This window comes from Rothia koreensis (assembly GCF_004136575.1).
GTDB classification, from domain to species: domain Bacteria; phylum Actinomycetota; class Actinomycetes; order Actinomycetales; family Micrococcaceae; genus Rothia; species Rothia koreensis.
The window spans coordinates 1-86,066 of record NZ_NOIQ01000007.1 but is presented as its reverse complement, the minus strand read 5'-3'; the positions used below and the strand labels follow the sequence as shown (position 1 = coordinate 86,066).

75 protein-coding genes are annotated in these 86,066 nt (G+C 65.6%); 13 read left to right on the top strand and 62 right to left on the bottom strand.

All coding sequences use genetic code 11. The features are described 5' to 3' along the window. Window positions 1–575 precede the first annotated feature (575 nt). The 5 genes from tyrS to EWU68_RS07325 form a co-directional block, all read right to left on the bottom strand. A complete protein-coding gene (tyrS, locus tag EWU68_RS07345; protein ID WP_420852876.1) occupies window positions 576–1,904 on the bottom strand; it encodes a tyrosine--tRNA ligase in 1,329 nt (442 codons plus the stop codon). Window positions 1,905–1,960: 56 nt separating this feature from the next. Beyond that, window positions 1,961–4,300 carry a HelD family protein gene (locus EWU68_RS07340; protein ID WP_129315473.1) on the bottom strand — a complete coding sequence of 780 codons (2,340 nt, stop codon included), beginning with the start codon at window positions 4,298–4,300 and terminating at the stop codon, window positions 1,961–1,963. 56 nt (window positions 4,301–4,356) lie between these two features. Beyond that, entirely contained in the window at window positions 4,357–4,908 is a 552-nt protein-coding gene (locus tag EWU68_RS07335) for an adenine phosphoribosyltransferase (protein WP_129315472.1), read from the bottom strand. A 154-nt stretch (window positions 4,909–5,062) separates the two neighbouring features. Continuing rightward, the gene (argH, locus tag EWU68_RS07330; protein WP_129315471.1) at window positions 5,063–6,514 is read right to left on the bottom strand and encodes an argininosuccinate lyase; all 1,452 of its coding nucleotides are present in this window, start codon (window positions 6,512–6,514) and stop codon (window positions 5,063–5,065) included. Between the two features lie 94 nt (window positions 6,515–6,608). Beyond that, entirely contained in the window at window positions 6,609–7,811 is a 1,203-nt protein-coding gene (locus EWU68_RS07325; protein WP_129315470.1) for an argininosuccinate synthase, read from the bottom strand. Between the two features lie 236 nt (window positions 7,812–8,047). Here EWU68_RS07325 and EWU68_RS07320 point away from each other — a divergent pair, with 236 nt between their 5' ends. Next, window positions 8,048–8,467 (top strand): ankyrin repeat domain-containing protein, encoded by a 420-nt coding sequence (locus EWU68_RS07320; RefSeq protein ID WP_129315469.1) that lies wholly within the window; start codon window positions 8,048–8,050, stop codon window positions 8,465–8,467. A 44-nt stretch (window positions 8,468–8,511) separates the two neighbouring features. Here EWU68_RS07320 and EWU68_RS07315 read toward each other — a convergent pair whose 3' ends face one another. The 6 genes from EWU68_RS07315 to argC are packed head-to-tail and all read right to left on the bottom strand — an operon-like array spanning window position 8,512 to window position 14,503. Beyond that, window positions 8,512–8,985 (bottom strand): arginine repressor, encoded by a 474-nt coding sequence (locus EWU68_RS07315; RefSeq protein WP_129315468.1) that lies wholly within the window; start codon window positions 8,983–8,985, stop codon window positions 8,512–8,514. Window positions 8,986–8,987: 2 nt separating this feature from the next. Further along, window positions 8,988–9,932 carry an ornithine carbamoyltransferase gene (gene argF, locus EWU68_RS07310; RefSeq protein WP_129315467.1) on the bottom strand — a complete coding sequence of 315 codons (945 nt, stop codon included), beginning with the start codon at window positions 9,930–9,932 and terminating at the stop codon, window positions 8,988–8,990. Between the two features lie 47 nt (window positions 9,933–9,979). Beyond that, on the bottom strand, window positions 9,980–11,203 hold the full coding sequence (locus EWU68_RS07305) for an acetylornithine transaminase (protein WP_129315466.1): 1,224 nt from the start codon (window positions 11,201–11,203) through the stop codon (window positions 9,980–9,982). Then, a complete protein-coding gene (gene argB / locus EWU68_RS07300; RefSeq protein ID WP_129315482.1) occupies window positions 11,200–12,195 on the bottom strand; it encodes an acetylglutamate kinase in 996 nt (331 codons plus the stop codon). Before argB ends, EWU68_RS07305 begins: the two co-directional genes overlap by 4 nt. 35 nt (window positions 12,196–12,230) lie before the next feature. Continuing rightward, a complete protein-coding gene (gene argJ / locus EWU68_RS07295) occupies window positions 12,231–13,445 on the bottom strand; it encodes a bifunctional glutamate N-acetyltransferase/amino-acid acetyltransferase ArgJ (RefSeq protein ID WP_129315465.1) in 1,215 nt (404 codons plus the stop codon). Then, window positions 13,442–14,503, bottom strand: coding sequence for an N-acetyl-gamma-glutamyl-phosphate reductase (gene argC / locus EWU68_RS07290; RefSeq protein WP_129315464.1), 1,062 nt, complete (start codon window positions 14,501–14,503; stop codon window positions 13,442–13,444). The genes argJ and argC overlap by 4 nt, the downstream gene beginning before the upstream one ends. A gap of 122 nt (window positions 14,504–14,625) precedes the next feature. Between argC and EWU68_RS07285 the strand changes: the two genes are divergently transcribed. After that, window positions 14,626–15,588: a quinone oxidoreductase family protein gene (locus EWU68_RS07285; RefSeq protein ID WP_129315481.1), complete on the top strand. Its 963-nt coding sequence runs from the start codon at window positions 14,626–14,628 to the stop codon at window positions 15,586–15,588. A gap of 170 nt (window positions 15,589–15,758) precedes the next feature. Here EWU68_RS07285 and EWU68_RS07280 read toward each other — a convergent pair whose 3' ends face one another. The 9 genes from EWU68_RS07280 to infC all read right to left on the bottom strand — a co-directional run bounded on the left by EWU68_RS07280 (window position 15,759) and on the right by infC (window position 24,250). Further along, the gene (locus tag EWU68_RS07280) at window positions 15,759–16,376 is read right to left on the bottom strand and encodes a hypothetical protein (RefSeq protein WP_129315463.1); all 618 of its coding nucleotides are present in this window, start codon (window positions 16,374–16,376) and stop codon (window positions 15,759–15,761) included. A gap of 64 nt (window positions 16,377–16,440) precedes the next feature. Further along, complete coding sequence (pheT, locus tag EWU68_RS07275) at window positions 16,441–18,993, bottom strand: phenylalanine--tRNA ligase subunit beta (RefSeq protein ID WP_129315462.1); 2,553 nt, start codon at window positions 18,991–18,993, stop codon at window positions 16,441–16,443. Window positions 18,994–18,996: 3 nt separating this feature from the next. Further along, window positions 18,997–20,127, bottom strand: coding sequence for a phenylalanine--tRNA ligase subunit alpha (gene pheS, locus EWU68_RS07270; RefSeq protein ID WP_129315461.1), 1,131 nt, complete (start codon window positions 20,125–20,127; stop codon window positions 18,997–18,999). Between the two features lie 119 nt (window positions 20,128–20,246). Further along, window positions 20,247–20,681, bottom strand: coding sequence for a (deoxy)nucleoside triphosphate pyrophosphohydrolase (locus EWU68_RS07265; RefSeq protein ID WP_129315460.1), 435 nt, complete (start codon window positions 20,679–20,681; stop codon window positions 20,247–20,249). Then, entirely contained in the window at window positions 20,678–21,640 is a 963-nt protein-coding gene (locus EWU68_RS07260; RefSeq protein ID WP_129315459.1) for a cation diffusion facilitator family transporter, read from the bottom strand. The genes EWU68_RS07265 and EWU68_RS07260 overlap by 4 nt, the downstream gene beginning before the upstream one ends. A gap of 57 nt (window positions 21,641–21,697) precedes the next feature. Next, window positions 21,698–22,633, bottom strand: a complete 936-nt coding sequence (locus tag EWU68_RS07255) for a TrmH family RNA methyltransferase (protein ID WP_129315458.1) — start codon at window positions 22,631–22,633, stop codon at window positions 21,698–21,700. 143 nt (window positions 22,634–22,776) lie between these two features. Next, window positions 22,777–23,157: a 50S ribosomal protein L20 gene (gene rplT / locus EWU68_RS07250; protein WP_129315457.1), complete on the bottom strand. Its 381-nt coding sequence runs from the start codon at window positions 23,155–23,157 to the stop codon at window positions 22,777–22,779. 85 nt (window positions 23,158–23,242) lie between these two features. Then, window positions 23,243–23,437: a 50S ribosomal protein L35 gene (gene rpmI / locus EWU68_RS07245; protein ID WP_129315456.1), complete on the bottom strand. Its 195-nt coding sequence runs from the start codon at window positions 23,435–23,437 to the stop codon at window positions 23,243–23,245. 147 nt (window positions 23,438–23,584) lie between these two features. Then, on the bottom strand, window positions 23,585–24,250 hold the full coding sequence (gene infC, locus EWU68_RS07240) for a translation initiation factor IF-3 (protein WP_238692373.1): 666 nt from the start codon (window positions 24,248–24,250) through the stop codon (window positions 23,585–23,587). Window positions 24,251–24,546: 296 nt separating this feature from the next. Between infC and EWU68_RS13285 the strand changes: the two genes are divergently transcribed. Beyond that, window positions 24,547–25,065, top strand: a complete 519-nt coding sequence (locus EWU68_RS13285; RefSeq protein WP_238692371.1) for a DUF1844 domain-containing protein — start codon at window positions 24,547–24,549, stop codon at window positions 25,063–25,065. Between the two features lie 39 nt (window positions 25,066–25,104). On the opposite strand, the gene EWU68_RS07230 is transcribed toward EWU68_RS13285, so the two are convergent. From EWU68_RS07230 to EWU68_RS07205, 7 genes are read right to left on the bottom strand one after another with little or no spacing between them, the layout of a single operon-like run. Further along, the gene (locus tag EWU68_RS07230) at window positions 25,105–25,962 is read right to left on the bottom strand and encodes an SseB family protein (RefSeq protein ID WP_129315454.1); all 858 of its coding nucleotides are present in this window, start codon (window positions 25,960–25,962) and stop codon (window positions 25,105–25,107) included. Continuing rightward, window positions 25,959–26,705 (bottom strand): bifunctional 1-(5-phosphoribosyl)-5-((5-phosphoribosylamino)methylideneamino)imidazole-4-carboxamide isomerase/phosphoribosylanthranilate isomerase PriA, encoded by a 747-nt coding sequence (gene priA / locus EWU68_RS07225; RefSeq protein ID WP_129315453.1) that lies wholly within the window; start codon window positions 26,703–26,705, stop codon window positions 25,959–25,961. The genes EWU68_RS07230 and priA overlap by 4 nt, the downstream gene beginning before the upstream one ends. Window positions 26,706–26,720: 15 nt before the next feature. Continuing rightward, on the bottom strand, window positions 26,721–26,888 hold the full coding sequence (locus EWU68_RS13005; protein WP_156265440.1) for a hypothetical protein: 168 nt from the start codon (window positions 26,886–26,888) through the stop codon (window positions 26,721–26,723). Then, window positions 26,885–27,646: an imidazole glycerol phosphate synthase subunit HisH gene (hisH, locus tag EWU68_RS07220; RefSeq protein WP_129315452.1), complete on the bottom strand. Its 762-nt coding sequence runs from the start codon at window positions 27,644–27,646 to the stop codon at window positions 26,885–26,887. Before hisH ends, EWU68_RS13005 begins: the two co-directional genes overlap by 4 nt. Then, window positions 27,647–28,261: an imidazoleglycerol-phosphate dehydratase HisB gene (gene hisB / locus EWU68_RS07215; RefSeq protein WP_129315451.1), complete on the bottom strand. Its 615-nt coding sequence runs from the start codon at window positions 28,259–28,261 to the stop codon at window positions 27,647–27,649. A gap of 58 nt (window positions 28,262–28,319) precedes the next feature. Next, window positions 28,320–29,447, bottom strand: a complete 1,128-nt coding sequence (locus tag EWU68_RS07210; protein WP_129315450.1) for a histidinol-phosphate transaminase — start codon at window positions 29,445–29,447, stop codon at window positions 28,320–28,322. 26 nt (window positions 29,448–29,473) lie between these two features. Continuing rightward, on the bottom strand, window positions 29,474–29,863 hold the full coding sequence (locus EWU68_RS07205) for a LysM peptidoglycan-binding domain-containing protein (protein WP_129315449.1): 390 nt from the start codon (window positions 29,861–29,863) through the stop codon (window positions 29,474–29,476). Between the two features lie 327 nt (window positions 29,864–30,190). On the opposite strand from EWU68_RS07205, the gene lexA reads away from it, so the two are divergent. After that, a complete protein-coding gene (lexA, locus tag EWU68_RS07200; protein WP_129315448.1) occupies window positions 30,191–30,931 on the top strand; it encodes a transcriptional repressor LexA in 741 nt (246 codons plus the stop codon). Window positions 30,932–31,035: 104 nt separating this feature from the next. Here lexA and EWU68_RS07195 read toward each other — a convergent pair whose 3' ends face one another. Both EWU68_RS07195 and hflX read right to left on the bottom strand, forming a co-directional pair. After that, window positions 31,036–33,075: an ATP-dependent DNA helicase gene (locus EWU68_RS07195; protein ID WP_129315447.1), complete on the bottom strand. Its 2,040-nt coding sequence runs from the start codon at window positions 33,073–33,075 to the stop codon at window positions 31,036–31,038. 19 nt (window positions 33,076–33,094) lie between these two features. Beyond that, window positions 33,095–34,651: a GTPase HflX gene (gene hflX / locus EWU68_RS07190; RefSeq protein ID WP_129315446.1), complete on the bottom strand. Its 1,557-nt coding sequence runs from the start codon at window positions 34,649–34,651 to the stop codon at window positions 33,095–33,097. A 176-nt stretch (window positions 34,652–34,827) separates the two neighbouring features. Here hflX and EWU68_RS07185 point away from each other — a divergent pair, with 176 nt between their 5' ends. Further along, window positions 34,828–35,445: a class I SAM-dependent methyltransferase gene (locus EWU68_RS07185; RefSeq protein WP_129315445.1), complete on the top strand. Its 618-nt coding sequence runs from the start codon at window positions 34,828–34,830 to the stop codon at window positions 35,443–35,445. On the opposite strand, the gene dapF is transcribed toward EWU68_RS07185, so the two are convergent. The 3 genes from dapF to miaB form a co-directional block, all read right to left on the bottom strand. Beyond that, window positions 35,442–36,341, bottom strand: a complete 900-nt coding sequence (dapF, locus tag EWU68_RS07180; RefSeq protein WP_238692372.1) for a diaminopimelate epimerase — start codon at window positions 36,339–36,341, stop codon at window positions 35,442–35,444. The genes EWU68_RS07185 and dapF overlap by 4 nt on opposite strands. 120 nt (window positions 36,342–36,461) lie before the next feature. Next, window positions 36,462–37,421, bottom strand: coding sequence for a tRNA (adenosine(37)-N6)-dimethylallyltransferase MiaA (gene miaA, locus EWU68_RS07175; protein ID WP_170288132.1), 960 nt, complete (start codon window positions 37,419–37,421; stop codon window positions 36,462–36,464). A 29-nt stretch (window positions 37,422–37,450) separates the two neighbouring features. Continuing rightward, window positions 37,451–39,016, bottom strand: a complete 1,566-nt coding sequence (gene miaB / locus EWU68_RS07170; protein WP_129315478.1) for a tRNA (N6-isopentenyl adenosine(37)-C2)-methylthiotransferase MiaB — start codon at window positions 39,014–39,016, stop codon at window positions 37,451–37,453. A 179-nt stretch (window positions 39,017–39,195) separates the two neighbouring features. On the opposite strand from miaB, the gene EWU68_RS07165 reads away from it, so the two are divergent. Beyond that, window positions 39,196–40,119, top strand: coding sequence for a hypothetical protein (locus tag EWU68_RS07165; RefSeq protein WP_129315443.1), 924 nt, complete (start codon window positions 39,196–39,198; stop codon window positions 40,117–40,119). Between the two features lie 98 nt (window positions 40,120–40,217). Here the strand turns inward: EWU68_RS07165 and EWU68_RS13280 are convergent, their stop codons facing one another. From EWU68_RS13280 to dapB, 11 genes are all read right to left on the bottom strand, one after another. Beyond that, window positions 40,218–40,949: a regulatory protein RecX gene (locus tag EWU68_RS13280; protein ID WP_238692370.1), complete on the bottom strand. Its 732-nt coding sequence runs from the start codon at window positions 40,947–40,949 to the stop codon at window positions 40,218–40,220. After that, entirely contained in the window at window positions 40,949–42,100 is a 1,152-nt protein-coding gene (gene recA, locus EWU68_RS07155) for a recombinase RecA (protein ID WP_129315442.1), read from the bottom strand. Before recA ends, EWU68_RS13280 begins: the two co-directional genes overlap by 1 nt. A gap of 214 nt (window positions 42,101–42,314) precedes the next feature. Next, a complete protein-coding gene (locus EWU68_RS07150; RefSeq protein WP_129315441.1) occupies window positions 42,315–42,536 on the bottom strand; it encodes a DUF3046 domain-containing protein in 222 nt (73 codons plus the stop codon). Window positions 42,537–42,783: 247 nt separating this feature from the next. Then, window positions 42,784–43,236, bottom strand: coding sequence for a helix-turn-helix domain-containing protein (locus EWU68_RS07145; protein WP_129315440.1), 453 nt, complete (start codon window positions 43,234–43,236; stop codon window positions 42,784–42,786). Between the two features lie 221 nt (window positions 43,237–43,457). Continuing rightward, a complete protein-coding gene (locus EWU68_RS07140; RefSeq protein WP_129315439.1) occupies window positions 43,458–43,967 on the bottom strand; it encodes a CinA family protein in 510 nt (169 codons plus the stop codon). Then, window positions 43,964–44,584, bottom strand: coding sequence for a CDP-diacylglycerol--glycerol-3-phosphate 3-phosphatidyltransferase (pgsA, locus tag EWU68_RS07135; RefSeq protein WP_129315438.1), 621 nt, complete (start codon window positions 44,582–44,584; stop codon window positions 43,964–43,966). Before pgsA ends, EWU68_RS07140 begins: the two co-directional genes overlap by 4 nt. A 34-nt stretch (window positions 44,585–44,618) precedes the next feature. Then, entirely contained in the window at window positions 44,619–47,636 is a 3,018-nt protein-coding gene (locus EWU68_RS07130) for an FtsK/SpoIIIE family DNA translocase (RefSeq protein WP_129315437.1), read from the bottom strand. A 114-nt stretch (window positions 47,637–47,750) separates the two neighbouring features. Next, on the bottom strand, window positions 47,751–49,457 hold the full coding sequence (locus EWU68_RS07125; protein WP_129315436.1) for a ribonuclease J: 1,707 nt from the start codon (window positions 49,455–49,457) through the stop codon (window positions 47,751–47,753). A 51-nt stretch (window positions 49,458–49,508) separates the two neighbouring features. Further along, window positions 49,509–50,438: a 4-hydroxy-tetrahydrodipicolinate synthase gene (gene dapA, locus EWU68_RS07120; protein WP_156265439.1), complete on the bottom strand. Its 930-nt coding sequence runs from the start codon at window positions 50,436–50,438 to the stop codon at window positions 49,509–49,511. Window positions 50,439–50,459: 21 nt separating this feature from the next. Then, on the bottom strand, window positions 50,460–51,077 hold the full coding sequence (locus tag EWU68_RS07115) for a hypothetical protein (RefSeq protein ID WP_129315435.1): 618 nt from the start codon (window positions 51,075–51,077) through the stop codon (window positions 50,460–50,462). A 3-nt stretch (window positions 51,078–51,080) separates the two neighbouring features. Then, on the bottom strand, window positions 51,081–51,836 hold the full coding sequence (gene dapB / locus EWU68_RS07110) for a 4-hydroxy-tetrahydrodipicolinate reductase (RefSeq protein ID WP_129315434.1): 756 nt from the start codon (window positions 51,834–51,836) through the stop codon (window positions 51,081–51,083). A 196-nt stretch (window positions 51,837–52,032) separates the two neighbouring features. Here dapB and EWU68_RS07105 point away from each other — a divergent pair, with 196 nt between their 5' ends. Together EWU68_RS07105 and EWU68_RS07100 are read left to right on the top strand one after the other, a co-directional pair. Continuing rightward, window positions 52,033–53,967: an acyltransferase family protein gene (locus EWU68_RS07105; protein WP_129315433.1), complete on the top strand. Its 1,935-nt coding sequence runs from the start codon at window positions 52,033–52,035 to the stop codon at window positions 53,965–53,967. Between the two features lie 48 nt (window positions 53,968–54,015). Next, window positions 54,016–54,810, top strand: a complete 795-nt coding sequence (locus EWU68_RS07100) for a serine hydrolase (RefSeq protein WP_129315432.1) — start codon at window positions 54,016–54,018, stop codon at window positions 54,808–54,810. A gap of 99 nt (window positions 54,811–54,909) precedes the next feature. Here the strand turns inward: EWU68_RS07100 and EWU68_RS07095 are convergent, their stop codons facing one another. The 8 genes from EWU68_RS07095 to EWU68_RS07060 all read right to left on the bottom strand — a co-directional run bounded on the left by EWU68_RS07095 (window position 54,910) and on the right by EWU68_RS07060 (window position 69,168). Further along, window positions 54,910–58,974 (bottom strand): non-ribosomal peptide synthetase, encoded by a 4,065-nt coding sequence (locus EWU68_RS07095; RefSeq protein ID WP_129315431.1) that lies wholly within the window; start codon window positions 58,972–58,974, stop codon window positions 54,910–54,912. Then, on the bottom strand, window positions 58,974–59,213 hold the full coding sequence (locus tag EWU68_RS07090) for a phosphopantetheine-binding protein (protein ID WP_129315430.1): 240 nt from the start codon (window positions 59,211–59,213) through the stop codon (window positions 58,974–58,976). The genes EWU68_RS07095 and EWU68_RS07090 overlap by 1 nt, the downstream gene beginning before the upstream one ends. 161 nt (window positions 59,214–59,374) lie before the next feature. Then, window positions 59,375–61,117, bottom strand: a complete 1,743-nt coding sequence (locus EWU68_RS07085; RefSeq protein WP_129315429.1) for a (2,3-dihydroxybenzoyl)adenylate synthase — start codon at window positions 61,115–61,117, stop codon at window positions 59,375–59,377. A 60-nt stretch (window positions 61,118–61,177) separates the two neighbouring features. Beyond that, window positions 61,178–62,017, bottom strand: a complete 840-nt coding sequence (locus EWU68_RS07080; RefSeq protein ID WP_129315428.1) for a heme ABC transporter ATP-binding protein — start codon at window positions 62,015–62,017, stop codon at window positions 61,178–61,180. Continuing rightward, entirely contained in the window at window positions 62,014–63,066 is a 1,053-nt protein-coding gene (locus EWU68_RS07075; RefSeq protein ID WP_129315427.1) for a FecCD family ABC transporter permease, read from the bottom strand. The genes EWU68_RS07080 and EWU68_RS07075 overlap by 4 nt, the downstream gene beginning before the upstream one ends. A gap of 12 nt (window positions 63,067–63,078) precedes the next feature. Next, window positions 63,079–64,245, bottom strand: a complete 1,167-nt coding sequence (locus tag EWU68_RS07070; RefSeq protein ID WP_129315426.1) for a heme/hemin ABC transporter substrate-binding protein — start codon at window positions 64,243–64,245, stop codon at window positions 63,079–63,081. A 66-nt stretch (window positions 64,246–64,311) separates the two neighbouring features. Beyond that, entirely contained in the window at window positions 64,312–67,941 is a 3,630-nt protein-coding gene (locus EWU68_RS07065) for an ABC transporter ATP-binding protein (protein WP_274542740.1), read from the bottom strand. A 111-nt stretch (window positions 67,942–68,052) separates the two neighbouring features. Beyond that, window positions 68,053–69,168, bottom strand: a complete 1,116-nt coding sequence (locus EWU68_RS07060) for a glycosyltransferase (RefSeq protein ID WP_129315425.1) — start codon at window positions 69,166–69,168, stop codon at window positions 68,053–68,055. Between the two features lie 255 nt (window positions 69,169–69,423). Between EWU68_RS07060 and EWU68_RS07055 the strand changes: the two genes are divergently transcribed. Genes EWU68_RS07055 through EWU68_RS07040 form a run of 4 tightly spaced genes read left to right on the top strand, consistent with a single transcriptional unit; the run spans window position 69,424 to window position 73,397 of the window. Continuing rightward, complete coding sequence (locus tag EWU68_RS07055) at window positions 69,424–70,785, top strand: enterochelin esterase domain-containing protein (RefSeq protein WP_129315424.1); 1,362 nt, start codon at window positions 69,424–69,426, stop codon at window positions 70,783–70,785. Then, window positions 70,766–71,446 carry an isochorismatase family protein gene (locus tag EWU68_RS07050; protein WP_129315423.1) on the top strand — a complete coding sequence of 227 codons (681 nt, stop codon included), beginning with the start codon at window positions 70,766–70,768 and terminating at the stop codon, window positions 71,444–71,446. Before EWU68_RS07055 ends, EWU68_RS07050 begins: the two co-directional genes overlap by 20 nt. Continuing rightward, on the top strand, window positions 71,443–72,243 hold the full coding sequence (locus EWU68_RS07045) for an SDR family oxidoreductase (RefSeq protein WP_202976699.1): 801 nt from the start codon (window positions 71,443–71,445) through the stop codon (window positions 72,241–72,243). The genes EWU68_RS07050 and EWU68_RS07045 overlap by 4 nt, the downstream gene beginning before the upstream one ends. Then, window positions 72,240–73,397, top strand: a complete 1,158-nt coding sequence (locus EWU68_RS07040) for an isochorismate synthase (protein ID WP_129315422.1) — start codon at window positions 72,240–72,242, stop codon at window positions 73,395–73,397. Before EWU68_RS07045 ends, EWU68_RS07040 begins: the two co-directional genes overlap by 4 nt. An 86-nt stretch (window positions 73,398–73,483) precedes the next feature. Here EWU68_RS07040 and EWU68_RS07035 read toward each other — a convergent pair whose 3' ends face one another. From EWU68_RS07035 to rpsO, 7 genes are all read right to left on the bottom strand, one after another. Further along, window positions 73,484–74,533, bottom strand: coding sequence for a C40 family peptidase (locus tag EWU68_RS07035; protein WP_129315421.1), 1,050 nt, complete (start codon window positions 74,531–74,533; stop codon window positions 73,484–73,486). Beyond that, entirely contained in the window at window positions 74,530–75,642 is a 1,113-nt protein-coding gene (locus EWU68_RS07030; protein WP_129315420.1) for a dipeptide epimerase, read from the bottom strand. The genes EWU68_RS07035 and EWU68_RS07030 overlap by 4 nt, the downstream gene beginning before the upstream one ends. Window positions 75,643–75,676: 34 nt before the next feature. After that, a complete protein-coding gene (locus tag EWU68_RS07025; protein WP_129315419.1) occupies window positions 75,677–76,831 on the bottom strand; it encodes a DUF819 family protein in 1,155 nt (384 codons plus the stop codon). Window positions 76,832–76,944: 113 nt separating this feature from the next. Continuing rightward, complete coding sequence (locus tag EWU68_RS07020; protein WP_129315418.1) at window positions 76,945–77,262, bottom strand: DUF3870 domain-containing protein; 318 nt, start codon at window positions 77,260–77,262, stop codon at window positions 76,945–76,947. A gap of 39 nt (window positions 77,263–77,301) precedes the next feature. After that, window positions 77,302–78,669 (bottom strand): M16 family metallopeptidase, encoded by a 1,368-nt coding sequence (locus EWU68_RS07015; protein ID WP_129315417.1) that lies wholly within the window; start codon window positions 78,667–78,669, stop codon window positions 77,302–77,304. Between the two features lie 169 nt (window positions 78,670–78,838). Beyond that, entirely contained in the window at window positions 78,839–81,076 is a 2,238-nt protein-coding gene (locus EWU68_RS07010) for a polyribonucleotide nucleotidyltransferase (RefSeq protein WP_129315416.1), read from the bottom strand. A 267-nt stretch (window positions 81,077–81,343) separates the two neighbouring features. Next, complete coding sequence (rpsO, locus tag EWU68_RS07005) at window positions 81,344–81,613, bottom strand: 30S ribosomal protein S15 (RefSeq protein WP_129315415.1); 270 nt, start codon at window positions 81,611–81,613, stop codon at window positions 81,344–81,346. A gap of 253 nt (window positions 81,614–81,866) precedes the next feature. Here rpsO and EWU68_RS07000 point away from each other — a divergent pair, with 253 nt between their 5' ends. After that, window positions 81,867–82,496 carry a DNA-3-methyladenine glycosylase gene (locus EWU68_RS07000; RefSeq protein WP_129315414.1) on the top strand — a complete coding sequence of 210 codons (630 nt, stop codon included), beginning with the start codon at window positions 81,867–81,869 and terminating at the stop codon, window positions 82,494–82,496. A 4-nt stretch (window positions 82,497–82,500) separates the two neighbouring features. Here EWU68_RS07000 and EWU68_RS06995 read toward each other — a convergent pair whose 3' ends face one another. The 4 genes from EWU68_RS06995 to EWU68_RS06980 form a co-directional block, all read right to left on the bottom strand. Then, the gene (locus EWU68_RS06995) at window positions 82,501–83,718 is read right to left on the bottom strand and encodes an aminotransferase-like domain-containing protein (protein ID WP_129315413.1); all 1,218 of its coding nucleotides are present in this window, start codon (window positions 83,716–83,718) and stop codon (window positions 82,501–82,503) included. 76 nt (window positions 83,719–83,794) lie between these two features. Then, window positions 83,795–84,634: a methyltransferase domain-containing protein gene (locus EWU68_RS06990; RefSeq protein ID WP_129315412.1), complete on the bottom strand. Its 840-nt coding sequence runs from the start codon at window positions 84,632–84,634 to the stop codon at window positions 83,795–83,797. Continuing rightward, window positions 84,631–84,954, bottom strand: coding sequence for a hypothetical protein (locus EWU68_RS06985; RefSeq protein ID WP_129315411.1), 324 nt, complete (start codon window positions 84,952–84,954; stop codon window positions 84,631–84,633). Before EWU68_RS06985 ends, EWU68_RS06990 begins: the two co-directional genes overlap by 4 nt. Before the next feature lie 83 nt (window positions 84,955–85,037). Beyond that, window positions 85,038–86,066 (bottom strand): site-specific DNA-methyltransferase (locus tag EWU68_RS06980; protein ID WP_165162119.1); only part of this gene is annotated, 1,029 nt, incomplete at its 5' end.

Here is an 86,066-nt window from a genome sequence, read left to right as displayed (position 1 = left end):
CCAACAGGCCACCATCACGGAGGTGACAGCACCACGCCTGCCAGGCAATGTTGAAACCAACAAGAATTCAAAAAACTTGGTACAACATTCAAACAAAGCACACTATTGAGTTCTCAAACAACAAACCACACACCAACCAACCCCACACAAAAAATGAGGAAAAACCAGTGCCGGTCGCACCACCACGAAAAACCATCGCGGCAACTTCTCCAACCTACCAGAACCAAACCCAGCCCGCAAACCGAACCCGAACCCCCTACCCAGCCCACCAGACCACGACACACAGCCGCACCCAGCACACCAGGCAAAAGAATGAAGAAAAACCTTCGAGAACAGTCACGCACCAAGACCAGAACCGGAAGAACCTGTCAGAACAAGCCCCCGAGCCTCGCGGCGACAACAAAAGACTCTACACACCACCACCACCAAACACCAACCCACACCCGAGTGAAACACAACACAAACCACACAACCCCACCACCACAAGGAAAAACAGCCCGGTTGCCGCCTCCGAGGAGGCGGCAACCGGGCTGTTTTCGACTGAGGCTCCTGGTCCTCTGGCGACGAGCGGACCCCTAGGGACGCACGGTCACCACGGCCATGTTCTTCTTTCCTCGCCTGATGATGGCGTACTTGCCGTGCAGGAGCTGGTCCGCCTCGACGACGGCGTCCTCTCCGCTGACCTTGACGTTGTTGACCGCCGCTCCGCCTTCCTTGAGGGTCCGGCGGGCGGCCGACTTGGATTCGCACAGTTCGGTGCTGACGAGCAGGTTGACGAGGGACAAGTCGCTCCCGTCGACCTCCGCGTGGGGCAGTTCGGCGGTTGCGGCCATGAGCGTCTGTTCGTCGAGGGCGGCGAAGTCCCCCTTGCCGAACAAGGCTTGTGAAGCCTCGATGACCTTCTCCGTGGCCTCCACGCCGTGCACCAGTGAGCACACGTCATAGGCCAGGACGCGTTGCGCCTCCCGACGGAAAGGCTCCTCTTCGGTCTTCCGCCCGAGTTCTTCGATCTCGGCGCGACTGCGGAACGTGAACACCTTGAGTCGATCGACGACGTCGGCGTCGGCGGTGTTGAGCCAGAACTGGTAGAACGCGTACGGGCTCGTCAGCTCCGGGTCCAGCCAAATCGCATTGCCCTCGGACTTCCCGAATTTGGTTCCGTCGGCATTCGTGATGAGCGGCGTGCCGATCGCGTGGACCGTTTCGCCCTCGACCTTGCGCACCAACTCCGTACCGGACGTCAGATTCCCCCACTGGTCCGATCCCCCGGATTGCAAGGTGCATCCGTACTGCCTGTAGAGCTCCAGGAAGTCCATGCCCTGCAGGATCTGGTAGCTGAACTCGGTGTAGGAGATCCCTTCCTCCGAGTTGAGCCTCTTGGAGACGATCTCCTTCTTGATCATCGTGCCGACACGGAAGTTCTTCCCGATGTCGCGCAGGAAGTCGATGGCCGAGAGTCCGCCCGTCCAATCGAGGTTGTTGACCATCCGGGCCGCGTTGTCCCCCTCGAAGGACAAGAAGCGACGAACCTGCCCACGCAAGGCCTGGACCCACTCGGCCACGACTTCGCGGGAGTTCAGCGTCCTTTCGGAGCTCTGTCGCGGGTCGCCGATGAGCCCGGTCGAGCCGCCCACGAGCCCCAGGGGCTTGTGTCCATCCAGCTGGAGCCGCCGCATCACCAGGAGCTGCACCAGGTGTCCCAGGTGCAGGGACGCCGCGGTGGGATCGAATCCGCAATAGTAGGTGACCGTCTCCTCGGCCAGGGCCTTTTCCAGGGCCTCCTGGTCGGTCGATACGTGGACGAGACCACGCCAGGTGAGTTCCTGCCAGATGTTGTCGAAACTCGGGTCGTTGGACTGCTCGTTCAGCCCGTGCACGGAGTCGATCACTGAATTATTCGTCACGTCGTTCACGCTACCATTCGCCATCCGTCTGTTCTTCCTTCATGGCTCCTCCTGGCCTAGTGTGCCGGGGATTCCCGACCGTCGGTGGTCCACTGTTCCAGCCCCGCAGGCACCCCACGGGACGCGATCAGAGCGAGCCGCTGGGTCGGTCGGGTCATGCTGACATAGAGATCGCCGACGGTCCCGTAGGCCGCTTCCACCACCGAGGTCGGTTCCACGATCACCACGGTGTCGAATTCCAGGCCCTTGGCCTCCCACGGCGTCAGCACCAGAATCTGTCGTTCGAGCGCGGACTCCGAGGTGCCGGTGAGATCCGAGAATTCCTCGCTCACCGCCCGAACGACGTCGTCGTATTCGGGCTGGGCAACGATGACACCGACGAGTCCGCCCGCCACAGCATCAAGGTCCTGTCGCAGCCTGCGAGACAACGTGCCGAGAACGTCGTCGGTCGCGATGACCTGTGGCGACCACTCCCCCTCCCGCACGGCGCGCGGTGCGGATACTTCCAGGCCCGCGGCCCGAGCCATGGACACCGCGGCCTCCGAAATCTGTGACGGGGTCCGGTAATTGACCGTGAGCTCGTCCAGGCGATACCGGTCCTCGACGAAGGGCTCCAGGGCCTCGCCCCAGCTCGTCGAGGAAGCGGCCGCGGAGGCCTGCGCGATGTCACCGACCACCGTGAACGATTTCATCGGGCACCGACGCATGAGCAGACGCCACTGCATCGGGGAGAGTTCTTGGGCCTCGTCCACGACCACATGCCCGTAGGCCCACGTCCGGTCCGAGTTGGCCGCTTCCGCAGCGGTCATGCGCGTTGCCCCGGTCTCGTTGATCCCGGCCAGCATCTCGGCCGTGACGACGCCGTTGACGCCCATCTCCTCCAGGGCGGCGTCGACGTTCTCCAAGGTCTTCGTCGCATTTTCCAGGTTCGAGTTCCGCTCCGCCGCGGCACGCGCTGCGGTGTGGCCGACGGCGGCCTCGAAGTCACCAAGGAGCTCAGCCGCCTCGTCCAGCAAAGGCACGTCCGACTCCGTGAACGGCGCATCCTTGGGACGCAGCAACGCCTCGACGTCGTCCTCCGAGAGGTGGGCTCCCGCGGACTCGAGGTAGTGGCGCTTGGACAAGAGGTCCCTGACGAGGGTCTCCGCGGTCATCGGCATCCATGCCAGATTCAGGGCGACCCGCACGTCACGGGCTTGCCGCACGTCCTCGAGCAAGTAGGAACGGTCCATATCGTTGCCGCTGGACTCGTTGAGTTGTTTCTCCAATTGGTCAGCCAGATCCTGCACGAGGATCTTCACGAAGGTTTCCCGCGCCTGGTTGTGGGGTTTCCCCGTGGCGCGGGCGCGTTCCCGGGCGTGCTTGATCTGTTTGGGCCTGAGCTCGACGCGCGACGAATCCACCGAGAGGGTCTGCACCTTCTGCGGCACCTTCTGCCGGTCCGCCACTGCCTTCTTGATCACGGCGACCATGTCCAGGGAACCCTTGAGACGGCCGATCCGGGGATCGCTTTCGGGCACGGCCCTCACGCCCGGGTACAGGGTCGCCAGTGAGGACATCACGACACCCGTCTCCCCGAGGGAAGGCAGAACACGCTCGATGTACCACATGAAGGACGACGACGGCCCGACCACCAGAACCCCGGACTTCTGGAGCCGCTCGCGATTCGTGTAGAGCAGGTACGCGGCACGGTGGAGCGCCACGGCCGTCTTGCCCGTGCCCGGGCCGCCCTGAACCACGTGGACACCGGCGAGATCCGCACGGATAATGCGGTCCTGCTCCGCCTGGATCGTCGCGACAATGTCAGTCATTCGACCCGTGCGCTTGCGATTGAGGGCAGCCAGAAGGGCGCCTTCGCCGTGGAGGACCTCCTCGTGCTCGAGGAACTCGGGGTCGAGAACGTCGTCCTCGATGTTTCGCAGGGTACGACGCTCCAGGATGAGGTGACGGCGACGCTGCACGCCCTGCCGGTCGAAGGCCGTGGCCTGGTAGAACGTGCCTGCCTCCGGAGCGCGCCAATCGACCATGAGGCGCTCGTGGTTCTCGTCCGCCAGCCCGATGCGTCCGATGTACCGCGTGGACGCGTCGTCGAGATCCAGCCGGCCGAAGACCAGACGATTGTCCACCGCGTCGAGCTGGCCGAGCCGGTCCTCGTAGAAGGTCGCGTACGCGTCCCTCTCGGAACGGTTTTGGTGGCTTCCGGACGACCCTGTGCGGCGAACGTCGGCGAGTTTCTCCCGATTCTCCTCGCGGAGCTCATCGAGACGACCGTACAGACGGTCGACGTACTCGCGCTCGTGCTTCAGCGCCTCTTCGAGCTGTCGCTCATAGGCCTGATGATCTGCCGTGGTTTCGGGGTTCGTCTGCTGCGAGGTGTCCTCGCGAGAGGTAGACATGGGAATCCGTGTTTCCTTCGGAAAAGCCGTGCTGTGAGTGGTCAGGACTGAAAAGTCTAGACCGTATAGAGCGCGCTGACCTCATGGCCAGTGAGATTGGACCGACCGGCGAGCCCCTCGAGTTCCATCACGACGCCAATTCCTGCGACGTGCAGCCCGGCCCGTTCCACGAGTTTGACCGCGGCCCCGAGCGTCCCACCCGTCGCCAGAATGTCGTCCAGAACCAGGACCCTCGCCCCGGCAGGGATATCGTCCCGGTGGATCTCCAAGGTCGCCGTCCCGTACTCGAGCTGGTACGACTCGGCGTAGGTCTCGCGCGGCAGCTTGCCTTCCTTCCGGACGGGCAGGACGCCGACGCCGGCCGCGTACGCCGCCGCGGAGGCGAGCAGGAAGCCACGGGCCTCGACCCCGGCGACGACGTCGAACTGTCCCTCGAACCGACGCAGAAGTGCGTCCACGACCTCGCGCAATGCGGCGCCGTCGGCGAACAGAGGGGTCAGGTCCCGGAAGATGATGCCGGGTTCCGGGTAGTCCGGGATGACCGCGCAGACCTTGTCGATGGTCGTCGCGACACGCTCATCCGCGGTCGGCGTCGTGGATTCGTTCATAACTCGCCTGGCTTCCGGGCATGCGAGGCCCCATTGGACGAAAAGTGCACCTAACAGAGTACGCCAGAGTTCACCGGCGGGATAACCGACCTGTGCAGTTCACCCGACCGCGAAGCGATCAGGGAACTCACGCTCGGTCACGCAAGACCTTGAGCTAGTCGATCACCCGGGAGCGGGCCGCAAACTGCCGGTCCGCCGCCAACGCATCCTTCAGCGCCTGGAGCTGGGCGGCGACGGCCGACGGCGCCGTCCCTCCTTGGGAGGCCCGCGAATTGAGCGACCCCTCGACGGTGAGCACCTCGCGCACCGCCGGAACCAGGTGCTCGGAGATCGCGGCAAAGTCCTCGTCGGTCAGATCCCACAGTTCGCAGTCCTTCTCCTCGCACACGCGGACGGCGTCGCCCGCGATCTCGTGCGCGACGCGGAAAGGCACGCCCTGACGTACAAGCCATTCGGCGACGTCGGTGGCCAGCGCGAAGCCCTGGGGCGCCAATTCGGCCAAACGGTCCGTGTTGAATTCCAGCGTGTCGATCATGCCGGAGACCGCCGGGAGGAGGGTTTCGAGCTGATCGATCGCGTCGAAGATCGGCTCCTTGTCCTCCTGCAGGTCCCGGTTGTACGCGAGGGGCAATGCCTTGAGGGTCGAGAGCAGACCGGTCAGGTCGCCGATCAGGCGCCCGGCCTTGCCTCTGGCCAGCTCGGCGATGTCCGGATTCTTCTTCTGGGGCATGATCGATGACCCCGTGGAGAAGGAATCGTGCAGTTTGACGAAGGAGAACTCCTTGGTGGCCCAGAGGATCACTTCTTCGGAGACACGAGACAGGTCCACGGAGATCATGGCCGAGATCCAGGAGAATTCCGCGTAGACGTCGCGGCCTGCCGTGCCGTCGATCGAGTTGTGGGTCGCCGAATCGAATCCGAGCTCCCGAGCGACGGCGTTGGGGTCCAGCCCCAGCGAGGAACCCGCGAGCGCGCCCGACCCGTAAGGCGAGACCGCCGCACGGGAGTCCCAGTCGCGCAGGCGTTCGAGGTCACGGGACAGCGCCCAGGCGTGGGCCAGGAGCTGATGCGACAACAGAATGGGCTGCGCGTGCTGGAGGTGCGTGCGCCCCGGCATCGGCGCATAGGGGTGGCGTTCCGACTGGGACACCAGGGCGTCGATCACGCCCAGGACCCCTTCGGCAAGGATGGAGGCGTGGTCGCGCAAATACATCCGGCCGAGGGTGGCGATCTGGTCATTGCGCGAACGTCCTGCCCTCAGCTTGCCGCCGAGGTCGGGGCCGGCACGCTCGATGAGCCCCTTCTCCAGGGCACCATGGACGTCCTCGTCCGAGACGGCGGGTTGGTAGGCTCCGGTCCGGACGTCCTGTTCGAGCCTGTCCAGGGCATCGATCATTCCCGAAAGCTCCGCGTCCGAAAGAAGGTTCTTGGCGTGCAGGACCCGGGCGTGAGCACGCGAACCGGCGATGTCATAGGGTGCGAGTCGCCAGTCGAACTGAGTCGATTTGCTCAGCGCCGCCAGGGCGTCGGATGGCCCTCCGGCAAAACGACCGCCCCAGAGAGCACCTTCGTTGGTTCCGTGCTTGTCCTGCTGTGAAGTCACCATTCGCCTTTCTTCCGCGTCCGCCTCGGACGCGCGCACGTGATCCGCCTCCGCCCGTCGGCCTGGGCAGACGGGCGGAGGCGGAAGATCTTGCTCGTTACAGTCCCAACCGCTGGTCGCGCGACGAGGCGACCTTCGATGACATCCCGAAGAGCTCGATGAAGCCACGCGCATAAGACTGGTCGAAGCTGTCGCCCTCATCATAGGTCGCCAGGTTGAAGTCATACAGCGACGTGTTGGACCGGCGCCCCGTCACGGTGGCCCGGCCGCCGTGCAGGTCCATCCGGACCTCTCCGTTGACCATCTTCTGGGTGTCCTCCACGAACACGTCCAAGGACTTCTTCAGGGGAGAGAACCACTGGCCGTCGTAGACCAATTCGGTCCACCGCTGGTCCACGGTCTTCTTGAACCGGGCCTGTTCGCGCTCGATCGTCACGTTCTCGAGTTCCTTGTGCGCGGCGATGAGAGCCATTGCCCCGGGAGCCTCGTAGATTTCGCGGGACTTGATGCCCACGAGCCTGTCCTCGACGACGTCGATCCGGCCGATGCCCTGGGCTCCGGCCCTGCGGTTCATGATCTCGATGGCCTCGAGGGGAGTCACGGATTCGCCGTCGATGGCGACCGGGACACCCTGGTCGAAGGTGATGGTCACTTCGTCGACGGCCGGCGGGAAGGTCGGGTCATCCGTGTAGTCGTAGACGTCCTTGGTCGGCCGGTTCCAGATGTCTTCCAGGAAACCGGTCTCCACTGCCCTGCCCCACACGTTCTGGTCGATCGAGAACGGGTTGGATTTGGTGGTGACGATCGGCAGGTCGTTGTTCTCGGCGTAGGTGATGGCCTTTTCCCGCGTCAGGGCGAGGTCCCGGACGGGAGCAATGCACTTCAGGTCGGGCCCGAGGGTCTGGATGCCGACCTCGAAACGCACCTGGTCGTTGCCCTTGCCCGTGCAACCGTGAGCGACCGTGGTGGCGTTGAACTGCTTAGCCGCTTTGACCAGGTGCTTGACGATCACCGGCCGAGACACGGCCGAGACCAACGGGTAGGCGTCCATGTACAGCGCATTGGTCTTGAGTGCCGGCATGCAGTATTCGGTCGCGAACTCCTCCCGAGCATCCGCGACATAGGCCTCAACCGCACCGCAGTCCAGGGCTCGCTGCCGGACCGTCTCCAGGTCTTCTCCGCCCTGCCCGACGTCGACCGCCACGGCAATGACTTCGGCACCGGTGGCTTCTCCGATCCAACCGATGGCCACGGAGGTGTCCAAGCCTCCGGAATACGCAAGTACAACCCGATCCGTCATGGGGTGTGCCCTTTCTGCTCGTGCTCCCCCAGTGCGTGCACCGGAGGTCTGTCATGTCATCTTGTATGACTATACAGCATGAATTGTATTTATACACATCAGCGTCGGTGCACCGTGGCACCCTCAGTCCGAAACCCGGGCTCGAACTGCACGAGCACTCCCCCTCGCGGCCCACGGGCGGAGCACATCCTGTAGAGTTATTCTGAATTGCTCACAATAAGAGGATGGTTCTTTCGATGACCGACAGCAGTGACAACGCGAGCGAGTTGAGCGACCAGGAGCTGGAGGCTCTGCACCAGATCTTCGACCTGGCCCGCGAAGGACAAACCCAGCAGCTCGCCGCCGTCCTCGACCAGGGTGTCCCGGTGAACCTGACCGACCCCAAGGGTGACACTCTGCTCATCCTGGGCGCCTACAGAGAGCACCCGGACGTCGTCGCCTTGTTGCTCGAACGTGGCGCCGATGTGGACCGTCTCAATGATCGGGGGCAGACGGCCCTGGCCAGTGCGATCTTCCGGAACAATCGCGAGATCGCCGACGCACTCCTGGACGCCGGAGCCGACCCCTCCCTGGGATCGCAGTCGGCCGGAGCGATCGCCGAATTCTTCGATATCGACGACATGAAGGCCTTGCTCCGCGAACGCGGCATTCTCTGAACCTGCCCGTCGTCCACCAGTCGCCCAGTGATCACCTCACCGGTCTACTCGGACCACTCCAGGAACCGTTGCGCGAGTCTCTGGCCCCCATTCGGGTCCCGGGACACGACCATGACAGTGTCGTCACCGGCTATCGTGCCGATGGCTTCGGGAATCTCCGTGTGATCCAGTGCCGACGCGAGGAACTGGGCGGCGCCGGCCGGCGTCCTGAGCATCACAATGTTCCCGCTGGCCTCGGCCATGATCAGCAAATCGCGGAACAGCCCCTTGAGCCTGTCGGGAGCGTCCCGTTCCTTGACGGGGTCGATACCGGCCACCGAATAGATCAGCACCCCATCGGTACCGCGGATCCGTTCGGCACCGATTTCGACGAGGTCACGCGAGAGCGTCGCTTGCGTGACCTGGACCCCGTCCTTCTCCAAATAGTCCGCAAGCTCTGATTGGGATCGGATCTTGGCCGTCTCGAGCAGGGAGATGATGCGGGCCTGGCGTGCAGCCTTGGTCGAGGGGATTCCCATGTCTAGCGTCGTTCCTTTCCGGCGCGTGAAGTCTCCAACAACCATGTCATCAGGGCCTTTTGCGCGTGCAGCCGGTTCTCGGCCTCGTCCCACACCACCGAGGACGGCCCGTCGATCACCTCGGAGGTGACCTCGAACCCGCGGAAAGCGGGCAGGCAGTGCATGAAAATGGCCGAGTCCTTGGCCTTCGCCATGGACTCACCTGTCACTCCGTACGGAGCAAAGATCTTCCGGCGCTGTTCGGTTTCGTCTTCCTGACCCATCGAAATCCAGGTATCCGTGACGACGACGTCGGCACCGTCCAGGGCGGCGTCAACATCTTCGGTCACCAGAACCGAACCACCGGTCTCTTCGGCCCGGCTGCGCGCGGAGACCAGAATGTCCTCGCGGGGAAGGTACCCCTTCGGGCCGGCAATACGGACGTTCATCCCTGCCGTGACGCCGCCCAGAAGGTAGGAGTGGGCCATGTTGTTGGCCGCGTCCCCCACATAGGCCAGGGTCAGGCCTTCCGTCCGGCCGAAGCTCTCCCGAACCGTCAGGAGGTCGGCCAGGATCTGGCACGGGTGGTAGTCGTCCGAGAGCGCGTTGATCACCGGAACCGTCGAGTTCTCGGCCATCTCCTCCAGTCCGGCCTGTTCGAACGTTCGCCAGACGATCGTCGAGACCATACGGGACAAGACGTGTGCCGTGTCTGCGATCGACTCCTTGTGGCCGAGCTGCGATTCGCCCGGATTCACGATCAGCGGGTTGCCACCGAGATCGCTGATGCCGACGCCGAAGGAGAAACGCGTTCGTGTGGAGGTCTTGTCGAAGATGACCGCGACCGACTGCGGTCCGGCCAGGGGTTTCTCGGACCAGCGATCTGCCTTCATCCTCTCGGCGAGGTCGAGGACGGTCTTCTGCTCGTCCGGGGAAAGGTCGGTGTCCACCAGGAAATGGCGTGTCATGGTCTCAATTCTTTTCTGGGTCAATGATTCGGTCGCGCACCGTGGCTTCACACGGAGCGGACGGCGTCCAGGATCGTGGGGAGCGCCTCGAGGAACGCGTCGATGTGCGCTCCCTCGATCACCAACGGGGGCGCCAGGCGCAGGGTCGCGGGTCCGGTGGCATTGATGATGAACCCACGGTCACGGGCTTCTGAAACGACGGCCGGGGCCGGGGCGTCGGTCGAGAACTGCGAGAGGTCGAGATCGATGCCGATGAGCAGCCCCTCTCCCCGAACCTCGGCAACCCCATCGATCGGGGCCAGGCCGTCGCGAAGTCCTTGGCCGACGGTCCGAGCGCGCTCGAGCAGGCCCTCGTCTTCGATGACCTGAATGGTCGCCAGGCCCGCCGCCATGGCCAGAGGATTGCCTCCGAAGGTCGTCCCATGATTGCCGGGACCGAGAACGCGGGTCGCCTCCGGGGTCATCACCAGCATGGCACCGATCGGGAAACCTCCCCCGAGGGACTTCGCCAGCGTGACGACGTCGGGAGCCTGCTCGCCCGTGAGCACATCCTGGCTCGCGAGCCAGCGTCCCGTACGCCCCATACCGGTTTGGACCTCGTCGACCACCAGGAGGGCCGAATGCTCCCTGGTCAGTCGCCGGGCCGCCGCCAGGAACCCCTCCGGGAGAGGATGGACCCCGGCCTCGCCCTGGATGGGCTCGAGGATGAGGCCGGCGACGTCGTACTCGAACGCCGCTTCGAGAGCCTCGGTGGTCGGTTCCACGAAGACGACGCCGCCCGGCAACGGCTCGAACGGGGTCCGATAGGCCTCTTTGGAGGTTGCGGCCAGCGCGCCGGCCGTCCGACCGTGGAAACCGTGATCGAGGGCGAGGATGCGCTTCTTGGCCGGCGTCGCCGAATTCCCGTGGGACCTGACCAGCTTCAACGCGGCCTCATTGGCCTCGGTTCCGGAGTTCGTGAAGAACACCTTCCCCGAGGACGGGGCACCGGTGATGTTCAGGAGCTTGTCGGCCAGCGACACCTGTTCCGGTGTCGTGAAGAAGTTGGAGACATGCCCCAGCCGACCGGCCTGACGGGATACGGCCTCGACCCACACGGGGTGGCCGTACCCCAGAGCGTTGACCGCGATGCCGCCCAGGAGGTCGACGTAGGTGCGGCCGTCCGCGTCCGTCACCGTCGCCCCCTTGCCCGAGGTCAGGACAAGGCTCGGATCGCCGAACACACCCAAGAGATTCTCGCGGTAGTCGTTGAGCAATTCCTGCTGGTTCATGAGGTTTCCTCCTCGGTCGTCCGGAACGGGTTGACCAGAACGAAATCGGCCAACGGTTTGGGCTCCGTTGCCTCCCCCGTGACCTGGGTTCCGATCCCGGAATCCGTAAAAATTTCCAAGAGCGGTGAATGGGCACGTCGGCCGTCGACGATCGACGCCGCGGGGACACGGTTCTCGACGGCCGCCAGGCAGGCGCTCATCTTGGGGATCATGCCTTCCGAGAGGCTGGGAATGATCCGCCGGAGTTCTCGGGCCGTCAGCGAGCTGATCAGAGAATCCCGATCCGGCCAGTCGGCGTACAACCCCTCGACGTCGGTCAGCATGACCAGCTTCTCGGCCCCGATCGCGGCGGCAACGGCCGCCGCAGCCGTATCGGCGTTGACGTTGAGGACCTCCCCCGTGGGCGTGTCCAGAGGCATCCCCTGCTCGACGGCTCGCCCGTCGGCCAGGATTTCGGGGGCAATCGAGGAAATCACGGGGATCTTCCCCGCGTCGATCATCGAGGAAATGGCCGTGGTGTTGACGCCGACCACCTCACCGACCAGTCCGAGATCGGTTTCGACCCCGTCCACGACGGTCGTGATGCGCCTGGCCCTCAAGAGCCCGCCGTCCTCGCCGGACATACCGACGGCGTAGGGCCCGTGCTGGTTGATGAGCCCGACGAGCTGCCGAGCGACCTGTCCGGTGAGAACCATGCGCACCACGTCCATGGCCTCCGGAGTCGTGTACCTGAGCCCGCCGCGGAACTCGCTCTCGATGCCGAGTCTTTCCAGCATGGACGAAATCTGCGGCCCGCCGCCGTGGACCACGACCGGTTTGATTCCCACGGACCTGAGGAAGACCATGTCCTCCGCGAAGGCCTCGCGCAGTTCTTCGTTGATCATGGCGTTGCCGCCATATTTGAAGACCATGACCTTGCCCGCGAACCGCTGGATCCAGGGCAAGGCTTCCATGAGCGTGCCGGCCTTGCTCTGCGCCGAGGCGTACCGCATGTGATCGCTCTGTTGTGGCACCGTAGTCACCCCTCCTAGCTCGAGTAGGCCGAGTTTTCCTCGACGTAATCGTGGGTCAGGTCGTTGGTCCAGATGGTCCCGGATTCGGATCCGGCACCAAGGTCGATGACGACGTCCACCGTGCGGTCCGCGGCCAGGTCGACCAGCGACCGGTCCTCACCGATGGCGCCTCCCCGGCAGACCATGACTCCGTTGATGGATACGTTGACGTCCGAAGAGTCGAAGTCCACCGACGTGGTCCCCACCTCGGAAAGGATGCGCCCCCAATTCGGATCGTTGCCGAAGATCGCGCACTTGAAGAGGTTGGACCGTGCCACGGCACGGGACACCTCCAGCGCCTGGGCCTCCGAGGCGGCCCCGGCGGTGGTGACGTGAATATCGTGGCTGGCCCCTTCGGCGTCGCCGATCAGCTGGAGGGCCAAACTCACGCAGACCCGCGTGAGGGCGTCCGTGAACTCTTCCTGTTCGGGGACCGCGCCGCTGGCACCCGAGGCCAACAGCGCGACGGTGTCGTTCGTGGACATGCAACCGTCCGAGTCGGCCCGGTCGAAGCTGCGCTCCGTGGCCGAGCGCAGGGCCGCGTCCAGGTTGTCCGCTGACATCGAGGCATCGGTGGCGAGGACAACGAGCATCGTCGCCAAGCCTGGGGCCAGCATTCCGGCGCCTTTGGCGATCCCTCCGATACGCACGGGCCCCTGTTCGGTCTGAAGCGTCACGGAGGCCTTTTTGGACACGGTGTCGGTGGTCATGATGGCCGACGCCGCGGCGTCGTCGTGCTCGGGTCCTTCCCCCAGCGAGCCGGCCGCGTCCCGAAGCCCCGGCAGCAGCAGATCCATCGGCAGTTGCTCGCCGATGAGACCGGTCGAGCAGACGAGCACATCTCCCGCGGCCGCATCGGTCAGCGAGGCGACTTCCTCGGCAGTCCGGTGGGTATTGCGGAACCCCTCGGTCCCCGTGCAGGCATTGGCCCCACCGGAGTTGAGAACGACGACGTCCACGCGCCCGTCGCGCACAACCTCGCGTGACCACTCGACCGGCGCCGCGGCGAAACGATTCGTGGTGAACACAGCCGCGGCAGTGAATTCGGGGCCCACGTTGCGCACGAGGGCGACGTCCTTCCCACCGCTGGCCTTCAACCCCGCGGACACCCCGGAATATTCGAAGCCGCGGATTCCGGCCAGCCCGTTCTCGACGTCGATCTCCGCAGCGTTCTTCGGTTCTGAACTCATGGCACGAGTCCTTCCTGGTCAAGGCCCGTGGTCTCCGGGAGGCCCAAGGCAATGTTCATCGACTGGACGGCACCGCCCGCGGTGCCCTTGGCCAAGTTGTCTATCGCGCACGTGACAATCACGCGCCCGACATGCGGATCGAGCGCCAGTTGCATCACGGCGTGATTGCTGCCCTGCACCGACTTGGTGGTCGGCCACTGGCCTTCTGGGAGCACATGGACGAACGGTTCGGAGTCGTACGCCGCATCCCAGGCGGCCCGAAGGTCGTCCTCGCTGGTACCAGGACGGATCCGGGCCGTCGCTGTGGTCAGAATGCCGCGAGGCATCGGAGCGAGGGTCGGGGTGAAGCTCACGCTCACGGACTCGCCCGAAGCGTCGCCGAAGCCCTGCTCCATCTCGGGCGTATGGCGGTGCACGCCGCCTACACCGTACGGAGACATCGACGACATGGCTTCGCTGGCCATCAGGTGCGGTTTGGTGGCTTTGCCGGCTCCCGAGGTTCCGGACGCAGCCACGATGACGATGTCCTCCGGGTCGAGCAGGCCGGCGGCGAGACCGGGGGCCAACGCGAGCTGAGCGCTCGTGGGGTAACAACCCGGCACAGCGATCCTCGAAACACCGGCCAAATCTTCTCGTTGTTTGGTCGGCGATCCTGTCCGGAACGGCGCGGTAATCAGTTCGGGCAGACCGTACGGCCAATGGCCTGCGTGCTCCGTTCCGTAGAAACGGGCCCAGGCGTCCGGATCCCGCAGGCGGTGGTCCGCCCCGGCATCGATGACGAGGGTCCCTTCTGGCAGTTCGGCCGCCACGGGGCCACTGGCTCCATGGGGCAGGGCAAGGAAGACGACGTCGTGCCCGGACAAGGTCGCCGGGCTGGTCTCCTGGACCGTGAGGTCGGCCAGGGATCGCAGGTTCGGGGCCAGCTCTCCCAATCGCGTGCCCGCGCTGGAATGTGCGGTCACGGTGGTCACGTCCACCTGGGGATGTTGGGACAAGAGGCGGAGGACCTCTCCGCCTGCGTAGCCCGTGGCACCGGATACTGCTACCGAAAATGTCATGACGACACTGTACCGCAGATTTATACATGGGTCTAAATCTTTATGCATAGGGCGGCTAGGATGGCCGCGAGATCACTTCACGACCGAAGGAGTTGGCTTTGTCAGAGCAGATACCGGAGTCCATGACCGCAGTCGTCGCGCCTTCCAGCGGTGGGCCGGAGGTCTTCGAAGAGAGGACCGTGCCCGTTCCTGAGCCTTCGGGCACCCAATTGCTGGTCAGAACCAAGGCCACGGGCGTGAACTTCATCGAGACCTATCAGCGCTCGGGCGTGTACGACGTGCCCTACCCCTTCGTCCCGGGCAGCGAGGCCGTCGGCGTCGTCGTGGCGGCCGGGCCGGGCGCCGTCAATGCCGCGGTGGGCGATCGCATCGCGACGAGTCAGGCCGCGGCCACATACGCCCAATATTTCGTGGTGGATGACGACAAGGCCGTGAGGATTCCGGAGGGCATCGATCCGGTCGACGCCGCCTGCGTGCCTCTCCAGGGCGTCACGGCGCACTACTTGGTTCGATCCACCTACCCGGTCAGTGCATCGGACACGGTTCTGTTCCACGCGGGTGCCGGAGGAGTCGGCGGCCTGGCCATCCAGATGATCAAGAACCTCGGGGCACGGGTGATCGCCACGGTGTCCTCGGACGAGAAGGAACGGATTGCGCTCGGCCATGGGGCCGATCACGTGTTGCGCTACGAGGACTTCGCGGATCGGACCCGCGAGCTGACGGACGGCCGCGGCGTCGACGTCGTGTACGACTCGGTCGGGAAGACGACGTTCGAGGACTCGCTGACAACCCTGAAGCCGCGTGGAATGGCTGTCCTCTTCGGAGGCGCGAGCGGCCAAGTACCGCCATTTGACCTTCAGCGGCTGAACTCGATGGGTTCACTGTACGTAACGCGTCCGTCGACGGGAGCGTACCTGCGCGACCGGCGCGAACTCGAGTGGCGCATGGGCGAGCTCTTCGACGACATCCTCGCCGGGCGGCTGAAGATCTCCCACGACCAGAGCTTCCCGCTCACGGATGCCGCCGGCGCCCACGAGTACCTCGAAGCCAGAAAGACTCGCGGCAAGGTTCTCCTGGAGCCCTGAGCCGGTTGCCGGTTGCCGGTTGCCGGTTGCCGGTTGACTCAGCGTGGGGCACGAAGCCCATGTCCCGAAACCCGTGACGGGACACGCACGAAGGACCGCCCAGCGAATGCTGGGCGGTCCTTCGTTGCTTCTCCGACATGGGGTCATCGAGCCGACGACCACGCCTGTTCCTAGGCCTCGATCTCCTCGCGACGTGTCCTGCGCCCGGCGTAGACGGCGCCTGCAATACCGGCGAGGAACACGAGGATCGCACCGGCAATCATCAGCCATCCGTTGCGTTTCTCCGCGGATACGGAATCGTCGGTCACGGGTTTGAGTGATCCCGGGTCGTCCGTCTTGACGACCTTCAGCACGCCGTCGTCCACGGCCATCAGCGCATCGACGTTCTTGGGAAAGTCGTCGTCCTGGGCCCCGGTCTGGGTTCCGCGGAATTGGACCTGCTGCCCCGGCTTGACGTCGATCGGGTCGTTCACGCCACCGTCGAACCGCTGGTAGGACACGTTCGTGTCCTTCGGCAGGTTGCCTTGGTAGACACCGTTGAACGTCTTGGTCTGCAGATCATTGGTCGAGGTCAGGAACTGACCGGAGACCACCCAGGAATGGCCGGCGTGCGGAGCGTCCTCCTTCGCCGCGTGCAGCGCGCGAACGCCACCGTAGGTCAGCAGCCCGGCCAGCAACAGAGCGAGAATGACGATGAGAACCCCCAGCCATCGCCATTTCGACCGGCGGCGGAGATAGCGCCCCGACTGCTCGTCGTCCTCGTCAAAGCCAAAGAAGTCTTCTGACACGATTCTCCTCGTCTACCGGATCATGCTGGGGAAGCCCGGTCTCGTGCGGTGGATTCCGAACAGTCTACCCGCGGAGGACGGCCCCGTGGCGTTGCGAAGCAAGCTCGATCGCGGCCTCTCTGATCTCGCTTGCCTCGTCGTTCGTCAGTGTGCGGTCAGGAGCGCGGAAACGCATGGCGCATGCCAACGATTTCTTGTGCTCTTCGATGCCCGATCCACGGTAGTCGTCGAAGACGCGCACGTCTTCGAGCAACTCGCCCGAGCCTTCACGCAACGTCTTCAGGACATCGGCCGCCGGGATGTCGGCGTCGAGCACCAGGGCGACATCCTGGGTCACCGCCGGGTACCCGGAGATGGCCTCTGCCGAGACAGGTGCACCCGCAGTACGGGCCAGCTCGGTGAAGTCGATTTCGACCGCAACCGTCCTCTCGGGCAGGTCCAAGTCTTTGAGGACCTGAGGGTGCAATTCGCCGGCCCAGCCGACACGCCGACCCTCCGCAACGAAGAGCTCCGCGGTTCTGCCGGGGTGGAAGGCCTGGTGACGTCCCTGGCGGAGGTCCAGACGAACCCCTGCCGTATCGGCCACCATTCGTGCGACATCGAGCGCATCCTGCCAGTCGTACGCGCGCGGGGTTACTCCTGGCGAGACCTGAGCATCGTGACCGGTCAGGATCGCGGCAATATGCCGCGGCTGCCGCGGCAGACCGGCGTGCAGGTCTGCCAGGACACCGGGATCGGGCTTCTGCCCGACCGCGGGAATGTTCTGCGTTCCCAGGTGCTCACGGGGATGGAAGACCAGAGCCGACTCGTACAGCGCCAGATCACGGAACCCTCGTGAATGGTTGCGCTTGAGCACCTGGACGAGGCCGGGAAGCAACGACGTCTGCAGCGATCCGAAGGATTCGCTGATCGGATTCGCCAGCGCGATGGCCGGGACGGATTCGCCTTCCTCGGGGGTGCCGAAGAGACGGTTGTCGGCCTCGCTGACGAATGGATACGAAGCCACCTCGGTGAGTCCCGCGGCCGCGAGGGCATTGAGACAACGCCGGCGCACCGATTGCTCGACCGTCAGGCCGCGGCCGCTCGGCGGGACAGGAAGGGTGGACGGAATCTTCTCGTACCCGGAGAGCCTTGCGACCTCTTCCGCGAGGTCCTCGGGTTCGAGCAGGTCGGGACGCCACGAAGGCACCGTCACCTGGAGAACGTCGCCCGTGCGGACAACGGTCGCACCGATGTCCTGCAGAATCTTGATGACATCCGATTCGGCAATCTCCATGCCGATGCGTTTGCTCGGATAGTCCACGGCGCAGTGGATTTCGTGCGCGTAGTAGTGGTCGAAGACGTCGGTGACTCCCTCTTCGGCCGTGCCCCCTGCCAGTTCTTCGAGCAGCTCGACGGCGCGCTCGGCCGCAGCGGCGGCAACGAGAGGGTCAACCCCGCGTTCGAAACGCTTGGATGCTTCGGAAGGCAACCGGTGACGACGCCGCGTCCGGGCGATCGACACTTCCTCGAACCGCGCCGCTTCCACCAGGATGCGACGGGTCGAAGCAGTCACCTCGGTCGAGGCTCCGCCCATGACGCCGGCCAGACCGATCGGGCCGGTCTCGTCGGTGATGAGCAGGTCCTCGGGGTCGAGGGAACGTTCCTTCCCATCGAGGGTCGTCAGGGTCTCCCCCGCATGCGCACGTCGGACCTCGATGGCGCCGGTCAGTCGATCGGCATCGTAGAAATGCAACGGCTGCCCGTACTCGAGCATCACGTAGTTGGAAATGTCGACCGGAAGTGAGATCGAACGAATCCCAGCGAGCCTCAGGCGAGAGGACATCCACGTGGGTGTCGGAGCCTCGGGGTCCACTCCGGATACCGTCCTGGCCACGAACCGCGTGGCACCCTGACGGTCGTGGATGGGGGCGTCGTCACGGATCCTCACCGGCTGACCCGATCCGTTCGCGGCGGGAGCGCGTTCTGCGAGGTCGGCCGCGGGGTCCACGAATTCCTCGTTGACGGCGTGGCAGTACTCGCGGGCAACGCCACGGATCGAAAAAGCGTATCCGCGGTCCGGCGTCACATTGATTTCGGCCGCTTCGTCGTCGAGACCAAGCAGTGCCAGCGCGTCCGAACCGATCTCCGGGTCGAGCCCCAGGGTGGACAGCACCAAAATCCCGTCGTGATCATCGCCGATTCCCAGTTCGCGAACCGACGCGATCATTCCGGCGGACACGTGACCGTAGGTTTTGCGGGCCGCAATCGCGAAGTTTCCGGGCAGCACGGCCCCGGGGAGAGTCACCACGACCTTGTCCCCCGGCGCGAAATTGTGTGCGCCGCACACGATGCCCTGGATTCCCGACGGGTCGATGCCCTCTCCGGTCAGGGTCTGTTCCTGGCCTTCGGGAACCACCCGAACCGTGCACCAGTTGACGGTCTTGCCGTTGGAGTGTTCCTCCGGTTCCATCGTGAGCACCTGCCCGACGACGACGGGTCCGGAGATATCGTCCGACGGCCGGTGCACATCTTCTTCCTCGAGTCCCACACGGACGAGGGTCTCCATCAGGTACTCCGCGGAGGCGCCCTCGGGGAGGGGCGCATACTCGCGCAACCATGACAGGGGAATACGCATGAACTAAATCTCCATCCCAAAATGCTCGCTGAAGCGAACGTCGCCTTCGATCATGTCCCGCATGTCCGGGACGCCGTTGCGGAACATGAGTGTCCTCTCGACCCCCATGCCGAAGGCGAAACCGGAATACTGGTCCGGGTCGACTCCCCCGGCCCGCAGAACATTCGGGTGAACCATGCCGCACCCGCCCCACTCGATCCATTGCGGCCCGCCCTTGGCGTTGGGGTGCCATACGTCCATTTCGGCGGAGGGCTCGGTGAACGGGAAGTAGTTGGGCCGGAGCCTGATCCTGGCCTCCGCGCCGAACATCTGGCGGGCGAAGTGCTCGAGGGTCCCCTTCAGATCGGCCATGGTCAGGCCCCTGTCCACGGCCAGTCCCTCGATCTGGTGGAACACCGGGGTATGGGTCGCGTCCAGCTCGTCGGTACGGTAAACCCGCCCCGGGCACACGATGTACAAGGGCACATCACGCTGGTGGAGAGCGCGCATCTGGACCGGCGACGTGTGTGTGCGGAGCACGAGATGCGCCTCGGCCGGGTCCACGAAGAACGTGTCCTGGAGCTCTCGGGCAGGGTGGTCCGGCTTGAAATTCAGCGAATCGAAGTTGAACCACTCCGATTCGACCTCGGGGCCGTCCTCGACTTCCCACCCCATGGAAACGAACATGTCCGCGGCCTGCTCCTGCAGAAGAGCCACCGGATGGCGCCCGCCGATGGAGCGATGCCCCGAACCTGCCGTGACGTCCACGGCCTCTTCGACGAGAATCCGCTCCGCATGCTCCGTCTCGAGCTGCTCGTTGCGGGCCTCCAGAGCCTGGGTGATTCTGGCTCGAGTCTGGCCGAGGAGCTTGCCGATCTCCTTCTTGTGCTGATTCGACAGCGAGCGCATCTGCCGGTTGGCGACGCCGACGCCGGACTTCTCCCCCGTGAACCGGAGCCGAACCTGCTTGAGGGCGTCGAAGTCCGGGGTCCGGTTCTCGATGCTCTCGATGGCCTGGTCGACTTCCGCGGAAAATGCTTCGCGAACTCGTTCCAGGCCCCGTTCGGGTTCTGTGTCCAGAACGCCGGCCATGTCTTCGAGCACCGGATCGGGGCCCGGCAATGGCGCGGCGTTGTCCGGCGACGTTTCAGTCATGAACAACTCATCTCTTGGATCTGATTCGTACTGCGGGGTGCTCGAGGGGCGATCGGACGCAGGGCTGCTGATCGACGTGTTCGCTCGAGCACCACCAGTCTAGAGGATATGGAGGCCGCTCAGCTCACCCTGTGGACGAGCGCCTCCACGATCGGCAGGTCCGCCGGGATCCAGCCCAAGTTCCGGATTCCGTCCACGTCAGAAAGGTTCATCCAGCGAAGCTCGCTATGGTCCTCGAGAGGCTCGGGGACGCCTTTCGACACCGAGCCCCAGAAGACCCTCATGGCCATGCGTTCGTTGAGCGGCCACCCCTGGGCGTGCGGTCCCGGAATTTCGGCACCGAGGTCGGCCTCCACCCCCAGCTCCTCTCGCAGTTCCCGGCGAAGTGCTGCCACTGCGTCTTCCCCCGGCTCGGTCTTGCCGCCCGGGAACTCCCAGAGCCCGGCCAGGGCTTCGGGGGCGGACCGACACGCGACAAGCAGACGAGCCGGATGGTCCAGGTCATCGACGAGCGCGGCGCCGACCACCTGGACCGGATAGGTTTTCTGCGTCATCGGTTGCTTCCCTCGCCGTCGTCGCGCTCCGGCCCCTGGGGGACGTAATTCTCCCGGTAGACGTCCGGCTCAATGTAGATGAGGCGAGCCTCGGGCAGCTCGGACCTGATGCGCGCCTCCGCATCGTTGATCGCATCGACGAGGCCCAGGGTATCGACGCTGCCACCGACCGCGATCTTGGCCGCGACCAGGATCTCCTCGGGTCCCATGTGCATGGTCTTGAGGTGGATCAGCTCGATTCCGTCTTCCGAAGTGACCGCTTCCTTGATGATCCGTTCCCTCTCCGGGCCGGCCGATTCACCAACGAGCAAGGACTTGATTTCGATGGCCAGGAAGATGGCGACGACGACCAGGAGCACCCCGATCGCTCCCGACCCGGCCGCGTCCCAACGTCCGTCTCCCGTGATCACCGTCATCACGACTCCGACGAGGGCCAGGCAGAGGCCCGTCACGGCGGCGGAGTCCTCCAGCATCACGACCGGCAATTCGGGCGACTTGGCGGCACGGAGGAAACCGAACCAGCTCTTGCGCCCCCTCTTCGTTCGGGCCTCCTTGGACGCCACGAGAAGGGACCGCCCCTCGAGGAGAATCGACCCCACCAGAACCGCGATAGGGACCCACGCCCATGACTCGATGGCGTGGGGTTCGTGCCACTTCTCCCAACCCTCGTAGAGGGAGAAGAGTCCACCGAGGCTGAACATGACAATCGACACCAGGAAGGCGTAGATGTATCGGTTCTGACCGTGGCCGAATGGATGTTCCTTGTCGGCCTTCTTCTTGGACGCCTTGCCCCCGATCAGGAGAAGAATCTGATTTCCTGTGTCGGCGAGCGAATGGATCGATTCCGCCAACATGGACGAGGACTTGGTCAGCAGGTACGCCCCGAATTTGAGGACGGCTATGCCCAAGTTGGCGCCGAGCGCCGCGAAGATCGCTGTGTTTCCGCCTTTGTCTGCCATTCTTTCGCTCCCGGTCGATGATGGGTTCTCAGGGTGAATGCACCTACCGGCGCCGCATCAGTTCCGTCTGGCTCGGGCGCTGGCATAGAGGCATACGGTCGCGGCCGTGCCCACATTGAGAGATTCGGCCCTTCCGTGGACGGGAACCGCGACGCGAGCGTCCGCCGACAATTTCTCTTCATCGCTCAGTCCCTGGGCCTCGTTGCCGAAGAGCCAGAGCGTGGGTCGACGCAGATCAATGCCGGTTGAGGGCACCTTTTTCTCTCCGCCGAGTCGGGCCTGAGCGGCGGCGTCGGCCAGGTCGTCAAGGTCATGGTCCCCGTGCCCGTCGGCGGCGAGGATCATCATGCCGCGATCCCGGGCCCTGCCCACGAGTTCATGAAAGTCCATGCCCGCCGTTACCGGCAGGTGGAACACCGATCCCGCGGTCGACCGGACGGTTTTCGGATTCAGGACCTCGACGCTCCCCTTGGTGGTGACAACCGCATCCGCACCGACCGCATCCGATGCACGAATGAGCGTTCCGGCATTCCCCGGGTCCTGGACCCGAACCATCGCGGAAACCAGTCCGGGGGCAACGTTCGACGCCCAGGGCCCCGAGCCGAGAACTTCCCGCCCGTGAGCAACGGCCAGTACGCCCTGGGGTGTCAGCGCGTCCGACATCGCCGCGAGGACCTCGTCCGAGACGAGCCGCACGAAGAGTCTCCGCGGTTTGCCCGACGTCGACGGCGCACCGCTCCCCGCGGCCGCCGCGATGGAATCGCTCAGATCAGGGTGGCGCTCGAGCGCGGCTTCGGTGACGTAGACGGCGTCCAGAATCGGCCGGTCGCGGTGAGCGGCCAACGCCTCGCGGACCCCTTGCGGCCCTTCCACCACGAAGAGTCCGGTCTTGGCTCGAGCCCTGGAACGCGCGAGTGCCGCGACGTCCTTGACGCGATCGGCACGTGGGTTGATCAGCGTTCGTTCGCGAGAGAGCAATTCGAAAGTATCCACCGTGTCAGGCTACCCGACGCCGGTTCTCCGTCCGTTGCGGTGACAGAGGTGTGGAGACGAAAGACGCCGCCGCACCGTCACCGGGTCGCTGAACGACCGGGTGGGTGCGGCGGCGTCTATTCCTCGAGTCGAGGCGCCAGACTTCAGGCAGCCTTGGCGGAGGTGTCCTCGGGGAGGTTGTTCTTGGCGATGTCGACGAGTGCCTTGAACGCGGTCGGCTCGTTGACGGCCAACTCGGAGAGCATGCGGCGGTCGACCTCGACCTCAGCGGCCTTGAGGCCCTGGATGAAACGGTTGTAGGTCAGGCCCTCCGCGCGAGCAGCGGCGTTGATGCGCTGGATCCAGAGCCGGCGGAAGTCGCCCTTCCTCTTGCGGCGGTGATCGTAGTTGTATACGAACGAGTGGGTGACCTGCTCCTTGGCCTTGCGGTAGAGCCGCGAGCGCTGACCGCGGTAGCCGGACGCGCGGTCCAGGGTCGTACGACGCTTCTTGTGGGCGTTGACCGCCCTCTTCACACGTGCCACTTGTGCACTCCTATCTGTTCTGCGAACCGCACCCGGGCGGTCCAAAAATGTTGGCGGAACGGCATCAGCCGATCGGGACGAGTGACTACTTGGTCAGCATCTTCTTGATGACCTTGGACTGACCGCCCGTGACGATCTGGTCGCTCGCGAGGCGACGGGTCAGACGGGAGGACTTGTGCTCCAAGTAGTGGCGGCGGTTCGCCTGCTGGCGCTTCACCTTGCCCGTGCCGGTCAGCTTGAAGCGCTTCTTGGCACCCGAGTGAGTCTTCTGCTTCGGCATATCAGCCGTTCTCCTTACGTTTTCTCCCGACACGCTCATCAGGAAGCGCACGGGGTCGGACTTGCAACGACCGTTCAGGCCGCTGCTGACGGGGATCCAGCCGCGGGCAACCTGGTCCGGTCCTGCGACCGACCGGTTGGCACCGGGTCATTCGTTGGAGGAATCGGTCTTCGGCTCGGCCGAAGTTCCGCTCTCCTGTCCCTTAGCTTGCTCTTTGAGCTCGGAAGGCATGGCGTCGGCCATGCTGTTGGTGACCGGCTCGGCAGTCTTGGTGTCCACTCGCTCGCGCGATTTGCGGCCACCACCCTGCTGGTTCTTCTGTTCACGGCGCGCCTGCGCACGGCTTTCGGCCTTGTTGCGCAACGGACCGAGGACCATGACCATATTGCGGCCGTCCTGACGGGGGTTGGACTCCACGGTCCCCACCTCTGCCAGGTCATCGGCCATGCGTTCCAGGAGACGGACCCCCATCTCGGGACGCTGCTGCTCGCGGCCGCGGAACTGAATCATGGCCTTGACCTTGTCACCGGCGGAGAGGAAACGCTTGGCGTGTCCCACCTTGGTCTCGTAGTCGTGGTCATCGATCTTCAGCCGGAAACGGATTTCCTTGAGCACCGTGTTCGTCTGGTTCCGCCGGGATTCGCGAGCCTTGACCGCGGCCTCGTACTTGTACTTGCCGAAGTCCATGAGCTTGCATACCGGCGGCTTGGCGGACGGTGCTACCTCGACCAGATCAAGATCCGATTCGCGCGCCAGACGCAGGGCGTCTTCTACGCGGACAATCCCAACCTGTTCGCCGCTTGGGCCTACCAGGCGGACTTCCGGGACGCGGATACGGTCATTGATACGTGGATCGCTAATGTGGCACTCCTGTAGTCAGCGGGTTTCCCCATAGGTTGTTGATGACTGCAACGGCAACAAAAAAGCCCCCGTTGCTTTCAAACGGAGGCTGAACCACGATACGAACAGTCCTCACCCAATAATGAGGTGAGTCCACGAAATCGTGACACAACCCGGCAATCCGAGGGATTGGCGCGGGTGGGAGCTCAGCTCCGCTTGAAACTGCTGACCACTATACACCATGGGCAGGTCCGCTCCCAGTGGTGTTCATGACAAACCCCGTCACGGGAGGCCCGATCACCGTGCCCCTGTGGGAAGCTGGACTCATGACCAACAATTCTTCTTCCCAGGACTCCGGCCGCGATACGAATTCGCGGGAGACCTTCCGATTCGACGAGTCCGTCGCGGCAGCGCACAACCCGTCGGCCTCAGAACCTACGCCCGAGGAGGTCGAAGCCATCGGGCAGCAAATGCGCGATATCGCCGACGTCGCGGCCGTTGAGGTCATCACCACCTCCGCGGTGCACATGATGAGTGCCGCGGCCGTGAAATGCGGTTTGGCTGCCGAAGAAGATGCGGACGACGTCAAGGATCTCGACGAGGCTCGGAAGCTCATCACGGCGTTGGCCGGACTGGTCACGGCGGCGGCCCCTGAAATCGGGTCCCAGCATGCTGGTCCCCTGCGCGATGGCCTCCGCTCCTTGCAACTGGCTTTCCGCGAGGCATCCATCTCCCCGGACGCACCGGGTCAGGGCCCCGGAGAAAAATTCACCGGCCCCGTCTTCTGAGCGACGCCGATCCCCGGCTCGGCCGAGCCGGGGCGGCCGTCAGGATCCGGCTCGCAGACGAATGTCAGCCGAATCGACCCGATCCGCAAGGGTCTGATGGGCCGAAAAGCGTTTCTGGAATTCTTCGACCGCCGTGTCGAGTTCCCTCTGGTCCAGTCCGGGGCGAATCGTGAGTTCGACGCTCAGCTCCGGCCCCGGCCCTCCGCCGGGGAGGAGGTGGCCTTCGGCATCGCGGCAGCCCACTCCTCGTCCGGGAGCCATGGTGACCGACATAACGGACGGGTCCGGCTCCCCGCATTCCTGCAACGCCTCGAGCACTTCGGGATCGGAGTAGGCGGGACGCCACCTGGTACCTTTGGCGATGGCCCACAGGGCCGGCCTGCGAACCACGAAGGTCAGTGCCGAGCCCGGGTTCAGCACAAGCAGCTGGTTCTCGTCCTCGACCGCGGAGAGCGCCATTTTTCTGGAGTCCGCGGCCACGGGGCGGGCCTGATCATGCCAGGAAGTCAGGTCCTCCACATTGGAGAACACGGGCAGGGCCTTGCGTCCGTCCGGGGCCTGGATGCTGACCAGCGCCATGTCCGACTCCTTGTCGGAGACAAGCCCTTCCTCGGTGACGTGGGATTGGGACAGCTCTGCGACCACCGGCGCAAACAGCCGCACGTTCGCGAGGGCGTCGACGACGACCTCCTCCGGAGCCTCCCCGCGCGCGAAACGGCCGAGGGCGGCGTCGAGGTCTGCGGGCGTCAACCCGTCGTCGGAAGGATACGCGTGGGTGTGGGAGGTCCCTTCCCCCAGGTTTCGGCCCTCCCAGGGCTGTCCCCCGGTGTCCGTCGACCGCCCTGCACTCGCGAGCTGGGCGCGAATGTGGGCGGGCAGATCCTTCTTGCCGGTCATGGGCGCTCCGGACGCCCGGCGACGTCGAGGGCCTCGGCGAGCGTGAACTTCCCTGCGTAGAGGGCCTTGCCCACGATGGTGCCCTCGACACCGTGGGGAACCATCGTGCGCAGGGACTCGATGTCCTGCAGGGAGGAGATGCCGCCGGAGGCAACCACCGGCTTGTCGGTGCGACGGGCCACCTCGGCGAGAAGTTCGGTGTTGGGACCCTGCAACGTCCCATCCTTCGTCACGTCCGTGACCACGTAACGGGCGCACCCGTCGTCGTTGAGCCGATCGAGGACCTCCCAGAGATCGCCGCCCGCTTGCGTCCACCCGCGCGCCGCCAACGTGGTTCCCCGCACGTCGAGGCCCACGGCGATGACGTCGCCATGTTCGGCGATGACCCGCTTGGTCCACTCGGGGTTCTCCAACGCGGCCGTTCCGAGGTTGATACGCGCAGGTTCGAGGGCCAGGGCTCGCTCGAGTGACTCGTCGTCGCGAATCCCGCCGGACATCTCGATCTTGAGGTCCAGCGACTGGGACACGCGGCGAAGCACGTCTGCGTTGTTGCCTCGGCCGAACGCGGCGTCCAAATCGACCAGGTGGAGCCACTCGGCCCCGGCCTCCTGCCAGGCCAGGGCGGCCTCGACCGGGTCGCCGTAGCCCGTTTCCGATCCGGCCTCGCCCTGCACGAGCCGCACGGCCTGGCCGTCGGCTACGTCCACAGCAGGAAGAAGCTCGAGTCTTTCGTTGGTTGTCATGCGAAGTGGTCCCCTCTAATCCAGAGTTGTCACGTAAAAGCCATAGGCGAAGAAGGCGACCGCGAGCACCCAGAGGACGAGCTGGGCGATGACGGTGATCTTCTGCCTGCGGAAGGAAATGGCACCTCCGGCGAGGAAGGCGCCGAAGGTCATGAGCAGCAGTCCTGAGACTATGGGGCTCACCGCGGGTCACGTCCTCTCGGGTCGATGTCCTGATGTTCGAGGTCGACCTTCGCGCCGGCGGTTTCGAGCCGCCCGGCGCGCGGAAGGGTGCCCAGCCAGTTCCGCAACAGCTGAAGGCCGGCCGCCGAGGACTTTTCGGGATGGAATTGCGTCGCAGACAACGGGCCGTTCTCGACGGCCGCGATGAACGGTCCACCATGATCGGACCAGGTGACCTGCGGAGGCTTCATGGCTTCGATGGTCTGGTCGAAGTCCCATTCCTGGACCCCATAGGAATGGACGAAATAGAACCTTTCGTCCTCCACACCGCGGAACAGAGTACTGCCCTCCGGCGGCTGGACCGAGTTCCATCCCATGTGGGGCACGACGTCGGACCGCAGTCGCTCCACTCGGCCGGGCCACTCCCCCAAGCCGTCGGTCTCCTGCCCATGCTCGGACCCGTGCTCGAAGAACACTTGGAGACCCACGCAGATGCCGAGGACGGGACGCCCGCCGGCGATTCGGCGCCCGATCATTCTGGGTGCGTCAGCCGCTCTGAGAGCGCTCATGACTGCCGAGAAGGCGCCGACCCCGGGGACCACAAGACCGTCGGCCCCGAGGACGTCGGACTCCGACCGAGACAGGACGACGTCGGCACCAGCGGCCTCCAATGCACGCACGGCGGAACGGACGTTACCGGCCCCGTAGTCGAGAACGGTCACGGTCGGGCGCGAGCTCTCAGCCTGCTCGTACGAATCCTTCGCTGGTCCGGACACCATTTACAGGGCCCCCTTCGTGGAAGGGATGCCCTCGACTCGCGGGTCCGACTCCACGGCCTCGCGCAGCGCGCGGGCCAAGGCTTTGAACTCGGCCTCCGCAATGTGGTGGGGATCCCTGCCGGAGACGACATTCATGTGCAAGCAGATCCCCGCGTGGAAGGACAGGGCTTCCAGGACGTGGCGCACCATGGAACCGGTGAAGTGCCCGCCAATCAGGTGAAATTCAAAGCCTTCCGGCTCCCCCGTGTGCACGAGGAATGGACGGCCGGAAATATCCACGACCGCTCGGGCCAGCGCTTCATCAAGAGGCACCGCGGCTTGACCGAACCGACGGATTCCGCTCTTGTCCCCCAGAGCTTCCTTCAAGGCCTCACCCAGGACGATAGCCGTATCCTCCACGGTGTGGTGCACGTCCACGTGGGTATCGCCCGAGCATCGAATGTCCAGGTCGATCAGGGAATGCTTGGACAGCGCCGTGAGCATGTGATCGTAGAACGGCACGGTCGTCTCGATACGGGACCGCCCGGTTCCGTCCAGGTTGATGTCGACGGAAACCTTGGATTCGCTGGTTTCGCGGCTCATGCTGGCCGTGCGGGCCGATGATGGGGTCGTCATGACTCTCCTGCGGTCGAGAGGGCTCGGGCCCTCACTGTCTGGCTCGGTTCCGAAAGTCTCAGGTGCCGGCGGGGTCCAGGTCCCGCCGCCGCTCGATGTGCCTGTCCAGACTATCGAGAAAAGCGGTGGTTTCTTCCTCGGTCCCCGCCGTGACGCGCAGATGCCCCGGAATTCCGACGTCGCGAATCAGGACGCCGTCCTCCAGAAGGTCCTGCCACAGTCCGTGGCTGTCTCCCACCCCGCCGAAGAAGACGAAATTCGAATCCGAGGACGCGGGACTCAAGCCCAGGTCCCGCAAGTGCTCGACGATGCGGTCCCTCTGCTTCTTGATGTCCTCCACGTTGGCCAGAAGCCTCCCGCGGTAACGCAGGGCGGCCAATGCCGTGGCCTGTGTGACGGCGGACAAGTGGTACGGGAGCCTGACCAGCTTGATCGCATCCACCACGGCAGGAGCCGCCGCGAAGTACCCGATCCTGGCGCCCGCAAGGGCGAATGCCTTGCTCATGGTTCGGCTGACGATGAGTCGTTCGCGCCCCGGCAACAACCTGAGCGCCGTCCGGTCGGGGTCTCTCGCGAACTCAGCGTAGGCTTCATCGACCACGACGATTCCGTCGAAGGATGTCGCGGCGTCGTACACGGCCTCGACGACCTCGGGGTCGAGAGCCGTGCCGGTCGGATTGTTCGGGGAGCAGAGGATCGTGATGGCCGGCTGCTGGTCGGCGACCTGACGTGCCGCGGATTCGGGAGACAGCGAGAAGTCCTCGGCCCTTTCCCCCGCCACAAACTCGGTGTTGGTCCCCGAAGCCAAGAGCGGATACATCGAATACGTAGGAACGAAACTCATGAGCCGGCGTCCCGGTCCCCCGAAAACTTGCAGGATCTGCTGGAGAATTTCGTTCGACCCATTGGCCGCCCACAGATTGTTCTGGTCGAGGCCGTGTCCCACGAACGCGGCGAGTTCTGAACGGAGCTCCGTGAAATCACGGTCCGGATAACGGTTGAGCGAACGAGCCGCTTCTCGCACTCCTTCGGTCACCGCCTCCACAACCTCGGTCGGCATCGGATGCGTGTTTTCGTTGACGTTCAACGCGTACGGCACCTCGAGCATGGGAGCACCGTAAGGGGACCGACCGCGAAGGTCGTCCCGGAGGGGCAGGTTGTTCAGCGCGTCCAATGAGTCAGTCACCCCACTATGCTAAGGACCGCCGATCCTCACTCCGAAATTATCGGGACAATAAGACGCTGTCCGGGAGTAACCTGCCCGCTGCCCAGATCGTTCAGATCGTTGATCTTGTCCATGGTCACTCGAACATCCGCACTGGAGTCCACGTCCCGAGCGATGTCCCACAGCGTGTCCCCGCTGCCGACGACAATGGACTGCGTGGTCGAGGCGGCACTCTCCGTACCCGCCTGCGCGGTGCCGGGCACGAGGAACATCATGAGAGCCACCGCGACGACGACGACGGCGGAGAGCACCGGCACTCCGAAGAACACGAAACGGCCTCGGCGAGTCAGCGAGATGCGCGAGGTTCGAACACGAGCGGTCCCCACGTGACGGATCCATTCCGCGTCGCGGCTTGTGGTCTGAGTAAACGTGCTCATGCGAAGATCCCTTCGTATTCGGCGAGAGTGATGATTATTCGAACTGGTGTTCGAGTTCGTACGTCTGTTCTACCAAAGTCTTCGAACACTGTCGAGAAAAATAGAACACATGTTTGATTTGCCACTTCCTCTGGCTTAGCCTGAGGGGTAAAGAAAATCGGTTGTACCGGCCGGAGCGCCTTCCCTCCGGGGAGGACTCCTCACGGTGCGACTTTCACCAAGCGCATCCGAACGGGCGACTGCACGATGACCGTTGTCGCCCGAGCCGTAGTTCCAGTACACACGGGGCGACTGACAACTTAAGCACCTCCAGGGAAGGACGAACCGGTGGCCACCCAGCTTCCTCACCAGGCCAAGCCGCTCACCCCGCGACAGCGCAAGATTCTCGAGGCGATTGCATCGTCCGTCGAGACGCACGGCTATCCACCGTCCATGCGAGAGATCGGCGACCTGGTCGGCCTGTCCAGCCTGTCGAGCGTGACCCATCAGCTCTCGCGGTTGGAGGCCCTCGGCCTCATCCGTCGCGATCCGAAGCGGCCGCGGGCCATCGAGGTGCTCTGCGAAACACCCGTGGGAGAAGACGGCCCCCGGTTTCCGGCTGCCGCGCCTCGGGAACGACCCGCCCCGGAACCGTCACGAGAAAAATCGAACGACAAGGTCGTGCCGCTCTTCCCGGAGACCCAACCGGATGGGGCCACGGCCCAGGTGCCGCTGGTCGGCCGGATCGCGGCAGGTGTTCCCATCACTGCTGAACAGCACGTGGACGACGTCGTCGCCCTCCCCCGTCAATTGGTCGGGCAGGGCCAGCTCTTCATGCTCGAGGTGCGAGGAGACTCGATGGTCGAGGCCGCGATCTGCGACGGCGACTGGGTTGTGGTCCGCCAGCAGAGCGACGCGGAGAACGGCGACATCGTCGCTGCGCTGCTCGACGACGAGGCCACGGTCAAGACCTTCCGGCAACGGGACGGGCACACCTGGCTGCTGCCTCAGAATCGACAGTACGAGCCAATTCTCGGAGACCACGCGACGATCATGGGCAAGGTCGTTTCGGTCCTGCGCTCCGTGTAAGTCCCGCCCCGGCCGGCGTCACTCGCTCCGGGGCACGCGCGCCTACGCCCGCGGCCCCGCCGCGCGTCCGCATCGCCCCGTCGGCGTGCGCCGGGGCAACGGGATCACCCGGCGGCGAGCCTCCGCAGGGCGGCAGTGACCGTTGGCAGATTGTCGGTGGTCCACAACGGGGGCAGTGCGCTGCGCAGGAACCCGCCGTAGCGTGCCGTGGCGAGCCTGGAATCCAGGACGGCCACGACGCCGCGGTCGTCTTGCGAGCGAATCAGCCGTCCGGCCCCCTGGGCCAACCTGATGGCCGCGTGATAAGCCGAGACGGCCATGAACCCGTTCCCTCCGGTCTGGCTCACGGCCCGGGCCCGGGCGGAGGACAGAGGATCATCGGGACGCGGAAACGGGATCCGGTCGATGATCACCAGGCGACACGATTCGCCCGGAACATCGACTCCCTGCCACAAGCTCATGGTCCCGAAGAGGCAGGTGTCGGCGTCTTCCGTGAATTCTTTGACCAGCCCGCGCAGGGAGGACTCGCCCTGGACGAGGACCTCCAGGTCAGAATTGTTCCTCACGTACTCGGCCGCCTGCTCGGCCCCTCGTTTGGAAGAGAACAGGCCCAAGGTCCCTCCGCCCGAGGCCTCGACCAGTTGGAGCACCCGCTCGAGCTGTTCCTCTGAGACTCCCCGCGCCGGTTTCGGCAGGTCCGACGCGAGATACAGCATTCCCTGCTTGGGATAGTCGAAGGGTGAGCCCACGTCGAGGCCCTCCCACACGGGTGCCTTCTCGCCCATGAGTCCGAGCGAGCCGGCCGCCGAGTCGAAGGAGTGACCGATGGCGAGGGTGGCCGAGGTCAGCACGACCGTACGGTCCTGGAACATGCCTTCCCGGAGCCTCGACGCCACCGACAACGGCGCCACGTGAATGGTCGCCGGGTCGGTGTCTGCCGCGGCAACGTAACCGCGTCCCGGTTCCCAGCCCCCGACCCGGCTGATCCACACGACCTCGTACTTGCCGTCGGCCCCGAGCGTCCTCTCGGCCAGCTCGAGGATCTCGGTCAGGCGGGCTCGGGCGGTCTGTCGGCCGGCGTCGGCATCCTTACCTTCGGGCTTGGTGTCGGACAGAGCCGCGCGGCTCGCGTCACGCACCAGTTCCATGGCTCTCTGCAGATCCGGGGTCAGACCGTGCGCCATGAGCTCCGCGGGCTTTCCGGTGCACGCGGCGTCCAAGGCGTCGGCGGCATCGGTCAGCGGGTCGTGGGAGGCGCTCGTGTGCTTGCGCACCGCTCTGGCCGCGGAGCGCACCATGATGGGAGAAATCGCCCCTGTCACGGCACCCGTGACCCGGTCGACGAGTTCGTGGGCCTCATCGACGATCACGGTGTCGTGCTCAGGAAGGACGCCGATTCCTTCGAAGGCGTTGATGGCCAGGAGTGCGTGGTTGGTGATGACGATGTCGGCCTCGCCGGCTTTCTGCCTCGCCAGTTCCGAGAAGCACTCTTCGACCAGGGGGCACTTGCGGCCGAGACATTCGGACGCGGTCACGGAAACCTGTCTCCACGCCTTGTCGCTGACCCCGGGCAAGAGTTCGTCCCGGTCTCCGGTGTCGCTCGTTTCCGCCCAGGAGCGGAGTCGCACGATTTCCTCGGCGAGACCCGTGCCGCCGCGATCCGGATGCCCGGATGCGGACGCCCCCTCGGAGTTCAGGGAGAAGAGCGCGTTGGGGTCTTCTTCCTCAGGGTACCCGCCCTCGAGTTTGTGCAGGCACACGTAGTTGTTCCGCCCCTTGAGCAGGGCGACGTCGACCGGTCGCTCGAGCTGGTCGTCCAAGGTCTCGAGCAGGCGCGGCATGTCCCGGGTGACGATCTGCGCCTGGAGGGCCAAGGTCGCGGTCGCCACCACAATCGGGGACTCGGCGTCGATCGCCCTCCGGATCGCCGGAATCAGATAGGCCAACGACTTGCCCGTTCCCGTACCCGCCTGAACCAGCAGATGTTTGTTCGTCTCCAGCGCCTGGGCCACATGAGCGGCCATGCGCCTCTGCCCGTCGCGCCGTTGCCCGCCCGTCCTGTCGACGGCGGTGTCCAGCAGCTCCAGGACGTCTTTGGCCCCTGGCAGCGTCTCCGGCTCCTCGCCCGTCGGAGCAGTATCCATGAATCCAGCCTCCGACAGCTCAGGCGTTCGAAATCGTGTAATCGTGCAGATCTGCCGCCATGTCCTGACGGACCAGAACGCTCATCCGCGTTCCGCCCTCTTCGAACTCGGTCGAGAGGATCTCGGCATCCCACGAATGCAACCGCGAGACAACCTCTCCGTGGGAGTAGGGCACAAGGAGTTCGAGCCGAACGTCCGGCCTCGGAATGGTGTCAGAAATCAGCTGTTTGAGCTCGTCGATCCCCTCGCCGGTACGAGCCGACACGACGGCGTGTCGAGGTTCCCGCTGGCGCAGACGCTCAACAACATACGGATCGGCCGTATCGGCCTTGTTGAGCACAATGATTTCCGGGACGTCGTGGGCATCCACATCGGCCAGCACGTCGCGAACCGCCCGGATCTGGCCCTCGGGCTCGGGATGGGAGACGTCGACGACGTGCAGGATGACGTCCGAATCGGCGACCTCCTCCAACGTGGATCGGAAGGCCTCGACCAGCTGCGTCGGCAGGGAGCGCACGAACCCCACGGTGTCCGAGAGCGTGTAGCCGATCCCGTCAGGAGTCACGGCCTTGCGGACCGTCGGATCCAAGGTCGCAAACAGCGCGTTCTCCACGAGCACGCCGGCATCCGTGAGCCTGTTGAGCAGCGAGGACTTCCCGGCGTTGGTGTACCCGGCGATCGCGACCGAGGGAACATGGTTGCGACGACGATTCTGACGTTTGGTCTCTCGGGCCGGTTTCATCGCCGCGATCTCACGCCGCAGCTTCGCCATGCGGGAACGAATACGACGCCGGTCCAGCTCGATCTTGGTCTCACCGGGACCACGGGAACCGATGCCTTCACCACCCGCGGCACGACCACCGGCCTGCCGGGACATGGAATCGCCCCAGCCGCGGAGCCTGGGCAGCAAGTACTCAAGCTGAGCGAGTTCAACCTGGGCCTTGCCCTCCCGCGACTTGGCGTGCTGGGCGAAGATGTCGAGGATCAGCGAGGTCCGGTCGATGACCTTGACCTTGACGATGTCCTCGAGGGCGCGCCGCTGGGAGGGTGCAAGTTCGGAATCAATGATGACCGTGTCCGCGCCGCTCGATTGCACGATCTCGCGGAGTTCCTGGGCCTTGCCCGACCCCAGGAAAGTCCCCGGATCGGGCTTGAGGCGACGCTGGACCAGGCCGTCGCGCACCTCCGACCCGGCGGTCTCGGCCAGCGCGGCCAGCTCCCGCAATGAGTTCTCCGCTTCGGCCTGCGTTCCTTCCGACCAGATGCCCGCCAGGACGACCTTCTCAAGCCGCAGTTGGCGGTATTCCACCTCGGTGACGTCCTCGAGCTCCGTGGAGAGACCGTGGACGCGGCGCAACGCTCGACGTTCTTCGAGTTCCTGCTGGTCGCCGTCCGCGGCGGTTGGTTCCTCGCCCTCGCGGGCCAATTCGGGGGCCTTGCGGTCGAGGATCGCTTCCTCGTGTTCTTCTTCGGCGGAGAATCGACCGAGGACTCGATCCACGCTGGCCCTGAGCTGGGCGTCGGTCGGCCGCGAACCGCCCTGGTCCGCGGAACCTGTGGTTTCGTTCTGGGGCATAGTGCCTTTCTTGGGGTGCCGCACGGCTTTCCGGCGACGTCGTGTTCTGCAATTCTATCCGCGTCGCCACGTCGTGCACCGTGGCGCGCGTCCATTTGTGGATGACCGCCCGGAGCGGCGACGGTCTGTTTCCGGTCGGGTCCCGCAGTGGCGCTCATGCCGTAAAATCGCTCTTCATGGCCGAGCACTACTTTTCCTCCCACGACGAGGACGGGCTGACGCCCCGCCCCCTGACCGTCGAGCTCGAGGGCTCCGAAAGACACCTCGTGACGGCATCGGGCGTTTTCAGCCCCAAGGGACTCGACAAGGGGACCGCTGTTCTCCTCAGAGAAGCGCCCGAGCCGCGAGGAAATTCCCTCCTGGACATAGGCTGTGGCTGGGGGCCGATCACCCTGACTCTGGCGCTCAGGAGACCCGGCGCCCAGGTCCTTGGTGTGGATGTCAATCAGCGCAGTATCGAGCTGACTCGGCGCAATGCGGCGTCGATGGGACTGGACACGATCTCGACCGCGTTGCCCGACGACGTCGACCCCGGCCTGACCTTCGACACCATCTGGTCCAACCCGCCCATTCGCGTGGGCAAGGACGTTCTGCACGACATTCTGATGACCTGGTTGCCCAGGCTCTCGGTCGGGGGCTCAGCCTACCTCGTGGTCCAGAAGAACCTCGGCGCGGATTCGCTGATTCCGTGGTTGGCCCAGAACCTGGGTGCGGAGTTCGCCGTCCACCGGTATGCCACGTCCAAAGGGTTTCGTGTCATCGAGGTCCGGCGGGGACCCGCCCAGGAAGTCTAGCCCAGAACAATCTTGCCGACCAGGACGGCCGGTCCTGACAGGACCACGTGTTCCAGCTCGTCCGGGGCCATGACGAATGTTGCTGCTACCGCGCCTCCGGGCACCTCGACGACCCATTCATCGGGCGCGTCGTCTCCCGCCCAGAAGCGAGTCGCCGCAGCCGCCGCGCAGGCTCCAGTGCCGCAGGATTGGGTCTCTCCCACACCGCGCTCGTGAACCCTCATTGCAATGCGGCCGATCGTGTCGTTGTCCTCAGAGTCCACCGGAACCACGAACTCGACGTTGGTCCCCTGGGGCGGAACCGGACGTACGTTCGGGGCCTCGTCGAGCCCGAGCTTGCCGAGCTTCTCCTCGCCGGCCAGGGCGACCACCGTGTGCGGATTGCCCATGGTGATCGACAGGCCGGGGCGGGGCGTCCTCAGCCCGCGAGCCGTCACGAGACTGTCCGAACCCGAGTCGCGAGCTTCGTCGCCATGGATGAAGCCCCACGGTCCCATATCGACCGCGTAGCCGTCCTCGACCTTGGCCACGACCTTCGCCCCTCCCCGGGTCCCGATGGTCAGGCTCTGGCCGGGTTCGAGGGAAACGAGGCCCTCCGTCAGGAGGTAGTGGACGAACACGCGCACACCATTGCCGCACATTTCCGACAATGAGCCGTCCGCGTTGCGGTAGTCCATGAACCACTCGGCATCGGGCGACGTTTCCAGCACCTGCCGGCCTTCGGGAAGCTCTTCCGACCGGATCGCACGGATCACACCGTCCGCACCGATACCGCGGTGACGGTCGCACACCGACTCGACCAGGGAGCCCTCGAGTGAAAGTCGCCCCTGGGCATCGGTCAACAGCACGAAATCGTTGCCCGTGCCGTGTCCCTTCGTCAGGCTGATGCCGGACAGTTCACCCCACGGGGAGTCCTCCCCCGCCCGCTCTGTCTGGTGAGCAGCGTCAACAGGGGCGGCAGATTCTTCGACGGAGTGGTCGGGTGCGGCGGTTCGATGAGAAGTCACCATTCCAGTTTAACCCGCCGCCGTCCGGCGGAACAGCTCAACCACACGCGTCACGTTCTCGTCCAAGGGGTCCGAGAAATCCAGCCAATGAATTCTCGGATCGGCCCGGAACCACGTGCTCTGGCGACGGGCCAGTTGGCGAGTGGCGACGACGGTTTCTTCGATCGCCGTCTCGATCGACGTCGTCCCCTCGACGACGCGGAGGAACTGCGAGTACCCCACCGCACGCGATGCGGTCTTGCCCTCGCGGAGCCCATGGTCCGCAAGGTGGCGAACCTCATCGATCAAGCCGTCCCGGACCATGGTGCGGACGCGATCCGCGAGACGCTCGTGCAACACATCTCGGTCGCCGTCCAGGCCGACTTGGAGGGCCGGCTGAAAATACTCGCGCCGCGGCATGTAGGAGGAGAAGGGCCTCCCGGTGACCTCATGAACTTCGAGTGCGCGCACGAGTCGGCGGTCGTCTTTGACGCGATCCGCCGACTCCGGATCGACCTCCGTCAGCCGGGCGAGCAGAGGTCCGCGCCCCCGAGCCTCCAGCTCGCCTTCGAGCCGCTCACGGACCCCCGGGTCCGTCCCGGGAAAGTCCAGGACGTCGAGGGCGGCTCGAACGTAGAGCCCGGAACCGCCTACCAGTATCGGGACGCGGCCTCGGCCGCGGATCTCCTCAATGACCTGTCGCGCTCGCTGCTGGAAGTCCGCCACGGAGGCCTCTTCCCGAATATCGAGCGTGTCGAGAAGGTGATGCGGCACGCCGCCCCGCTCGGCCACGGGCAAGGTGGCAGTACCGATATCCATCCCGCGGTAGAACTGCATCGAGTCAGCGTTGATCACTTCACCGTGCAAGGCGTGCGCCAAGGCCACGGCGAGGTCCGATTTGCCAGTGCCGGTGGGGCCGACCACGGCAAGGACCGGAAGGACGGGCAAACCATCGTGACCCGTTTCCTGGGGCGCCGGCGCATTGTCCATGGCGTCGCGACGAACCGAGCGATCCACTGCTAGCGGGCGCCGGTGAGGGCCGACGACCGGCCAGGTATCGATGGCATGCCCAGAAGGGTCGTGCCCGGCTTGCCGCCGCCCGTTCCGCAGGATTCTGCTTGGGCCCGGTCCCATGCGTCGCCGGCGCGGGAACGCCGTACGGAGTAATCAGCCGGGGACGCCGAAGCCGGGTCCGAGATCACGTGGAATGCAGCGGCCTCGGTGATCGTGAGCGTCACGAGGTCGCCGGGTCTCGGCGACTCGGCACCAGCGGGCACCGAGAAGTGAACGAGGCGCTGGTCCTTGCTTCGGCCTGACAAACGGTGCGTCTCGCCGCTCTTGCGGCCCGTTGCGGCGCTGACCATGACCTCGACCTGGGTACCGATCAACCGCTCGTTCTCCTCGCGGCTGATGCGGTCCTGGAGAGCAGTCAGCCTCTCGTACCGCTCCTGGACGACCTCCTTGGGCACCTGATTCTCCATCTCGCCCGCGGGGGTTCCCGGCCGGATCGAGTACTGGAAGGTGAATGCGGAGGAGAAGCGGGACTTCTCGACCACATCCAGGGTGGCCTGGAAGTCCTCCTCCGTCTCGCCCGGGAACCCGACGATGATGTCCGTGGTGATCGCGGCGTGCGGGATCCGTTCCCGGACCTTGTCCAGGATCCCCAGGAACTTCTTGGAGCGGTATGACCGGCGCATATCCTTGAGCACCTTGTCGGACCCCGATTGCAGGGGCATGTGCAGCACGGGCATGACGTTCGGGGTCTCCGCCATCGCATCGATGACGTCGTCGGTGAATGCGGCCGGGTGCGGACTGGTGAATCGCACCCGTTCGAGTCCTTCGATCTGTCCGCAGGCTCGCAGCAGTTTCGAGAAGGCTTGCCGATCGCCGAATTCGACGCCGTAGGAATTCACGTTCTGGCCCAGGAGGGTCACCTCGATGGCGCCGTCGTCGACCAGGGCTTGCACTTCCGTGAGGATGTCTCCGGGTCGACGGTCCTTTTCCTTGCCCCGGAGGGACGGCACGATGCAGAACGTGCACGTGTTGTTGCATCCGACGGAGATGGAGACCCACCCCGAATAGACCGAGTCCCGCTTGGTCGGCAACGTGGACGGGAACACCTCGAGGGACTCGAGGAGTTCGGTGGCCGCTTCTTCGTTGTGCCGCGAGCGTTCGAGCAGGGCCGGCAACGAACCGATGTTGTGCGTACCGAACACGACGTCGACCCAGGGGGCCTTCTCCACGATCGTGTTCTGGTCCTTCTGGGCCAGGCAACCGCCGACGGCGATCTGCATGCCCTTGTTCTCGCGCTTCGTGGGCGCGAGGTTCCCCAAGTTGCCGTACAGCTTGTTGTCCGCATTCTCCCGAACGGCACACGTATTGAATACGACAAGGTCGGGGGCGTCCTTCGAGGACGTCTTCTCGGGCACAGTGCCTTCCGGGAGCGCGGTCTCGGAGAAGGGGACATATCCTGCCGACTCGAGGAGCCCGGAGATCCTCTCGGAGTCGTGCACGTTCATCTGGCACCCGAAGGTTCTGACCTCGTAGGTGCGGTGCTCTCCGGTCTGCTCGTCGATGCCCGGCATGGGTGCTGCGGCATCGGGTGCAGGAGTCTGGCGGTCTTCGTCGGTGGGGTTCGCAGTCACCCTGTCAGCGTACAAGACACCGGGCACCTCTCGCTGACGGCCTTGACGTCGATCACGGGGGCCGGTTCGGGGCGCTTCGACCCGCCCTGGGACCACGCATTCGCCGTATTCTGGGGGGTGTGACCGACCACAGCATCTCCCCCGCCCTTCCCGGCGCCACGGATCCCCCGGTCTTCACGGGGTTCGATGATCTCGTTGCGTGGTCGAGTCCGCGGGCACGCCCTCACATGAGCCGAGGAGGGGTGATTGCAGCGGAACGGTTGGGTGGGGTCATCGACGTCGTCGAGGTCCTCTCCTCTACTCCCCGTTCGATCGTGGCGCGCTGTCGGTCGGGGCAACGGTCAGTGGTTCTGAAATATTTTCGACGAAGGGACTCGGCGCGGAATGCGAGTGGCTTCGGCTATTTGCGCGCCAAATTCGGCGCGAAGGTGCTTCCCGGAGCCGCCTCGGTCCTGGCCTACGATGACGAAGCCAGGGTGCTCATCCACGAGGACCTGGAAGTTCGCCCGGGGCGGCGGTATTCCGCCGCGGAGCTGCTGAGGTGGGCCCGGTCCTGGCCGGACCTGGTGGTTCCTGCGACCTCCACGACCTCAGAAGAATTCCGTGCCTCGTTGGGCCGGTCAGATCCGGTGTCCGCCGTGAAAGGCCACCCGGGGGCGCTGCCGTCTTTGGGGCTGGCACGGCGGGCGAGTATCACCGATGACCAGCTGAGGGATTTCTTGGACCCGGCCCTGTCGGTCATGTGGTGCGGCGACATGAACCCAGCCAACTTTGCCCTGGACCGCGATGGTACCTATCGGCAATTGGATGGTGAGGGAACCGGATACTGCGATCCGGCGCTCCTGGTGGTCGAGGCCAGGCTGGGGCTGCCCTCGGCACCGGACCCGGGCACGATCGACGCAAGTCCGAGCCCGGACCAGTGGAACGAGATCGGGAACTTCCTGGCGTCTCGATGGAATGTGACTCCCGAGCGGGAAAGCATTTCACGCCTGATCCTGGCATCGATACTCAGGGAACTCGCGCCGACCCGCACCGACCCCTAGCCACTCGAGATCGGGGTCCCGTCAGCAATAGCTATTCGGGATCTTGGCCCGTCAGCGACGGTTCGCCTGCACGGGCTGACGGGTCAGGGCAGGACAGGTCAGGGAAGATCGTCGAATTCTTCCTCGCCGACGATGTGAAGCTCCTGCTTGGCCACGTCAAAGGCAACACCGGGCGAATAGCCTCGACGGGCCAGCATCGAAGCCAGCCGTCGCAGCTCCTTCTCCCTCACGGTCCTGTCATTCAGATCCGCACCACGCTTGATCTTTTTTCGGACCAAGGTGCGGGCGTCCTCCCGTTCGTCCTCGTCCGTGCGCTGGGCCAGCGCTTCGTCCGCAATGTCCCCCGTGATGCCTTTGTCTGCGAGTTCGCGGCGCAGGGCCGGGCGTGCGAGCTTGCGGCTGGTCGATCGGCTTCTGACGTACATCTCCGCAAACTCTTGGTCGTTGACCAGTCCCCAGTCCTCGTATTTGTCGAGGATCTCGGTGATGGTCTCCTCCCCGATCTGCTTCGAACGCAGTTTGTCCTCCAGCTCGGCACGGCTTCGCGCAGCCATAGTGAGCTGCCGGAGAACGATGTCCTTGGCCTGGTCGTACTCGGTCTTCTCATCGGTCGGTGGGGCGGACTTTTCTTCACCCGCCCGTGGACTCTGCCCCGCGTTGTAGTTGCGAAGGTGAACCGAAGAATCCGAAGCTCCCGAGCTTTCGCCCCCGAGGCCCCGTGATGCCGAGGACGTCGTGGAAGCTGCCGGGCCACCGAGCCGACTACCATTGCGACGACGACCGGCCCCAGAGCGGTTCCGGCCGTCGCCACGACCTGAGCGAAGACTCATCAGAAGTTCTCGGGCAACGCATCCAGCGGGTCATCGCTCAATTCGGCAGAATTCTCGCTGTCTTCTCCTGCGGACGCGTCGATCGGAGTGGAGCCAGCATTGACGTCCTCGTCTTCCGAATCGATGATCCCGGCCTTGACGAGAGTCTTCTGCTGTATTTCTTCTGCGAGCTCCGGGTTGTCCTTGAGGAAGCGCCGCGCATTCTCCTTGCCCTGGCCCAATTGGTCCCCGCCGTAGGTGAACCAGGCTCCGGACTTCTTGACGATATTGTGCTCGACCGCCATATCGATAATGCCGCCCTCGACAGAAATTCCTTCGCCATACAGCATGTCGAATTCGGCGATCTTGAACGGTGGTGCCATCTTGTTCTTGACGACCTTGGCCTTGGTGCGCGCGCCCACCGGATTCGCGCCATCCTTGAGCGTTTCAATGCGACGAATATCAATGCGCACCGAAGAGTAGAATTTCAAGGCCTTGCCGCCTGTGGTGGTCTCGGGGCTCCCGAAGAAGACCCCAATCTTTTCGCGCAACTGGTTAATGAAAACGGCCGTCGTATTGGTCTGCGACAAACGACCCGTGATCTTGCGCAGGGCCTGGGACATCAGCCGAGCCTGCAACCCCACGTGGGAGTCCCCCATTTCGCCTTCGATCTCGGCGCGAGGGGTCAGTGCCGCCACGGAGTCGACGACGATGATGTCGATGGAACCCGAACCGACCAACATGTCCATGATCTCCAGCGCCTGTTCACCCGTATCGGGCTGAGAGACGAGGAGGGAGTCGGTGTCCACACCGAGCTTTTCCGCGTAGACGGGGTCGAGAGCGTGCTCGGCGTCGATGAAGGCCGCGATACCGCCGGCCTTCTGGCAATTCGCCACAGCATGCAGTGCGAGGGTGGTTTTGCCCGAGGACTCCGGGCCGTAGACCTCGACCACGCGGCCCCGGGGAAGACCCCCGACGCCCAATGCCACGTCGAGTGCGAGGGCACCGGTCGAAATGGTCTCTGTCTTGACCGCTTCCCTGTCCCCCAGCCGCATGACCGAGCCCTTGCCATAGTTCTTGTCGATCTGCGCAAGAACCGTGTCCAGTGCTTTCTCCCGGTCCGAACCGGTCGCGCGGGATACGGAAGCCGTGTTTCGCGATTTAGCAGCCATGATTACCTCAATTCCGTGGCCCGTCGATGACGACGAACCTGCTGTCGTGCGTTTCAGTCCTCACGCTAGTCAAGGGGACTGACAAGTTAAGCGGTTTGGGGCATCTGTGGAAAACCCGCGCCACGCCTCTGGCCTCGAGTCTAACCGATCTCGAACGCGAATTCGAATATATTTTCGATGTTCCGGAACGACCGGTTCGACCCGGATCCGCGCCTCACCTGGGTTCCCCCGGGTCTGTGCCCAACCACCGCGACTCGGGCAGATCGTGCTGACGACACACCGCCTGCCACACCCGGAGCGGGGCAACACCATCGTCGAGCGCTTCGTTCGCGGTTCTGCTCCCGACGGCGTCGAGCACCGTCTGGTCCCCCACGACTCGCGCGTAGCCGAAGCCGAATTCGTCTTCCATGCTCCGCCAGAACTCCGACATCTTCATGGTTCAGCCTTCCTCTGGATCCGTCATCACGATATCCGCACGACAGGGCACAAAAAATCGTGGTGGGTCGTTCGGTTCGTTGTAGTCCGGGCGGCCTGCCCCGAGGGTCTCCTCTCACACGAAAATCCGCGCCGTCCGCGATTTTCTCGCGATGACAACACGGATTTTCTGTCCAGCCCACGGATCGCATCCCGCCGGGCTCCAGCTTCTCAGGTGAAACCCGATCGGGATGCGACGCGCTCTGCGGTTACCGGACGATCGGGCGAGTTCGCTGCGTATGCGGCAAATCCATCGACCCGGTGGCGTTCATGCCGTATTCGCGGCGGAACTCCTCGGAAAGTTCGTTGGGGACGGTATCGGGAACATTGAGCCCCTCGGCTGCCGCGAGACGGTCCGAGACCTCTCGAAGCATCTGGGACAAGGGAATCTCCAGTGCCACACAAATGGAAGCGAGCAATTCTGAGGAGGCTTCCTTCTGACCGCGCTCGACCTCACTGAGGTATCCGAGCGAGACGCGGGCACTGTGGGACACCTCGCGCAGGGTGCGTCCCTGTCGCTGGCGGATGTCTCGAAGGACCTCACCGATTTCGTGGCGAAGGACAATCACTTTGGGCTCCTGCGGTTCGGGCGTGAAATCTTCTGACTGTCCCACGTCCTTCCAACGGACGACGCCGTTCACGGACACGGGTTGCTTAGTCATCTTTATGCCTATCTCCCTTTTCGATGTGGCCTCTCAGTGTTGAGTGCCACGTGGTTTCTTCAGCCTAATGCAGTTCGCATCTGTGCGTCAGGCCTGTGGACGGATTGTTTTTGCACCGTCACGTTCATTCAAACCAAGTTCCCTGGGAATTCATTCCCGCTCTCGGCGAGAGAAGGCTGTGAATATTCTGGGTACATCGTGTATCCCGGAATCTCCACCGATTAGCTCTCCCTGGCCATGGATTCCACCAGCAGACGCAGGGCCGCCCACACGGTCTGTTCCCGAATCTCCGCGCGATCGCCTTCGAGCCTCAGTTCCCGGGTCGCGTATCCCTGAGGCCCGGCGCACCCCAAGTAAACCAGGCCCACGGGTTTGCCGTCATGAGGGTTCGGGCCCGCTACTCCGGTCGTGGACACACCCCAGTCCGTGCCGCAGACTCGCCGAGCCCCCGCTGCCATCGAGCGGGCGACGTCGGGATCCACCGAGCCCTTGTCCGCCAACAGGTCCTCTCGCACCCCGAGCACGCCGGACTTGACCGAGTTGTCGTAGGAGACAATCCCGCCCCAGAAGACGGCGGACGCGCCGGACACCGAGCAGATGGTGGAGGCCAGCATCCCGGCGGTCAATGACTCCGCCGTGGACACGGTCTGACCCGACACCGTTCCGGACGCGACCGCGCGCGCTGCCAGGGCCGATGTCGTCTCGTCCTCCGGAAGAGGAAGCCGACTCATGACTTTCCGTTCCCGGCCAGGTAGTCGCGCCTGAGTGCCACTGCCTTGACCACGTAATCCACGCCGGTCACCACGGTCACCACAACCACGGCGGCCATGACGATCCACCCGGGAATCATCAGCCACCAGCCCACTGCCCCCAGCGGGAGGATGAACAACACAAGGGCGACCGTCTGCAGGACGGTCTTGAGCTTGCCGCCCTTGGATGCGGCCATGACCCCGTAGCGGATCACGAAGAACCGCATGATGGTGATGCCCCACTCGCGCACGAGGATCACGATCGTGACCCACCACCACAGCTCCCCCAGCATGGACAGGACCACGAAGGCAGCTCCGGTCAGGAGCTTGTCTGCGATCGGGTCGGCAATTTTCCCGTAATCCGTGATGAGGTTTCTCGAACGTGCGATGTCGCCGTCGAGTTTGTCCGTGTACATCGCGGCACCGAAGACGACGACCGCAGCCCAGCGCATCCCCATCGACGCCTCGCCGAAGTGGCCCCCGGCCAGGAGGAACCAGACGAAGAACGGAACCATCAGGATCCGGAGCGTCGTCAGCGCATTCGGGAGATTGAGGTTGGACTGCTTGGGGGTAGACCCCGATGATTCTGCGCTGCTCATGAGTGCCCCTTCTTCGCGCCGTCCGGTACCGAACTCATCGACCGGTCAGTTGCCACGCGTCCTCGTCGTTCGGTTCGTCCGCGTGATCGTTGTAATCAGTCGCGACGTTCTGCAGAGACTCCTCGACGGGGTCGTCTCCCTGCCCGCTCTGGTCATCGCCCGAACCGGCCGGAGGGTCCTCACCGCGAATCTTCGCAAGGGCCGCCGGAAGGTCATCGGGAGCCACCAGAACATCGCGTGCCTTGGACCCCTCGGACGGGCCGACGATCTCCCGAGATTCCAGCAGATCCATGAGGCGCCCGGCCTTCGCGAAACCGACGCGAAGCTTGCGCTGCAACATCGAGGTCGAGCCGAACTGCGAGTTGATGATCAGTTCCGCCGCCTGGAGCAGCACGTCGAGGTCGTCCCCGATGTCTTCGTCGATCTGCTTCTTCGGCTGGTCCTGGATGACGTCGGCGCGGTAGCTGACCGGCATTTGCGTCTTGACGTGCTCGACGACGTCGTGGATCTCCGACTCCGAGACCCACGCGCCCTGGACACGCATCGGCTTGGAAGCACCCATCGGCAGGAACAGGGCATCGCCCTGGCCGATCAGTTTTTCTGCCCCAGCCTGGTCCAGCACGACTCGGGAATCCGTGACGGACGAGGTCGCGAACGCCATCCGGGAAGGCACGTTCGCCTTGATCAGACCCGTCACCACGTCGACCGACGGACGCTGGGTGGCCAGGACCAAATGGATTCCCGCCGCACGGGCCAACTGCGTGATTCGGACGATCGCGTCCTCGACGTCCCTGGGCGCGACCATCATCAGATCGGCCAGCTCGTCGACAATCACCAACAGATACGGGTACGGACGGATCTTCCGTTTGGACCCCGGTTCCGGTTGGACCTTGCCCTCACGGACGGCCTTGTTGAAGTCGTCGATGTGCTTGAACCCGAAGTGGGAGAGGTCGTCATACCGCGCGTCCATTTCGCGAACAACCCACTGCAGGGCCTCGGCGGCCTTCTTGGGGTTCGTGATGATCGGCGTGATCAGGTGAGGCACGCCCTCGTAGGCCGTCAGCTCCACGCGCTTCGGGTCCACCATGACCAGGCGAACCTCGTCGGGAGTAGCCCGCATCAGGATCGAGGTGATCATCGAGTTGACGAACGAGGACTTGCCCGCGCCGGTGGCACCCGCCACGAGGATGTGCGGCATCTTGGCCAGGTTGGCCACCACGAATCCGCCTTCGACGTCCTTGCCCACGCCCATAACCATCGGGTGCGGCGAAGCATGTGCCTTGTTGGACCGCAGAACGTCCCCGAGCGCAACCGTTTCACGGTCGGTATTCGGGATCTCGATGCCGATCGCCGACTTCCCGGGAATCGGGGAAAGAATTCTCACGTCCGCGCTCGCCACGGCGTAGGAGATGTTCTTCGACAGTGCGGTGACGCGCTCGACCTTGGTACCGGCACCGAGCTCGATCTCGTACCTGGTCACGGTCGGGCCACGGGAGAAACCCGTGACCTGGGCGTCGACCTTGAACTGGTCGAGGACGTTGGTCAGTGCCTCGACGACCGAGTCGTTGACCTCGGAACGCTCCTTGGCGGGAGGACCCTGGACCAGCATCTTCTGCTGCGGAAGGACATAGTCAGTGGTCGACAGCGCAGCCTCACGTGCCGCACCGTTCTGCGGCTGGGCGTGCGGGATCGAATCGTCCGACGACGAGGCATCATCCGCGGAGAATGTCTCGGCTTCCTTGGGGTTCGACTTCTCGACCAGCGGCGAGACGCCTTCGTGCGGATTCTCGGACAACGTTTCGGTGGTGGATGAACTCCGCGACGGCTTCCGGGCATCCGGGGCGGGCTGGCCCGAGTCGATGACCTCAGTCGCATCGGGATCGGCGCCACCGATAACGCGCGTTCTGTCCATGTCCTCGAAGGAACTCTGCTCGGGTTCGGCCTCCCGCTGCTGCTCTTCCCGGGCCGACTTGGCCCGGTTGAACTTGCCCAGGTCGAACAGTTCGGACTTCTTCTTCTTGGGCGCAGACCCGGGTTCCCCGGCGGAATCGTGGTCGAAGACCTCGGTGGGTGCGGTGCCCAGACGCCCGCCGTGGGGGTCCCCCTTCGGCGCGTTCTTGTCGACCACGGCCCTCGTGAAGGCCTCGTCCCCGGCGTAGCCGTCCAGGGGCTCGGTTTCGTTCCCGGACTTCTCGCGCCGGCCGAACAGGGACCGCTTCGGCTTGGCGGATTTCTGCTCCCCGTACTCGTCGTCGAGGTAGCTTCGATCGTGCTCAGGAGCCGAAAGATCGGCTCCCTTCTCCTGCGGTTTGTCCCCGACGAGGCGTCCGAAGGCGGACCTGATGTTCGGAATGATCGAGCGTATCGGCGTCGCCGTGACGATGAGGACCGAAATCAGGGCCAGAAGAATGTGCAGGGTCATGGTCCCGGGCACCGTGATGAGCTTGGACAGCGTGGCTCCGGCCAACAGGCCGACAATTCCGCCGCCGCTCCGGACGGCGTCCAGGCCAGCCTCCACGCTCGGGGAACCGGCGGCCAGGTCGAAGAGCGCGGAACCGCTGATGACCATGAGCAACAGTCCGACGGCGATGCGGTTGTTGGCCCCCATCTCGGTCGGGTGTCTGAAGGCGCGGATCGAGAATCCGCCGAGCAGAACCGGGGCCAGGAGGGCCATGCGCCCGAAGGTCCCGGCAACCACGGCGTGCCACGCCATGGCCGGCCAGGACACGGCCTGCAGGCCCACGGAGGCAAGGCTCCACCATTCGACGGCCGCGGTGATCAGCGCGAGCACGAGCATGAGCAGGGCTCCGCCGTCGCGCCGGTCCTCCGGGGCGAGTTCGGTGCGCAGCGTGCCCATGCGACGGATTGCACCGCCGACCAGGTGGGCACAACCTACCCAGGCACCGAGAATCGCCCGGACGAGCCAATTGGGCTGGTCAGGTGCGTCAGTGGTCGCACGCGAAGAACGAGTGGCGGCTTTCTTGGTGCCGCTCGACGAACGCCGCGACTGCGATGCGCCCTTCTGAGGGGTGGGGGAAGTACGAGTCGCCATATGTTCCAGGGTAGACGATGAGGGCGGAACCCACACTCGCCCGGGTCGAAACCGGCCGAATCTGTGGATCACCGCCCCATCGGTGCGGGGGTCCTCCCCGCGAGTTTCCTGGCCTCAGCCCTCCTGGTTGTGCTCGACCACCACGGGGATGATCATCGGCTTCCGGCGCAGCTTGCGGCCGATCCACTGGCCGATCGTCCGGCGCACGATCTGCTGCATCTGGTGATTGCTCAGGCGCTTGGACGACTTCTCGTTCAGGGCCTCTTCCAGGGCCTCGGTGATCTTGGGAATCATCGGTGTGAAGACCGAGTCCTCTTCCGCAACACCGCGGGCGTGGATGTCCGGACCGGCCACGACACGCTTGGTCTTGCGGTCGACCACGATCACGATCGAGACGAAACCCTCTTCGCCCAGCGTGCGACGATCCTTGAGATCCTGATCCGTGATCTCACCCACGGACTTCCCGTCGACGTAGACGTACCCGCAATCGACGGCGCCCGAGATGCGCGCCTCGCCGTTTCTCATGTCGACGGCGACACCGCTCTCGCCCAGAAGGACATTCTCTTCCGGCACGCCGGTCTCCATCGCCAGCTTTCCGTTCGCGATGAGGTGACGAACTTCACCGTGCACCGGAAGCACGTAATTGGGTTCGAGGATGTTGTAGCAGTACAGCAGTTCGCCGGCGGCCGCGTGACCCGACACGTGGACCTTGGCATTGCCCTTGTGGATCACGTTGGCGCCGAGCTTGAGCAGCCCGTTGATGACCCGGTACACGCTGTTCTCGTTGCCGGGGATCAGGGACGAGGCGAGCACGATCGTGTCGTCCTGCTCGATCTGGATCCTGTGGTCACCGCTGGCCATTCGCGAAAGGGCCGCCATGGGCTCTCCCTGCGAGCCGGTGCACATGAGGACCACTTCGTCCTCGCGGTAATTGTCCACGTGCTTCAGATCGATCAGCACGTTGTCCGGCACCTGCAGGTAGCCAAGCTTCTCGGCGATGGACATATTGCGGACCATCGAACGACCGCACAGGGCAACCTTGCGACCGCGCTCGACCGCCGCATCGATGACCTGCTGAACCCTGTGCACGTGCGAGGAGAAGGAAGCGACGATGATTCGCTTCGGAGCATCGCGGAAGACGTCCGAAAGCACGGGGCCGATGTTCTTCTCCGTGGGCGTGAAGCCGGGCACCTCGGCGTTGGTCGAGTCCGGGAGGAAAAGATCCACGCCTTCCTCGCCGAGCCGGGAGAAATGCCGGAGGTCCGTGATCCGGCCGTCCAGCGGCAGCTGGTCCATCTTGAAGTCGCCGGTGTGCAAGACCTTTCCGGCCTTCGTCCTGATGAACACCGCGAGCGCGTCCGGGATCGAGTGGTTCACGGCCACGAATTCGCATTCGAAGGGCCGCAGATCCTCGACGTCGCCCGCCTCGACGGCGATGCTGGTGGACCGGATGCGGTGCTCCTGCAACTTGGCTTCGACCAGCGCCAGGGTCAGCTGCGAACCGATCAGGGGAATGTCGGGGCGACGCTTGAGCAGGTACGGAACCGCGCCGATGTGGTCCTCGTGACCGTGCGTCAGCACAATGGCGACGATGTCATCGAGGCGGTCCAGGATGTGGTTCAGATCGGGCAGAATCAGGTCGACGCCGGGCTGGGTCTCTTCGGGGAAGAGAACCCCGCAGTCCACGACCAACAGCTTTCCGTTGAGTTCGTAGACCGTCATGTTGCGGCCGACCTCTCCGAGTCCACCCAAAGTCAGGACACGCAGCGTGTCCTTCTTGAGCTTCGGAGGCTTCGGCAAATCGGTGGGTATCTGGGTCACGGGACCCCTTTCTGAAGGTGAGGGCCCCGCCTCAGCAGCGGGGCCCGGATGTTATCTGATGCTTGAGGCGGCAATCGAACCCTCGAGGTCGGACCGGATTCGTGCGGTCTCGGCCTCGGTGGGTTCGACATGCGGCAGGCGCACCGTGGAGGTTGCGAGCCGTCCCTGCCATTGAAGAATTGTTTTTGCGGCCACAGCGCCGGGAACCCGGGTCATGGTCGCCGTGACCACCGGATGCGTCTCCTGGTGGAGGCGCTGGGCGGTTGCGAGATCGCCGCGGACCACCGCGTCGATGAGGTCCCGGAACTGTTCGGGGACCACATGGGTGGTCACACCGATCAGTCCCGTGGCACCCACGGACATCCACGGGAGGGTCAGGCCGTCGTCGCCGGAATAGAACTGGAGGTCCGTGCGGGACAGAACCTCGGTAGCGCTCGCGAAGTCCGCCTTGGCGTCCTTCACCGCAACGATATTCGGGTGCTCGGCGAGCGCAATCAGGGTTTCGGCCTCGATCTGGATTCCCGCGCGGCCCGGAATGTCGTAGAGCATGATCGGGGTCGTGACGGCGTCGGCGACGGCCCGGAAGTGCGCCAGCAGGCCCGCCTGGGTCGGCTTGTTGTAATACGGGGTCACGACCAGCAGGCCGTCGACGCCGACTTCTTCCGCGAGCCCGGCCACGTGAATCGTGTGGCTGGTGTCGTTGGACCCGACGCCCGCGATGATGGACGCCCTGTCTCCCACCGCATCCTTGACGATGCGGAAGACGCGGGCGTTCTCCTCGTCGGTCATCGTGGAGTATTCACCGGTGGTGCCGCAGACGACCAGGCCGTCGTTGCCGCGCTCGACGAGTTCGCGGGCGAGCGCTGCGGTGGCCTCCTCGTCCACGGATCCGTCGGCCGCGAAGGGCGTGACCATGGCGGTCAGCAGGCGACCGAAAAGGGGCTCGACTGTGGCGGTGTTCGCGATCGAAGACTCAGGCATGGTTCCCAGGCTACAGCACTTTCAGGCTTCCTCGCCCTGTGACAAGGCCTTGGCCGGGCGTCCCCGATACAGGGCGACCGCATCGCGCATCGACCGTCTGGCCCTCTTCCGGTCTCCCGCGGCATCATAGGCGCAGGAAAGTCGGAACCAGGTCCGCCAGTCCTCCGGCTCGGCCTCGACCTCGTGCTGGTAGCGCGCGAAATCGGCGTCGGCCGCGTCGCGATCGATACCGCCCGACGCCGTCCGCGGCAGGTTGTCTTCGGGCAACCCGCCCTCACGCCCCAGGATCCGGGCCAACTGCTGAACGCGAATACCGAAGAGGACCTCCTTGATCAGCGCCCAGGCCCCGATGAGCGGGAGGACGATGAGGCCCGCCCCCAGGAGGATTCCGGCGAGATTTCCGGACCCGACCAGGAGCACCCCTCTCTGGAGAGTGACCACCAGGTAGAGGGCCAGGAGCGCCACGGTCACGGCGGCGAAGGTCTTCCCCTTGTTCGTCGAATCGATGAAGACGAAGGCCGCACTGAAGGCGAGAATGACCATGATGAACAGCCGTGTTCCGGCCGGAACCGGAAGCAGCCAGACGGTGATGGCGACCAGGACGACGGCCGCCCCGGTGAAGATTTTCAGTCCTCGCACGCGTCAGTCCAGGTCCAAGTAGCCGTCCAAGCCGTGGGTCAGGCCGGGGCGCTGCCCCACGGTCCTGATGCCCAGCAGGACGCCGGGCATGAAGGAAACGCGGTCGAAGGAATCGTGGCGGATCGACAGCTGCTGGCCTTCGTCGCCGAGGAGAATCTCCTCGTGGGCCACCAGGCCCCTCAAGCGAACCGCGTGGACGTGGACGTCGTCGACCACGGCCCCGCGCGCACCCTGCGGGTCGGATTCGGTCGCGTCCGGGCTCGGTCCGCGACCGACGCTCCGACGCGCCTCCGCGATCTCCCGAGCAGTGTGGGCGGCGGTGCCCGAAGGCGCATCGAGCTTGTTGGGATGGTGCAGCTCGACGACCTCGACCGATTCGAAGTACTTGCTCGCCGTGGCGGCGAATTTGCCCGTGAGAACGGCTCCGATGGCAAAGTTGGGGGCAATCAGGACACCTGTGCCAGGGTGCTCCTCGAGCAGCCCACGCAACCGATCGAGCTTGGCCTCGTCCCACCCCGTGGTCCCAACCACGGCATGCATTCCGTGCTCGACGGCGTAGCGGACGTTCTCCTCGCTGGCCGCCGGAACGGTCAGGTCGACGACGACGTCGGCTCCGGCCCCGTCCGTCCGGTCGAGCGAGTCACCCGAGCCGAGTGCCGCGACCAGTTCCATGTCCTCCGCCGATTCCACGGCCTTGACGGCTTCCGAGCCCATCCTTCCGGACGCGCCGAGTACAGCAACCTTGATCACATCAGTCATGTCCTCCACCCTATCGCCGCATCGACAAACCACCGATTCGTTCCGTCTCTGTGCCGAACTCCTCCGAAGCTTTGTCCACAGTGGCCTCTCAACGGGGCTCGGACTACTACCATGTTCTGGTAATCATTACGGACTTCGACCCCGGACCATTACCGACATCGACCCCGATTCTCGTTGCTAGGAACCGCGTCGCCCCATGACACCCCCGATACTCTTCGACTCGTCCGTTCCGCCCCGGGCGGGGCAGGAACGCTTCGTCCTGCGCGGACTCGACGGGCTCCGTGCGATCGCCGTCGTCCTGGTGATCGTGTACCACGTGTGGCCGATGGCGTTGCCGGGAGGGCTCGTCGGCGTCGATCTGTTCTTCGTGATTTCCGGATACCTCATCACGGCCCTGCTGCTCCGCGAGGCCGCGTACACGGGCATGATGCACCTGCCGCAGTTCTGGATGCGCCGGTTGCGCCGCCTGGTGCCCGCGATGGTGCTGTGCGTGCTCGTGTGCACCTCCGTGGCCCTGTTCCTCGGCGGGGACGTTCTGGTGGAGATGCCACGCCAGGTGATGACCTCCCTGACGTACACCTCCAACTGGGCGAACGTGGTCGCCGACAATGACTACTTCACACGGACCTCTCCCGAGCTGTTCACGAATTTCTGGTCGCTCGCGGTCGAGGAACAGTTCTATCTGGCGTGGCCGATCGTGCTGGTGACGACGTGCATCCTGGTCAGGTCCTGGCGGAAGCGGACCCTGGTGCCTGCCGTCCTCGCGACCGGATCCGTGGTGGCGATGGCGGCGTGGACCGCCGCCAAGGGCGACATGATCCGCAGCTACTACGGTCTCGACTCGCACGCCTTCGGGCTCATGTTCGGCGCCGTCCTGGCGCTCATGGTGCCGTGGAGCATGTACCCGCCACGGCAGGACACCCGGGTCCCCGCGGTGGAGAAGGCCTATTCGCCGGGCCTCAACGTGGTTCGCATCCTGGTGGGTTGGGGCAGCCTGGTGCTCCTGCCCGTTCTGGCACGGTTCCTGACGGAAGAGGACCCTGAGTTGCTGGCCCCATGGGGTTTGGTCGCCGCGTCGCTTCTGGGCCTGGGCGTGATCCAGTGTCTCCTTCCCGACGTCCGCGGCACGGGTGCCGCCGGCCTGAGACGGTTCCTCTCGCTGGCTCCCTTCGAGTGGGTCGGCAAGCGCTCCTACGGGCTGTACCTCTGGCACTGGCCGATGCTGACCCTCATGCACTACGGCGCGCCCACGATATGGGAGACGCCCAAGAACATCGGTGTCCTTGCGGCCACCGTGGTCGTCGCGGCGGCGTCGTACAAGTGGCTCGAGCAACCGGTCCGACGCAAAGGTTTCCTCGGTGCCACGGCCGCCCTGTTCCGGGCCCTCAAGCGACCCGGGAACGTGCGGTGGGCCGCGGTCGGGGCCATGCTCGTGGCCGTGGTCACCGTCTCCGGCACGGTGGCCGCGTGCTTGCAGGCACCCGAGAGGACCCAGGCGCAGTCGGTCATCTCGAAGGGCAAGGACGTCCTGGACCAGCCGGAGACGTCGCCGTCCGCTACCCCGAGCCCGTCCGGCCCCAGTCCCTACGAGCCGACGCCGGACGGCAAGGACGTGACGATGATCGGCGATTCCGTGACCGTGTCCGCGGCCGACGACCTGCGGTCAAAAATGCCCGGGATCTCAGTCGATGCCAAGGTCAGCCGGGAGGTCTCCGACGGTCTGGACATCGCCAGGAAACAACGCGACAAGCACGAGCTGGGCCGGATCGTGGTCGTTTCCCTGTCGACCAACTCCGGGATGACCCAGGAGGACGTCGATACCCTCACCGACCTGGCCGAATCGGATCAGACCCGGGAAATCGTGCTGGTCACGGGCCAGGCCCCGCCAAAGCTCGATTGGGTCAAGACCTCCAACGAGACGGTCCGGTCCGCGGGGAAGAAGAGCGACAAGATCGTCGTCGCGGACTGGGCCAAGGCCTCGGACGGCAGGCCCGACCTGATGGTCTCCGACGGCGTCCATCCAGAACCCCCGGGGCAGGACCTCTATGCCCAGACGGTCGCCGACGCCGTTGGGGAGGCGAAGAAAAAGCTTGCCGACCGCACGGCCTCTTCCGGGTCGGCGCAGGACTGACCCGTACCGGCGGTCCGGCGTGCCATGGGCTCTGCTAGGTTCGGAATCATGGCAGATCACAGCGCGCTCCTCCCCTCAGTGAGCTTCTCCTGGTGCGACCAGGTCGGACGGCGGCTCGCGAGCCACCAGCCCGAAACCGTCTACTACGCGGCATCGACCATCAAATTGGGGATCGCCCTTGCCGTGGGCCGGGCCGTGGCCGCCGGGGATCTCTCCCTCCGGTCCGTGTACGGGGCCACGAGGAGCTTCGAGGGGGCCAGTGGCGAACGGTTCTGCCTCACCGGAGACCATCTCGACCCCGAATTCCCGGCGGACGGTACCGACCTCTCGGTCGCGGACCTCTGCCGCCTCATGATCTCTCGTTCGTCCAACGAAGCAACCAACATTCTCTTGGGTGCGGTGGGGATCGACGCCGTGGCCCAGGTCTTCGCGGACCTGCGCCTCGAGTCGACGCGCGTCGAACGACTGATCGGGGACCCCGCGGCCCAGGACGAAGGGCTGACGAACGAGACGACCGCCGGTGATCTGACGAAACTCATGCGGGCCACGGTCACGGGCGATCTCGGGCCGGGACGGGACGTGCCGCGCGACGTGGTTTCGCTCTTCGTCGAGGCTCTGGAGGCACAGACGATTCCCCCGATCGGGAGATCGCTCGCCTCTGGCATCCGCTGGGGGTCGAAATCCGGCGAAGTTCCGGGGTACCGGCACGACGTCGCATTCATCGGGGACCCAGGCTCCGAGGATTGCCGCTACTTGGCCGTGTGCACCCAGGGCTACGAAGAGAACGCGGCGGACGAGGTCATCGCCGGACTCGTCGCCGCGCTCGGGCTGGGCGGGAACTAGCTCCCGCCCCGCGCGCGGCCGCCCGCACCCACCGCGAGGTGGCAACGTTGTGCGGATTTCGCCCCGGAATCTGCACAAGACTTCCACGTCGCGCAGGGGTCATGGCCGTACCGCCACGTCCGGGACCAGCCATTGCGCGACCCTCTCGGCGTTGGCGCCTCGGAGCACCGATGCATGGTCGCCCTCGACGACGTGGGTCTCCAGTTCGTCGCACCACGGCAACCACGCGTCGGGATCGGCACCGGCCTCCAGGCTGTCCCGCGCCGAGCACAGGATCAGCCGGCCGGCGAATGCCTGGGGATCGCGGCCCCTCGTGTAGCCCATCGCCTTCCACACCGACGTGATGCACGTGCGCAACGATGCGTCGTCCAGGTTCGCCAACGGAGAGCCATGCTCCCTGAGCGCGGCGACGGTTCCGGCCAAGTCGCCGGGCACCTCCCGCGGCTCGATCCCACCCATGCGCATCAGCGCGATCCAGAGATCGGACTCGGTCGGTTCCGGACGGGCTCGCCAGTAGGTCGGCGGGTACGCATCCAACAGCACGACCTTCTCGACGTCGACCCCGTGCCGTGCGGCCCGCGCGGCGACGTCGACGGCCGCGATCCCTCCCACGGACCATCCGGCCAGGATGCAACCGTGCGGCGCGATCGCGGACAGGGATGCGGCGTAGTCCTCCGCGAGCTCTTCCAGGGTCTCGGGCCATCGCGACGAGGGGTCCGAGAACTGCCTGGCCTGGAGGGTCCAGACGGACGACGACGGATCAAGGTGCTTCAGGAACGAGGCGTAACACCACCCGAGCCCCCCAGCGGGAGGGAGGAACACGACAGGCGTCGCGTCCGGATCCTGACCGTGGCGCAGCCGCAGGACGGGTTCGAGCTCGCCCGCGTCATCGTCCTCGAGAGACTCGGCCAGGGACCCGGGCGTGGGATGGGCGAAGATCTTTGCGAGGGAACACGGCGTTCCGAACTGTTCTTCGACGCGGATCCCGAGCTCGAGGGCGCTCAGTGATGCTCCCCCGGCCGAGAAGAAATCCGTGTCCGGGCCGACCGAGGGCACGTCGAGGACGTCGGCGAAGATCATGCAGACCGTCTGTTCCTTCAGCGACCGGGGCACGCCTCCCTGGTCCGGCAGGGCCAGTTCCATCGCATCCAGGGCCCTCCGGTCCGCCTTGCCGTTGGTGGTCACGGGCATGCCGTCCACACGCGACCACAGCGCGGGGACCATGTACTCGGGCAGCACGGCTGCGGCATGACGTTTGGCCGAGGCCAGGAGGTCGTCGCCGCGCTCGGCGTCGCCCTCGACAAAGGCTGCCAGCGTCTGTTGTCCGCCGATGCTCTTGACCAGAACGACGGCGGCGTGGACGCCCTCGACGTCGGCAAGGACCGCTTCCACTTCCCCCAGTTCGAGTCGCTGGCCCCGGATCTTGATCTGGTGGTCCCGGCGCCCCCTGTACTCCAGGACGCCGTCCTCTCGCCACACGGCCAGGTCGCCGGTGCGGTACACCCGGAGCGTCTCAGGCTCGGGCGAGGACACGTCGGGCGATCCGGGCCGGCCGCGGCCCCTGCCCAGGGGAATCGTGTCCAGGGCAGCGGCGTCGGCGTCCGGTCGATTGAGGTACCCGGACATGACCTGGACACCCGACAGGCACAGCTCCCCGGGTATACCTGGCGGACACAGGTGGCCCGTGGGATCGACAACGTGGCATCCGGTGTTCCAGGCCGGGCGTCCGATGGGCACGACGGCGGCGTCAGGGTCCGTTTCCGTGTCCCAGGCCGTGACGTCGATCGCGGCTTCGGTCGGGCCGTACAGATTCAAGGGGTGAACGCCCACGAGGTCGACGGTACCTCGGACCTGTTCCCTGGTCAGCGCCTCACCACTGCACACGATGTGGCGGAGCGCGACTCGTTCGTCACCCAGGAGGGCACGGACGGAGGGGGTCGAGATGAACGCCGAGAGCATCGTCGGCACGAAGTGCAGGCCCGTGACCGCCTCGTCCCGGAGGAGGCGGGCCAAGTACTCGGGATCCTTGTGCCCCTCGGGGGCCGCGATCACGACGCATGCGCCCTCCTGGAGCGGCCAGTACAGCTCCCACACGTGGACATCGAAGGAAATCGCCGTCTTGTGAGCGATCCTGTCGGACCCATCGATCGGAATCAGGTGCTGTTGCCAGCGCAACCTGTTGTCCAGGGCCCGGTGCGTGATCGGCACGCCTTTGGGACGCCCGGTCGAGCCGGAGGTGAATTGGACATAGGCCAGATCGTCCGGACGGGTTCGACGGCCCGGGTAGTCCTCGGAGGGGGTTCGTGTCCCGGTCTCGCGTCCCAGGCGGTAGACCTCCCGAGCCTCCAGGAGACGGACGGGTGCGGTATGGGAAGCGGCGTCGGTCCCAGTCGCGGCCTCGGAGAAGTCCGGCAACGCCAGGCCGGTCCCGTTGATCAGTGTCGAGCACTCGGCGTCCTCGAGCATGGCCGTCACGCGGCCGACGGGAAGGGTCGGGTCGATCGGCAGGTACACGGCCCCGGCGTACAACAGGCCGTAGAGGAGCTCGAACTGTTCGACGCCGCGCTCGACGCGGAGCCCGACGACGTCGCCCGGGGCCACACCGGCGGCGGAGAGCCCCTCGGCGACCTCACGGGACGCGCGGACCAGCTCGGCGTAGGTTCTCTCTCCACCCCCGAAGCAACCCGTGGAACCGTAGGCGGGTCCTTCGCGCAGGGCACGTGCCTCCGGGGTGCGCTCGGCCTGCTCCTCGAATCGCTCGAGAAGCGTTCGAGCCTCGACCTCGTGCTCCGTGGCTGACAGGCTGCGAATACGTTCGATTTCCTCGGGAAGCGCCTGGTCGAGCTGCGCGGTGGGCGTTCTCGTCCTTGCTGCCTCGGTCCACGAACGCATCCATCGCAGGATTCGATGCGCGTGGCGTTCGGTTTCCTCCGGGGAATACAGCTCGGGGTTCGCGGTCAGCTCGAGGCTGAGGTCGTGCCCCCGACCGGGCATGCCCCTCAGGCACACCGTCATGTCAGGAACCGGGCCCGCGGACACGTTGTGGACCTGAGCCCGGCACGGGCCGAATCGCAGGACGGCGTCGAAGGGCACCACATTGATCTGGGCCCCGAAGGCCCGACCGCCTCGACGCGCGGCCTGCCTTTCCAGGTCTTCCTGGCGGGCCAGAGCGTGCTCGTGGTTGAACACCATCTGGTCCCTGACCTGCCGCACTTGGTCCTGGGGGCGCGTGAGGGCGGAGACATGGACGGGCAACACATTCACCGCGGTGCATCCCGTGCGGGCGGCGACTCGAGGTGCACCGGACAGGGCCCGGTTCATCTGGGGAACGCCGAAGCCGGCCTGGGGCACGCCGAGGGCTCGGGAGAGGTACGAACCGACGGCGGCCACGACGCCCGTCGGCCATTGTGCCCCCTCACCGCGGGCGACCTCGACGATCGCCTCCTGGAGACTCACGTCGACCGGCAGGGCAAACCTGTGCGCCGTGGCCGAGGGTGCGGCCTCGCGTTGCGCGAGAGAGTAATCCGTCGGTGTGTCCTCCTGATCGAGCCGTTCCGACCAGGCCTCGAGATCGGCGGCTCGGCGCTCGGCGTCAGAGGCGTCCTGGGCCCGCAGCTCCGCGAGCCCTGGCCTGTGAGCCGGCTCGGGGGCCTCGCCCTCGAGAATCCGCCCGTAGACCTGTCCCACCCGGCGCAGGGCGTCGAATGCGGCGAATCCGTCGGCGACCAGGTGGTGGAAACAGTGGTAGAACCATTGGCGGCCGCCGCATTCGATGATCGCGGAATCCACGGTGCGCCCCCGTTCGACGTCGAGGGCCGTGCGCACCGCTTCCGCGCACCAATCGAGCACCGTCCGTCGCGCCTCGGCGGGCGTGGCCTCGAGCCTGATGCTGCGCCCGACGGTGACGCGACCGAGGAATTCGTCGATGTCGAGCGAGCGCCAGCCGAGCTCGCTGCCGCGTTGGTCCAGTTCGACCCGGAATCCCTCATTCTCCGCGTACACGGTTCCGAGCGCGGATCGTAGCGCCTTCGCGTCCACCGGCTCGGTGAATTCGACGCATTCGGCAGTGTTGTAGCAAGGATTGTCCGGGTCGAGTCGAGTCGCGAACCCTATTCCGCGCGCCGCATCCGTGAGCGGGTACCAGGGCGGGGCATTCCGGTCCACTATGACTGGGCCCTTTCCGATGCTTCGCGGAGGAATCCGACGCTGGGGTCAGCGATCAACTCCGTGAATTCCAGGCCCACCCCGTGATCCTGGAGGTCGTCCAGGAGGGCGAATGCCGAGATGGAATCCATCCCCAGGTCGAACAGGTTGGCCGTGGGGTCATGGAAGGCCTTGTCCAAGGCCCCTTCCTCGCGCAAGTGCGGCGCCAGGACTGACTTGAGTGTCGAATCGTCGATCATGTTTCTTCTCCTTGTGCGGTGATGACAGGGCAATGATGAGGCGCACCGCGACGGCGGAGCGCCGCGACGGCAATCGTGTGCTTCGTGGTCCCGTCCCCACTGGTGGGTCCCGACCCGCCTGCGGGTCCCGGATCCGCCGATAGGTTGGGCGTCTGCCGGGTTCAGGGTCGAGACGCGGCGAGGTCCTCGGCCAGGGCGGTCCTGAGGTGGCGGCGCGAGATCTTGCCGACGTTGGTCAGAGGCAGGTCCCGACGGATCTCGACGCGTTCCGGGATCTTGAATTCCGCGATCCCCCGTTCCCGGAACCATTCGCGGAACCAGGTTCTCGGGTCCACGCCGAAGTCGGCGTCGTCCCGGGGCAGGACCACCAGGCCGACGCGTTCTCCGAGGTCGTCATCGGGTATCCCGACGACGACGGCGTCGGCCACCCCGTCGGCGCTGAGGGCCACGTCCTCGATCTCGTCCACCGCGATCTTTTCTCCGGCCCGATTGATCTGGTCCTTCGACCGCCCGGTGACCTCGACGTGCCCCGTGGGGTGCAGCCGGACGATGTCGCCGGTTCGGTAGTACCCGTCCTCGGTGAAGCCGAAGCGGTTGGCCTTGTCCTCCAGGTAGTAGCCGCGGATCGTGTAGGGGCCACGGGTCAGGAGGTGACCGGTTTCGCCCTCGGCCACGGGACGGTCGTCGTCGTCGACGACCAGCAGCTCGTCGTCGGGGCTGATGGGGACTCCCTGTGTCCGGACGACGAGTTCCTCCGGATCCGTGTCCCTCGTGTAGTTGACCAGTCCCTCGGCCATGCCGAAGACCTGTTGGAGCCGAGCGCCGAGGACCGGGCCGACTTTTTCGGCCACGCTCGGGGCGAGCTTGGCCCCGCCGACCTGAACGGTCCTGAGGCTCGAGAGGTCCGGTGACCTCCTCTGGGCCGAGAGTATCCACGCCTGCAGCAGGGGCGGCACCAGCGATGCCATCGTGACCCGTTCCTGCTCGATGAGGGAGAACGCGGTCTGCGGGCTCGGGTCCGCCGCGAAGACGAGGCTGCCTCCCTCGTGCAGCACCCCGAGGATCCCCGGAGAGCTCATCGTGAAATTGTGTGCCGCGGGCAGGACCACGAGCATTCTGGTCTCGCGATCCACACCGCAGATCGGGTCCGAGGCCCTGACCGAGTAGAGGTAGTCGGCGTGGGTTCGCGGAATCAGTTTGGACATTCCGGTGGTCCCTCCGGACAGCTGGAGGAACGCCACGTTCTCGCTCAGCCGCTCGGCCCCTCGGTTGCGCACGGGCCTGGGAAGGTCGAGCAGGGGTTCCGGACGGTCCAGGATGGCGACGACGCCGTCCTCGCTCTCGGTCACCTGCCCGCTCGCCTCGATCAGAACCGGGGGTTGGAGGCCTTCGGCCCGCATGCCGTCGGCGTACTCCCGGTAGAGACCGAGGTAATCGAATCCTTCGGCCCCCTGACAGACGATGTGGGCCGCCGCGTCGGTCTTTCGGGCGAAGTGGCCCAGTTCGCTCGCCCTGTGCTTGGGCAGGGCGAAGACGGGCAAGGCACCCACGAGGAATGCCCCGCAGAGGTAGGCCATGTACTCGGCGGTGTTGGGCAGTTGCAGGATCACCCGGTCTCCCGGCGCGACGCCGACGTCCAGGAGTGTTCGGGCCGAACGCCTGGCTTCGTCCTCCAAGTCAGCGTACGTCCAGGTCTGGGTCGCCAGGCTGCCCGTTTCGGGGTCCCGTGACGAAGAGGCGACGAGCGCGGTCCGGTCCGCGAATCGGTCGCACCGGTCCAGGACGAAATCCTGGAAGGTCTCGTCGATCCAGTAGCCGGCCGCGCGATACTTCGCGGCGAATTCTTCGGGAATCCCTGGGTACTCGGCCAGGCCCGTTCGGCCGGTCAGCGCGGTTTGGGTCATGGTTTCCTTCCTTCATGTCAGTCGGTGCGTGCAACGGACGCCGGGGCGCAGGCCTGCCGGTCAGTCGTGCACGGGCACCAGAACCGGGGCCCCGGTCTGGGGATGCTCCAAGAGATGGACTTTCTGCCCGTAGACGTCCTCGATCCGTTCCGGGGTGAGGACCTCAGGGGGCGCCCCGTCGGCCACCAGTCGGCTGCGGGAAAACATCAGCACGCGGGTCGCATAGCGTGCCGCCTGATTGAGGTCGTGAAGGACCACGACCACGGCGGCACCGTTCCCTGCCAGTCGCTGGGTCGATCGCAGCAGAGCTTCCTGGTTCTGGAGGTCGAGTGCGGCGGTCGGCTCGTCCAGGAGCACGATCGGTGTGGTCTGGGTGACCGTCCGTGCGTAGGCGACTCTCGCCGATTCGCCGCCGGACAGGGTGGTGACGTCTCGTCGTCGAAGTCGCGCGACGTCGGACTCCTCGAGGGCCGATTCGACGATCTCCCGGTCTCGTTCCTCGTCGACGTCGTGCGGAAGACGCCCCATGGCCACGGCTTCCTCCACGCTGAATCCGAAATGGGTGGTCTGCTGCTGGAGCATCACGGACCGTTCCCGGGCAAGTTCGAGAGGGCGCCACTGCCCGGGGGCCCGCCCGCCGATCAGCACCTCGCCGTGCTGGGGAACGAAGTCGCCCGCGAGCAGCCCGAGCATGGTCGATTTTCCTGCCCCGTTGGGCCCGACCAGTGCGGTGACCGTGCCGGGAAGCAGATCGAAAGCGACGTCGTCGATCAGGGTCTTGGGCCCGATCGCATAGCTGACGGACCGCACCTCGACGACAGGCGTGTGGGGGTCTCGCGCCGTTGGCGACGAGCCCGCGGACGTCGACGCGTCCGAACGGTTTCGTTTGCCTCGAATCATGAGATCCTCCTCTTCTCACGAAGGATCAGGAACAGGAAGAACGGCGCACCGACGGCGGCCGTGAACAGCCCGATCGGGATCTCGGTCGGCGGGTTGAGCGTGCGAGACGCGGCATCCGCCGCAACCACCAGAACGGCACCCGCGATCGCGGATGCCGGGAGCAGGGCCTTGTGCCCGGGGCCCACGAGGAATCTCATGATGTGCGGGACCACGAGCCCGACGAATCCGATCGATCCGGCGAAGGCCACCGCGGCCGCGGTCAGGAGTGCCGTGGTCACGATGATCGCGAGCCGGCTCAACTTCACGTTGAGGCCCAGATGCTGGGCCTGCCTCTCCCCCAGTGTCAGGACGTCGAGCGTCTTCGAGAGCCGCAGGACCAGGACGAGGCCTATCAGGAAGATCGGGAGAACCCCGACCAGCTGGGCCCAGTTCGCTCGCCCCAGCGAACCCATCTGCCAGAACACCAGGGTCTGGAGCTGGCTGTCGTCGGCGATGTACGTGAAGAAGCCCACCAGGGCCTGACACGCCGAGCCCACCGCGATGCCGACGAGCAGCATGCGCGCCGTGCCGGTGGTCCGCCCCGGCCTGGCCAGCACGTAGATCAGCCCGGTCACGGCCAGACCCGCGACGAAGGCCCCCAACGGGACGACCCACTGGGAGGCGAAGCCGCCGGCCAGCACGATCGCCCCGACCGCACCGACCGAGGCCCCGCTGGTGACCCCGACGATGCCGGGGTCGGCCAGCGGGTTGTTGAACAGGCTCTGGAGGCACGCCCCGGAGATCGCCAGCGCCCCGCCGACCATGACGCCCAGCAGGATTCGGGGAACCCTCAGCTGCCAGACCACCGAAACGTCCCTCTGACTGAGCGAGTCGTCCCCGCCGAAGACCGGTGAGAGCAGAATGTGCACAACATCGGTGAGCACGACCCGCACCGGTCCGATCGAGACGGACACGACCATGAGCCCCGCCAGGATCACGAGTCCGGCGATCAGGGTCACGGCCAGCGGCAGTCGGCGGATGTCGGTCCCGCCGGATTCACTGCGTGTCATCGGCATGCGGGATCAGAACTCCGAGATCGCTTTGGCGAGCGCTTCGGCACCGGCTCCCAGCTCGGGGCTCGAGTAGCGGATCTGGGCGTCGGGCATGACGACGATGTGCTTCTCCTTCCCGGCCTTCGTCTCCTTCAGGGTCGGGAACGCCTCCCACAGACCGTCCTCACCGCCCCAGGACTCAAAATCGGATTCGGCCATCACGATCACGTCAGGATCCGAAGCGAGAATGCCCTCGTTGCTGAACTCACGGGACAGGCCACGCAGTCCGCTGTCGGCTCCGACGGAGGTCATGCCGAGGTTCTCGATCATCTCGGTCCCGGGCGTCCCGGTTCCCGCCACGGAGTTTGCGCCGCCGGCACCGGTCGCGGTCACCTGGATGACCTTGTGTCCCTTGAGGTCGGACTTGTCGACCTTCTTCTTGGCCGCGTCCATGTCGGAGTTCAGCTTGTCGACCAGCTTGGTCCCGGCGTCGTGAGCGCCCACGTAGTCGGCGACGGCCTGGAGCTTCTTGGCCTGGCTCTGTTGGTCGTCGACGACGACAGCGTCCGTTCCGGCGTCGCGGAACTGCTTGGCAACGTCTCCGTGGCGCTTGGTGTTGTCACCGATGAACAGCGACCCGTCCAGAGCCAGCAGGCCTTCCGTACCGGTCTGTTTGCTGAATTCGAAGTGCTCGGGAGCATCCTTGCCCGCAGAGGACGTGCTGTTGTTCGGGGCGGCGTAGATCTTGTCCTTGAGGCCCAGCGCGGCCAGGGTCGAGGAAATGCCGTCACCGGCGGAAATGATCTTGGACGCGTCCTTGACCGTCACCTCGGTCCCGGTCCCGTCGGTCACCGTGGTGGGCAGTTTGCTGTCAGCCTGGACGTCCTGGAAATCGGTGGTCCCCACCGCGTGCTTCCAGCCCGAGGGCAGCTTGAGCTGTTTGCTGTCGCCGGTCGTCTCCGACGAACTGGCGCTGGCCTGGTCGGCCTCCGAGGTTGTGCTTCCCGCGTCGCCGCATCCCGACAGCACGAGGGCGCCGATGCCCAGGGCCGCGATCAGCCCGGCGGCGGACCCGGAGCGACGTCGTCCGGATGTCGGCCCCTGCCTCCGACCGGTCCGTGATCCGGATTCCGACGAGTCGACGAATTCGGTACCGGTCGTGGAGAGGTGTGGTTCGTTCTCATAGCGCGGTGACATGATTTCTTTCCTTTTCTCAGGGGGCCTGGGGCGGCCCCGTTCCTGGGCGGGCTGGCGGAGGGTTCGTCAGCCCGAGGTCGTTGGTGCGCCGACCGTCGCTTCGGCCGACGCAGTGAGTCGCCGGTACCGGCCGTCCTGCGCGAGCAGATCGTCGTGGGTTCCGAACTCCACGATCCGGCCGTGTTCCATGACGGCGATGCGATCGCACCGGGCCGCCGTCGCCAGGCGGTGCGCCACGATGACCGTGGTCGCATCGGTTGCGGCCACCGCGTCCATGACGGCCGATTGAGAGGCCGCATCGAGGTGCGCCGTGGCTTCGTCGAGCAGAAGCAGGTCGGTTCCGGCGAGCTCGGCCCTCGCGAGGGCGATGAGTTGCCGGTGGCCCTGCGCGAGGTTCGATCCGCCGTCGTCGACCTGGTAGTGGAATCCGCGAAGCAGGCGGGCGATGGCCAGGATCGCGCCGCTGCGTCGGGCCGCGGCCTCGACCTCGGCGTCCGTCGCATCGGGGCGCGCGTAGCGGATGTTCTCGGCGATCGTGGTGTCGAACAGGTGGGGCGCCTGGCCCACGACCCCGACGCGACGACGGTACGTCTCACGGTCGAGGCCTCCCCTGTCCCGCTCCCCGATCTCGACCCGCCCGGTCTCGGCCTCGTAGAGCCAGGCCATGACCTTGACCAAGGTGGTCTTGCCGGCGCCGGTGCTCCCGACGACGGCGAGGCTGGACCCCTGGTCCAGGGTGAGATCGATGTTCTTGAGGGCGGGTTCGACGGCGCCGTCGTGCGTGTAGGAGACATCGTCGAGGCGGATGTCGCCGGAAAGACGGGACCCGTCCGCGGACGTGCGATCGCTCTCGACGACGTCGGGCTCCTCCTGCGGCATCGCGAGCAGCTCGTCCGTGCGCTTCTGCCCGATCCGCGCCTGCTGGAACGAATCGAAAATATTCGCCAACTGTTGGATCGGCCCGTAGAACTGCCCGAGGAACAGCAGGAACGCGGCCAGGACACCTGGGGTCACCGTTCCGTCCGCGACGAACCGGGCCCCGGCAACCAGGACGAGGGCGTTCGAGACCTGCGAGCAGAAGACCACGAACGGGAAGTACAGAGCGATGTACCGCTGGGCCTTTTCGCGGGACACCCTGTATGCGTCCGAGACCTTCTGGAAGAACTGGGAAGCGATCGACTGCTTCCCGTGGGACTGGACCACGCGCAGGCCCGAAATGTTCTCCTGCAGGGAGCTGTTGACCTTCCCGATGTCTTCCCTGGCCCTGTCGTATGCCTTGGTCGAGAGACGCTGGAAGATGATCGTGGCGGCCAGGACCAGCGGAATCGGGGACAGTGCGATGACGGCGAGCAAAGGGTTGAACACGAGCATCGCGACGCCGATACCGAACATCGTGATCAGGGACATCAACCCGTTGACCAGGCCGGACTGGAGGAATCGCGAGAGGGAGTCCACGTCGACCGTGAGTCGTGTCATGACCTGGCCGCCCTGTTCCTTCTCGAAGTACGGCAGGGAGAATCCGAGCACGTGCCTGAAGCTGCGCACTCTGACCCCGTACTGCACGGACTCCGAGCCCTTCGCGCTGAACAAGGACTGACCGATGTAGAAGATCCAGTCTCCGGCGATGAGGGACCACGCCAGGATCGCGTAGAACAGCAGTCTCCTGTGGTCGCCCGGGGCGATGCCTTCGTCGATACCGCGTTGGATCATGAGCGGGACCAGGACGGTGGCCAACGAGCTCAGGGCGATGAGCACCAGGGCCGCCGTGAAGAGTCCCTTGGCCGGCTTCAGCATCTGGGCCACGCGGGTGACCTTCGGGTCGGCGGCCATCGACGCCGCGGCATCGGGAAGCCGGGTGAGCCAGCCGCCCAGGTCGGCCTGCGCGTCCTCGGGCACGTCGGCGCCGAGCGCGGGCTCCGCCGGTTCCGTGGTCTCGGCGTCGGGCCAGAGATCCGATTCTCCGGACACCCGGTCGATTTCCTCGTGACCGCCGGCCATGAGGTCGGCGAACTGCGGGCAGGAACGCATGAGCTGCTCGCGGGTTCCTTCGCCGACCGTTCGGCCGTCGTCGAGCACGACGATCCTGTCGGCGATGTCGAGCGTGCTCCGTCGGCGCGCGATGAGCAGAGTGCACTTGGACGACGCCGGATCCACGGCGTCACCGTGGTGGCTCCCCTCCCCGGACCTGGCATAGTGACGCAGGGTCGCATTGATGCCGCTCTCGGTGGTCGCGTCCACGGAGCTCGTGGCGTCGTCGACGATCAGGACTCTCGGCTGTGTGAGCAGGGCCCTCGCGAGCGCGATGCGTTGCCGCTGCCCTCCGGAGAGGTTCCGGCCGCCCTCGGCCAACTCGGTCTCGTAGCCCTGCTCCATCTGGACGATGAACTCATCGGCGCCCGCAGCGATCGCCGCCGCACGCACCTGTTCTTCGGAGCTGTCGGGGGTTCCGTAAGCGATGTTCTCCCGCACGGTCGCGCGGAAGAGGAAGGGGTCTTCGAAGACGACGCCGACTTCCCGTCTCAGTTCCGAGAGCCTGAGCTCGCGGATGTCGCGCTGGCCGTCCGTCTCGGTCGTCTCGTCCGCAGAGGGATCGCCGATCAGCACGGATCCTCCGGTCACGTCGTAGAACCGGGGCGCGAGCAGAGCCAGGGTCGACTTGCCGGACCCGGATGCGCCGACCACGGCCACCGTTTCTCCGGGGCGCACGGTCAGGCTGACGTCGTGGAGCACGGGTTCGTCCGAGGTGTAGCCGAAGGAGATGTTCTTCAGTTGCAGGCCCGTGCTGCGGGGCGGGTGTGCCGCGCCGTCCTTCATCTCGGGTCGAGCATCCATGAGTTCGAAGATGCGCTCGGCGCAGGTGCGCGTCCTCTGAGCGATCACCAGGAACGAAGCCATCACGCGGGTCGGCCCCGTGAGCATGCTCAGGTACGTGGAGAAGGCAACGAAGGTCCCCAGGTCCAACCGGCCCGTGGTGACCTGCCACCCGCCGACGAGTAGGAGCGCCGCCTGTCCGGCCGGCGGCAGCGCGAGCATGGTCGCGCTCGGGGCCGCCTGCGCACGCATCGTTTGCATGCGGCGCGAGAACAACGATCGACTGGCCTTCTCGACCCACCGGATGTGTCGCGTCTCCTGAACGAAGGATTTGACCACGGAGATCCCGGACAGGGCGGACCTGACGTTCTCGGTGATCTGCCCGACGTCGTGCTGGGCGGCGGCCGAGGTCTCGAAGACGCGCTTGCGCGTCCGCCACGCGGTGAAGCCCAACAAGGCGACCACGCCGACGGCGATCAGGGTCAGGCTCGGCGAGAGCCAGAGCATGACCGCAATACCGAACACGTAGTAGGAGATGACGGAGACGGGCACGGGGCACATCTGCATCATCGACTGGACCTGCTGGAGGTCGTTGTTGGTCCGGGAGACCACCTGCCCGGTGCGCAGTGAATCCTGGGCCGGGCCGTCGAGTCGCTGGATCGAGTCGAAGACGCGGCTGCGGAGCCTGTGCTGCACCCGGAGGGACAGCTTTCCTGCCGTGAACCTGCGCAGGTAATCGCCCAGGAAGTCGAAGGCCGCGATTCCGACCAGCCCGGCACCGAGCCACCACAGCTGGGACACGTCGCCGGCCATAGCGCCGTTGACGCCTTGCCTGGTCAGGAGGGGGCCGGCGACGACGGCAGCGATGGTCGCCACGGATACCACGAGGATGAGACCGACGAGGCCGGGAAATTCGCAACAAACCCTCAGCAGGCGCCGGAGGTATCCCTCGTTGTGTTCACGATCCGTCTGGGATTCGGTGGTGGATACGATCGTCTACACCCCCACCAGCACGCCGGAGAGACGGTCGGCAACCTCGGCAGGACCGGGCATGCCGCGGATCTCGGACCGGACTTCTTCCGCCTGTTCCCTGTACTCGGGACCGTGGACGACGGAGCGGATCGTCTCGGCGGTGAGGCCGCCGTCGCCGGGAACGATGCCGCACCCGCGCTCCTGCACGATCCGCGCATTCATCGGGCGGTCTGCGCCCTCGCCGAAGACGATCTGAGGAACGCCCGCGGCCAGAGCTGTGAAGGTATTGCCTGCACCACCGTGATGAATGAACACGTCCGAGTTCTCGACCAGGCCGCCCATCGGGATCCAGTCGGTGAGGGTCACGTTGTCCGGCAGTTCCTCGACGAGCTCTTCCCGGGCGTTGTCCTTGAGCTGCAGCACCACCTGGGCGTCGAGTTCGTCGGCCCGGTGGAGAACCCAGTCGATCAGGTCGAGCCCATCGACCATGGGCTTCAGGGTGCCGAGGCTGACGAGAACCCGGGGACGATCCGGCCGGACCCACCAGTCCTGGAAGACCGCGCCTCCGTTGTAGGGCACATACCTCAGTGGCATGGTCAGCTCGGACGGGTGGTCGAGGACGCTCATGCTCGGTGGTGCGACGTCGAGCCAGGTCAGATCCTCGCGAGGTTCCGAGACCCCGTGCTGCGCGAATTTCTCGCGGAGAGAGTGGGTCACCGTGTCCACGTGCTTCTGCTGGTGGGCGAAGCCCACGGTCTGCAGGACCGTGGGGATACCGAATCTGGCGCCCAGGAGTCGCCCGACCACGCCCAGGGGCGGATAGACGATCAGGTCGGGTGTCCAGGAACCGGTGAATTCCACGAGACGGTCCGTCATCTCGTGGCTGAAGAAGGAGAAGTCCCCCGGCGCGGTCCCGATATTGGCCCGTTTGCGCTCCTCCTCACGACGCCGGTACTCGGCGTCGGGGTCCAGGCCGGGTGCCGCATCGAAGGACACCAGGCCGGCTTCGGCCACACGGTGGGACATGTCTCCGGCGGTCCCGACGACGACGTCGTGCCCCGAGGCCCTCAGGCCCTGTGCCAGCGAGATCACGGGGTACAGGAGACCGTAGAGGGGCGGACCGATGACGAGAACTCTCATGGGATTCCTTGCAAAATTTGGGGGAGCTTGGCCTGGCTTTGCCCGGCGTTTGTAGAGCCTAACCAAATCGCGAAGACAAAGTCCATTGACTACCTCATCCCCTGGTTCGGGGCGTCATACCGGAGACTTACGGCACATCCAGCTTGCGCCTCCCGATTCCGTGTGGAATAGCTTAGATTTCTGTAGCTTATTTTATGGGCCACTCGGCTGGCCGCAGGACAAGTGGATCCCGAGACGCAAGGACGAACTCCGACGATGAAGACACCGGAACACGCTCTGGAGGCCACCGGCTTCCTGGACGAGGAGTCGGTCGCCCGAACCATGACCAACGCGACGTGCGAGGACTTGGAACGGTGGTGGGCCGAGGTCTCTCGTCGCGGGACACCTGTGGTGGACCCCGGGTCGGACCGCGTCACCTTCCTGTGGCGGGGCAAACACGTCCGCGACGACGCCGAGGGAGCCGAATCCGTCCATCTGGCCATGAACCGCGTGACGGACAAGGCCCTCTACGACCACGGACTGATGCGGCACGTCCCCGGGACGGACATCTGGGTCCGAACCCTCGAGCTCGAACCGTCCTTGCGCGTCAGTTACGCCTTCACGCCCATGTCGCCGGACCAGCAGCGACGCTCCGGTCCGCCTCGGTTCAATGCCTACGATTCGTTGCTCGACCCGTTCAACACCGGGCAACCCCTGGTGGACCGGGGCCGGCACGGCCTGTCGATCCACTCCGGGCCCGCGGCTCCTTCCCAACGGGAGTGGGATGACCACAGGTCTCGCAGGCTGCGCGGGCGCATCGTGCGCGACGTCAGGGCTCTCCCCCACGCCGAGGCCTCGGGCCGCGCGAGGGACCACTGGCTCTACCTCCCGTCCGTGATGCAGAACGAACACCAGGCGGCGCACCTTCCCCTGCTCACGATCTTCGACGCCGAGAACTGGTTCGGAAACCTCTGGCTGCCCTACGCGCTGGAGGCGGCCGCGGACTCGGGCCGGATTCCTCCGGTGGCCGTCCTGGGCATCGCCAACAACGACACCCCGGACCGGATCGCGCGCCTCGGGGCGAACACGGGTTTCCTGCGCGACGTCGCCGAGCACGCAACGGCGTGGGCCGAGGACTGCGCCCGGACCGTGGGCATCGGGCTCAGGGGCCGCGAAGGCAGGATCATCGCAGGTCAGAGCCTGGGTGGCCTCTCCGCACTCGTCGCGGCCCTGGAATTGCCGCACGCTTTCGGACACGCCCTCGCCCATTCCCCCTCGCTCTGGTGGACCCCGGACGGTGCCTCGAAGCCGCACGATCTCGGGACCCGGGAGGGCATGGACTGGATCACCGAGCGGTACCAGGCCTCGACGCCGGAGGACGTGTCCGTGGAGATCGCGATCGGCGAGCGCGAGGGTCTCACCGTCCCGCGGGGCCGAATCCTGCACCGGACCATGCTCGACGCCGGGTGGTCCAGCGCGCTGACGATGTACACCGGCGGTCATGACTTCGCGTGGTGGCGCGGCGCCGTCGTCGACGGCCTGGCCCGAGCGCTGAGGACCGAACCGCACGAAGAGCGGACTTCGGACAGTTACTTCGACCCATCGATGAGGAGTTCCATTGCCCCTGCCCAGTATTGATACGTACAGCCTCGACGCCCAGTCGCCGTGGCCCAACAGGACCGAGTGGCAGCTCGATCCGAACCGGGCCCTGCTGCTCGTCCACGACATGCAGAACCATTTCGTCGATGCTTTCGACCGGAGCCCCGGCTCCCAGATCGAGACCGCCGTTCAGCGCTCCCGCGTCCTGCGCGACTTCTTCCACGAAGCAGGCGCCCCGGTGGTCTACACGGCGCAACCACCGTCCCAGGACCCGGCCGATCGCCAGCTCCTGACCGATTTCTGGGGTCCCGGGCTGACGAATGAGCACGCCGCGGGCATCATCGACGAGCTTGCTCCCGGTGAGCAGGACGCCGTCCTGACCAAGTGGAGGTACAGCGCGTTCTACCGCACCGACCTGGATTACAGGTTGCGCAATCACGGGCGGGACCAGCTGGTGATCGCCGGCGTCTATTCGCACATCGGGTGCCTGACCACCGCCTTGGAGGCGTATATGGAGGGCATCCAGGTGTTCTTCGTCGCGGATGCCCAAGCCGATTTCGACCTGGAGCACCACCGGATGGCGCTCGACTACGTGGCCGGACGGTGCGGACAGGTGTGCACGACCGATGAGATCGTCCAGGGCCCGTTCGCGCCCGCGCGGGTCAGCGGCGAGCGGCGCGTCGAGGAGATGGCCTCGTGAAGGATTTGCCCCAAGCAATCGTCGTGACCGGAGGCTCGGGCGGCATCGGCAGAGTCGTCGTCGATCTGTTGCGGCGTCGTTCCGAGGACCACGGGGATGCCGTGGTGGTCTCCGCGGACCGAACCCATGCTCCCCGTCCCGGAGCCGAGGGCGGGCCGAGCGATGGTGTCGAGCACAGGGACTTGGATGTGACGGACCCCGACGCGGTGGCCTCGTTCTTCGAAGACCTCTCGGGTCGTTACCGGATCAGGTCGTTGGTCAACGCGGCCGGGACGATTGCGACGGGTCCCGCACTGGAGACCGCGGAGGCCGACGTGCTCCGGATGATCGATGTCAATGCCCTCGGCGTGCTGCGGGCGAGCACGGCGGCGGCCCGCGTGATGGTCCGGCAGGGAGGCCACGACCCCGGGACCCGCCCCGTGCGCTCGATCGTCACCATTGCTTCCAATGCGGGAACCGGTCCGCGCGCCGACTTCGCCGCCTACGGGGCGAGCAAGGCATTCGCGGCCCAGTACACCCGCAGTCTCGGACTCGAGCTCGGCGGGTCGGGAATTCGGTGTGCGGTGGTCAACCCGGGCACCACGAAAACCCCCATGGTCGAGGGCCTGTGGCAGGGCGCGGACCGCACGGCACAGACCGTGACGGGCGATCCCACCCTCTATCGGCCCGGAATCCCGCTGGGACGCGTCGCGGATCCTCAGGACATTGCCGAGGTCGTCGAGTTCCTCGTGTCGGCACGGGCGGCACACATCACAGCAACCGAACTGACCGTGGACGGAGGCGCCACACAACGATGAATTCTCCCCTACTCGATGAAAGACCGACGTCGACCGCGACTGCCCCGGCGGATGGGAACGCGGATTTCGCCTTCTCCTCCGGCAGGTGGACCCTGGAAGCCTCCGGAGGCGAGGTCCTGCGGCCGGTCTTCGGCCGGAGTCCGGGGGCGGCCCGGGAGGTCATCCATGATCTGCAGGAGCGGGAGCGCGCCACCGGACGAACACAGGTGCTGTGCGGAATGATCCCCTTCGATCTGTCCGAGCCCGCCGAATTGCGCATGACCGACGACGCCGTGTGGACCCCTCACGTCGCGTCCGGGTCGGGCGACGTCGTTCCCGGACAGCTGCCCGCTGCGCCCGAGTCCGAGCGGTTTCGGCACAACGTCTCCGAGGCGCTGGACCGGATCGGTTCCGGGAGCCTGGAGAAAGTGGTCCTGTCCCGGACGATGACCATGCGGCTCAAGGACGCGGACCGCCGGGGCGCCGAGGAGCGTCTGTTCGACCGCTTGTCCGCCGTGGGCGGCCGCGCCGACGTCTTCCGCGTCCGGCTGGAGGACGGCACCTCCTGGATCGGTGCGAGCCCGGAAATCATAGCGGACGTCAACGACTCCAGATTCGTGACTCATCCCTTGGCGGGTTCCCTCGGTCGTTCCCCCGGAGGGCCCGACGCCGAAGACGCCACGCGCCTGCTCTCGTCATCGGCCAAGGACCTGCACGAGCACGGCTTCGTGACCCGGCACATCCGTGAATCGATCGGCCGTCTCGCGAGCGAGCTCCAGGTACCCGTCCGTCCCCAGCTGTTCGTGACGGATTCGATGTGGCACCTCGGCACGCGGATCACCGGTCGCCTGGCACCCGAGGTCTCGGCCTTGGAAGCCGCCCTCGCCATCCACCCGACGCCCGCCGTGGGCGGAACCCCGGTGGGTCCTGCCGTGCGCACGATCCTGGACCTCGAGGGCGGGTCGCGCAGCTATTATTCCGGCCTGGTGGGCTGGACCGATTCCTCCGGCAACGGTCGCTGGTCGCTGGCCCTGCGCTGCGCGAGCCTCGCGGGGCAGTTCATCACCTTGTACGCGGGGGCCGGGATCGTGGCTGGATCCGATCCCGAGAGCGAGCACGCGGAGACCGCTTCGAAGTTCGGTACGGTTTTGCGCGCGCTCAACGGCCTGGTCTGAGGCCGGTCACACCGGCGCAATCTGCTCCGTTCGGGGCCGGGACATCCGGGGCCGGGCGATCCGGCCCCGGACGGAGCAGGCTGGGGTCAGAGCATCCGCTTCGCTCCGGAGAACTCGTCCTTGGAGTCCCATTGCTTCCAATCGGTCACCGACACGGTCGTCGACTCGTTGGGGGCGTGAATCATCTTGCCGTCGCCCATGTACATCCCGACGTGGTGCACGGCCCCGGTGCCTCCGGGCTGGGCAAAGAACAGCAGGTCGCCGGGCTGGAGGTCGTCCTCCGCCACATCCTGGCCGAACTCTGCCTGGGCGTCGGCGTCGCGCGGGATAACGATGCCGTGGGCCCGGTACATGCTGTACGTGAAGCCGGAGCAGTCGTACCCGTAGGAGGAGACACCCGCCCACAGGTAACGCAGCCCGTCGAATTGTTTGCCGGTCTCGACGACCTGTTCGCCGGTCGGCCGCTCGGGCTTCTCCCCCGGTGCGTACACCGAGACGTCCGTCGCCTGGACCGATCCGGTTCCACCATTCGGCAGCCCCACCTGAACCGACGAACCATCCTGCGAGACCACCGGCAGTTCCGTGTTGAAGCTCAGGTTGAGGTTGTTGCCGTCCTCCCCCGAGTCGCCGGTCAGAGCCGCCTTGTCCGAGGTGACGACCGCCCGTTGGCCGGAGTCCTTCTGCTCATCGAAGGACTGGTTCTCGATCAGTTGACCCGTGGGAACCCAGCCCGGGTATCCGCGATCGTCCTTGGGCGTCGACTGATCGTTGACCGCGACCTTGGACCAGTCCCCCTTCGTCTCGATGACCGAGACCTCGGAGCCGTAGACCGCCTGGGTCTCCGTGTGGCCGGTCAGCCACCCGCGGTCTTCGGTCTTTTCCATGTTCTTGTTCCACTGGTCGAGATCGACCGGGTTGGTCGTGGACGGCTCGTCCATGGGACGCGTCTGGTCCGGTTCGCCCCACAGGGTCGCGACCGTGGTGTCCACGAATGCCGTGTCCCCGGCCTCGATCCCCTCCCCGGGTTGGGCGGCAGTCTGCCCCTGGTCTGCGGGCTCGGCGAGTGCCGGCCCACCGGCCAGCGAGCAGGCCAGACCGAGTGCTCCGGCCGTGGCGATGTAGCGGTGAAATCTCATGGTGCTGTCCCTTCGGTGAGTGCAGAATCCATTGACATGCCGAGACCGGGTGCCTCGGTGAGTGAGAGCCGGGAGCCCTCGAGCTCGTACCCGCCGGCGATCCGCGGGTCCTGGATCCATTCGGCGGAGTCCAGATCGACGAGCTGGATATTGGGGTGCGCGAGAGCCACGTGGGCCGCCGCAGCGACCGAGACGCGGGGCTCCATCATGGCGCCCATCATGCAGCCGACACCGGCGGTTGCGGCCAGGTCGGCGATGGCAAGCGCCGGACGGATGCCTCCGCATTTGGCGAGTTTGATGTTGATGAGATCCGCTGCCTCTCGGCGCAGAATCTCCCACGCGTCACGTTCGTCGGCCACGGACTCGTCGGCCATGACCGGGGTATCGACGGCGGCCGTGACCTGGGCCAACGCGTCCAGGTTGGCCTTGGGCGTGGGTTGTTCGACCAGATCGACCGGTATGCCGGCGTCCTCGATGCGGCGAATCATGCGGATGGCTTCCTTCGCACCCCATCCCTGGTTGGCATCGAGGCGGAATCGGGCCGAGGGCACGGCCTCGTGAACGGATTCGAGTCGATTGAGGTCGACGGCGGGGTCCCCGCCCAATTTGACCTTGAGAATCTCGAATCCGTCCGAGCTGGCGGCGATGGCCTCGCGGGCCATGGCCTCCGGGTCGTCCAGGCTGATCGTCATGTCCGTGGCAGCGTGTGCGTCGGGCCGTCCGCCCAGGGCGACGGCCAGGGGCACACCGAGTCCTGAGGCCCAGGCGTCATGAAGGGCCACGTCGACCGCGGCCTTGGCGCTGGTGTTTCCCACGCAGCAGCTCGCGATCGCGTCCTCGGCCTCCCGCAGGGAGAGGTCGCGGCCGGTGAGTGCCTCGAACACCGGCCCGTTGATCGCGGCCAGGGATGAGGCCACCGATTCCCCGGTGACCGCCCAGGTCTCGGCGGCCGTCCCGTATCCGATGGAGCCGTCCTCGAGCTCGAGTTCGACGAGCACGCCTTGCACGGACTCGACGCGCCGCCGCGAGGTGATGAACGGCCGCTTGAGCGGTCCGCTGTACGGCATGGCGCGGAGGTCCCGCAGCCGGTTCAGTCCGTTCGTCGTCATGATTGTCCTTTCCGAAGAGTGTGGGCGGCAGGCGTCAGAGCAGCGACAGAACCTGTGCCGTCATGAGGCCGAAGAAAGTTCCGGCGAATGCGCCGATCAGCGCGAACAGAACACCCACGGGCACGAGCTGGCGGTTGAACGCGCTCGCGACCACGGGCGCCGAGGCGATGCCGCCGATATTGGCGGTACTCGCCACGGCCAGGCTGAACAGCTCGGTGCGAGTCAGCTTCGCGTAGAGCACCACGACGGCGACGTGCACGATCATCACGATCACACCGGCGACGAGGTAGAGCGGGGCCTGACCCAGCGACGCGAAGTCGGACTGGGAGGCGATGATCCCGATGATCATGTAGAGCATGACCATCGCCACCTCGCTGGAACCCGCGACGTTGCCGAGCTTCGTGGAGCCGATGACCAGGCCGAGAACGCTGACGATCAGGATCGTCCAGGTGCTCGAGGTGATGACGACGCCGATTTCCGGCAGGAGACCGCCGATGCCGGAGGCCGCGGCGGAGATGAAGATGCTGAATCCGATCACGCAGATCAGGGAGGTCAGGTCGATGGGCTTCTGGTCCGCGGTCTCTTCGTCATTCGCGTGCACATCCAGGTACCGCGTGTCGGCCTTCGTCCACTTGTTGAATTTGTCCGAGACCGAGACCGAGCCGAACATGACCAGGAGCCACAAGGAGTAGATGATCGTGTCGACGATCAGCACGTATCCGAAGACGTCCTGGGGCGCGTGCAGGATCGACTGGACGGCCACCATGTTGGCGGAACCCCCGGTCCAGGATGCCGCGAGCGCGCCGAGTGCCTTCCATGCCTCCGGGTCCAACACGGCGTGGAGGATCAGGAACGAGACGACGAAGCCTAGGAAGATGCTGAAGGCCGTGACCACGTAGGTCAGCAACAGTTTGGGCCCGAGTTTGATGATCTTGCGGATGTCGCACTGGAAGAGCAGCAACAGGATCATCGCGGGCAGCAGGGCGTCCTGGACCCCGGCTCCGAGGTCGACGACTTCGTCGTCCTGACTGAAGACCCCCACGGTATTCAGCAGCGCGGTGATGATGTACATGAGCACGAAGCCCGGCACATACCGGAAGAAGGCCAAGCGAGAGCGTTTCTCGCAATAGACGATGACAGCAGCCAGCGCAAGCAAGACCCCCAAGAAGAGGAAGCCGTCGGTGATCATGCTCGTTTCCTTTCTGCACCCCGAGTACAAAAAAGTCGGAAACACCGGGACAGTCTGGTCCGGTATTTCCGACTGGGTCCGGTCCCCGGGGAGGGACCAAGCAATCAGGGTGCCTAACGCGTGTTGTCGGTCGCGCAACGGTACTTGGACGCCGCATTGCGCAACGCCGTGATCAATGCCCGCTGGGACGATCCGTGATACCTGGTGGAGATCCGCTCCACCAGGTCTTCCTCCTCATCGATGCCGGCGCCGACGATCAAGCTCCTGACGAACGAATTCGTCAGCGCCAACGTCGCCGTGCATTCTGCATCGAGAATTCGGTGCGTGTCCGTATCGACGACGAGCCCGATGAAGAAAAGCCCGAACTTGGAGGTGATCGGGTTGTTCGACGGGGACTTCGCCTCTCCTGTCACGAAGATCGAGGAACACATGCAAAAACCTTAACCCATGTCACATTTAAAACATAGCTGTTACGACGCCGACGCGTTCGCCGCCGAGGCCGCGCCCGTACCGACCCACGTGGTCACGGTCGGTCGGCCCGCCAGGTCCGCTGCCAAGTCCTGAACCTCCTGGGCGGTTACCGCCCTGATGTTCTCGTGCAGCTCGTCCAGATCGGTGAAATGTCCCGTGTCCAGTTCGGACCGGCCGAGTCGCGACATACGCGAGCCCGGGTCCTCGCTCCCGAGGATCGTGGCCCCACTGAGTTGCCCCGTGAACTTGTCCAGCTCACGGTCGCGCAGCCCCTCTTCCGCGAGCCGGTCGAGTTCCGCCCGCATCAGATCGACCACGACCGGCGCCTTGTCCGCGGTGCACCCCGCGTACATGCCGAAGTACCCGGCGTCGGAATAGGAGCCCCCGAAGGAGAACGTGTTGTAGGCCAGCCCACGCTTCTCCCGAATCTCCTGGAACAGTCGGGAGGACATGCCTCCGCCCAGGCAGGCGTTGAGCACGGACATCGCGTAGCGCTGCGGTGACCCCGCGATCAGACCGGTGCTCCCCAGCACCACGTTGGCCTGCTCGAAGGCTCGGTCAACCGTGTGGTCGCCGAATTCGGGGTGAAGGACGGCCGGGGTCCGGACCCTCCGGGGCGCGGGTGTTGTTCGCTCCGGGAGCTCCCATCCGGCCCGGTCGAGCGCATCGAGCACGAGCTGCACCACCTCGGAGTGCTCGAGTCCGCCGGCTGCGGAAATGACCAGACGGTCCGGGGTGTAGTACTTCGCGTAGTGCTCCCACACCGCGTCGCGGGCCACCTGGGTGATTTCGGACGGAGTGCCGCCGATCGGCCGGCCCAGGGGGTGTCCTCCCATGACCTTCGCGGTGAAGTTCTCGAAGGCAACGTCCGTCGGGTCGTCCAGGTCCATCGCGATTTCCTCGAGGATCACGCCACGCTCCTGCTCGAGCTCGCGGGGATCGATGCTCGCCGAGGTCACCATGTCGGCGATGACGTCCACGGCCATGCCGACGTCTTCGGAGAGAACCCTGGCGTAGTAGCAAGTGTGTTCCTTGGCCGTCAGGGCGTTGGATTCTCCCCCGACGGCGTCGAACTCCTCGGCGATGTCCAGGGCGCTGCGCGAGGGCGTGCCTTTGAAGAGGAGGTGTTCGAGAAAATGGGTCGAACCGTACATGCCCTGCGTCTCGTCGCGGGATCCGACGCCGAGCCAGAATCCCAGGGCGACGCTGCGCTGGCCGGGCATCCGCTCGGTCAGGACCCGGACTCCTCCGGGCAGCACGGATCGCCTCACCTCGTTGCCGCCCTCGGTCGCGCACACCAGGCGGCCGTGCTCGTAGTCGAATTCTTCGGCAAGCTGCTCGGGTTCGAGACCCAATGCGTATGGCATGGCGACACTCAGTTCCTCACTGGGGGCGGACATTCTGCGGGCCGAGAACGTAGACCGGCCCGGCGTCGAGTCTAGGACCATCGTGGACCGGGTCCAATTCGACAGAAGGCCCCGGCCGGGGATCCTCGCGGGATCCCGACCGGGGCCTTCTGTCACAGCTGCGCGGAGACTACTCCTCGTCGTCGCTCTGGGCGGCGGCGTCCTCCTCGGAAACCACCGGGGCCAGGGACAGCTTGCCGCGGTCGTCGATCTTGGTGATCTCGACCTGGACCTTCTGCCCCACGCCGACGACGTCCTCGACCTCGGTCACGCGCTTGCCGTCGTTGAGCTTGCGCAGTTCCGAGATGTGCAGGAGGCCGTCCTTGCCCGGGGTCAGGGAGACGAAAGCACCGAAGGTCGTGGTCTTGACGACCGTTCCCAGGTACCGTTCGCCGACCTCGGGAACCTGCGGGTTCGCGATGGCGTTGATCGCGGAGCGTGCGGCCTCGGCCGACGGTCCGTCGACGGCGCCGATGTACACGGTTCCGTCGTCCTCGATCGTGATGTCCGCGCCGGTGTCCTCCTGGATCTGGTTGATCATCTTGCCCTTCGGGCCGATGACCTCACCGATCTTGGACACGGGCACGTGCACGCTGATGATGCGGGGAGCAAATTCGCTCATCTCGTCCGGCTGGTCGATCGCGGAGGTCAGCACGTCGAGGATGTGCAACCGCGCCTCGCGGGCCTGCTTGAGGGCGGCGCCCAGCACCGAGGCGGGGATGCCGTCGAGCTTGGTGTCGAGCTGGATCGCGGTCACGAACTCGGACGTTCCGGCGACCTTGAAGTCCATGTCACCGAGGGCGTCTTCGGCACCGAGGATGTCGGTCAGCGCGGCGTACCGCGTCTCGCCGTCGACCTCGTCCGAGACCAGACCCATCGCGATGCCCGCGACGGGTGCACGCAGCGGAACACCTGCGTTGAGCAGCGACAGGGTCGATGCACACACGGAGCCCATCGACGTCGAGCCGTTCGATCCGAGCGCCTCGGAGACCTGACGGATCGCGTACGGGAATTCCTCGCGGGACGGCAGAACCGGGGTGATGGCCCGCTCAGCGAGTGCACCGTGCCCGATTTCGCGCCGCTTCGGGGAGCCGACGCGACCGGTCTCGCCCGTGGAGTAGGGCGGGAAGTTGTAATGGTGGATGTAGCGCTTCGACTTGACCGGCGAGAGGGAGTCGATCTGCTGCTCCAGCTTGAGCATGTTCAGCGTGGTCACACCCATGATCTGGGTCTCGCCGCGCTCGAAGATCGCGGATCCGTGCACGCGCGGCAGGACCTCGACCTCGGCGGTGAGCTGGCGAATGTCGGTCAGCCCGCGGCCGTCGATACGCACCTGATCGGTCAGGATCCGCTGGCGCACCGTCTGCTTGGTCAGAGCGTTGAATGCTCCGTTGACCTCGTCCAGGCGGCCCTCGAATTCCTTGCCCTCACCGGCGAGCTCCTCGGTGATCTCCTTCTGCAGGTCCTCGGAAGCGATCTCCCGGTCCTGCTTGCCGGCGATGGAGTAGACGTCCTTGATCTTGCCGGAGAACTTGGATTCCACGGCCTGGGCGACGTCGTCGCCGTAGCCGCCGAAGCGCTCGATCTCCATGGTCGGCTTGCCGGCGCGCTCGGCCAGGTCCGACTGGGCGTCGCACAGGGCCTTGATGAACGGCTTGGACGCCTCGAGGCCCTCGGCCACGATGTCCTCGGTCGGTGCGGCGGCACCGGACTGGACCAGGTCCCACGAATTGTCGGTGGCCTCGGCCTCGACCATCATGATCGCGACGTCCTCGGTTCCGTCCGACTTGGTCACCACGCGACCGGCCACGGCCATGTCAAAGACGGCGTTCTCGAGCTGCGAGTGCTTGGGGAAAGCAACCCACTGGCCGTCGATGAGGGCAATGCGGATTCCGCCGACCGGCCCCTGGAACGGGATGCCGGACAGGGTCGTGGACATCGACGCGGCGTTGATCGCCACGGTGTTGTAGATTTCGTCCGGGTCGATCGTCAGCACGGTGACGACGACCTGCACCTCGTTGCGGATGCCCTTGGCGAAGGCCGGGCGCAACGGGCGGTCGATCAGGCGGCACGCCAGGATCGCGTCCGTCGAGGGGCGTCCCTCGCGGCGGAAGAACGATCCGGGGATGCGGCCCGCTGCGTACATGCGCTCTTCGACGTCGACCGTCAGCGGGAAGAAGTCGAAGCCTTCGCGCGGGTGCTTGCCGACAGCGGTGGCCGACAGCATGCTGGTGTCCTCGTCAATCGAGACGAATGTGGAGCCGGCTGCCTGCTTGGCCAGCCGACCGGTTTCGAAGCGCACGGTGCGCTTGCCGAATTTGCCATTGTCGATAATGGCTTCTGCGAATTGAATCTCGGGACCCTCCAAGGGTCACCTCCGTTTCTGTTCTTCGCGCCGGCCCGCCTCGACTCGGTCTTCGATCGAGGCCCACGGATGTGTCATCCGGAGGCCACTACCGAGGACCGCAAGGAGAGGCCGGGCCGCGCGGTATTTTTTCGTTGTTCCCGGCTCACGCCGGGCACCTCGCCGTTTCGCGGTGAACAGCGAGAAGGCGGCGCTGCCGTCCGGTCACCAGTCTCCCATGTCAGGAAGCCGGATCCCGGAAGGCGGCGCCGCCCCTCGCATTTGTCGTCCTTATCGGCGGATTCCGAGACGCTGGATCAGCGTACGGTAGCGCTCGATATCGATCCGACGCAGGTAGCCGAGCATGTTGCGGCGGCGGCCGACGAGGATCATGAGACCACGACGCGAGTGGTGGTCGTGCTTGTGGAACTTGAGGTGCTCCGTCAGGTCGCTGATGCGACGAGTCAGAACCGCAACCTGGACCTCGGGCGAACCCGTGTCGCCCTCGTGGGTTGCGTACTCATTGATGATTTCCTGCTTGACAGCGGGATCCAGTGCCACTGAATTAACTCCTAGAGTCAGTGCCGTGAACGGCCCGATACGGCGAATGCCGCCGGGAACCCCGACACACCGCGGACAGTCCCGGGCGGGCTGGGCCGCCTGAGGATCACGGGTTTGGGGCGACTGGCAACCACGGACTGCAGCCAGACGTGTTCCCATCCTAACGGATCGAGCCCTCCGCCGGAAGATTGGCTCGTCGGGGAGGACCTTGGCCGAGTGTGAGACGTGCTACGCGGCGTGCAACGATGGTGCCATGATCGACTTCTCCCGCACGGCCGACGTCGTGGCCGAGCACCTGCTCGGTGCCGTGATCCATCGAGGTTCCGTCGCGATCCGACTGACCGAGGTCGAGGCGTACCTCGGAACATCCGATCCCGCGTCCCACGCGCACAAGGGTCCCACCCCTCGGTGCGCGACCATGTTCGGCGAACCGAGCCATCTCTACGTCTACGCCTCCTACGGGATCCACCGGGCCGGCAATCTGGTCTGCTCGCCGGACGGTACGGCCTCCGGTTGCCTCATGCGGGCCGGCGAGGTCCTGTCGGGGCACGAGGAGGTTCGACGACGTCGCGGCCCCGCCTCGACGGATGCGAACCTGGCTCGCGGTCCGGGAAATTTGGGTTCGGCCCTGGGCCTGGACCTGGTCGACAACGGAAGCCCGGTCCATCAGGTGCGCTCCGGTGCGACGGGCGAGGCCCCGAGCGACGGGTTCTGGATCGAGCCCGCCCGCTCCCCCGTTGATTTCGTGCGCGGACGCCGCATCGGCATCAGCAAGAACGTCGACGCTCCCCTGAGGTTCTGGATTCCGGACGACCCGACGGTGACCTCACCCCGCTCCCGACGCACGGCCGTCCTTTCCGGCCGGGCCCCGGACGCCGAGTAGGAACTCAGGCCGCGAGCTGCTCGGCCTCGTAGGCCTCGACGGCGCGTGCGAGCCGGGTGACGCCCTCGACGATCTCGCTCTCGGCGTTGGTCACGAACGAAATCCGCATCGTGTTCCGGATACTCGTGTCGACGTGGAACGAACTTCCCGGCACGAACCCGACGCCTTCCCGCATCGCGTACGGCAGGAGCGCATCCGTGTCGTATGCCTCGGGCAGCTCCGCCCACAGGAACATTCCGCCCGACGGCGACGTCACGTGCGTCCCTTCGGGCAGGGCCCGCGGCAGCTCGCGGACCATGGTCCGCAGCCTCTGGCCGTACACCTCGAGCTTCTCCGCATCCGACTGGTGCGTCTCCGGGTGTGCCAGGTAGTGAGCGGCCGCGTACTGGTCGACCGTGGAACTGTGCAGGTCGATCGCCTGTTTGCCCACGATCAGTGCATCTCGGATCGATGCGGGCACGCGAGCCCACCCGAGCCGGATTCCGGGGGCCACGGATTTGGACAGCGTCTGCAAGAGGGCCGTCTGTGCGGCCATGCCCTCGATTGCGCAGATCGGCTCGAGGTGCTCGCCGGAGTAGCGCAGGCTCGAGTACGGATCGTCCTCGATGAGCATGGTCCGGGTCCTGAGCAGAATATCCGCCACATCCCGCCGCCGCTGGGCGGGCATGGTCCGTCCGCTGGGGTTCTGGTAACTCGGGATGAGGTACACGAGCTTCGGCTGGTGCAGTTCGATGGCCTTCTCGAGCGCCTCGGGAACCACTCCGTCGTCGTCGCAGTCGACGGCGACGAAGTGCGCGCCCGCGAGCCCGAAGGTCTGGAGCGCGGCGAGGTAGGTCGGGTCCTCGACGAGGATGACGTCGCCCTGGTCGATCATCACCTGGCCCATCAGGGTCAGTCCTTGCTGGGACCCGGTGGTCACGAGCACATCCTCGGCCTGGGAGGGGATGCCTTCGTCGGTCAGGTTGGCCGCGATGATTTCCCGCAGTTCGAGCTCGCCGTCGCTCGAGGAGTACTGGAGAGCGCGCTCGGGCCGGGACAGGGCGGCATCGTAGGCGGACCTGATCGCATCGAGATCGAAGTAGGTCGGGTCCGGCACACCGCCGGCGAAGGAGATGACGCCGGGACGGCTGACGAGGTCGAGAAGAGCCCTGACCGGGGAATCCTCCGTATCGGAGAAATTGTGCGCGAGGCGTGGGGTGAATTCGTGCTGTCCCGTTGTCATGGTCCTTCTTTCCGCGTGTCGTCTGCATTGGTCGGTGCCTCACATTCTGCTCCGGGGGCGAGGCGTCCCCGGGACCTCAGCGCTCGGCGAGCCGGGTCGCCACCACGAAAATGCGGCGGAACGGCAGGACGGTGCCGTAGGCCTCGGTCGGGTAGGCCTCGCGCAGCGTGGCCTTGTACTCCTCGACGAACGCGGACTTCTCCGGCTCGGGAAGAGCATTGAGCACCGGGCGTGCGCCGGTCGAGGAAATCCACCGGAACACGGCGTCCTCCCCCGGCAGGACATGCAGGTACGTCGTTTCCCACGCATCCACCGACCACCCCGGTCGGGACAGGACGGAGAGATATTCCTGTGCTCCGATCACGGTGTCGCGGAGTTTCTCGGTGATGTGCCGCGCGTAGGCAGGCTGCGCGGCCGTCTCCCGCAGGAGGGTATGCGAGGGGGCGTTGAAGTTGCCGGGGACCTGGAATGCGAAGACGCCGCCCTCGGGAACGAGATCGGCGACGTCGGGCAGCCAGTCGAGGTGTCCGTCGACCCACTGGAACAGGGCATTGGAGACAATGAGCCGCGGCTCCTCGTGCGTCCAACCGTTCTCCTGCCGCGCCCTCAGCCAGTCCCGGACGTCCGAGTGCTCGTAGTCCGATCCGGGTGCCCCGGCCGCTCGGGCGGCGTCGATCATGTCCTGACTGCTGTCCACGCCGTGCACGATGGCCTCGGGCCAGATCTGCTGGATCACCGGCACATCGTTGCCGGGTCCGCACCCGAGGTCGACGACGCTTTCGGCCCGCGACAAGGGCACACGGCGCAGGAGGTCGGTCAGCGGCCGGGATCTCTGGTCACCGAACTCGAGATAGCTCTCGGGGTTCCAGCGCGTACGCTCCGCCCCCGCGGCGGGGGCAGGAGTCGTGTCGCTCACCGCCCGGTCCCCCGGCCCTTCCCGAGGTCGCGCCCCAGAACGGCCGACGCCGCCCCGGTTGCTGCGGTCACGGCGAAGACACTGGGCCAGGCGCCGATCTTCTTGGCGAGCGGATGGGACAGGCCGAAGGACAGAACGTAGACGCCCGTGAGCGCGGCGGCGGTACCGGTTCCCGCGTTCGCCTTCCATCCGCGGAAGGCGGCCGCACCCGCGGCGGCCAGGACTGCCCCGCCCAAGGGGCGATTTCCTGTCGAGCGGGCCACCTTGTACCCGCCGAGCAATCCGGCCGTGGAGAAGAGCGTGGGGGCAAGAGCGGACATATTCGGCCACCTTTCCTGGGAGGAAAACTATCTTTTCCGGTATAGCGCACGCCCACGCCCTTCTCCAAAGCAGAAACGCCTGGTCATTCGATCCTTGCCTCAGTGAAACGAGTCAGGCCTTCGTCCAGCTCGGGAAACTCTGCTCGAAGGGCCTCACCCGCGCGGCGCACGCGCTGCCGGGTGACCTCGGCGATGGTCCCGAATTCCCTCGCAACCTCCGGTTTCCGTCGGACATCGATGGGCTCGCCCAGCTGCACCAGCACACAGGACCTGTGACCGCCGTCCTCCGCGTTCTGCCTCATGACGGCGTGGCCCGTGGTTCCTGATCCGGCGAAGAAGTCGAGCACCATCGCGTCCTGGTCCGCCGAGACCTGAAGCAGGCGTCGGATCAGTTGCACCGGCTTGGGCGTCTCGAAGACCGCCGTGGTCCCGAAGAGGGCCTTGAGCTCGGCCCGGGCGGCGTGGGTGTGGCCGGCGACGTCGCGCGTCCACAGCGTTGTGGGAACCATGCCGTCCTGGACGTCCGAGAGATACCTCTTGAGCTGCGGGGACCGGGTCCCGTCCGCGCCCCAGTAGATGCGCCCGTCCTCGATCAGCCTGTTCATCGATGCGCGGTCGTGCCCCCAGCACCTTCCCGCGGGCGGGCGGTGCTCGGTTCCGGTCAACGGGTTGACCAGGGGGTAGTCGTTGGCCGGGTGGTAGGTGCGCACGGACAGGTCGCTGGCTCGGTACGGTCCGCGACCGTCCGCGTCGTCGTGGCGGTACGGGCGATTCGCGGACTCGCTGCGGGGCAGGAGTCTTCTGCGGAAGGCCGGGGACGCGGAGTACAGCATCACGTAGTCGTGGACGACCGAGAAGGATCGGCAATCGTTCGCGGGCGCGTACTTCTTCTCCCACACGATGGTGGCGCAGTGATTCTCCTCCCCGAACACCTCGTCCAGGATCATCCTGAGTCGCGGCGCCTCGGCGTCGTCGATCGACACCGCGATCACGCCGGTCGGGGCCAGCAGTTCACGCGCGAGGTGCAGCCTGGGATACATCAGATCCAGCCACAAGGAATGCCTCCGCCCCGCACTCGTCCCCGCCCGCGCGCTCCCACCCCGTCCGCCGGC

Coding starts and splice junctions, on each gene's coding strand:
- hisH (WP_129315452.1), bottom strand. CDS start 27,646: ATGGTGTCCGGACCAGCGAAGGATTCGTACGAGCAGGCTGAGAGCTCG.
- dapB (WP_129315434.1), bottom strand. CDS start 51,836: ATGACTGATGTGATCAAGGTTGCTGTACTCGGCGCGTCCGGAAGGATG.
- pheT (WP_129315462.1), bottom strand. CDS start 18,993: ATGCGTATTCCCCTGTCATGGTTGCGCGAGTATGCGCCCCTCCCCGAG.
- rpmI (WP_129315456.1), bottom strand. CDS start 23,437: ATGCCGAAGCAGAAGACTCACTCGGGTGCCAAGAAGCGCTTCAAGCTG.
- EWU68_RS07040 (WP_129315422.1), top strand. CDS start 72,240: ATGAATTCTCCCCTACTCGATGAAAGACCGACGTCGACCGCGACTGCC.
- EWU68_RS07085 (WP_129315429.1), bottom strand. CDS start 61,117: ATGACCCAAACCGCGCTGACCGGCCGAACGGGCCTGGCCGAGTACCCA.
- EWU68_RS07035 (WP_129315421.1), bottom strand. CDS start 74,533: ATGAGATTTCACCGCTACATCGCCACGGCCGGAGCACTCGGTCTGGCC.
- EWU68_RS07025 (WP_129315419.1), bottom strand. CDS start 76,831: ATGATCACCGACGGCTTCCTCTTCTTGGGGGTCTTGCTTGCGCTGGCT.
- EWU68_RS07000 (WP_129315414.1), top strand. CDS start 81,867: ATGATCGACTTCTCCCGCACGGCCGACGTCGTGGCCGAGCACCTGCTC.
- argF (WP_129315467.1), bottom strand. CDS start 9,932: ATGACACGCCATTTCCTGGTGGACACCGACCTTTCCCCGGACGAGCAG.
- EWU68_RS07340 (WP_129315473.1), bottom strand. CDS start 4,300: ATGTCTACCTCTCGCGAGGACACCTCGCAGCAGACGAACCCCGAAACC.
- EWU68_RS07140 (WP_129315439.1), bottom strand. CDS start 43,967: ATGAGTCGGCTTCCTCTTCCGGAGGACGAGACGACATCGGCCCTGGCA.
- EWU68_RS07030 (WP_129315420.1), bottom strand. CDS start 75,642: ATGACGACGAACGGACTGAACCGGCTGCGGGACCTCCGCGCCATGCCG.
- EWU68_RS07285 (WP_129315481.1), top strand. CDS start 14,626: ATGACCGCAGTCGTCGCGCCTTCCAGCGGTGGGCCGGAGGTCTTCGAA.
- EWU68_RS07090 (WP_129315430.1), bottom strand. CDS start 59,213: ATGATCGACGATTCGACACTCAAGTCAGTCCTGGCGCCGCACTTGCGC.
- EWU68_RS07080 (WP_129315428.1), bottom strand. CDS start 62,017: ATGATTCGAGGCAAACGAAACCGTTCGGACGCGTCGACGTCCGCGGGC.
- EWU68_RS07015 (WP_129315417.1), bottom strand. CDS start 78,669: ATGCCATACGCATTGGGTCTCGAACCCGAGCAGCTTGCCGAAGAATTC.
- EWU68_RS07075 (WP_129315427.1), bottom strand. CDS start 63,066: ATGACACGCAGTGAATCCGGCGGGACCGACATCCGCCGACTGCCGCTG.
- miaA (WP_170288132.1), bottom strand. CDS start 37,421: ATGGACAATGCGCCGGCGCCCCAGGAAACGGGTCACGATGGTTTGCCC.
- EWU68_RS07260 (WP_129315459.1), bottom strand. CDS start 21,640: ATGGCAGACAAAGGCGGAAACACAGCGATCTTCGCGGCGCTCGGCGCC.
- EWU68_RS07335 (WP_129315472.1), bottom strand. CDS start 4,908: ATGAACGAATCCACGACGCCGACCGCGGATGAGCGTGTCGCGACGACC.
- EWU68_RS07150 (WP_129315441.1), bottom strand. CDS start 42,536: ATGAAGATGTCGGAGTTCTGGCGGAGCATGGAAGACGAATTCGGCTTC.
- EWU68_RS07205 (WP_129315449.1), bottom strand. CDS start 29,863: ATGAGCACGTTTACTCAGACCACAAGCCGCGACGCGGAATGGATCCGT.
- EWU68_RS07060 (WP_129315425.1), bottom strand. CDS start 69,168: ATGAGAGTTCTCGTCATCGGTCCGCCCCTCTACGGTCTCCTGTACCCC.
- dapA (WP_156265439.1), bottom strand. CDS start 50,438: ATGCCTGAGTCTTCGATCGCGAACACCGCCACAGTCGAGCCCCTTTTC.
- argH (WP_129315471.1), bottom strand. CDS start 6,514: ATGGTGACTTCACAGCAGGACAAGCACGGAACCAACGAAGGTGCTCTC.
- pgsA (WP_129315438.1), bottom strand. CDS start 44,584: ATGAGCAGCGCAGAATCATCGGGGTCTACCCCCAAGCAGTCCAACCTC.
- EWU68_RS07145 (WP_129315440.1), bottom strand. CDS start 43,236: ATGACTAAGCAACCCGTGTCCGTGAACGGCGTCGTCCGTTGGAAGGAC.
- EWU68_RS07105 (WP_129315433.1), top strand. CDS start 52,033: ATGACACCCCCGATACTCTTCGACTCGTCCGTTCCGCCCCGGGCGGGG.
- EWU68_RS07100 (WP_129315432.1), top strand. CDS start 54,016: ATGGCAGATCACAGCGCGCTCCTCCCCTCAGTGAGCTTCTCCTGGTGC.
- EWU68_RS07320 (WP_129315469.1), top strand. CDS start 8,048: ATGACCGACAGCAGTGACAACGCGAGCGAGTTGAGCGACCAGGAGCTG.
- EWU68_RS07230 (WP_129315454.1), bottom strand. CDS start 25,962: ATGACCGGCAAGAAGGATCTGCCCGCCCACATTCGCGCCCAGCTCGCG.
- EWU68_RS07195 (WP_129315447.1), bottom strand. CDS start 33,075: ATGGATACTGCTCCGACGGGCGAGGAGCCGGAGACGCTGCCAGGGGCC.
- EWU68_RS13280 (WP_238692370.1), bottom strand. CDS start 40,949: ATGAGTCTTCGCTCAGGTCGTGGCGACGGCCGGAACCGCTCTGGGGCC.
- hflX (WP_129315446.1), bottom strand. CDS start 34,651: ATGCCCCAGAACGAAACCACAGGTTCCGCGGACCAGGGCGGTTCGCGG.
- EWU68_RS07055 (WP_129315424.1), top strand. CDS start 69,424: ATGAAGACACCGGAACACGCTCTGGAGGCCACCGGCTTCCTGGACGAG.
- EWU68_RS07305 (WP_129315466.1), bottom strand. CDS start 11,203: ATGAACCAGCAGGAATTGCTCAACGACTACCGCGAGAATCTCTTGGGT.
- EWU68_RS06985 (WP_129315411.1), bottom strand. CDS start 84,954: ATGTCCGCTCTTGCCCCCACGCTCTTCTCCACGGCCGGATTGCTCGGC.
- pheS (WP_129315461.1), bottom strand. CDS start 20,127: ATGACTGAAACGTCGCCGGACAACGCCGCGCCATTGCCGGGCCCCGAT.
- priA (WP_129315453.1), bottom strand. CDS start 26,705: ATGACAACCAACGAAAGACTCGAGCTTCTTCCTGCTGTGGACGTAGCC.
- EWU68_RS06995 (WP_129315413.1), bottom strand. CDS start 83,718: ATGACAACGGGACAGCACGAATTCACCCCACGCCTCGCGCACAATTTC.
- EWU68_RS07325 (WP_129315470.1), bottom strand. CDS start 7,811: ATGACGGATCGGGTTGTACTTGCGTATTCCGGAGGCTTGGACACCTCC.
- hisB (WP_129315451.1), bottom strand. CDS start 28,261: ATGACGACCCCATCATCGGCCCGCACGGCCAGCATGAGCCGCGAAACC.
- EWU68_RS07130 (WP_129315437.1), bottom strand. CDS start 47,636: ATGGCGACTCGTACTTCCCCCACCCCTCAGAAGGGCGCATCGCAGTCG.
- recA (WP_129315442.1), bottom strand. CDS start 42,100: ATGGCTGCTAAATCGCGAAACACGGCTTCCGTATCCCGCGCGACCGGT.
- argB (WP_129315482.1), bottom strand. CDS start 12,195: ATGCGGTACGCCTCGGCGCAGAGCAAGGCCGGCACGCTCATGGAAGCC.
- EWU68_RS07070 (WP_129315426.1), bottom strand. CDS start 64,245: ATGTCACCGCGCTATGAGAACGAACCACACCTCTCCACGACCGGTACC.
- argC (WP_129315464.1), bottom strand. CDS start 14,503: ATGACATTTTCGGTAGCAGTATCCGGTGCCACGGGCTACGCAGGCGGA.
- EWU68_RS07265 (WP_129315460.1), bottom strand. CDS start 20,681: ATGACGCAGAAAACCTATCCGGTCCAGGTGGTCGGCGCCGCGCTCGTC.
- EWU68_RS07020 (WP_129315418.1), bottom strand. CDS start 77,262: ATGTGTTCCTCGATCTTCGTGACAGGAGAGGCGAAGTCCCCGTCGAAC.
- EWU68_RS07185 (WP_129315445.1), top strand. CDS start 34,828: ATGGCCGAGCACTACTTTTCCTCCCACGACGAGGACGGGCTGACGCCC.
- EWU68_RS13285 (WP_238692371.1), top strand. CDS start 24,547: ATGACAAACCCCGTCACGGGAGGCCCGATCACCGTGCCCCTGTGGGAA.
- EWU68_RS07315 (WP_129315468.1), bottom strand. CDS start 8,985: ATGGGAATCCCCTCGACCAAGGCTGCACGCCAGGCCCGCATCATCTCC.
- miaB (WP_129315478.1), bottom strand. CDS start 39,016: ATGCCGGGCATCGACGAGCAGACCGGAGAGCACCGCACCTACGAGGTC.
- argJ (WP_129315465.1), bottom strand. CDS start 13,445: ATGAGTTCAGAACCGAAGAACGCTGCGGAGATCGACGTCGAGAACGGG.